109 protein-coding genes and 1 other RNA gene (2 of these 110 cut by a window edge) are annotated in these 115,343 nt (G+C 56.2%); 42 read left to right on the top strand and 68 right to left on the bottom strand.

Translation table 11 applies throughout. The features are described from left to right. From acrA to IM284_RS07480, 6 genes are all read left to right on the top strand, one after another. Window positions 1–1,169, top strand: partial view of a multidrug efflux RND transporter periplasmic adaptor subunit AcrA gene (gene acrA, locus IM284_RS07455; protein WP_028012190.1) — the 3' portion only. Its footprint begins 25 nt before the window's first position; 1,169 of the gene's 1,194 nt are visible here — the last part of the coding sequence; its start codon lies off the left edge, out of view; it ends in the stop codon at window positions 1,167–1,169. A 22-nt stretch (window positions 1,170–1,191) separates the two neighbouring features. Further along, entirely contained in the window at window positions 1,192–4,338 is a 3,147-nt protein-coding gene (gene acrB, locus IM284_RS07460; RefSeq protein ID WP_047367620.1) for a multidrug efflux RND transporter permease subunit AcrB, read from the top strand. A 509-nt stretch (window positions 4,339–4,847) separates the two neighbouring features. After that, on the top strand, window positions 4,848–5,222 hold the full coding sequence (gene tomB / locus IM284_RS07465; RefSeq protein ID WP_028012188.1) for an Hha toxicity modulator TomB: 375 nt from the start codon (window positions 4,848–4,850) through the stop codon (window positions 5,220–5,222). A 27-nt stretch (window positions 5,223–5,249) separates the two neighbouring features. Further along, complete coding sequence (locus tag IM284_RS07470) at window positions 5,250–5,468, top strand: HHA domain-containing protein (protein ID WP_008499287.1); 219 nt, start codon at window positions 5,250–5,252, stop codon at window positions 5,466–5,468. Window positions 5,469–5,677: 209 nt separating this feature from the next. After that, window positions 5,678–6,229, top strand: a complete 552-nt coding sequence (gene maa / locus IM284_RS07475; protein WP_028012187.1) for a maltose O-acetyltransferase — start codon at window positions 5,678–5,680, stop codon at window positions 6,227–6,229. 116 nt (window positions 6,230–6,345) lie between these two features. Continuing rightward, on the top strand, window positions 6,346–6,813 hold the full coding sequence (locus IM284_RS07480) for a YlaC family protein (RefSeq protein WP_028012186.1): 468 nt from the start codon (window positions 6,346–6,348) through the stop codon (window positions 6,811–6,813). On the opposite strand, the gene IM284_RS07485 is transcribed toward IM284_RS07480, so the two are convergent. Continuing rightward, window positions 6,785–8,245 (bottom strand): PLP-dependent aminotransferase family protein, encoded by a 1,461-nt coding sequence (locus IM284_RS07485; RefSeq protein WP_047367619.1) that lies wholly within the window; start codon window positions 8,243–8,245, stop codon window positions 6,785–6,787. The genes IM284_RS07480 and IM284_RS07485 overlap by 29 nt on opposite strands. A gap of 101 nt (window positions 8,246–8,346) precedes the next feature. Here IM284_RS07485 and IM284_RS07490 point away from each other — a divergent pair, with 101 nt between their 5' ends. Further along, window positions 8,347–9,057: a GNAT family N-acetyltransferase gene (locus tag IM284_RS07490; protein ID WP_045259912.1), complete on the top strand. Its 711-nt coding sequence runs from the start codon at window positions 8,347–8,349 to the stop codon at window positions 9,055–9,057. Here the strand turns inward: IM284_RS07490 and ykgO are convergent. Next, window positions 9,054–9,194 (bottom strand): type B 50S ribosomal protein L36, encoded by a 141-nt coding sequence (gene ykgO / locus IM284_RS07495; protein WP_003859006.1) that lies wholly within the window; start codon window positions 9,192–9,194, stop codon window positions 9,054–9,056. The two genes, IM284_RS07490 and ykgO, sit on opposite strands and share 4 nt — an antisense overlap. A gap of 2 nt (window positions 9,195–9,196) precedes the next feature. Further along, window positions 9,197–9,457, bottom strand: a complete 261-nt coding sequence (locus IM284_RS07500) for a type B 50S ribosomal protein L31 (protein ID WP_006176933.1) — start codon at window positions 9,455–9,457, stop codon at window positions 9,197–9,199. A 219-nt stretch (window positions 9,458–9,676) separates the two neighbouring features. On the opposite strand from IM284_RS07500, the gene IM284_RS07505 reads away from it, so the two are divergent. After that, window positions 9,677–11,242, top strand: a complete 1,566-nt coding sequence (locus IM284_RS07505; RefSeq protein ID WP_047367618.1) for an EAL domain-containing protein — start codon at window positions 9,677–9,679, stop codon at window positions 11,240–11,242. On the opposite strand, the gene IM284_RS07510 is transcribed toward IM284_RS07505, so the two are convergent. Next, window positions 11,235–11,507, bottom strand: coding sequence for a metal/formaldehyde-sensitive transcriptional repressor (locus IM284_RS07510; protein WP_028012182.1), 273 nt, complete (start codon window positions 11,505–11,507; stop codon window positions 11,235–11,237). The two genes, IM284_RS07505 and IM284_RS07510, sit on opposite strands and share 8 nt — an antisense overlap. 133 nt (window positions 11,508–11,640) lie before the next feature. Here IM284_RS07510 and IM284_RS07515 point away from each other — a divergent pair, with 133 nt between their 5' ends. Next, window positions 11,641–12,459, top strand: a complete 819-nt coding sequence (locus IM284_RS07515; protein ID WP_088205225.1) for a nickel/cobalt efflux protein RcnA — start codon at window positions 11,641–11,643, stop codon at window positions 12,457–12,459. Between the two features lie 33 nt (window positions 12,460–12,492). Here IM284_RS07515 and IM284_RS07520 read toward each other — a convergent pair whose 3' ends face one another. From IM284_RS07520 to IM284_RS07530, 3 genes are all read right to left on the bottom strand, one after another. Then, complete coding sequence (locus tag IM284_RS07520) at window positions 12,493–15,585, bottom strand: beta-galactosidase (RefSeq protein WP_047367616.1); 3,093 nt, start codon at window positions 15,583–15,585, stop codon at window positions 12,493–12,495. Between the two features lie 102 nt (window positions 15,586–15,687). Next, window positions 15,688–16,758, bottom strand: coding sequence for a LacI family DNA-binding transcriptional regulator (locus IM284_RS07525; protein ID WP_047367766.1), 1,071 nt, complete (start codon window positions 16,756–16,758; stop codon window positions 15,688–15,690). Window positions 16,759–16,834: 76 nt separating this feature from the next. After that, a complete protein-coding gene (locus IM284_RS07530; RefSeq protein ID WP_028012178.1) occupies window positions 16,835–17,446 on the bottom strand; it encodes a YitT family protein in 612 nt (203 codons plus the stop codon). Between the two features lie 86 nt (window positions 17,447–17,532). On the opposite strand from IM284_RS07530, the gene IM284_RS07535 reads away from it, so the two are divergent. Next, a complete protein-coding gene (locus IM284_RS07535) occupies window positions 17,533–18,954 on the top strand; it encodes a PLP-dependent aminotransferase family protein (RefSeq protein ID WP_045259908.1) in 1,422 nt (473 codons plus the stop codon). Window positions 18,955–19,035: 81 nt separating this feature from the next. Here IM284_RS07535 and IM284_RS07540 read toward each other — a convergent pair whose 3' ends face one another. From IM284_RS07540 to ffs, 3 genes are all read right to left on the bottom strand, one after another. Further along, entirely contained in the window at window positions 19,036–19,251 is a 216-nt protein-coding gene (locus IM284_RS07540; RefSeq protein WP_028012176.1) for a hypothetical protein, read from the bottom strand. Continuing rightward, entirely contained in the window at window positions 19,248–19,499 is a 252-nt protein-coding gene (locus IM284_RS07545) for a hypothetical protein (RefSeq protein WP_006176926.1), read from the bottom strand. The genes IM284_RS07540 and IM284_RS07545 overlap by 4 nt, the downstream gene beginning before the upstream one ends. Window positions 19,500–19,757: 258 nt before the next feature. Next, window positions 19,758–19,854: signal recognition particle sRNA small type (gene ffs, locus IM284_RS07550), an RNA gene on the bottom strand. Between the two features lie 169 nt (window positions 19,855–20,023). On the opposite strand from ffs, the gene IM284_RS07555 reads away from it, so the two are divergent. Beyond that, window positions 20,024–20,335, top strand: a complete 312-nt coding sequence (locus IM284_RS07555) for an MGMT family protein (protein WP_047367615.1) — start codon at window positions 20,024–20,026, stop codon at window positions 20,333–20,335. A 33-nt stretch (window positions 20,336–20,368) separates the two neighbouring features. On the opposite strand, the gene IM284_RS07560 is transcribed toward IM284_RS07555, so the two are convergent. Next, the gene (locus tag IM284_RS07560; protein ID WP_028012173.1) at window positions 20,369–20,896 is read right to left on the bottom strand and encodes a YbaY family lipoprotein; all 528 of its coding nucleotides are present in this window, start codon (window positions 20,894–20,896) and stop codon (window positions 20,369–20,371) included. Window positions 20,897–21,099: 203 nt separating this feature from the next. Here IM284_RS07560 and tesB point away from each other — a divergent pair, with 203 nt between their 5' ends. Beyond that, window positions 21,100–21,960, top strand: coding sequence for an acyl-CoA thioesterase II (gene tesB, locus IM284_RS07565; RefSeq protein ID WP_028012172.1), 861 nt, complete (start codon window positions 21,100–21,102; stop codon window positions 21,958–21,960). Between the two features lie 94 nt (window positions 21,961–22,054). Here the strand turns inward: tesB and amtB are convergent, their stop codons facing one another. From amtB to IM284_RS07590, 5 genes are all read right to left on the bottom strand, one after another. Continuing rightward, on the bottom strand, window positions 22,055–23,341 hold the full coding sequence (gene amtB / locus IM284_RS07570) for an ammonium transporter AmtB (protein ID WP_047367614.1): 1,287 nt from the start codon (window positions 23,339–23,341) through the stop codon (window positions 22,055–22,057). Between the two features lie 35 nt (window positions 23,342–23,376). Next, a complete protein-coding gene (gene glnK / locus IM284_RS07575) occupies window positions 23,377–23,715 on the bottom strand; it encodes a P-II family nitrogen regulator (RefSeq protein WP_008503304.1) in 339 nt (112 codons plus the stop codon). 220 nt (window positions 23,716–23,935) lie between these two features. Further along, complete coding sequence (locus IM284_RS07580; protein ID WP_047367613.1) at window positions 23,936–25,717, bottom strand: SmdB family multidrug efflux ABC transporter permease/ATP-binding protein; 1,782 nt, start codon at window positions 25,715–25,717, stop codon at window positions 23,936–23,938. After that, window positions 25,710–27,482 carry a SmdA family multidrug ABC transporter permease/ATP-binding protein gene (locus IM284_RS07585; protein ID WP_047367612.1) on the bottom strand — a complete coding sequence of 591 codons (1,773 nt, stop codon included), beginning with the start codon at window positions 27,480–27,482 and terminating at the stop codon, window positions 25,710–25,712. The genes IM284_RS07580 and IM284_RS07585 overlap by 8 nt, the downstream gene beginning before the upstream one ends. A gap of 30 nt (window positions 27,483–27,512) precedes the next feature. Next, entirely contained in the window at window positions 27,513–27,971 is a 459-nt protein-coding gene (locus tag IM284_RS07590) for an Lrp/AsnC family transcriptional regulator (protein WP_023310581.1), read from the bottom strand. 115 nt (window positions 27,972–28,086) lie between these two features. Between IM284_RS07590 and IM284_RS07595 the strand changes: the two genes are divergently transcribed. After that, complete coding sequence (locus IM284_RS07595; protein WP_047367611.1) at window positions 28,087–29,133, top strand: PLP-dependent cysteine synthase family protein; 1,047 nt, start codon at window positions 28,087–28,089, stop codon at window positions 29,131–29,133. A 41-nt stretch (window positions 29,134–29,174) separates the two neighbouring features. Here the strand turns inward: IM284_RS07595 and cof are convergent, their stop codons facing one another. Next, on the bottom strand, window positions 29,175–29,993 hold the full coding sequence (gene cof / locus IM284_RS07600) for an HMP-PP phosphatase (RefSeq protein ID WP_028012168.1): 819 nt from the start codon (window positions 29,991–29,993) through the stop codon (window positions 29,175–29,177). Window positions 29,994–30,094: 101 nt separating this feature from the next. Here cof and IM284_RS07605 point away from each other — a divergent pair, with 101 nt between their 5' ends. Then, window positions 30,095–31,795: an SgrR family transcriptional regulator gene (locus IM284_RS07605; RefSeq protein WP_047367610.1), complete on the top strand. Its 1,701-nt coding sequence runs from the start codon at window positions 30,095–30,097 to the stop codon at window positions 31,793–31,795. A gap of 66 nt (window positions 31,796–31,861) precedes the next feature. Then, a complete protein-coding gene (queC, locus tag IM284_RS07610) occupies window positions 31,862–32,557 on the top strand; it encodes a 7-cyano-7-deazaguanine synthase QueC (RefSeq protein ID WP_023332238.1) in 696 nt (231 codons plus the stop codon). Window positions 32,558–32,618: 61 nt separating this feature from the next. Here the strand turns inward: queC and IM284_RS07615 are convergent, their stop codons facing one another. From IM284_RS07615 to bolA, 9 genes are all read right to left on the bottom strand, one after another. Then, the gene (locus IM284_RS07615; protein ID WP_014830880.1) at window positions 32,619–33,017 is read right to left on the bottom strand and encodes a YbgC/FadM family acyl-CoA thioesterase; all 399 of its coding nucleotides are present in this window, start codon (window positions 33,015–33,017) and stop codon (window positions 32,619–32,621) included. A gap of 97 nt (window positions 33,018–33,114) precedes the next feature. Next, the gene (locus IM284_RS07620) at window positions 33,115–33,495 is read right to left on the bottom strand and encodes a helix-hairpin-helix domain-containing protein (RefSeq protein ID WP_047367609.1); all 381 of its coding nucleotides are present in this window, start codon (window positions 33,493–33,495) and stop codon (window positions 33,115–33,117) included. A gap of 148 nt (window positions 33,496–33,643) precedes the next feature. Beyond that, window positions 33,644–35,515, bottom strand: a complete 1,872-nt coding sequence (gene ppiD / locus IM284_RS07625) for a peptidylprolyl isomerase (RefSeq protein WP_028012162.1) — start codon at window positions 35,513–35,515, stop codon at window positions 33,644–33,646. A gap of 212 nt (window positions 35,516–35,727) precedes the next feature. Continuing rightward, the gene (gene hupB / locus IM284_RS07630) at window positions 35,728–36,000 is read right to left on the bottom strand and encodes a nucleoid-associated protein HU-beta (protein WP_002444653.1); all 273 of its coding nucleotides are present in this window, start codon (window positions 35,998–36,000) and stop codon (window positions 35,728–35,730) included. Between the two features lie 210 nt (window positions 36,001–36,210). Continuing rightward, a complete protein-coding gene (gene lon, locus IM284_RS07635; RefSeq protein WP_023334706.1) occupies window positions 36,211–38,565 on the bottom strand; it encodes an endopeptidase La in 2,355 nt (784 codons plus the stop codon). Window positions 38,566–38,748: 183 nt separating this feature from the next. After that, the gene (gene clpX, locus IM284_RS07640) at window positions 38,749–40,023 is read right to left on the bottom strand and encodes an ATP-dependent protease ATP-binding subunit ClpX (RefSeq protein ID WP_028012161.1); all 1,275 of its coding nucleotides are present in this window, start codon (window positions 40,021–40,023) and stop codon (window positions 38,749–38,751) included. Between the two features lie 125 nt (window positions 40,024–40,148). After that, on the bottom strand, window positions 40,149–40,772 hold the full coding sequence (gene clpP, locus IM284_RS07645; RefSeq protein ID WP_014069126.1) for an ATP-dependent Clp endopeptidase proteolytic subunit ClpP: 624 nt from the start codon (window positions 40,770–40,772) through the stop codon (window positions 40,149–40,151). A gap of 260 nt (window positions 40,773–41,032) precedes the next feature. Next, window positions 41,033–42,331 (bottom strand): trigger factor, encoded by a 1,299-nt coding sequence (tig, locus tag IM284_RS07650; RefSeq protein ID WP_008503318.1) that lies wholly within the window; start codon window positions 42,329–42,331, stop codon window positions 41,033–41,035. Between the two features lie 330 nt (window positions 42,332–42,661). Next, a complete protein-coding gene (gene bolA, locus IM284_RS07655; protein ID WP_003859051.1) occupies window positions 42,662–42,979 on the bottom strand; it encodes a transcriptional regulator BolA in 318 nt (105 codons plus the stop codon). Between the two features lie 306 nt (window positions 42,980–43,285). Between bolA and IM284_RS07660 the strand changes: the two genes are divergently transcribed. The 8 genes from IM284_RS07660 (at window position 43,286) to IM284_RS07695 (ending at window position 52,158) form a co-directional block, all read left to right on the top strand. Further along, complete coding sequence (locus tag IM284_RS07660; protein WP_028012160.1) at window positions 43,286–43,864, top strand: lipoprotein; 579 nt, start codon at window positions 43,286–43,288, stop codon at window positions 43,862–43,864. A gap of 45 nt (window positions 43,865–43,909) precedes the next feature. After that, window positions 43,910–45,385 carry a muropeptide MFS transporter AmpG gene (ampG, locus tag IM284_RS07665; RefSeq protein ID WP_047367608.1) on the top strand — a complete coding sequence of 492 codons (1,476 nt, stop codon included), beginning with the start codon at window positions 43,910–43,912 and terminating at the stop codon, window positions 45,383–45,385. A gap of 477 nt (window positions 45,386–45,862) precedes the next feature. Continuing rightward, window positions 45,863–46,810 (top strand): cytochrome o ubiquinol oxidase subunit II, encoded by a 948-nt coding sequence (cyoA, locus tag IM284_RS07670; RefSeq protein ID WP_008503322.1) that lies wholly within the window; start codon window positions 45,863–45,865, stop codon window positions 46,808–46,810. Between the two features lie 16 nt (window positions 46,811–46,826). Continuing rightward, window positions 46,827–48,818, top strand: a complete 1,992-nt coding sequence (cyoB, locus tag IM284_RS07675; RefSeq protein ID WP_028012157.1) for a cytochrome o ubiquinol oxidase subunit I — start codon at window positions 46,827–46,829, stop codon at window positions 48,816–48,818. Beyond that, window positions 48,808–49,422 carry a cytochrome o ubiquinol oxidase subunit III gene (locus IM284_RS07680; protein ID WP_003859057.1) on the top strand — a complete coding sequence of 205 codons (615 nt, stop codon included), beginning with the start codon at window positions 48,808–48,810 and terminating at the stop codon, window positions 49,420–49,422. Before cyoB ends, IM284_RS07680 begins: the two co-directional genes overlap by 11 nt. Next, window positions 49,422–49,748: a cytochrome o ubiquinol oxidase subunit IV gene (locus IM284_RS07685; RefSeq protein WP_006176899.1), complete on the top strand. Its 327-nt coding sequence runs from the start codon at window positions 49,422–49,424 to the stop codon at window positions 49,746–49,748. Before IM284_RS07680 ends, IM284_RS07685 begins: the two co-directional genes overlap by 1 nt. An 11-nt stretch (window positions 49,749–49,759) precedes the next feature. Continuing rightward, a complete protein-coding gene (cyoE, locus tag IM284_RS07690) occupies window positions 49,760–50,647 on the top strand; it encodes a heme o synthase (protein ID WP_003859062.1) in 888 nt (295 codons plus the stop codon). A gap of 149 nt (window positions 50,648–50,796) precedes the next feature. Beyond that, on the top strand, window positions 50,797–52,158 hold the full coding sequence (locus tag IM284_RS07695; RefSeq protein ID WP_047367607.1) for an MFS transporter: 1,362 nt from the start codon (window positions 50,797–50,799) through the stop codon (window positions 52,156–52,158). Between the two features lie 34 nt (window positions 52,159–52,192). Here IM284_RS07695 and IM284_RS07700 read toward each other — a convergent pair whose 3' ends face one another. Next, window positions 52,193–52,684 (bottom strand): YajQ family cyclic di-GMP-binding protein, encoded by a 492-nt coding sequence (locus IM284_RS07700; protein ID WP_023293165.1) that lies wholly within the window; start codon window positions 52,682–52,684, stop codon window positions 52,193–52,195. A gap of 121 nt (window positions 52,685–52,805) precedes the next feature. Between IM284_RS07700 and panE the strand changes: the two genes are divergently transcribed. Continuing rightward, window positions 52,806–53,717 (top strand): 2-dehydropantoate 2-reductase, encoded by a 912-nt coding sequence (gene panE, locus IM284_RS07705; protein WP_047367606.1) that lies wholly within the window; start codon window positions 52,806–52,808, stop codon window positions 53,715–53,717. Continuing rightward, window positions 53,680–54,273 (top strand): protein deglycase YajL, encoded by a 594-nt coding sequence (yajL, locus tag IM284_RS07710; protein WP_045259897.1) that lies wholly within the window; start codon window positions 53,680–53,682, stop codon window positions 54,271–54,273. The genes panE and yajL overlap by 38 nt, the downstream gene beginning before the upstream one ends. Before the next feature lie 87 nt (window positions 54,274–54,360). On the opposite strand, the gene thiI is transcribed toward yajL, so the two are convergent. After that, a complete protein-coding gene (thiI, locus tag IM284_RS07715; RefSeq protein ID WP_045259896.1) occupies window positions 54,361–55,809 on the bottom strand; it encodes a tRNA uracil 4-sulfurtransferase ThiI in 1,449 nt (482 codons plus the stop codon). A gap of 178 nt (window positions 55,810–55,987) precedes the next feature. On the opposite strand from thiI, the gene xseB reads away from it, so the two are divergent. The 4 genes from xseB (at window position 55,988) to IM284_RS07735 (ending at window position 60,054) form a co-directional block, all read left to right on the top strand. Beyond that, window positions 55,988–56,230, top strand: coding sequence for an exodeoxyribonuclease VII small subunit (gene xseB / locus IM284_RS07720; RefSeq protein ID WP_003859094.1), 243 nt, complete (start codon window positions 55,988–55,990; stop codon window positions 56,228–56,230). Continuing rightward, on the top strand, window positions 56,231–57,130 hold the full coding sequence (gene ispA, locus IM284_RS07725) for a (2E,6E)-farnesyl diphosphate synthase (RefSeq protein WP_041911085.1): 900 nt from the start codon (window positions 56,231–56,233) through the stop codon (window positions 57,128–57,130). It begins immediately after the preceding gene. A 24-nt stretch (window positions 57,131–57,154) separates the two neighbouring features. After that, window positions 57,155–59,017, top strand: coding sequence for a 1-deoxy-D-xylulose-5-phosphate synthase (dxs, locus tag IM284_RS07730; protein WP_047367605.1), 1,863 nt, complete (start codon window positions 57,155–57,157; stop codon window positions 59,015–59,017). Window positions 59,018–59,079: 62 nt separating this feature from the next. Then, window positions 59,080–60,054 (top strand): aldo/keto reductase, encoded by a 975-nt coding sequence (locus tag IM284_RS07735; RefSeq protein ID WP_047367604.1) that lies wholly within the window; start codon window positions 59,080–59,082, stop codon window positions 60,052–60,054. 49 nt (window positions 60,055–60,103) lie between these two features. Here the strand turns inward: IM284_RS07735 and thiL are convergent, their stop codons facing one another. The 5 genes from thiL to nrdR form a co-directional block, all read right to left on the bottom strand. Further along, entirely contained in the window at window positions 60,104–61,075 is a 972-nt protein-coding gene (gene thiL, locus IM284_RS07740) for a thiamine-phosphate kinase (RefSeq protein WP_041911088.1), read from the bottom strand. A gap of 77 nt (window positions 61,076–61,152) precedes the next feature. After that, the gene (nusB, locus tag IM284_RS07745) at window positions 61,153–61,572 is read right to left on the bottom strand and encodes a transcription antitermination factor NusB (RefSeq protein WP_006809908.1); all 420 of its coding nucleotides are present in this window, start codon (window positions 61,570–61,572) and stop codon (window positions 61,153–61,155) included. Window positions 61,573–61,593: 21 nt separating this feature from the next. Next, entirely contained in the window at window positions 61,594–62,064 is a 471-nt protein-coding gene (ribE, locus tag IM284_RS07750) for a 6,7-dimethyl-8-ribityllumazine synthase (RefSeq protein WP_006176874.1), read from the bottom strand. Window positions 62,065–62,151: 87 nt separating this feature from the next. Further along, window positions 62,152–63,255: a bifunctional diaminohydroxyphosphoribosylaminopyrimidine deaminase/5-amino-6-(5-phosphoribosylamino)uracil reductase RibD gene (ribD, locus tag IM284_RS07755; RefSeq protein ID WP_047367603.1), complete on the bottom strand. Its 1,104-nt coding sequence runs from the start codon at window positions 63,253–63,255 to the stop codon at window positions 62,152–62,154. Between the two features lie 4 nt (window positions 63,256–63,259). Beyond that, complete coding sequence (gene nrdR, locus IM284_RS07760) at window positions 63,260–63,709, bottom strand: transcriptional regulator NrdR (RefSeq protein WP_008503337.1); 450 nt, start codon at window positions 63,707–63,709, stop codon at window positions 63,260–63,262. Between the two features lie 152 nt (window positions 63,710–63,861). On the opposite strand from nrdR, the gene IM284_RS07765 reads away from it, so the two are divergent. Next, the gene (locus IM284_RS07765; protein WP_028012147.1) at window positions 63,862–64,401 is read left to right on the top strand and encodes a DUF3251 domain-containing protein; all 540 of its coding nucleotides are present in this window, start codon (window positions 63,862–63,864) and stop codon (window positions 64,399–64,401) included. A gap of 270 nt (window positions 64,402–64,671) precedes the next feature. Further along, window positions 64,672–65,556, top strand: coding sequence for a nucleoside-specific channel-forming protein Tsx (locus IM284_RS07770; protein WP_028012146.1), 885 nt, complete (start codon window positions 64,672–64,674; stop codon window positions 65,554–65,556). Between the two features lie 118 nt (window positions 65,557–65,674). Here the strand turns inward: IM284_RS07770 and IM284_RS07775 are convergent, their stop codons facing one another. The 7 genes from IM284_RS07775 to queA all read right to left on the bottom strand — a co-directional run bounded on the left by IM284_RS07775 (window position 65,675) and on the right by queA (window position 72,341). Continuing rightward, complete coding sequence (locus IM284_RS07775; RefSeq protein WP_028012145.1) at window positions 65,675–66,355, bottom strand: YafY family protein; 681 nt, start codon at window positions 66,353–66,355, stop codon at window positions 65,675–65,677. A 14-nt stretch (window positions 66,356–66,369) separates the two neighbouring features. Further along, on the bottom strand, window positions 66,370–66,735 hold the full coding sequence (locus IM284_RS07780) for a VOC family protein (protein ID WP_045259891.1): 366 nt from the start codon (window positions 66,733–66,735) through the stop codon (window positions 66,370–66,372). Between the two features lie 142 nt (window positions 66,736–66,877). Beyond that, window positions 66,878–67,849, bottom strand: a complete 972-nt coding sequence (gene secF, locus IM284_RS07785; protein WP_047367602.1) for a protein translocase subunit SecF — start codon at window positions 67,847–67,849, stop codon at window positions 66,878–66,880. Window positions 67,850–67,859: 10 nt separating this feature from the next. Continuing rightward, window positions 67,860–69,707: a protein translocase subunit SecD gene (secD, locus tag IM284_RS07790; protein ID WP_072031998.1), complete on the bottom strand. Its 1,848-nt coding sequence runs from the start codon at window positions 69,705–69,707 to the stop codon at window positions 67,860–67,862. A gap of 27 nt (window positions 69,708–69,734) precedes the next feature. After that, complete coding sequence (gene yajC, locus IM284_RS07795) at window positions 69,735–70,067, bottom strand: preprotein translocase subunit YajC (RefSeq protein WP_000007630.1); 333 nt, start codon at window positions 70,065–70,067, stop codon at window positions 69,735–69,737. A gap of 22 nt (window positions 70,068–70,089) precedes the next feature. Then, window positions 70,090–71,217, bottom strand: a complete 1,128-nt coding sequence (tgt, locus tag IM284_RS07800; protein WP_045259930.1) for a tRNA guanosine(34) transglycosylase Tgt — start codon at window positions 71,215–71,217, stop codon at window positions 70,090–70,092. Window positions 71,218–71,270: 53 nt separating this feature from the next. Next, a complete protein-coding gene (gene queA, locus IM284_RS07805) occupies window positions 71,271–72,341 on the bottom strand; it encodes a tRNA preQ1(34) S-adenosylmethionine ribosyltransferase-isomerase QueA (RefSeq protein ID WP_047367601.1) in 1,071 nt (356 codons plus the stop codon). A 92-nt stretch (window positions 72,342–72,433) separates the two neighbouring features. Between queA and acpH the strand changes: the two genes are divergently transcribed. Both acpH and IM284_RS07815 read left to right on the top strand, forming a co-directional pair. Then, window positions 72,434–73,015 carry an ACP phosphodiesterase gene (gene acpH / locus IM284_RS07810; RefSeq protein WP_047367600.1) on the top strand — a complete coding sequence of 194 codons (582 nt, stop codon included), beginning with the start codon at window positions 72,434–72,436 and terminating at the stop codon, window positions 73,013–73,015. Window positions 73,016–73,142: 127 nt separating this feature from the next. Continuing rightward, entirely contained in the window at window positions 73,143–73,745 is a 603-nt protein-coding gene (locus tag IM284_RS07815; protein ID WP_008503347.1) for a peroxiredoxin, read from the top strand. A 43-nt stretch (window positions 73,746–73,788) separates the two neighbouring features. Here the strand turns inward: IM284_RS07815 and IM284_RS07820 are convergent, their stop codons facing one another. The 7 genes from IM284_RS07820 to phoB form a co-directional block, all read right to left on the bottom strand. Further along, a complete protein-coding gene (locus IM284_RS07820) occupies window positions 73,789–75,174 on the bottom strand; it encodes a DUF3999 domain-containing protein (protein ID WP_047367599.1) in 1,386 nt (461 codons plus the stop codon). After that, window positions 75,171–77,792 carry a DUF2339 domain-containing protein gene (locus IM284_RS07825; RefSeq protein WP_047367598.1) on the bottom strand — a complete coding sequence of 874 codons (2,622 nt, stop codon included), beginning with the start codon at window positions 77,790–77,792 and terminating at the stop codon, window positions 75,171–75,173. The genes IM284_RS07820 and IM284_RS07825 overlap by 4 nt, the downstream gene beginning before the upstream one ends. Window positions 77,793–77,877: 85 nt before the next feature. Next, on the bottom strand, window positions 77,878–79,695 hold the full coding sequence (gene malZ / locus IM284_RS07830; protein ID WP_047367597.1) for a maltodextrin glucosidase: 1,818 nt from the start codon (window positions 79,693–79,695) through the stop codon (window positions 77,878–77,880). Window positions 79,696–79,836: 141 nt separating this feature from the next. Continuing rightward, a complete protein-coding gene (gene proY, locus IM284_RS07835; protein WP_028012135.1) occupies window positions 79,837–81,210 on the bottom strand; it encodes a proline-specific permease ProY in 1,374 nt (457 codons plus the stop codon). A gap of 81 nt (window positions 81,211–81,291) precedes the next feature. Further along, entirely contained in the window at window positions 81,292–82,611 is a 1,320-nt protein-coding gene (gene brnQ, locus IM284_RS07840) for a branched-chain amino acid transporter carrier protein BrnQ (protein ID WP_028012134.1), read from the bottom strand. 410 nt (window positions 82,612–83,021) lie between these two features. Continuing rightward, complete coding sequence (phoR, locus tag IM284_RS07845; RefSeq protein ID WP_047363942.1) at window positions 83,022–84,317, bottom strand: phosphate regulon sensor histidine kinase PhoR; 1,296 nt, start codon at window positions 84,315–84,317, stop codon at window positions 83,022–83,024. A gap of 21 nt (window positions 84,318–84,338) precedes the next feature. Beyond that, window positions 84,339–85,028 carry a phosphate response regulator transcription factor PhoB gene (gene phoB / locus IM284_RS07850; protein ID WP_008503265.1) on the bottom strand — a complete coding sequence of 230 codons (690 nt, stop codon included), beginning with the start codon at window positions 85,026–85,028 and terminating at the stop codon, window positions 84,339–84,341. A 187-nt stretch (window positions 85,029–85,215) separates the two neighbouring features. Between phoB and sbcD the strand changes: the two genes are divergently transcribed. Together sbcD and sbcC are read left to right on the top strand one after the other, a co-directional pair. Then, window positions 85,216–86,421, top strand: a complete 1,206-nt coding sequence (sbcD, locus tag IM284_RS07855; protein ID WP_047367596.1) for an exonuclease subunit SbcD — start codon at window positions 85,216–85,218, stop codon at window positions 86,419–86,421. Beyond that, window positions 86,418–89,549: an exonuclease subunit SbcC gene (gene sbcC / locus IM284_RS07860; RefSeq protein ID WP_193055761.1), complete on the top strand. Its 3,132-nt coding sequence runs from the start codon at window positions 86,418–86,420 to the stop codon at window positions 89,547–89,549. Before sbcD ends, sbcC begins: the two co-directional genes overlap by 4 nt. An 80-nt stretch (window positions 89,550–89,629) precedes the next feature. Here sbcC and mak read toward each other — a convergent pair whose 3' ends face one another. Further along, window positions 89,630–90,535, bottom strand: a complete 906-nt coding sequence (gene mak, locus IM284_RS07865) for a fructokinase (RefSeq protein ID WP_047367594.1) — start codon at window positions 90,533–90,535, stop codon at window positions 89,630–89,632. Between the two features lie 123 nt (window positions 90,536–90,658). On the opposite strand from mak, the gene rdgC reads away from it, so the two are divergent. Further along, complete coding sequence (gene rdgC, locus IM284_RS07870) at window positions 90,659–91,573, top strand: recombination-associated protein RdgC (protein WP_014882739.1); 915 nt, start codon at window positions 90,659–90,661, stop codon at window positions 91,571–91,573. A 47-nt stretch (window positions 91,574–91,620) separates the two neighbouring features. Here rdgC and ppnP read toward each other — a convergent pair whose 3' ends face one another. From ppnP to IM284_RS07895, 5 genes are all read right to left on the bottom strand, one after another. Further along, complete coding sequence (gene ppnP, locus IM284_RS07875) at window positions 91,621–91,908, bottom strand: pyrimidine/purine nucleoside phosphorylase (protein ID WP_008503270.1); 288 nt, start codon at window positions 91,906–91,908, stop codon at window positions 91,621–91,623. Between the two features lie 71 nt (window positions 91,909–91,979). Next, window positions 91,980–92,657 (bottom strand): AroM family protein, encoded by a 678-nt coding sequence (locus IM284_RS07880; RefSeq protein ID WP_028012129.1) that lies wholly within the window; start codon window positions 92,655–92,657, stop codon window positions 91,980–91,982. Window positions 92,658–92,894: 237 nt separating this feature from the next. Then, window positions 92,895–93,086 (bottom strand): protein YaiA, encoded by a 192-nt coding sequence (gene yaiA, locus IM284_RS07885; protein ID WP_003859135.1) that lies wholly within the window; start codon window positions 93,084–93,086, stop codon window positions 92,895–92,897. 44 nt (window positions 93,087–93,130) lie between these two features. Further along, window positions 93,131–93,655, bottom strand: a complete 525-nt coding sequence (gene aroL / locus IM284_RS07890; RefSeq protein ID WP_047367593.1) for a shikimate kinase AroL — start codon at window positions 93,653–93,655, stop codon at window positions 93,131–93,133. A gap of 144 nt (window positions 93,656–93,799) precedes the next feature. Further along, window positions 93,800–94,258: a YaiI/YqxD family protein gene (locus IM284_RS07895; protein ID WP_010428006.1), complete on the bottom strand. Its 459-nt coding sequence runs from the start codon at window positions 94,256–94,258 to the stop codon at window positions 93,800–93,802. A gap of 97 nt (window positions 94,259–94,355) precedes the next feature. Here IM284_RS07895 and proC point away from each other — a divergent pair, with 97 nt between their 5' ends. Further along, window positions 94,356–95,165: a pyrroline-5-carboxylate reductase gene (proC, locus tag IM284_RS07900; protein ID WP_047367592.1), complete on the top strand. Its 810-nt coding sequence runs from the start codon at window positions 94,356–94,358 to the stop codon at window positions 95,163–95,165. A 14-nt stretch (window positions 95,166–95,179) separates the two neighbouring features. Here proC and adrA read toward each other — a convergent pair whose 3' ends face one another. From adrA to IM284_RS07925, 5 genes are all read right to left on the bottom strand, one after another. Further along, entirely contained in the window at window positions 95,180–96,283 is a 1,104-nt protein-coding gene (gene adrA, locus IM284_RS07905) for a diguanylate cyclase AdrA (protein ID WP_047367591.1), read from the bottom strand. 102 nt (window positions 96,284–96,385) lie between these two features. Next, window positions 96,386–96,706 (bottom strand): phosphate starvation-inducible protein PsiF, encoded by a 321-nt coding sequence (gene psiF, locus IM284_RS07910; RefSeq protein WP_041911105.1) that lies wholly within the window; start codon window positions 96,704–96,706, stop codon window positions 96,386–96,388. A 275-nt stretch (window positions 96,707–96,981) separates the two neighbouring features. After that, window positions 96,982–97,242: an anti-adapter protein IraP gene (gene iraP, locus IM284_RS07915; protein WP_028012123.1), complete on the bottom strand. Its 261-nt coding sequence runs from the start codon at window positions 97,240–97,242 to the stop codon at window positions 96,982–96,984. 210 nt (window positions 97,243–97,452) lie between these two features. After that, window positions 97,453–98,667: a multidrug efflux MFS transporter gene (locus IM284_RS07920; RefSeq protein WP_028012122.1), complete on the bottom strand. Its 1,215-nt coding sequence runs from the start codon at window positions 98,665–98,667 to the stop codon at window positions 97,453–97,455. 168 nt (window positions 98,668–98,835) lie between these two features. Beyond that, entirely contained in the window at window positions 98,836–99,519 is a 684-nt protein-coding gene (locus IM284_RS07925; protein WP_047367590.1) for an extensin family protein, read from the bottom strand. Window positions 99,520–99,622: 103 nt separating this feature from the next. Between IM284_RS07925 and ddlA the strand changes: the two genes are divergently transcribed. Then, window positions 99,623–100,723, top strand: a complete 1,101-nt coding sequence (ddlA, locus tag IM284_RS07930; protein ID WP_047367589.1) for a D-alanine--D-alanine ligase — start codon at window positions 99,623–99,625, stop codon at window positions 100,721–100,723. Here the strand turns inward: ddlA and IM284_RS07935 are convergent. Further along, complete coding sequence (locus tag IM284_RS07935) at window positions 100,720–100,950, bottom strand: DUF2754 domain-containing protein (protein WP_028012119.1); 231 nt, start codon at window positions 100,948–100,950, stop codon at window positions 100,720–100,722. The genes ddlA and IM284_RS07935 overlap by 4 nt on opposite strands. A gap of 249 nt (window positions 100,951–101,199) precedes the next feature. Between IM284_RS07935 and IM284_RS07940 the strand changes: the two genes are divergently transcribed. Next, window positions 101,200–101,499, top strand: a complete 300-nt coding sequence (locus IM284_RS07940; protein WP_014882725.1) for a DUF2755 family protein — start codon at window positions 101,200–101,202, stop codon at window positions 101,497–101,499. On the opposite strand, the gene IM284_RS07945 is transcribed toward IM284_RS07940, so the two are convergent. The 3 genes from IM284_RS07945 to IM284_RS07955 form a co-directional block, all read right to left on the bottom strand. Next, window positions 101,496–102,593 (bottom strand): DUF1615 domain-containing protein, encoded by a 1,098-nt coding sequence (locus IM284_RS07945; RefSeq protein WP_045259878.1) that lies wholly within the window; start codon window positions 102,591–102,593, stop codon window positions 101,496–101,498. The genes IM284_RS07940 and IM284_RS07945 overlap by 4 nt on opposite strands. 14 nt (window positions 102,594–102,607) lie before the next feature. Continuing rightward, window positions 102,608–103,828: a peptide antibiotic transporter SbmA gene (gene sbmA / locus IM284_RS07950; RefSeq protein WP_028012117.1), complete on the bottom strand. Its 1,221-nt coding sequence runs from the start codon at window positions 103,826–103,828 to the stop codon at window positions 102,608–102,610. A gap of 114 nt (window positions 103,829–103,942) precedes the next feature. Beyond that, window positions 103,943–104,476, bottom strand: coding sequence for an isochorismatase family protein (locus IM284_RS07955; RefSeq protein WP_041911110.1), 534 nt, complete (start codon window positions 104,474–104,476; stop codon window positions 103,943–103,945). 204 nt (window positions 104,477–104,680) lie between these two features. On the opposite strand from IM284_RS07955, the gene ampH reads away from it, so the two are divergent. Next, window positions 104,681–105,841: a D-alanyl-D-alanine-carboxypeptidase/endopeptidase AmpH gene (ampH, locus tag IM284_RS07960; RefSeq protein WP_047367588.1), complete on the top strand. Its 1,161-nt coding sequence runs from the start codon at window positions 104,681–104,683 to the stop codon at window positions 105,839–105,841. Between the two features lie 2 nt (window positions 105,842–105,843). Here the strand turns inward: ampH and IM284_RS07965 are convergent, their stop codons facing one another. After that, entirely contained in the window at window positions 105,844–106,470 is a 627-nt protein-coding gene (locus IM284_RS07965; RefSeq protein ID WP_028012114.1) for a helix-turn-helix domain-containing protein, read from the bottom strand. 89 nt (window positions 106,471–106,559) lie between these two features. Continuing rightward, window positions 106,560–109,334 carry an autotransporter outer membrane beta-barrel domain-containing protein gene (locus tag IM284_RS07970; protein WP_045259876.1) on the bottom strand — a complete coding sequence of 925 codons (2,775 nt, stop codon included), beginning with the start codon at window positions 109,332–109,334 and terminating at the stop codon, window positions 106,560–106,562. Between the two features lie 445 nt (window positions 109,335–109,779). Here IM284_RS07970 and hemB point away from each other — a divergent pair, with 445 nt between their 5' ends. After that, window positions 109,780–110,754 carry a porphobilinogen synthase gene (gene hemB, locus IM284_RS07975; protein WP_045259875.1) on the top strand — a complete coding sequence of 325 codons (975 nt, stop codon included), beginning with the start codon at window positions 109,780–109,782 and terminating at the stop codon, window positions 110,752–110,754. A 72-nt stretch (window positions 110,755–110,826) separates the two neighbouring features. After that, window positions 110,827–112,527: a lysophospholipid acyltransferase family protein gene (locus IM284_RS07980; protein WP_047367587.1), complete on the top strand. Its 1,701-nt coding sequence runs from the start codon at window positions 110,827–110,829 to the stop codon at window positions 112,525–112,527. A 69-nt stretch (window positions 112,528–112,596) separates the two neighbouring features. On the opposite strand, the gene tauD is transcribed toward IM284_RS07980, so the two are convergent. The 4 genes in view from tauD to tauA are tightly spaced (at most 10 nt apart) and all read right to left on the bottom strand, a layout consistent with a single transcriptional unit that may run on beyond the window. Next, complete coding sequence (tauD, locus tag IM284_RS07985) at window positions 112,597–113,445, bottom strand: taurine dioxygenase (protein WP_041911116.1); 849 nt, start codon at window positions 113,443–113,445, stop codon at window positions 112,597–112,599. Continuing rightward, window positions 113,442–114,269: a taurine ABC transporter permease TauC gene (tauC, locus tag IM284_RS07990; protein WP_047367586.1), complete on the bottom strand. Its 828-nt coding sequence runs from the start codon at window positions 114,267–114,269 to the stop codon at window positions 113,442–113,444. The genes tauD and tauC overlap by 4 nt, the downstream gene beginning before the upstream one ends. Next, window positions 114,266–115,033 (bottom strand): taurine ABC transporter ATP-binding subunit, encoded by a 768-nt coding sequence (gene tauB, locus IM284_RS07995; RefSeq protein WP_047367585.1) that lies wholly within the window; start codon window positions 115,031–115,033, stop codon window positions 114,266–114,268. Before tauB ends, tauC begins: the two co-directional genes overlap by 4 nt. A gap of 10 nt (window positions 115,034–115,043) precedes the next feature. Next, a protein-coding gene (tauA, locus tag IM284_RS08000) for a taurine ABC transporter substrate-binding protein (RefSeq protein WP_028012107.1) crosses the window boundary here: on the bottom strand, window positions 115,044–115,343 show its 3' end. The gene runs 663 nt beyond the window's last position; 300 of the gene's 963 nt are visible here — the last part of the coding sequence; its start codon lies beyond the right edge, outside the window — the gene reads right to left on this strand; it ends in the stop codon at window positions 115,044–115,046.

Consider the following 115,343-nt stretch of genomic DNA (forward strand, 5'->3'; position numbering starts at 1 on the left):
CTCTGGCGGTCGTTCTGATGCTCTCAGGCAGCTTAGCGCTTACAGGATGTGACGACAAACCGGCTCAACAAGGAGCTCAGCAGGCGCCAGAAGTCGGCGTTGTGACACTCAAATCTGAACCTCTGCAGATCACCACAGAATTACCAGGCCGTACAAACGCTTACCGCATTGCGGAAGTGCGTCCTCAGGTTAGCGGCATTATCCTGAAACGTAACTTTACCGAAGGCGGCGATGTGAAGGCCGGTGAGTCTCTGTATCAGATTGATCCCGCGACCTATCAGGCTTCTTATGAAAGCGCGAAAGGTGACCTGGCTAAAGCACAAGCGGCGGCAAAAATCGCTCAGCTGACGCTGAACCGCTATCAGAAACTGCTCGGCACGAAGTACATCAGTCAACAGGATTACGATACCGCGCTGGCAGATGCCCAGCAGGCTAACGCGGCCGTGGTAGCAGCCAAAGCGGCTGTCGAAACTGCACGCATTAACCTGGCCTATACCAAAGTGACCTCCCCTATCAGCGGTCGTATTGGTAAATCTGCCGTGACGGAAGGGGCGCTGGTGCAGAACGGGCAGACCACTGCGCTGGCTACCGTGCAGCAGCTTGATCCGATCTACGTTGACGTGACGCAGTCCAGCAACGATTTTCTGCGCCTGAAACAGGAGCTGGCTAACGGCACCCTGAAACAGGAAAACGGCAAAGCCAAAGTGGAGCTGGTTACCAACGACGGTATCAAGTTCCCGCAGGAAGGTACTCTGGAATTCTCTGATGTGACGGTCGACCAGACCACCGGTTCCATCACCTTACGTGCGATTTTCCCGAATCCTGACAAAAATCTGCTGCCAGGTATGTTCGTTCGCGCGCGTCTGGAAGAAGGAACGAATCCAACCGCACTTCTTGTTCCACAGCAGGGTGTGACCCGTACGCCACGCGGCGATGCGAGCGCACTGGTTGTTGGGGCAGATAACAAAGTCGAAACGCGCAATATCACCGCTACGCAGGCGATTGGCGATAAATGGCTGGTGACGGAAGGTCTGAAAGATGGCGATCGCGTGATTGTTACTGGTTTGCAAAAAGTACGTCCTGGCGCGCAGGTAAAAGCACAGGAAGTGACATCTGACGATAAACAACAAGCTTCGGCCGCTGGCCAGTCAGAACAAACCAAGTCTTAACTTAAACAGGAGCCGTTAAGACATGCCTAATTTCTTTATCGATCGCCCCATATTTGCGTGGGTGATCGCCATTATCATCATGCTGGCCGGGGGACTTGCGATCCTGAAGCTGCCTGTTGCGCAATATCCAACGATTGCGCCACCGGCGGTAACGATCTCCGCAACCTACCCGGGGGCTGATGCGAAAACGGTGCAGGATACCGTGACTCAGGTTATCGAACAGAACATGAACGGTATCGATAACCTGATGTACATGTCCTCAAACAGTGACTCCACCGGTACGGTTCAGATCACCCTGACCTTTGAATCCGGTACGGATGCGGACATTGCGCAGGTTCAGGTGCAGAACAAACTGCAGCTGGCAATGCCTCTTCTGCCGCAGGAAGTGCAACAGCAGGGTGTGAGCGTCGAGAAATCGTCCAGCAGCTTCCTGATGGTTGTCGGCGTTATTAACACCAACGGCACCATGACGCAGGAGGATATTTCCGACTACGTGGGCGCCAACATGAAGGACGCCATCAGCCGTACGTCCGGTGTGGGTGACGTTCAGCTGTTCGGTTCCCAGTACGCGATGCGTATCTGGATGGATCCGAACAAACTGAACAACTTCCAGCTGACGCCGGTTGACGTGATTAACGCGATTAAAGCGCAGAACGCCCAGGTGGCAGCCGGTCAGTTAGGCGGTACGCCGCCGGTGAAAGGCCAGCAGCTTAACGCGTCCATTATCGCGCAAACCCGTCTGACCTCCGCCGATGAGTTCAGCAAAATTCTGCTGAAGGTGAACCAGGACGGTTCGCAGGTTCGTCTGCGCGACGTGGCCAGGGTTGAGCTGGGTGGTGAGAACTACGACATCATCGCGAAGTTTAACGGTAAACCGGCGTCCGGTCTGGGTATCAAACTGGCGACAGGCGCGAACGCTCTGGACACCGCGACGGCGATCCGTGCGGAACTGAAGAAGATGGAACCGTTCTTCCCGTCAGGCCTGAAAATCGTTTATCCGTATGACACTACGCCGTTCGTTAAAATTTCGATTCACGAAGTGGTTAAAACGCTGGTAGAAGCGATCATCCTGGTGTTCCTGGTGATGTATCTGTTCCTGCAAAACTTCCGCGCGACGCTGATCCCAACCATCGCCGTGCCGGTCGTTCTGCTGGGGACCTTTGCCATCCTTGCAGCCTTTGGGTTCTCGATAAACACCCTGACGATGTTCGGGATGGTGCTCGCCATCGGCCTGCTGGTGGATGACGCCATCGTGGTGGTAGAGAACGTCGAGCGCGTGATGGCGGAAGAAGGTTTGCCGCCGAAGGAAGCCACCCGTAAATCTATGGGCCAGATCCAGGGCGCGCTGGTCGGTATTGCGATGGTGCTGTCCGCGGTATTTATCCCGATGGCCTTCTTCGGGGGCTCTACGGGTGCGATTTACCGCCAGTTCTCCATTACCATCGTCTCCGCGATGGCGCTGTCGGTACTGGTAGCGTTAATCCTGACGCCAGCGCTGTGTGCCACCATGCTGAAGCCGGTTCAGAAAGGCGGTCACGGCGAGCATAAAGGGTTCTTCGGCTGGTTTAACCGCATGTTTGATAAGAGCGCGCACCACTACACCGACAGCGTGGGCAATATCCTGCGCAGCACCGGTCGTTATCTGCTGCTCTATATTATCATCGTAGTGGGGATGGCGTTCCTGTTCGTTCGTCTGCCAAGCTCGTTCCTGCCAGATGAAGACCAGGGCGTGTTCCTGACGATGGCACAGCTTCCGGCAGGGGCGTCGCAAGAGCGTACCCAGAAGGTGCTGGACGAAGTGACGGACTACTATCTCACCAAAGAGAAAGCGAACGTTGAATCCGTGTTTGCGGTTAACGGCTTTGGCTTTGCGGGTCGTGGTCAGAACACCGGTATCGCCTTCGTTTCTCTGAAAGACTGGGCGGATCGTCCTGGCGATGAGAATAAAGTTGAAGCGATCACGGGCCGTGCCATGGGCACCTTCTCGCAGATTAAAGATGCGATGGTCTTCGCCTTTAACCTGCCAGCGATTGTTGAACTGGGTACGGCGACCGGCTTCGACTTCCAGCTGATCGACCAGGGCGGTCTGGGTCACGAGAAACTGACGCAGGCGCGTAACCAGCTGTTCGGCGAAGTGGCTAAACACCCTGACCTGCTGGTCGGCGTACGTCCAAACGGACTGGAAGATACGCCGCAGTATAAGATCAACATCGATCAGGAAAAAGCGCAGGCGCTGGGCGTGTCCATCAGCGACATCAATACCACGCTGGGCGCGGCCTGGGGCGGTAGCTACGTCAACGACTTCATCGACCGTGGTCGCGTGAAGAAAGTGTACGTCATGTCCGAAGCGCAGTACCGTATGTTGCCGAACGATATCAACAACTGGTACGTTCGCGGCAGCAACGGTCAGATGGTGCCGTTCTCATCCTTCTCAACGTCACACTGGGAATACGGCTCTCCGCGTCTGGAACGTTACAACGGTCTGCCGTCGATGGAAATCCTGGGTCAGGCCGCACCGGGCCGAAGCACCGGTGAAGCCATGAACCTGATGGAAGAGCTGGCCAGCAAACTGCCTGCGGGTATCGGCTATGACTGGACCGGTATGTCCTATCAGGAACGTCTGTCCGGAAACCAGGCCCCTGCCCTGTACGCCATTTCACTGATTGTGGTCTTCCTGTGTCTGGCGGCGCTGTACGAGAGCTGGTCAATTCCGTTCTCCGTTATGCTGGTGGTTCCACTCGGGGTTATTGGTGCGCTGCTTGCGGCAACGTTCCGTGGATTGACCAACGACGTGTACTTCCAGGTAGGCCTGCTGACAACCATTGGCTTGTCGGCGAAGAACGCGATACTTATCGTTGAATTCGCCAAAGATCTGATGGAGAAAGAGGGTAAAGGCCTTATTGAGGCGACGCTGGAAGCGGTGCGTATGCGTCTGCGTCCAATCCTGATGACCTCTCTGGCGTTCATCCTCGGCGTAATGCCGCTGGTTATTAGCTCCGGTGCAGGCTCCGGTGCGCAGAACGCGGTCGGTACAGGTGTAATGGGCGGTATGATCACCGCGACCGTACTGGCTATCTTCTTCGTCCCGGTGTTCTTCGTGGTGGTGCGCCGCCGCTTCAGCCGGAAGAATGAAGATGTTGAGCACAGTCATTCGGTAGAACCTCACTGATACCGGTTTCATATAATAAAAAGGCCGCATTTGCGGCCTTTTTCATTTTCAGAAAAAATCATAAAATAAGCTTATTGAGGTCCTATTTATTTTCTGCCATCTTAAACGGACATATCATAATTAACTGATAACTTAATAGGTGAACTCAGGATTTTTTTAAATCTATTTCCCTGCTTAAGTTGTTAGGAATATTCCTAATTAAAAGTTAAGACAAACGGAACTCCGGATGTGAACTTTTCTTATGGCTGTAAGCTAAGCCAATGAAATGTAAGGAAGCGAAAAAACTATCGTTAATCCTGATAAAAAAGTTCAGTTTCGGATGAACATTTGCGTAGACGCTCGCAGCCTGCGGTTTTATTTGTAATTTTTCGTAATAGCGCGGTGAAATCCAGGAAGGAGTGGCTTATAGTTAGGTTATCAGGAACACAGCGCTCATGTAGCTAAGTCAGATGTATCCATCCCGACAATGATGTTCGGTGAGTAAGAAATCACTCAGAAGGGGATGCGCTATGGACGAGTACTCGCCAAAAAGGCATGATATCGCGCAGTTGAAATTTCTCTGCGAATCCTTGTACCATGACTGCCTTGCCAATCTTGATGAAAGCAACCATGGCTGGGTAAATGACCCAACGTCTGCCATCAATTTACAGTTGAATGAGCTGATAGAGCATATCGCTACCTTCGCACTTAATTATAAAATTAAGTACAATGAAGATAATAAGCTCATTGAGCAAATTGATGAATACCTGGACGACACCTTTATGTTGTTCAGCAGTTACGGCATTAACACTCAGGATTTGCAAAAATGGCGTAAATCGGGAAACCGGCTATTCCGCTGTTTCGTCAACGTGAGCAGAGCTAACCCGGTTAGTCTTTCCTGTTAAAATTATTACAATTACTAAGGTGAATTTATGTCTGATAAACCACTCACAAAAATCGATTATTTGATGCGCTTACGACGTTGTCAGTCAATTGACACCCTTGAACGCGTCATTGAAAAGAATAAATACGAGCTTTCTGATAATGAACTGGCGGTATTTTATTCAGCCGCTGACCATCGCCTTGCAGAGCTAACGATGAATAAGCTGTATGACAAAATCCCTACTTCTGTATGGAAATTTGTCCGTTAATCTTTGAAGTGTGTCTGTAGAGGTTCTACGCCACGTTATAAGCTGTATTCACCTGTCCCGTTATGCTCCCTGCGCGAAAGCCAGGTCTCCGTGTTAAACGCGCTCATCAGCAACAATGTTGTGACTGTGGTCACATCGGCCTTCCGGGAACGTTCCCCTTAACGCCTGTTGCGATTACCCTTCAGGAATAACATCCAGAGAGGTTTCCGATGAGCATAGAAAAACAGAAGATGATTTCAGGTGAACATTACCGCCCTGGTGATGAGACGTTACGCGCCGACCGGCTTCGGGCGCGCCATCTGCTTCACCGCTATAACCACACCGCGCCTGACGAAAAAACAGAACGCCAGAACATTCTGGCGGAACTGCTGGGACAAAGCGAAGGGGCGTATATTGAGCCGAGCTTCCGCTGTGACTATGGATATAACATCTATCTGGGCAAAGACTTTTACGCCAACTTCGATTGCGTAATGCTGGATGTCTGCCCTGTACATATTGGCGACAACTGCATGCTCGCGCCGGGCGTTCATATTTATACGGCCACCCATCCGCTGGATGCGCAAGAACGTAACAGCGGAGTGGAGTTTGGTAAGCCCGTCACCATTGGCAATAATGTCTGGATTGGTGGACGTGCGGTCATTAACCCAGGCGTCACCATCGGGGATAATGTGGTTGTGGCTTCCGGTGCCGTCGTGACGAAAGACGTGCCGGCTAACGTCGTCGTGGGCGGCAACCCGGCGAAAATCATCAAAACGCTGTAACGATCCGGGGAGCCAACTGTTATGGTCTTTTAGCGCCCGACTGTTACTTTTTTCAGCCGGATGGCTCCCCTAAAATTGGCAGATACCCTGTATTGTCAACTCTCAAAAGGCCAAAAATGACCGAGATACAGCGCCTGCTTACCGCCACCATCGACGATCTTAACCACCGCGAAAAGCGAGACAATCGCCCGCGCTTTAGCATTAGCTTTATCCGCAAACATCCCGGGCTGTTTGTTGCCATGTATGCCGCCTGGCTGGCAACGCTGATTGTCATGCTGAAGTCCGAAACGCTGGTGGACTCCGTCTGGCTGCTGGTGGTGCTGTTTGTCGTGTTTAACGCCTTTTTCTTTTTCGACGTGAATCCCCGCTACCGTTACGAAGATATCGACGTCCTCGATTTCCGGGTCTGCTACAACGGCGAATGGTACAACACGCGTTTTGTGCCAAATGAGCTTATCGACAGCATCCTGCACTCTCCGGCTGTCGAAACCGTGCACAAAGAGAAGCTGCAGAAAATGGTCGCAACGAAAGGCCAGCTCTCTTTTTATGATGTTTTTACCCTTTCCCGCCCTGCTGCTGCGTAATTAACGCCTGCAGGCGTCGGATACCCGGTGCAAACTGCGAAGCAGAGGTGTTGCCGTAACCTAAAACCAGGCCGGTTTGCCCCTGCTTCGTCTCCAGGTAATAGCCGCTCAGCGCAGCAGGTGCCAGCTGAAATGCCCTCGCTTTCTCCACCAGCCGCTGGTCGTCGATACCGTCAATCGCCAATGTCAGGTGCATTCCCCCTTCACCGGCAAGAACACGGTGCGGAGTATAAAGCTCTGCGCTCAGCACCTCCCGCAGCTGGCGGTAACGCTTACGATACAGGCGACGCATGGCGGCAAGATGACGGGCATAGTGCCCCTCCTCGATAAACAGCGCCAGGGTGCGCTGTTCTGCGCGATGCCCGCCGCGCAGCAGCGAGCCGATGGCCGGACGCGCTGCTTTCGCCAGCGCTGGCGGTAACACCATGAACCCCATTCGGAGCGACGGAAACAGCGTTTTACTGAACGTTCCCAGATACACAACGGGCGCGTTGTTGACCATACCCAGCATCGCCGGTACGGGCTCGCCGACATAGCGGAACTCGCTGTCATAATCGTCCTCAATGATCCACGCCTTGTGCTGGCGGGCCAGTTCCAGCAGCGCCAGACGCCGCCGCGCGCTGAGCACGCTCCCGTAAGGAAACTGATGCGACGGCGAAGTGAAAACGAGCGCAGGTGAAGGCGCATGCAGCCCTTCCCAGCACATTCCCTCGTCATCCACTGGTATGCCGATCATCGCAAGGCCGGTTTTGACGAAGGCGCTTTTGGCCCCGCCGTAGCCGGGATTTTCCACCCAGGCGACATCCCCCGGCTCGCTTAACAGCATCGTGCACAGATTGACGCCCTCCAGCGCCCCTTCGGTTATCACAATCTGGCTGGCGTCGCAGTCAATGCCGCGAGAAAGCGCAAGGTGACGGGCGATGGCTGCCCGCAGCGACGGCTCACCGGCCGGGTCGCCATAGCCCAGCAGAGCGCTCCCCTCCTCGCGCAGGACACGATCGTACAATCGCCGCCACAGCGGCAAGGGGAAATAGTTGATGGCGGGCGTTCCCGGCGTAAAGGCCATCACCGGGGTGTCGCGCGACACAGGCGCAGGCAGCTGGACGACACGTTTTGCCAGCCTGACCTCAGGATCGGTCAGAACCCGCGGGCTGGCACGATGGGCGAATTGCGCCACCCGCGTCCCCTGACGGTTACGCAGCAAATAGCCTTCGAGCGTGAGCTGGTCCAGCGCCGCATTGACGGTGTTCCGTGAAACGGAAAGCTGCTGCGCCAGCGTTCGCGAGCCGGACAGCTGGCTGCCGGACCGAAGCCTTCCGCCCAGTATGGCCTCCCGTAAAGCGAGATAGAGCGCGCGCTGGAGCGTCTCTTCCCCACGCGTTTTAAGCGCAGCATGGAGCAAGGTATAAAGTTCATCGCCCGGTATGTTCATCTCATCTCCTTGTGGTACCACCAAAACATAGCCGAGTGGTTCTTTTTAAGGAACCAGTAATTTTCTAATCTGGAACTCTTCTCAACGTCACGGAAATAAAGATGAAGACATTCAATGAGTTTGGACAACCTGTGGGCGAAGCCCTTACCGACTGGCAGCCTCGCCCTCATCCGTCCCGGGTAGTACTGCAGGGGCATTATTGTCGGCTTGAACCGCTGCGCGTGGAGCATGCCGGGGCGCTGTTCTCCGCCTATGCTCTGGCCGGAGATACCCGGAGCTGGACGTGGCTACTGCGTGAACCCGATGCCACGGCCGCTGAGTTTGCCGAATGGGTGGCAAGCGTGTGTGAGTTATCTGACCCGATGCACTTTACCGTTATCGATAATCAGACCCAGGCCCCGGTCGGGACGCTGGCCCTGATGCGGATCGATCCTAAAAACGGCGTTGTGGAAGTGGGACACGTTCACTTCTCCGTGCTGTTAAGCCGCACGCCCATGTCAACAGAAGCGCAATATCTGCTGATGCGGTACGCGTTCGATACCCTGGGCTACCGGCGATATGAATGGAAGTGCAACAGCCTGAACGAACCATCACGCAAAGCGGCACTGCGTCTGGGCTTTCAGTTTGAAGGCCGTTTTCGCCAGGCGCTGGTCATAAAAGGCCGTAACCGGGATACCGACTGGTTTTCGATTCTCGACAAAGAGTGGCCGGCGCTGGCGAGCGCCTTTGAAGGCTGGCTTGCCACCGACAATTTTACTGCCGATGGCAAACAGAAAAGATCCCTGGAAAGCTGGCGAGAAACGCGCGTCTAGCGTCTTTTTTTACGTCCCTGCACCGCCTTAAAGCGCGGATTGGATTTGCAAATCACGTATAAGCGTCCCTTGCGTTTGACTATCTGGCAATCCGGGTGACGCTGTTTTGCGCTGCGCAATGAGTTAAGCACCTGCATGGTTAGCCCCGCTTCGCATTAAGAAAACCGCCAAAACGCTTGCGGAAGCGCGCTGCGCTGCCATCCGTGGAAAACGTTTTTTGCTTACCGGTATAAAACGGATGCGATTTTGAAGAAACCTCGATAGTGATGTACGGATACGTTTCACCGTCGAGCTCAATTTCGCGGTCGGTTTTAATGGTTGAACCCACTTTAAAGTATTCATTGGCACTGGTGTCGTGGAATACCACGGTGCGATACGCTGGATGGATGTTTGGTTTCATCATAAACCCCTTATGTTTTGTTATAACATAACAAAATAATATCCAGGTAAGGTTGAAAAAACAACCCTCTCTCTCCTGAGGATATTTTCTAATTTGCTTTAGATAACATGAAAACCCTGCCCCCACGTGCTATAACTATTTCATTTCGCGGTAAAATCTTTCTCTTCAGGCAGGAAACTCAGCGTCCGGATTCGGGCATATGAGAAAGGAAACGACAGCATGAAAACCCGACATCTGGTCAGTCTGGTGACTGGCGTACTTATCTTTTCCGTGCTGGTTCCCATTTGCCTCAGCATCTGGCTTGCCCATCGCCAGGCAGAAGAGAAATTTGTTGATGCGCTGGATAGCTATGCTTCTCGGGTGCTGATGCGCACCGACAGGGTCGTGGATCAGGCTAAAGAAGCGTTAAATCACCTGCAGGGATTTAAGGGCGTTCCCTGTAGTCCGCTGCATTTGAGGGAAATACGTCGGGTCGCGTTCTCGTGGCGCTATATCCAGGAGGTGATCTATATCGACAACCTCAAACCCCTCTGCTCTTCGCTTGAGCAGGCCAGTAAATCCGCCGCTTATCCTCCTCCCATGCGTATCACCGAAGATGGCTACAGCGCGTGGCTTACCGCACAGAACGATCTTGGCTTTCACCGCTATATGGCCGTGCTTGGGAAGGGCCATTACCTTGTTCTGGTCGATCCTGCCTCGCTTGTGGATGTGATCCCTTTCGGGGCGATTGCCATTGATGCCGCTCTGGTGGGAAGCGCAACGCATCTTATTTTCGCCAGCAGTAACACGCTTGATCCGCATATCCGCGATCGGATCAACGATCGAGGCGTCTCCAGCGTTCAGTACAAGGGCTCCATGTACGTCATGAAGCCAGTCCCTGAGCTTGGATTTACTGTCGTCACGTGGGCAGCGCTCACCCCCCTGGCTGAAAGCTGGCACCGACAGCTGCTTTTCTGGCTGCCGTTTGGCGTCCTGATAAGCCTGCTGGCGGCACTGTTTGTCCTGCGGATCCTGCGACGAATCCAGTCGCCGCGCAATCGCCTGCTGGACGCCATTAACAGCCGCGATTTTGTGGTTCACTATCAGCCCATCGTGGCGCTGTGCAGTGGAAAAATCGTGGGTGCGGAAGCGCTTGCGCGCTGGCCCCAGCCAGACGGAAGCAGTCTCTCGCCTGATATATTTGTGCCGCTTGCCGAGCAAACCGGCCTCATTTCGCAGCTGACGCAGTTAGTTATGGAAAAAGTGTTTGAAGATATGGGCCACTGGCTGCAGCTCCACCCCGATCAGCATATCTCCATCAACCTCGCCCCGGCCGATTTGACCTCCGGTAATCTGCCGCCTTTACTGAGTCAACTCCTGAATAAGTGGCAGATTCATCCCCGACAAATCGCCCTTGAGTTAACCGAGCGTGGCTTTAGCGACCCCAAAATCAGCGCGCCGGCTATCGCCGCGTTTCGCCGTTCGGGCCACCCTGTCTACATTGATGATTTTGGCACGGGCTATTCCAGTCTCAGCTATCTGCAGCATCTCGATGTCGACACGCTAAAAATTGACAAATCGTTCGTGGATGCACTGGAGTACAAAAACGTAACGCCGCACATTATCGAAATGGCGAAGTCGCTGCAGCTGGCAATGGTGGCGGAAGGCGTGGAGACCGAAGGGCAGCTTACCTGGCTGCACCGCCACGGCGTGCAGTATGGGCAGGGGTGGTTCTACAGTAAGGCGCTGCCCAAGACGGAATTTATCCTTTGGGCAGAGAACAACCTCGCCACGCGCTCTACTTAAGATAGGATTTGATCACCTGCAGCACGACGCCGAGATCGGCTTCACGCTGCGCCTCTTCGGGCTCTTTCACGACATGATCGGTAAGATGCCCTTCAATCACCTGCATCATCATGCCATTGACCGCGCCACGGATCGCCGCCAGCTGCTGTAACACCTCGGCACATTCGTGATCGCTGTTGAGCATTTTCTCCAGCGCGGTGCTCTGTCCCTGAATTTTCTTCAGGCGAGTCAATAACATCTTCTTATCGCGAACGGTATGTGACATCTCTGTCTCCCTCAGTTTTGGCTTTTAAAGCATATCACGCTCTACTCCCCCTGAGTATTTTTCTACTGGGGGGTAGTATTAACCTACTGGGGGGGAGTACTATTTGCGCACGCTTTCCATACTGGAAATTTCAATGAACGATTTTGCTTCACTCCTGCAGCAGGGTAATGCCTGGCTGTTTGTTCCCAGCGCTATCCTGCTCGGTGCGCTGCATGGCCTGGAGCCGGGCCACTCAAAAACAATGATGGCTGCCTTTATCGTGGCTATCCGCGGCACGCTGAAGCAGGCGGTGCTGCTCGGTCTGGCGGCTACGCTTTCCCATACGGCGGTAGTCTGGATCATTGCCATGGCAGGACTATGGTTTGGCCGCGGCTGGGACGCACATACGTCCGAACCCTGGTTTCAGCTGATCTCCGGAGTGTTGATCGTTGCAATCGCCCTGTGGATGGCGTGGCGAACCTGGAAAGAGAGCCGGCCACACGATCATCATCACGATTGCCACCACCATCATGACCATGATCACCACCATGATCATGACCATCACCATGAACACCCGCTGGTTGAAGAGGAGTGGCAGGACGCCCACCAGCGCGCGCACGCGCAGGATATCAACCGGCGCTTTAACGGACAAAACGTGACGACAGGACAGATCGCGATGTTTGGCCTGACCGGCGGGCTTATCCCCTGCCCGGCGTCCATCACCGTTCTGCTGATCTGCCTGCAGCTGAAGCATTTTGCGCTCGGCGCGACGCTGGTATTCAGCTTCAGCATCGGTCTGGCGTTAACGCTGGTCGCTTCCGGCGCGATTGCCGCCTTAAGCCTTAAGCACGCGACAAAACGCTGGCCCGGATTTAGCGAACTTTCCCGCAAAGCGCCGTGGATCTCCGCCGCGCTGATTATCGTGGTAGGGATTTACATGAGCCTGCATGGCCTGAGTGGCATTCTGGCGTAAGCAGGCGGCCACGCCCGGTGGCCGCCTTTCTGGTCAGATAAGAGTCTGCTGCCAGCTAAAGGTATAACGAAGCTGGCGCGTCTGCAGGATAAATTCCGGCGAAACGCTGGGGCTCCAGGAGTCATCGCCGCCCACCCCCATATGAAACGCATCGAGGTTAAGCCAGCACCCCGGCTCTTCCCGCAGCAGATGATGATGGGTTGTCTCACGCAGCTGCTGCTGGCTATAGCGGCCCACTGAGAAATGGAACGCGCCATTCAGCTGATGCGCACCCAGCACAAGTTTGCAGGTATCGCAGCGCAAACCATTTTCCGTCGGGAAGATATACGGCGTGTGCATGTCTGCCAGGGGCAGTGTCCAGCGCCCCTGCTGCGCCGCCAGCTTTCTGTCCGGGTAGTTTTCATGCGGCCCTAGCCCCAGCCAGTCAACCTTTTCTGGCGTTTCAGCGAGATGAACGCTCAGGCCAATGCGCGCGGGCTCCGGGATATCAGACGCAATATCGACCTGAATGTCGCCATGCAGAACCCCCTGCTCGTCCACCCGCCAGATTTTACGGCTCAGGAACAGCGCCCTGCCGCGATGCTCCAGGACATTAAGCGTGGTAACCACCACCTCACGCGCATGCTGCTCTGCCTCACAGTGCAGCATGCGCGAGGTGAGATCGTACATACCCGCCGCTTTCCAGCGTTCAACCCACGCGTTTGGATCGATGCGCGTCGCTTCGCTCACCCCAATGTCGTTGTCCAGCGGCGCGCGGCTGACGTTATCCGTCACGGGTGAAAGCAGCGTTTCAACGCCATTTCGCCACCATTGAGTCAGGTATCCGGATGCGCGATCGAACTGCCAGCGCTGTTGACCATGCGCGATCGCCAGGATGCGGTCGTTTTGCGTCAAAACCGGCGGCTCGCCCGCCGGGACTGGCGGTGCAATAAAGAGTGGAGCGGGAAGCGTCCACTGCTCCCACGCGCAGCGATGGCCTGCCGGTGACCACGGCGTTGCCAGCGGCTGGCGCACTTCAACATTCAGCCAGACTTCCCCCGGCCCGGCTTTCAATTCCGGCAGAGCGATCTCCAGACGCTGAACGCCTTCAGGGGCTATCGCCAGCGTCACCTCCCCCAAAGCCAGTACCTTCCCATCCCGGGCAACCGTCCAGCTCAGCACTTCGTTATCGGTAGGGCGGAACAGGTAGCCGCTTTGCACCTCAATCACCAGCGGAGAGGTACTGACCAGCGTAAAGGTAAAGAACTGCTGGGCGCGCTGCGCTTCGTACAGCGCCGGGTGCGGCGTGCGATCGGGGAAGACCAGGCCATTGAGGCAGAACTGGCGATCGTTCGGCGTATCGCCAAAGTCCCCGCCGTAGGCCCAGAACGCGTTGCCCTTTTCGTCTTTCTTTGTCAACGCCTGATCGACCCAGTCCCAGACAAACCCACCCTGCAGGCGAGGATGGCTGCGAAACGCCTGCCAGTATTTCGCAAACCCGCCGAAGCTGTTTCCCATCGCGTGGGCGTATTCACAGAGGATCAGCGGACGCGTTTCGTCGGGCATGCCGATCCATTTCTTGATTGACCATTTAGGCACCGCCGGGAAAGGCTGATCCCAATCGACCCGGGCGTACATCGGACAAACAATATCGGTCGCCGCCGTATTCGCCCCGCCGCCTTCGTACTGTACCGGGCGCGTGGGATCGGTGGTTTTCAGCCAGCGGTACAGCGCATCATGATTCGCGCCGTGGCCGGACTCGTTACCCAGCGACCAGATGATAATTGAGGGATGATTGCGATCGCGCTGCACCATGCGGGTTACGCGCTCACTCATGGCGGGCAGCCAGCGTGGATCGTCAGCGAGGCGGCTCATCGGCACCATGCCGTGGGTTTCAATATTGGCTTCGTCAACGACGTACAGTCCGTAGCGATCGCAAAGGCTGTACCACAGCGGATGGTTCGGGTAGTGCGAACAGCGCACTGCGTTGAAGTTATGCTGCTTCATGATTTCGATGTCGCGACGCATGGTCGCCTCGTCCATCACCTGACCGTTTTCCGGGTGATGCTCGTGACGGTTAACCCCGCGGATCAGCAGCGGCTTACCGTTAAGCTTCAGCAGGCCGTTGCTGATGTCAACGCGGCGGAAGCCCACATCGCACGCCTCAACCTCCAGCACCTCGCCCTGCGGACTGAGAAGCGCCATCGTCAGGCGATACAGTTCCGGCGTTTCAGCACTCCAGAGCGCGGGACGGTCAATGGGGATCGCCACCGTTAAGCGTTCGTCCCAGCTGCCGCGCTCGTCCACAACGGCAGACCCCGGACGCCGGGAAACGCTGGCGCATTTTTCACCCTTGCGCCACAGGGTAAAGACCACCTCGCAGTCTGCAAAGCCCGCCCCTGCCAGCGCGACATCTGCCTTAAGCACCGCGCGGTCCAGCTCCGCATTCAGGTCCGTCACCACGCGATAATCGGCAATCTGCGTTTCGGGTTTATGCAGCAGCGTCACATCGCGGAAAATACCGCTCATGCGCCACATGTCCTGATCTTCCAGATAGCTGCCGTCGCACCAGCGCAACACCATGACCGCCAGGCGGTTCTCACCGGGCCGCAGGACCGTCGAGAGATCGAATTCGGCAGGCAGCCTGCTGTCCTGGGAATAGCCCATCCACCGCCCGTTGCACCACAGATGAAACGCAGAGTTCACGCCGTCAAAGATGATGCGGGTCTGCCCGCTCTGAAGCCACGCGTCATCCACATCAAATGTGAGCGAGTAACAGCCGGTTGGGTTTTCCTGCGGCACAAAAGGCGGATTAACGGGGATAGGATAGGTGACGTTGGTATAGATGGGCGTGTCAAACCCCTGCATCTGCCAGTTCGACGGCACGGGCATCGCAACGGCGTCCGCACAGTCTTCGGTTACCCACGCCTCCGGGATTTGCTCAGGTGCAGGAAAGTAGTTAAATCGCCACACCCCATTGAGGGAGCGTCTGCTGGCGGATACAGCATCATCCAGGGCAGGCTGTTCAAGACGCCAGCTGTGTAACGGCGCATGTGCTTCCAGACGGTTCCACTGGGTGACACCCGGGTTTTCCCAGTCCCGTCGGGCCAGAATGGCGCTGAGAGTCAGCGATAAAGTGTTGGGCATATTAACCTCTTTGCGAAGCGCTCACAATTTTGGTTAACATGCCCTGGCACCCGGCGACGGTAAAGCACGCAATCGCGGGGTAGCGAGTCCGATCACAAAGTTTTATTTGCGGGCAAGCTGCCCGGCAAGGAGGGCCAGGCTTCTGAGCTGCTGCGCCAGATCCTCGCGTTCGGCCTGCTGCGGGGTGCGGCGCGCGCTGGAATGTCGGGTCACCAGCGTTACCGGCAGTTGAACCTGCCAGCATTCCTCCCCCCCGCTGGGGGACAGAAGCCACTCCACGCTGCGCTCGCCAGCCTCGCGAAACGCCTGACGAATGGTCGTCAGCGGCGGAGAAAACCAGGCGCTGTCGGCCGTATCGTCAAACCCGACCAACGATATCTGGCCAGGAACAGCTATCCCTTTTTCCGCACAGGCGCGCATTACCCCAAGCGCCATCTGATCGTTCGCCACCAGAATGGCATCCGGCAGTACCGCCCCCGAGAGCAGCACATGTCCCTTCTCATAGCCGCTGGCCGCGCTCCAGTCGCCGTAGGCCACCGCAGCCGCGTCAAGACCCGCCTGCGCCAGCGTCGCTTTCCATCCCGCCAGACGCGCGCGCGCAGAGACAGAGCTTTCCGGCCCGCTCAACAGGGCAATATGCTGATGCCCCAGCGAAAGCAGATGCTCAACGCCCAGGCGTGCCCCCTCTTCGGCGTTAAACACGAGGCTATTTACCTGCGCTGACGGTGACACGTCGAGGAACAGCACCGGGACGGGCATCGCCAGCGACCTGAGCGCTTCGGCGTGCGGATCGTCAAGCGGCACATTTACCAGCAGCGCGTCTACCCGCTGCGCCAGCAGCGCCTGAAGCGCCGCCTGACACTGCTGCGGCTGCTCCACCATGGAAATCAGGACGCTCGCCCCCTGCCCTGCAGCCCGGGATTTTACCGCCGAGACAATTTGCGAAGGCGCGTGCAGCGCCAGATCGGTGGTGATGAGCCCCAGCGTACGGGTGCGTTTCCCCGCCAGCTGCTGCGCCCGCAGGTTGGGAACGTAATGCAGCTCCGCCATTGCCTGCTGCACCTTTTCCCGCGTGCGGGCAGAGACGTGCTCCGCGTCGTTAATCACGCGGGAAACGGTCTGATAAGAAACCCCCGCAAGGAGGGCGACATCATAAAGAGTGATTGCTTTCATGCGTTCTGGCATCGCGATTTTCGAAGCGTCTATTCTGGCACAGCGACGCCGTTAAAACATGTGAGCGCTTCGCAAATTAAACAACCCGCTCCGGCTGCGTCATTTTCTCACCGCGCGGCTTCTGGCGGAACCAGGGCAAACAGAGCTGGATAAGCGGGCCAATGGTCAGAGCATACGCCACAGTTCCCACCCCAAACGAGCCACCCAGCACGCACCCAATCAGCAGGACGGACACTTCGATGGAGGTACGCACGCTGCGAATGGACCACCCCAGCCGGGCGTGAATGCCGGTCATCAGGCCGTCGCGCGGACCAGGCCCGAAACCGGCCCCGATGTACATGCTGGTGGCGATCGCGTTCATCACGATGCCCGACACCAGGAAAGCGATGCGCACGGATAACGAACTCAGTTCGGGGATAAGCGCCATGCTGGCGTCCGCCGCCAGACCGATACAAATCACGTTGCTGATCGTGCCAAGACCAGGCATCTGACGCAGTGGGATCCACAGTAAGAGCACCGCAGCCCCGGTCAAAATGATAACCGTCCCGATACTCATCCCCAGCTGTATTCCCACGCCAAGGTGAAACACATCCCACGGATCGACCCCCAGATCCGCACGAATAAACATCGCGGTGGAAAGCCCATACAGCCCTAAACCGACATAAAGTTGTAGCAGACGACGTACCATTTTTATCTTCTCCAGTGAACCCGACTTTCATCCTGACCTAAAATGGCACTAAGATTAATGTCCAGTTTTTAAATAGTGGACTGCTTATGTCATCACGCCGCTTCGGAAGCCAGTCTGTGGTACGCCTTTTAGGGCACTGGCAGCAAACTTCATCCCGCACTCCGCTCTGGCGCCAGCTGGCCGACGCGCTGCGCTTATTAATCCTTGATGGCCGGCTGGCGCTGCATACGCGCCTGCCGGGTGAGCGTGAGCTGGCGACGGCGCTGAACGTCAGCCGAACCACCGTCAGCAGCGCCCTCGCCCACCTGCGTGAAGAGGGTTATCTTGAAAGCCGCCACGGCAGCGGGTCGCGCGTCATCCTCCCGGATGCACGCGCCGTTCCCACCCTTTCCGCAGCGAGCGTCGCCCTGGATCTTTCCACCGCCGCCCTCAGCGCAGGGCCGGAGATCCACCAGGCTTACACCCATGCACTTACGGCTATTACTCAACACCTCTCGCTGACGGGCTACGAGCAGCTTGGGCTGCCGGTGCTACGGGAGGCCATCGCTGCGCGCTATACCGCGCGAGGTCTTCCCACCCGGGCAGACGAGGTGATGGTGGTCAACGGTGCCGTCAGCGGGTTCGCGCTGGTGCTGCGGATGATGGCCGGACCGGGGGATCGCGTCGTGGTCGATCACCCCACCTATCCGCTGGCGATTGCCGCTATTCAGGGAGCACAGTGTCGGCCAGTAGGAGTGTCGTTGCCGGAAACGGGCTGGGATACGGATGGCTTTGCGGCTACGCTTGCCCAGACCGCGCCGCGCCTGGCCTACCTGATGCCCGATTTTCACAACCCAACCGGTCGATGCATGGATATCGCCACCCGTCAGGCAATCGCTGATATAGCAGCCCAGACCCGCACGGCGCTGGTCGTGGATGAAACGATGGTCGATCTCTGGTTTGATTCGCCACCGCCGCCACCGCTGGCATCGTTTAACCCGCAGGCCAGCGTGATTACGCTAGGCTCTGCCGGAAAAAGCTTCTGGGGCGGGCTGCGTCTCGGCTGGATCCGCGCCTCCTCGCGGACTATCGCCACGCTCGCCCAGACGCGCGATACGCTGGATTTAGGCTCGCCGCTGCTTGAGCAGCTGGCGACGCTGTGGCTTATCGATAACAGCGAGCGTTTTCTGCCCGCTCGCCGCAAGATGCTGGCGGAACGGCGCGATCGATGCAGTAACCTGCTGCGAGAACATTTCCCCGAGTGGACGTTTCATGAGGCGGAGGGTGGGCTCTCTTACTGGATCGAACTTCCTGGCATGCTGGCGACACAGCTTGCCGCACGGGCAGAAATCATCGGGATTAACCTGGGAACCGGGACGCGGTTTGGCTTATCGGGGGCGTTTGACCGCTTTTTACGTATGCCCTTTTCGCTGGAGCCAGCGGAGCTGGAAGCGGCATTGCTGCGGATTAAACCGTTATGGCTCGCGCTAAATTCAAATACGCCAGCAGTCAAACGCCGCCTGGTTTAATATTAAAATTTTGAACTGGATCATAAAATAAAAACTGCTGACTGTAATATATGCAGTCAGCAGTTTTCACTGGTCAGTGATTTAGTGCTGAGGAGGAATGGGGAAACCTTTCAGGGAAATAACGAAATTATCACCGTCTTTCTTTATTTTTGCACCGGTATCACACCAGTCAGACGCAATACGAAAGAACTCATCGCTTCCAACATTCCAGCCAAGACGTACATGCTTCACGTAGCCTGAACGCAACAGAGCGCAGGCCTCGTTGTAGTCACTGGCAGTTGACAGTTGTTGTTTCATTTTCTCTTCTTCAGAAGTTTACGTAGAGCCTTGATTTCTTTAGGAGTAAAAGGAGAAACACTCTCTTCTTCCGTATGCTGATTATCAATATCCTCTTCCGATACTCCCGCCTCTTCTACTGCTTCAAACGCCAGCAGCAGCAGTTTCTCTGTGGTCACGCTTAAATTTTCGTTATTTACTTCCGCATAGTGGCGGAGTCTTTCTTTTAGCGCTTCGTCAATTTTAACATTTAAAACTGCAGTTGCCATGTTTGTCACTTCCCTTCGGAATAAGTACTTTATTTAATACACGAAGTTATCACTGTTATCCAGATCTATATTTTTTTGAATTTTGACGAAAATAGACGTCCAATTATAAAATGCCAGTCTATTATTACAGGTTTATGACAGTAATATTTCAGGGCGATGAAATATATATTACACGGTATAGGCATTATATTATTGTGGAATAAAGGCTAAAAAGAGATGGAAACAGGAAAGATGGATGGGGCAACAAATGGGTGGGGGCCCTGCCAGCTACATCCCGGCACCCACGTCGTCTGCCCTGGCTGCTTCCTTCCGGACCTGACCTAGTGAACAGAGTAGCGTTGCGGGAGAACCAACAGAGCCCCCATTGAGAGCGTTGATAACCAACGCGCTGGCGCATTATCCCTGTGCGAAGAGCCAATTGCAAGCGACCAGGAACCGGATGCTGGTTTCTTGCGCAAACAGGCGCAGCAATCAGGACGATCTTCGTTTACCATGACGGTCCAAACATCCCCACAGGTGAAGGTATGGACGAAAACGACTCCTTTACCCAGCGCGTATGGCAAATCGTGGCCTCGATTCCGGAAGGCTACGTCACCACCTACGGTGATGTAGCAAAGCTGGCAGGCTCTCCGCGCGCGGCGCGACAGGTCGGTGGTGTCCTGAAGCGGCTGCCGGAGGGAAGTACGCTGCCCTGGCATCGGGTGGTGAACCGTCATGGCGCTATCTCGCTGACCGGGCCGGATCTCCAGCGTCAGCGTCAGGCATTGCTTTCAGAGGGTGTGCAGGTGTCGGGCGCAGGACAGATAGATTTGCAGAAATACCGCTGGGTGTACTAAACCCTCCCCCGGGGGAGAGGGTAAGAGCAACAGTTACATCTGGGTTGGTGGGGTTGGCAGGGACGGCTGATTGGTCTGTGGAGCAACCGGAACTTCGGTTTGCTGCACCGGCACCAGATTCAGGTCGATTTTGGTTCCACCGTGGTTAATCGCTTCCTGGACCGTATCGGTGATAAAGACCAGCTTGCCGTTGATGGTTACCGCTGCGCTCAGCAGAATACGGGCATTCGGCTGCACGTCTGACGGGTTATACGGCAACACGAAGCTAAACGGAGCCTGCTTACCTTCAGTACGGACCGCGCGCTGAGCCAGCACCTTCGACGGCGCGTCCGCCAGGGAAGCATCAGACAGCGTGACCGTTAATACCGCATCCGGCGGCAGAGCGACTCTCTGTTTAATCCAGATTGTACCGGAAACGTTAGGCTGCTGAATGGATTGCTGTGAAAGGGTATTAATCCCGTTCGGATCTGCAGCTGGTACCGGCACCTGGGCGCTCTTACCGGCACAGGCGGACAACGCCACCGCAATAGCTACACCACTTAGCATGGGCACGAGTTTCATTGAAGTCTCCTTATCATCAATGCACCAGCGGGATCGATCCCATCCGATGTCGTTTCAATCACATAACGTTTTTAAGTGTGGCACAGATCACCGATTAATGCCTAAAAACGTGCCGACATTCAGATTATTCTACCCATCGGACCACTTTCATTTCTGCGTTATACTCTGCCTATCTTTCGCTACGGCGTTTATTGAGGACAATTATGAGTCAGGCACTGAACAATCTGCTGACATTACTGAATCTGGAAAAAATTGAGGAAGGACTCTATCGCGGGCAGAGCGAAGACCTCGGATTACGTCAGGTTTTCGGCGGCCAGGTCGTTGGACAAGCGCTCTACGCTGCAAAGGAGACCGTCCCTGCAGACCGTCTGGTGCACTCATTCCACAGCTATTTCTTACGCCCTGGCGACAGCGCAAAACCGATTGTGTATGACGTTGAAGTCCTGAGAGACGGTAACAGCTTCAGCGCACGCCGCGTGGCGGCCGTTCAGAACGGTAAGCCAATCTTTTATATGACTGCCTCTTTCCAGGCGCCGGAACCAGGGTATGAACATCAGAAAGTGATGCCGCCAGCACCGTCGCCGGACGAACTCAAATCAGAGACCGATATCGCCCGCGCGCTGGCACATCTGCTTCCGCCGCAGGTCAAAGAGAAGTTTCTCTGCGATAAACCGCTGGAGATCCGCCCGGTTGAGTTCCACAACCCCATGAAAGGCCACACCGCCGAGCCGAAGCGTCAGGTCTGGATCCGCGCCAATGGCACCGTGCCGGAAGATTTCCGCGTGCATCAGTATCTGCTGGGCTACGCGTCAGACTTTAACTTTCTGCCGGTTGCGCTACAGCCGCACGGCGTTGGTTTCCTTGAAAAAGGGATGCAGGTCGCAACCATCGATCACTCCATGTGGTTCCACCGTCCGTTCAATATGAATGAGTGGCTGCTTTACAGCGTGGAGAGTACGTCAGCGTCGAGCGCTCGCGGGTTTGTGCGTGGAGAGTTTTATACTCAGGACGGCGTGCTGGTCGCTTCTACGGTGCAGGAAGGGGTAATGCGTAATCGCGGATGATGGTGTGCGGCCTGATGCCCTTACCCTGACCCTCTCCCATGGGAGAGGGAATAAACATTAAAAACGGCAACCGAAGTTGCCGTTTTGCTTTTTATTAGGCGTTATACGCATTCTCGCCGTGGCTGTTGACGTCCAGACCTTCGCGCTCCTGCTCTTCCGGTACGCGCAGCCCAACGGTCATATCCGCCAGCTTATAGCCAATGAAGGCGACAACGGCAGACCACACCACGGTGATAGCGATACTTTCCAGCTGCACCAGCATCTGATGAACCATGGTGACACCTTCTGCGTAGCCCACGCCACCCAGTGATTTCGCGGCGAAGATGCCGGTCATGATACAGCCGACGATGCCGCACACGCCGTGGACGCCGAACACATCGCAAGGGTCATCCACGCGCAGCACGCGTTTCAGTGCGGTGACGCCCCACAGACCTGCCAGGCCCGCGACCAGTCCCACCAGCAGCGCACCACCGACACCCACATAGCCACACGCCGGGGTGATACCAACCAGACCGGCAATCGCCCCTGAACAGGCACCCAGCAGGGAAGGTTTACCGCGTACCGCCCACTCGCCGAATACCCAGGAGAGAATTGCACCCGCCGTCGCCACAACGGTGTTCACGAACGCCAGTGCGGCGATTTCGTTCGCGGCACTTGCGGAGCCGGCGTTGAAGCCGAACCAGCCAAAGTAGAGGATAGCCGTACCGGTAAACACCATCGGCAAGTTATGCGGTTTGAACGCCTCTTTACCGAAGCCCACGCGTTTGCCAATCAGGTATGCGCCCACCAGACCCGCTACCGCGGCGTTGATATGGACAACGGTACCGCCCGCAAAGTCCAGCGCGCCGTGCGTTGCCAGCAGACCACCGCCCCAGACCATGTGCGCAATCGGCACATAGGAGAGGGTCAGCCAGACCACCACGAAGATCAGAACGGCAGAGAAACGGATGCGCTCCGCCAGCGCGCCCACAATCAGCCCGACGGTAATGCAGGCGAACGAGCCCTGGAACGCGACGTGGATGTACTGGTAGAAGCTGCCCATCAGCGCGGTCAGCTCAATATTTTTCAGCATTACCCAGTCGAAGTTACCAAAGAAGGCGTTGCCGGTACCGAAAGCCAGCGAGTAACCGTAAACCACCCAAAGCACGCAGACCAGCGCGAACGTCACGGCAACCTGCGTCAGCATGGAGAGAACGTTTTTGCCGCGGATCAGGCCGCCGTAGAACAGCGCAATGCCCGGGATAGACATGAACAGCACCAGCGCGGTGCTGATCATCATAAAGGCGTTATCGGCTTTGTCTGCCACGGCAGGAGCAGCCAGCGCCAGGCCCGGCAGCAGTGCCAGCGAACCCAGACCCGTTTTAAGTGTTGCTATCTTCATTTTCTCGATCCCTATCACTGTGTGCCAGCCGTTATTTACAGTGCCGCTTCGTCAGATTCGCCGGTACGAATGCGAATGACGCGCTGCAGTTCGGCAACGAAAATTTTGCCGTCGCCAATTTTGCCGGTGTAGGCCGCTTTGCTAATCACATCAATCACTTCATCAAGCTGATCGTCAGCAATCGCGACATCAATTTTTACTTTTGGCAGAAAGTTAACGCTGTATTCCGCCCCGCGATAAAGCTCGGCATGACCCTTCTGACGACCAAAGCCTTTCACTTCGGTGACAGTCAGTCCCTGAATACCCATTGAGGACAATGCTTCACGCACGTCTTCCAGTTTGAATGGTTTGATTACCACCGTAACCAGCTTCATAGATCCCCTCCAGTCAGAATTCGGTAATGGCCGCAGCTCACGCAGAAGGTATTGCAAGGGGTGTGCCAGAAATGAAATGGAGGGAGAAAAGCGGTGCGACGAGCGTTATGCCGTCTTCCTTAATGAACCGGCGAAAAAAAACGCACCATGTCGGTGCACGGTGCGTTTCAGTATTGCACCAACAGGAATGACTGTTAGCGCGTTGCTTTGTTTTGGTGCATCAGGCGCTGAGCGACTCTTCCTCGCGCACGCTGGCCGCGAGCTCTTCGCCCGCCAGCTGAAGCTGATACATCTGCCAGTAACGCCCTTTGGCTTCCAGCAGCTCACGGTGCGTCCCGCGCTCCACGGCTTGTCCACGATGCAGCACCAGAATGGTATCGGCATCGACAATGGTGGAAAGGCGATGGGCAATCACCACCAGCGTCGTATGGTCGCGTACCGCGGCCAGCGCCTGCTGGATGGCCTGCTCGGTGCCGGAGTCAATGCTGGCCGTCGCTTCATCCAGAATCAGCACCTGCGGGGTTTCAATCAGCACCCGCGCCAGCGCGAGAAGCTGCTTTTGCCCAACGGAGAGGTTGTTTCCCTGCTCGCCCAGCCGGGTATTAATCCCGTCGCTAAACCCGCGCGCCAGGTCTGCCAGCTGCACTTTTTCCAGCACCTCCCATACCTGCTCCTGAGAGTAGTCTCGCCCCAGGGTCACGTTGGCGTAGAAGGTATCGGCCAGGACGACCGGATCCTGCTGCACCATCGCGACGCCTTTACGCAACACGTTGTGGCTGAGAGACGCGAGCGGGCGTCCGTCGAGGCGGATTTCGCCTTGCGTGACCGGGTAGTAGCCCATCAACAGGCTGGCGAGCGTGCTCTTGCCGCTTCCCGTATGTCCCACCAGCGCCACGAAACCGCGCGACGGGACATCCAGCGTAATGTCCTGCAACACCAGCCGGTCTTCGCGATAGGCAAACGAGACGTTATCAAAGGCAATGGCGCCGCTTTGCAGAGGTCGCTCGTCATGACCGTAGGCCTGGCGCGGCCTGTCCATCAGCTCAAACACGCGCTCGCCGGCGACGACCGCCTGCTGCAGCATCGATTGCTGGGTCGTGAGCTCGATCAGCGGCTCGTTAAGGCGCCCCAGGTAGCTAATAAAAGCGTACAGCACGCCCACTTCAATCGTACCGCTTGAGCTCAGGCCAAAGAGCATCAGTAAACCGCAAAGCACCAGCGCAGAGAAAAGGCTGAGCAGCGGACGCAGCAGGAAGCCGTCAAGGCGCAGCGTCTGCATACGCGCCATATAGTGCGATCGGCTGGCTTCGCCCATCCGCTCGCCAAAGCGCGCCTGCTGGCGGAACTGCTGGATGACGCTCATGCCGTTAATCACTTCGTTGAAGCCATCGTTAATGTCGGCCAGATAGGCGCGCACCCGACGCACGATTGGCGTGCTGTAGCGCTGGTAGATGATCATCACGATCAGCACCGCCGGGAAGATGGTAATCGCCACCAGCGCCATGCGCCAGTCGAGGCTGAACATCGCCACCAGCATCGCGCCGATCAGCGCCGCACTGCGTAACACCGTCGCGACCACGGTGACGTACAGGTCGCGGATCACTTCGGTATCGTTGGTCACGCGCGAAATCACCTGCCCGACCGGCTGGATATCAAACTCGCTGAGCGGCTGGCGAAGCGCCGCGTCCATTACATCCGTGCGCAGCTGCTGAACCACGCCCACGGCGGCACGGTTAAACAGCAGCGACTGCGCATAGTGCAGCCCTGCCGCCGCCAGCTGCAACCCAACGTAGGCCACGCCTAAGCCCGCCACCAGCCCCAGCGGCAGGTAGCTTTTGGCGACCATATTGTCGATGAAGTAGCTGATGAGCAGCGGCCCGCTCACCTCAGCAATCGCCGCTATCCAGAGTAAAAGCACGGCCACGGAGAGCGGTTTGCGCCACGGCGAGCCGTAGGCCAGCAGACGTTTGAGCGTCGGCCACATCGTTCCGAGCTTACGCATTGGTGGCCTCCTGATCCTGTTCCGGCGCATCGTCCAGCGCCGCCTCAAGCTGTTGATAGCGGTACATATCGCGATACCAGCCCGGCTGCTCGGCAAGCATTTCATGCTGCCCGCGCTGGGCAATGTGTCCGTGCTGTAAGACCAGAATTTCGCTGGCCTCAGTGAGCGCTGACAAACGGTGGGCGCTGATAATCACCGTGCGTCCGTCGCCCCACTGGCGCAGGTTATGCAGAATCTGATGCTCGGTACGACCATCCACGGCGGAGAGCGCATCATCCAGAATGAGGATTTCAGCATTCAGCAGCAGCGCGCGGGCAATCGAGATTCGCTGTTTCTGCCCGCCGGACAGCATGACGCCACGTTCCCCGACTTCCGTTTCGTAGCCCTGCGGCAGACGCAAAATATCGTCATGTACGCTGGCTAAGCGCGCCATATGTTCGATCTCTTCCTGCGTCGCCGACGGGTGACCAAGCGCAATGTTATTCGCCACGGTGTCCGAAAATAAAAACGGCGTCTGGCTGACTACCGCCAGACGGCCACGCCACTCGTCCAGCAGCAGGTTCGCCAGGGGGATATCATGGAAACGGATATCGCCCTCGGTGACGTCAAAGTGGCGCTGAAGCAGAGAGAGCACGGTACTTTTTCCGGACCCCGTCGGGCCGCAGATGCCCAGCATCTGGCCCGGCCGCAGCGTAAAGCTAACGTTCTCCAGCACCGGATGTTCCGTTTGCGGATAGACAAATTTGCGAACGTCGACGTTCATAACGCCGCGCCCTTCCGGCACCGCTTCGCTGCCGTCATTGACCACCGGCGCTTCGGCCAGCATGGCGCGGATGCGGCTGTAGGCGGCGCTGCCGCGCTCTACGATGTTAAACATCCAGGCCAGCGCCAGCATCGGCCAGATCATCAGCCCCAGATACATCGCAAAGCTGGTCAATTGCCCCAGGGTCAATGTGCCCTGCACCACCATCCAGCTCCCGCCGCCAATCGCAAGCAGGTTTGCCATGCCGATTGCGACATAAATCGTTGGATCAAATCGCGCATCAATACGCGCGACACGCATGTTTTTCGCCCCCGTGTCTGCCGCATCGGCCGCAAACAGCGCGGACTGCCGATCTTCCAGGCCAAACGCTTTGATCATGCGGATGCTGGTCATGCTCTCCTGGGTGCGATCGTTCAGAGAAGAAAACGCCGCCTGCGCCAGCTTGAAGCGCTCGTGCAGCTGTTCGCCGTAGCGATTGATCGCCAGCGCCATGATCGGCATCGGCAGCAGGGCGAGCAGGGTTAATTGCCAACTGATCTGCGTGGACATGACGATCAGCACCGCACAGCCCATCACCAGCGAGTCCACCAGCGTCAGCACCCCTTCCCCGGCGGCAAAGACCACGCGATCGACGTCGTTCGTCGCGCGGGCAATGAGATCCCCGGTGCGATGACGCAGATAAAATTCGGGATGCTGTCGGCTCAGCTGGCGGTAAAAATCTTCACGCAGCTCAACGGCCAGCTGATAGGACGCACCAAACAGCAGCACGCGCCAGACGTAGCGCAGGAGATAAACAATGACCGCCGTCAGCACCAGCGTGCCGACCCACATCAACACCCGTGCGGTGGTGTAATGCTGTTCAGTGACGCCATCCACGACGTAGCCCACCACCTTCGGCGGGATCAGCTGCAAAATGGCAATGATAATAAGCAGGGCGACTGCACCGAGGTAGCGTTGCCACTCCCGACGAAAGTACCAGCTTAATTGGGCAAATAATCGCACGCGGTTTGTTCCTGAAGGTATTTTACGAAGTTATTCAATGGGTAAGGCTGTGGTGTACTTAATTTGTTCCATGGCGAAGCTTGAGGTGACGTCCGACAAGCCCGGGACGCTGTTCACCAGCCGCTTGTAGAAATCATCATAGCGCTTCATGTCAGCCACCTGGACGCGCATCAGGTAATCGTACTCGCCGGCCATACGCCAGAAGCCGAGCACCTCGGGCATCTCAGACACCTGAGTGACGAAGCGGCAATACCACTCGCTGCTGTGGTGTTGGGTTTTTATCAGCACAAATGCCGTCAGCCCAAGCCCCAGTTTTTCGGGATCGAGTAATGCGACGCGCCCCAGAAGAATGCCGTCATCTTCCAGCTTTTTTAGGCGCTTCCAGCACGGTGTGGTGGTCAGATTAACGGCATCTGCCAGCGCCTGCAAAGAGAGGGTACAGTCATTTTGCAGCAATGAAAGGAGCTTGCGGTCAATTTTATCTAGCATACCCACCTCATAGAGAAAATTTTTCTCCCTTCATTCTATTTTAAAGGCCAGATAGCAACAATTTTTTCTGTGCTTTTCGCTATGCTGGGCACAAAATGACAAACGGATAACTACGATGAATAGCACCTGGGTTAAACATGCCATCAGCGAAATCAATGCCGACTACCAGCGCTCGGCGGATACCCACCTGATTCGCCTCCCCCTGCCGGGATTTGACGGTATTCAGCTCTACCTGAAGGATGAAAGCACCCATCCTACCGGTAGCCTTAAGCATCGCCTGGCGCGCTCTCTGTTTTTATACGGTTTGTGCAACGGCTGGATCAAAGAAGGCACGACCATTATTGAATCCTCATCCGGTTCAACGGCGGTGTCTGAAGCCTATTTCGCTCGTCTGCTGGGCCTGCCGTTTATCGCCGTGATGCCCTCCTGCACCGCAAAACGAAAAATCGAGCAGATCGAATTTTACGGCGGACGCTGCCATTTTGTGGAAAGCGCCTGCGAGATCTACGCCGCCTCTGAAATGCTCGCCCGCGAGCTAAACGGCCACTATATGGACCAGTTCACCTTTGCCGAGCGCGCAACGGACTGGCGCGGCAATAACAACATTGCCGACAGTATTTTCCGCCAGATGACCCACGAACCGCATCCGGTTCCGTCGTACATTGTGATGAGCGCCGGTACGGGCGGCACGTCAGCTACTATCGGACGCTACATTCGCTGTCAGGGCTACGATACCCAACTGATGGTGGTTGACCCCCAGAACTCCGTGTTCCTCGACTACTGGCAAAGCCGCGATGCCGGCCTGCGCAGTACGGTGGGCAGTAAAATTGAAGGAATTGGCCGCCCGCGCGTGGAACCGTCGTTCATTCCTGACGTTGTCGACGAAATGCTCCGCGTGCCGGACGCCGCCAGCGTCGCCACCGCGCACTGGCTGGAGACGCAGCTCGGCCGCAAGGTGGGTGCATCAACGGGCACCAACATGTGGGGCGCACTGCAGCTTGCGGCACGCATGCGCGAGGAAGGGCGTACCGGCTCTATCGTCACGCTGCTGTGCGACAGCGGCGAGCGCTACCTTGAGACCTACTACAATGCGGAGTGGGTACAGGCCAACATCGGCGACATCACCCCGTGGAAAGCGCAGATTGCGCAGCTGCTGAAATAAAAAAAAGCCAGACCGAAGTCTGGCTTGCTGGAAGGGTCTCACTATTCGGGGGAATATGGGAGGTTGTTGTTGTCCAGCCAATGCGTCAAAAAATGGGACACCGCTTCGTTGCCGCAGTGTCCGATAACCGGCAGATGAGGAAGCTCTGCGATCAGCTGCGGCATCGCATTCCCCATAATCAGGCCGCGCCCCACGCTGCCCAGCATTTCGCGGTCATTCATGGCGTCGCCAAACGCCATACACTCCTGCAGCGTTAAGCCCAGGTGGTCGCTGAGCACCGCCAGGGCTGAACCTTTGTTACAGCCCACCGGCAGGACTTCAAGACAATCCACCGCCGAGAAGGTCAGGTGCGCCCGGTCGCCCAGCGCCTCATTTAACTGAATGCGTAAGCGGCAAAGATCGTCGTGATCGCCACAGAAGCAAATCTTGGTCACCGCGTGGGCAGGGATCCGGCGCAGATCGATAAGCTGGTATTTGAAGCCGCTATAAACATGCGCGTGTAATAATTCGGGGATTTCGCTTCCGGTAAACCAGCCTTGATCGTTGAATACGTGGATACTGGCCTGCGTGTCCCACGTGCTGTGCAGAACAATATCCGCCACTTCCGGGTTGAGATCCTGGCGGTGCAGCACCTCTCCTTCAACGGTGTGAATGCGCGTTCCGTTACCCGTGATTAAAAACGCATCCAGGGAAAACGTGCCCAGCAGATGACGCATCTCCAGCACGTGGCGGCCAGTGGCAAACGTCAGGGTGACATCACGCTCGCGCAGACGCTTCAGGGTACTCAGCGTTTTCTCCCCCAGACGGTGATCCGGCATTAACAACGTACCGTCCATATCAAATGCAGCGAGGCGGGCCATGATTACTCCTGAAATGTGATGCGATTAACTTGTGCATCAGTATCGTGTGAGATATACGGAAGTAATAGTGAATAGATGAAAATTATTGTTCCGGGTTTCTTATGCGCCAGCTTAACCGTCTTAACCAGTATCAACGCCTGTGGCAACCTTCCGCTGGCGCTCCACAGCAGGTCACCATAAGTGAGCTTGCCAGCCGCTGTTTTTGTAGCGAGCGGCATGTCCGCACCCTGCTGCGTCAGGCTCAGGAGGCGGGCTGGCTCAGCTGGCACGCGCGGTCTGGTCGCGGCAAACGCGGTGAGCTGACGTTCCATGCCAGCCCGGAGTCACTGCGCAATGCGATGATGGAAGAGGCGCTGAAGAGCGGGCAGCAGCATAACGCGCTGGAGCTGGCCCAGCTTGCTCCTGAAGCGCTGAGATCGTTGCTGCATCCGTTTTTAGGCGGGCAGTGGCAAAACGACACGCCGACGCTGCGCATCCCCTACTATCGCTCGCTGGAGCCGCTTCAGCCGGGCTTTTTGCCTGGCCGGGCGGAGCAGCATCTGGCGGGACAGGTATTTTCTGGCTTGACGCGTTTTAACGGTAACAGCAGTGAACCCACGGGCGATCTCGCGCATCACTGGGAGGTCTCTGCTGACGGGCTGCGCTGGCATTTCTACATTCGCTCCACCCTGCACTGGCATAACGGCGATAAAATAGAAACGGCGCAGCTCCAGCGAAGCCTGACGGCACTGTTGACGCTTCCCGCCCTGCGCACCCTGTTCAGGAGCGTTTTACGTATCGAAACAACGCATCCACAGTGTCTGACATTTGTGCTGCATCAACCGGACTATTGGCTGGCGCACAGGCTGGCAACCTACTGCAGCCGTCTGGCGCATCCCGACTACCCTGAACTTGGCTGCGGCCCCTTCCGGCTGGCCGCCTTTGAGCCCGACCTGGTTCGTCTGGAAAGCCATGAGCAATACCACCTGAGCCATCCTCTGCTCAAAGCCATCGAATACTGGATCACTCCCCAGCTGTTTGATTACAGGCTGGGCACCAGCTGTCGTCACCCGGTGCAAATCGCGATTGGCGAGGCCGATGAGCTTGAAACCCTGAGGCTGGTCAGCAGCAGCACCAGCCTGGGCTTCTGTTACCTCACGCTGAAACAGAGCGCGCGTGTGAGTGAGATCCAGGCGAAGCGGCTTATCAATATCATCCATCTCTCCAGGCTTCTGCACACGCTTCCGCTCAACGAAGGACTCATTACGCCCACCGGGGAACTGCTTCCCGGCTGGACAATCCCCGAATGGCCTGACTTAACGGAAGTTGCCCTGCCTGAGGCGCTGACGCTGGTTTACCATCTTCCCGTTGAGCTTCACACCATGGCCAGCCAGTTAAAGGCGTACCTGGCGCGACAGGGTTGTGACCTGACCGTCATCTTCCACGACGCCAAGACGTGGGACGGATGCCAGCAGCTTGCCGATGCAGACATCATGATGGGGGACAGGCTGATAGGCGAAGCGCCAGCGTATACGCTTGAGCAGTGGCTGCGCTGCGATGCCCTGTGGCCGCACGTGTTAAGCGCACCGGCCTACGCCCATCTGCAAGCCACGCTGGATGCGGTGCAGTCTCAGGCCGAAGCTCGGGACCGACACGCCGGTCTGCAAGCCATTTTCAACCGCCTGATGGAGAATGCGGTGCTGACGCCGCTTTTTAACTATCAATATCAAATCAGCGCCCCGCCGGGAGTCAACGGCATACGCCTCAACACCCGCGGCTGGTTTGATTTTACCGAAGCCTGGCTTCCCGCCCCCAAATCGTGAAGAAGCTGGTCGCCGCCGTAGCCAGACGGTAACATAACGGTTTTACCGTAACAGTCGAGATGATTTATGAAACGTGCCGTCGTCGTGTTCAGCGGAGGACAAGACTCTACAACCTGCCTGGTTCAGGCCCTTCATCAGTATGATGAAGTTCACTGTGTGACTTTCGATTATGGCCAGCGTCACCGCGCTGAAATCGACGTTGCCCGTGAACTGGCCCTCAAACTAGGGGCACGCGCGCACAAGGTGCTGGACGTTACGCTGTTAAATGAACTGGCCGTCAGCAGCCTCACCCGGGACAGTATTCCTGTACCGGACTACGAACCCGATGCCAGCGGCATTCCGAACACGTTTGTGCCGGGGCGAAATATTCTGTTCCTGACCCTGACGGCGATTTATGCCTATCAGGTAAAAGCCGAAGCGGTAATTACGGGCGTATGTGAGACCGACTTCTCAGGATACCCGGACTGCCGCGATGAGTTTGTCAAAGCGCTCAACCACGCCGTCAATCTGGGGATGGCGAAAGAGACGCGCTTTGAAACCCCGCTCATGTGGCTGGATAAAGCCGAAACCTGGGCGCTGGCCGACTACTGGGGCAAGCTGGATTTGGTTCGCAGCGAAACCCTCACCTGCTATAACGGCATCAAAGGCGACGGTTGCGGCCAGTGCGCCGCCTGTAATCTGCGCGCTAACGGGCTTAACCATTACCTGGCTGATAAAGTCGGCGTGATGGCGGCAATGAAGCAAAAGACCGGGCTTAAATAACGTTTTTTGACCGTGCTGTCGCAAAACAGGTGTCGACAGCACGAGTGCGCCTTAATATGTCTTATACGATCATCAACTCCAGCTTTTCCCGCAATTCCCCTTCCAGCGGCAGCGCTTTCTGAGTTTTCAGATCGATACAGACAAAGGTGATCAGTGCATCAGCCACCACCTGCCCTTCTGGATCGAGCGTCACCACCTGGCTTAACACGCCGCTTTTGCCGTTTAGCTGTTGTACCTGGCTGGTCACGGTGAGCACATCGCCCAGCACGGCCGGACGGCGATAGTTGATGTTGATATTGACGACCACGAACGCGATGTTGTGCGCGGTCAGCCACTGAAAGCTTTCGCTGTTTTCCAGCCCGTCCCAGCGCGCTTCTTCAAGAAACTCGAGATAGCGAGCGTTATTGACGTGCTGATAAACATCAAGATGGAAACCGCGTACTTTGATTTTTGTCTGCATAGCGCAATAGCCTTTCATTGTTATAGGATCAGAGGTCATAACTGGTATGACCTCTTTATCCTGGCAAACTTTTGCCGCAGTGCAAGAAATTGCGTTATTACAGTGTCAGGTGTGAGAGGTTGCGCTCAACCAGCGCGCTGCCCATGCCCGGAACCTGTTTGAGATCGTCGACCGTTTTGAATGGGCCGTACTCTTCACGATAGCTGACGATAGCCTGCGCTTTTTTCAGGCCCACGCCATTCATTGCGCGGGCGAGATCCTCTGCCGAGGCCGAGTTAATGCTGACCCGCGTACCGTCATCATCCGCATTTTTACCGGCGTCAGCCGCTTTGGTCTGCCCTTGTACCGGCGCGGCCGCGTCAGACTTGCTCTGCGTAGCCTGTGGTTTGGCGGCGGTCGCCGCCGCCTGCGCGCCCGCGCTCATCCCGGTGGTGGCAATAACCAGCGTAATTAACAGTGCTTTGATTCCACATTTCATGCTGTTATCTCCTTGTTTGTTGACAGCCACGCAACGATAGCCGCCTGTGAAAACAGGCACAAACAGCAGATTGCAGAAATGGAAAAGGCCGCGAAAGCGGCCTTTAGTTTTTGCACAGCGTTACGAAAATCTGCGAGCAGACACGTAATTACTGCTGCTGAGTCATGACATCGCCCAGCTTGATTTTGGCGTCTTTACGCAGGTTGCTCATCATGGCTTCGAAAGCAATCTGAGCATTGTTCTGAGTAATGCCCTGAACCATCGCCTTCTTCTGCGCTTCTGGCAGAGTGCCGGCTTTCACGTCGTCCAGCGCCAGCAGAACAACGTTACCCTGCATATCGGTGGTAGTACCGAAGCTTGGCTTGTCTTTTGCCGGCAGCGTCAGACTAAACGCGGCCTGACTGATTGGGTCCTGACCGGTGCGGCTCAGCGTTTTCGCCTCACCGAAGCTCAGACCTGCCGCTTTCAGCGCGTCCTGTTTACCCGCTTTCAGATCGGCCAGAATCTTCTCAGCGTCCAGCTTAGCCTGCTGTTCTGCTTTGTTGTGCTTAACCTGAGCGACGACCTGATCCTTCACTTCCGCCAGCGGTTTGACCGCTTCTGGCTTGTGCTCGCTGACGCGCAGAACAAAGGCGCGATCGCCGTCAACGGTAATGATGTCAGAGTTGCTGCCCGGCGTGCCGTTCTCGCCCACCAGACCACCGTTAAAGATGGCATCAGAAACCGGTTTGAAGTTCAGCTCTTCCGGCAGGTTGTCGCGACCAAACCAGCCGGTTTCAACCGCTTTGACACCCGCCGCCTGCTCTGCACCTGCCAGAGATTCGTTGTCGTTGCTGGCAGCATCGCTCACCTTCTGCTGCAGCGCGTAGTAGGCATCCAGGGCTTTTTCCTGTTTCACTTTCGCGGCAATATCATCACGAACCTCAGCCAGCGGCTTGGTTTTCGCCGGGGTGATGTCGTCCAGACGCACGACCAGGAAACCAACGGATGATTTAATCACACCAGACAGCTGGCCTTTCTCTTTCAGGCCGGCATTTTTCAGCTCGTCGGGCGTGGTTGCGTCTTCCAGCCAGCCCATATCACCGCCGTTTTTCGCAGAGATAATGTCGGTGGATTTCGCTTTCGCAAGGGTGGCGAAATCAGCGCCTTTGTTCAGCTCATCCAGTACCGCCTTAGCATCTGCTTCAGTTTTGGTCTGAATCACGCTGTAGCGGTTACGCTGCGGCTGAGTGAATTGATCCTGATGCTGGTCGTAGTAAGACTGGATCTCGGCATCAGACGCGCTTTCCTGCAGCGCAGCTGCATCCAGCTTGATGTAGCTGACGCGGAACTGCTCCGGAGAAACAAAGGCGTTTTTATTCTGCTCGTAGTAAGCATTAACGTCTGCGTCGCTCACCTGCTGTTTCGCCGCCAGGGCGTTCACATCAATGGTCGCTTCACGGACCACGCGCTGCTGGGCCACCAGCGCGGCCAGTTCGTCGGTTTCACCTTTAAGCATGAAATCGGTACCCACGACAGCGTTAATGAGCTGCTGGGTTGTCAGCTGGTTACGCAGCGCCTGTGCGTACTGATCCGCCGTCATGCCCATCTGGTTAACGATACTGTTGTAACGCGCGTTGTCGAATTTACCGTTAGACTGGAATGCCTGAGTGGCGAAGATCGCTTTTTTGACCTGCTCGTCGCTGATGCCAAGGCCCAGCTTTTTGGCATACTGATCCAGCAGCGCTTCGTCGATAAGACGGTTCAGTGTCTGTTGGCGCAGGGTTTTCATGTACCCTTCATTCGCCGCCAGTTCAGAGAATTGGTCGCCCAGCTGTTGCTGCATACGGTTACGCTCACCGGCAAAAGCATTCTCGAACTGACCACGGCTGATTTCCTGGCCATTCACTTTTGCGGCATAGTTTGCGCCACCGCCAATAAGGTAACTGCTCACGCCGGTCAATATGAACGACACGATAATGATACCGAAAATAATCTTGAGCACGAGACTGTTAGCAGCCGTGCGTAAGCTGTCCATCATGGTGTAACAACACTCCGCTGTAGGTGACTGGTTACCTGACGCTGACGGAAAATCCTGCCCGTCGCGCGTGAAGGCGTATTGTGACAAGAAAACGGGGCGATTGTCAGCCCACAACTCGCATAAACTCGCACAAATCAGGTCTGGACAAACAAAAAAGGCACATCAAACGATGCGCCCTTGTACTATCCGGCTTCCCTGAAACGGGAAAGCAATCAGTTTACTGCGTCTTTCAGCGCTTTACCTGCACGGAAACCCGGCACTTTAGCAGCAGCAATGGTGATCTCTTTACCGGTCTGAGGGTTGCGGCCAGTACGGGCAGCACGCTCTTTAACAGCAAAAGTACCGAAGCCTACCAGTGCAACGTCGTCCCCAGCCTGCAGAGATTCAGTAACAGAAGCAATTAATGCATCTAACGCACGTCCAGCTGCAGCTTTAGAAATATCAGCACCAGCAGCAATTTTGTCAATCAGTTGAGATTTATTCACTGTTCTCTTCCTCTCTTTATAATTTATATCGCGCCTGAGTCCTTCACAACGCGACCGCGCAGCAGTTATATCAGGCCTGCCATGACCTTACAACACCCGTTGTTGATGGCTGACCTAATCAGCAATCTAAATTAGCTATACAAAAAAAGGCTGGCAAGTGCGAAATGACTTACCAGCCTTGTTTTTATTGACGCTCTTTGCGCGAGGTCACTATTTTGCGGTTACAACCTGCATTCCGGAGGGTTCATTCTGCAGTGCGAGACTGAGAACTTCCTCAATTCGCTTAACAGGATGGATCTGCAGATCGGCAATCACGTTGTCCGGAATCTCTTCCAGATCGCGTTTATTTTCGTAAGGGATCAATACGGTTTTGATCCCACCGCGGTGTGCCGCCAGCAGTTTTTCTTTTAATCCGCCGATTGGCAGGACCTGACCGCGAAGGGTGATTTCACCGGTCATTGCCACATCGGCACGTACCGGGTTGCCCGTCAGACAGGAAACCAGAGCGGTACACATGGCAATACCCGCGCTTGGGCCATCTTTCGGCGTCGCCCCTTCAGGAACGTGAACGTGAATGTCGCGTTTTTCGTAGAAATCAGGGTTGATACCCAGTTTTTCCGCGCGCGCGCGCACCACGGTCAGCGCAGCCTGGATGGACTCCTGCATCACTTCACCCAGCGAGCCGGTGTAGGTCAGCTTGCCTTTGCCCGGCACACAGGCGGTTTCGATGGTCAGCAGATCGCCGCCCACTTCCGTCCATGCCAGACCGGTCACCTGACCCACGCGGTTTTCGTTATCCGCGCGGCCATAGTCGAAGCGCTGAACGCCCAGGTAGGCATGCAGATTGTCACCGTTAATCACGATGTGCTTCAGGCTCTTATCCAGCAGCAGCTGTTTTACCGCCTTACGGCACAGCTTAGATATTTCGCGCTCAAGGCTACGCACGCCCGCTTCACGGGTGTAGTAGCGAATGATGCCGATAATCGCGCTGTCCTCGACGGTCAACTCGTTGGCTTTCAGCGCGTTACGCTCAATCTGCTTCGGCAGCAGGTGCTGTTTAGCAATGTTCAGCTTTTCGTCTTCGGTATAACCGGAGAGGCGGATCACTTCCATACGGTCCAGCAGCGGTGCCGGTATGTTCATGGAGTTGGAGGTCGCCACGAACATTACATCGCTGAGGTCGTAGTCCACTTCCAGGTAGTGATCGCTGAACGCCACGTTCTGTTCTGGATCAAGCACTTCCAGCAGAGCAGACGCCGGGTCGCCGCGCATGTCCGACGACATTTTGTCGATCTCATCAAGCAGGAACAGCGGGTTTTTAACGCCCACTTTCGCCATTTTCTGGATCAGTTTACCCGGCATAGAACCGATGTAGGTACGGCGGTGACCGCGGATTTCCGCTTCATCACGCACGCCGCCCAGCGCCATACGGATGTACTTACGTCCGGTCGCTTTGGCGATGGACTGGCCCAGAGAGGTTTTACCCACCCCCGGCGGTCCTACCAGGCACAGAATTGGGCCTTTAATTTTGTTTACTCGGCTTTGTACCGCGAGGTACTCAAGGATGCGGTCTTTCACGCGTTCCAGGCCGTAGTGGTCAGTATCGAGGATCTCCTGGGCCTGACGCAGGTCTTTCTTGACCTTGCTGCGGGCGTTCCACGGAACCTGCACCATCCACTCAATGTAGCCGCGCACGACGGTTGCTTCAGCCGACATCGGAGACATCATTTTCAGCTTCTGCAGTTCTGCTTCGGCTTTCTCTTTCGCCTCTTTCGGCATCTTCGCCGCGTCGATCTTACGCTTCAGCGCTTCGTTTTCGTCCGGTGCGTCGTCCATCTCGCCCAGCTCTTTCTGAATGGCCTTCATTTGCTCATTCAGATAGTACTCACGCTGAGATTTTTCCATCTGCTTTTTCACGCGGTTACGAATGCGCTTCTCAACCTGCAGCAGATCGATTTCAGACTCCATCATCGCCATCAGGTATTCCAGACGTTCGTTAACGTCGGACATCTCCAGCACGGACTGTTTGTCAGCCAGCTTCAGCGGCATGTGTGCAGCGATGGTATCCGCCAGACGCGCAGGATCGTCGATGCTGTTCAGCGACGTCAGCACTTCTGGTGGGATTTTCTTGTTCAGCTTGATATATCCTTCGAACTGGCTAATCGCGGTACGTACCAGCACTTCCTGCTCGCGCTCATCAAGTTCAGGCGAATCAAGGTACTCTGCCTTGGCAGAGAAGTGTTCGCCATCGTCTGACAGCGTGGTAATACGCGCACGCTGTAAGCCTTCGACCAGCACCTTCACGGTGCCGTCCGGCAGCTTCAGCATTTGTAAAATAGAGGCCACGGTCCCGACGGTGAAAAGATCGTTTACACCCGGCTCATCCGTTGATGCTTCTTTCTGGGCCACCAGCATGATTTTTTTATCATGATCCATGGCGGCTTCGAGGCAACGGATAGATTTTTCCCGCCCTACAAATAAGGGTATGACCATGTGCGGATAAACCACCACATCGCGCAACGGCAATACGGGGATTTCAATGCGTTCAGAACGCTCAGGATTCATAGAGCTCTCTCTTAGTTTAGTGTCCGCCAGGTAAGCTGGTCATGTCACAGTGCTTCACATAACCATTAACATGTATCCAGTATATGGGGATGTTTCCCACACATTCAACGCTATGAATACGGAAAAAGTAAAGGGGAGATAAAATCCCCCCTTTTTGATTAACTGCTTGTATGATTTGGTGAATTATTCGCCAGATGCCTGCTGGGCTTCCGGTTTACCGTAAATCAGCAACGGCTTGGATTGGCCACCGATCACGGACTCGTCGATAACCACTTTTTCGACGTCTTCCATCGACGGCAGATCGTACATGGTGTCGAGCAATGCCGCTTCAACGATAGAGCGCAAACCACGCGCACCGGTTTTACGCGCCATCGCTTTCTTGGCAATCGCATCCAGCGCTTCGTCACGGAATTCCAGCTCAACGCCTTCCAGATTGAACAGCGCCTGATACTGCTTGGTCAGCGCATTTTTCGGCTCTTTCAGGATCTGAATCAGCGCGTCTTCGCTCAGCTCATTCAGCGTTGCCACAACCGGCAGACGGCCAATGAATTCAGGGATCAGACCAAATTTGATCAGATCTTCGGGCTCAACCTGCGAAAGCAGTTCACCTTCGTTGGCTTTCTCGGACTTCGCCTTCACCGTTGCGCCAAAACCGATGCCGGAGCCGGTTTCAACACGGTGGGAAATGACTTTATCCAGACCAGCAAACGCGCCGCCGCAAATAAACAGGATCTTGGAGGTATCGACCTGCAGGAACTCCTGCTGCGGATGTTTGCGTCCACCCTGCGGCGGAACGGCCGCAACCGTACCTTCGATCAGCTTCAGCAGGGCCTGCTGCACGCCTTCACCCGACACGTCACGGGTGATGGACGGGTTGTCTGATTTACGGGAGATCTTGTCGATCTCATCAATATAAACAATCCCGCGCTGTGCTTTCTGAACGTCGTAATCGCACTTTTGCAGCAGCTTCTGAATGATGTTCTCAACGTCTTCACCCACATAACCGGCTTCGGTCAGGGTGGTGGCATCCGCCATGGTAAACGGAACATCCAGCAGGCGCGCCAGGGTTTCCGCCAGCAGCGTTTTACCGGAGCCGGTTGGCCCGATCAGCAGAATGTTACTTTTGCCCAGTTCTACGCCATTGCTGGTGTCGCCGTTACGCAGACGTTTGTAGTGGTTGTATACCGCCACCGCCAGCACTTTCTTGGCCTGCTCCTGACCGATGACATAGTCGTCAAGGTGATGACGAATCTCATGCGGCGTTGGCAATGCGCTACGCTCACGGTGCGGCGCAACTTCTTTAATCTCTTCGCGAATGATGTCGTTACATAAATCGACGCATTCGTCGCAGATATACACGGACGGCCCGGCAATCAGTTTACGCACTTCATGCTGGCTTTTGCCGCAAAAAGAGCAGTACAGCAGTTTGCCCGAACCATCTTTGCGTTTATCTGTCATGAGTCCAAACCTCTTTTTAAGTTCTTTGTGCCGCACATGACGACGCAAATGCCATTCTAAGACGCGTGTGCTTTAAGCAGCGTGCCGCCCTACCTTAGTATAGCGGCACACTCGCGTCGCGGGCATCAATTACGATGGGTCAATACGGAGTCGACTAAGCCGTACTCAACTGCCTCTGGAGCAGAGAGGAAGCGATCGCGCTCGGTATCGCGCTCGATCTGCTCAAGAGATTGACCTGTATGCTGCGCCATAAGTTCATTCATGCGCGCTTTTACTTTCAGAATTTCGCGGGCGTGGATTTCGATATCCGTCGCCTGCCCCTGGTACCCCCCCAGTGGCTGGTGAATCATCACGCGGGAGTTAGGCAGGCAGAAACGCTTACCTTTCGCCCCTGCGGTTAACAGGAAGGCCCCCATGGATGCAGCCTGCCCCATACAGATAGTGCTGACATCTGGCTTGATGAACTGCATGGTGTCATAAATGGACATGCCCGCCGTAATCACACCGCCAGGCGAGTTGATGTACAGGTAAATGTCTTTTTCCGGGTTTTCCGCTTCCAGGAACAGCATCTGCGCCACGATCAGGTTAGCCATATGGTCTTCTACCTGGCCGGTCAGAAAGATAACGCGTTCCTTGAGCAGACGGGAATAGATATCGAAAGAACGCTCACCGCGTGAGGTCTGTTCAATAACCATTGGCACCAGCGCCATATGGGGTGCAAAGTTATCTCGTTCGCCACTGTATGACATTTCCGTCTCCTGGTTCAAAATTGAAAACACCTGCTGTACTGATTGTAACCTTATGGACGGATTATCAGCCAGTCTCAATCATCGTGATTACATACTTATGGGGTTCGCCACGCCCTATTTCAAGCATAACAACCTTTTGTTGTAACGCTAACACTGAAAGGGCGTTTTAGCACCCTTCCAGAACCCATGCAGCGATAAAAAAAACCCGTCGCCGGAAGGCAACGGGTTTTTTGTTCAAACTTTAAACCGTTAGAGCGAAATTACGCCTGCTGGTTCATCAGTTCGTTGAAAGAGGTCGCTTTTTCGGTCACTTTAGCTTTCGCAAGTACCGCTTCAACAGCCTGCTCTTCCAGTGCGACGTTGCGCATGTTGTCCATCAGCTCTTTGTTCTTACCGTAGAACTCGATCACTTCTGATGGATCTTCGTATGCAGACGCCATCTCTTCGATCAGGCCCTTCACACGCTCTTCGTCAGCTTTCAGCTCGTGGGTACGAATCACTTCGCCCAGCAGCAGGCCAACAACAACGCGGCGTTTCGCTTGCTCTTCGAACAGCTCACGCGGCAGTTCCATCGCTTGCTGCTGGTTGCCACCGAAGCGCTGTGCAGCCTGACGGCGCAGCACGTCGATTTCGCTGTCGATCAGGGCAGCAGGAACGTCGATTTCGTTCGCTTTTACCAGACCTTCAATCGCCTGAGATTTCACGCGGTTACGCACAGCACCGTTCAGCTCGCGCTCCATGTTTTTACGCACTTCGGTACGCAGGCCAGCAACAGAACCATCTTCCACGCCGAAACGCTTGATGAACTCTTCAGTCAGTTCTGGCAGTTCGCGCTCTTCAACTTTCTTCAGGTTGATGACGAACTTCGCTGCTTTACCTTTCAGGTTTTCAGCGTGGTACTCTTCAGGGAAGGTCACGTCGATGGTGAACTCTTCGCCCGCTTTGTGGCCTTTGATGCCGTCTTCGAAGCCTGGGATCATACGACCCTGGCCCATTGCCAGTACGAAGTCAGACGCTTTACCGCCTTCGAACTCTTCGCCGTCTACAGAACCGGTGAAGTCGATGGTTACGCGGTCTTCCGCGTCAACAGCGCCTTCTTTCTCTTTCCAGTTCGCCTGCTGCTTACGCAGGGTGTCCAGCATGCCGTCAACGTCTTCGTCAGTCACGGAAACGATCGGTTTTTCAACTTCGATAGATTCCAGGCCTTTCAGCTCAACTTCCGGGTACACTTCGAACTCTACGGAGTAGGTGAAGTCTTCGCCCAGTTTGTATTCGCCTGGCACGTAGTTTGGCGCGCCGGCTGGATTGATTTTTTCTTTGATGATCGCGTCGATAAAGTTGCGGCTCATCAGTTCACCCAGCACATCCTGACGCACGGAAGCGCCATAACGCTGAGCAACAACATTCATTGGTACTTTGCCCTTACGGAAGCCGTCAATACGTACTTTTTTTGCTACGTTGACCAGCTCGCTTTTCACAGCAGTTTCGATGCTGTCAGCAGCGATAGTAATCGTTACACGGCGGCCAAGGCCTTGAGTGGTTTCAACTGAAACTTGCATCTTGTTACCTCAAAAAAATCACAGTGCTCGGTCAACTCTGAATCTGTCTGTTATACCGGGATGCTCTCTTAGTGCAGATTCACATTCCCTGTCGCCAGAATCATCCCGAAGACATTCAATAAGACGCGGCATTATAGCGGCATCACTTAGGTGAGTCGAGAACGGTTGGAGCATGTTGCTGCGGCTTTTTTCACACTTTAAGGCTATTTTTAGCCTTAAAATCGCACCATCCGCTCAAAACTCAGACAAAACAAAACGGCCCGGAGGCCGTTTTGAGGAAATCTGTAAGCAACATACTGGAAAAGCTCCAGCCGTTGCAAATCCGATTTATCAGGCGATGGTGCCTGCACCGCGACAAGGCGGCGACGCAAAAACCGTATCCTGCAAGCCTTCCCATTCCTTAATGGTGTAGGTATGTAGTGCCAGCGCATGCACGGTCGTGGAGAGTTCTTCCGTCAAGGTGCTGTAGATCAGGCGATGTCGGTTCAGGAAACGTTCTCCCGTGAAGCGATCGCTAACCAGAACCACTTTAAAGTGGCTTTCAGAACCTGCCGGCACGTTATGACGATAGCTTTCGTCGACGACTTCGAGGAACACAGGGTTGAACGCTGCCCTTAATTTTTCTTCTATCTGTTCACGTATCATCATGAAATTACTCCTCCGACAACGCTAAGATGTCACCCATCCCTTTAAATGTTAGCCGCTTTTACCGTTTCCATTACACCTTGACAACAAATATTTAGCTTTCGTCTGATTTTCTCATTCAAATGCATGAAGTTCACTGTGAGACTCATACCTGTCGTCTCTGGCGGGAGGAGAAAAAGGATGAGCTGGTCAGTTTTCAGACAAGACGATGAATTTACATGCGTTGACCACTTCCCCTGGCCGTAGTCGATGATATGATGGCGGCAATTTTTCTCTCTTTAATGCTTACGATTCGTTGAGAACCTGAAAATGTTTAAAAAACTCTTCTTTCCGTTGGTAGCCCTTTTTATGCTGGCAGGCTGTGCGACTCCGCCTACCACTATTGATGTCTCACCAAAAATCACCCTGCCTCAGCAGGACCCAAGCCTGATGGGCGTCACCGTGAGCATTAACGGTGCCGATCAGCGTCAGGACCAGGCGCTGGCAAAAGTAACCCGCGACAACCAGCAGGTGACGCTGACCGCGTCCCGCGACCTGCGCTTCCTGCTGCAGGAAGTGCTTGAGAAGCAAATGACCGCTCGCGGCTACATGATTGGCCCAAGCGGCGCGGTTGATCTGCAGATTATCGTCAACAACCTGTACGCAGACGTCTCTCAGGGCAACGTGCGCTACAACATTGCGACCAAAGCGGATATCGCCATCATTGCCACCGCGAAGAACGGCAACAAGATGACCAAAAACTACCGCGCCAGCTACTCTGTTGAAGGCGCGTTCCAGGCCTCTAACAAGAATATTGCTAACGCCGTTAACAGCGTGCTGACGGACACCATCGCCGATATGGCGCAGGACACCAGCATTCACGACTTTATCAAGCAGAACGCACGTTAATCCTGCTCACTGACCCGGTGCTTCACCGGGTCAGTTCATAAGAACATGTCCAGTCACTACTTACGCATTTTCCAGCAACCGAAATCAGCGATTCTGCTGATCCTCGGCTTTGCCTCCGGTTTACCCCTCGCGCTCACCTCCGGCACGCTTCAGGCGTGGATGACGGTTGAGAACATCGATCTCAAAACCATTGGTTTCTTCTCGCTTGTCGGTCAGGCGTATGTCTTTAAGTTCCTGTGGTCGCCGGTGATGGATCGCTATACGCCGCCGTTTCTGGGGCGTCGTCGCGGCTGGTTAGTGATGACACAGGTCCTGCTGCTGCTGGCGATTGCGGCGATGGGCTTTCTTGAGCCGACCACACAGCTCCGCTGGATGGCCGCGCTTGCGGTGGTGATAGCCTTCTGTTCCGCCTCTCAGGATATCGTGTTCGACGCCTGGAAGACGGACGTGTTACCTGCGGAAGAGCGCGGTGCCGGTGCGGCGATCAGCGTGCTGGGCTATCGCCTCGGGATGCTGGTCTCCGGCGGGCTGGCGTTGTGGCTGGCCGACCGTTATCTCGGCTGGCAGGGTATGTACTGGCTGATGGCTGCCCTGCTCATCCCCTGCATTATCGCTACGCTATTTGCACCCGAACCGAGCGACGTCATTCCGGTTCCCCGCTCGCTGGAGCAGGCCGTGGCCGAACCGCTGCGTGACTTTTTTGGCCGCAACAATGCCTGGCTGATCCTGCTGCTCATCGTCCTTTATAAGCTGGGCGATGCCTTTGCCATGAGCCTGACCACCACCTTCCTGATCCGCGGCGTCGGTTTTGATGCCGGTGAAGTGGGAGTGGTGAATAAAACGCTGGGACTGTTTGCGACCATCGTCGGTGCGCTTTACGGCGGCGTATTGATGCAGCGCCTGACGCTGTTCCGCGCGCTGCTGATCTTCGGCATCCTGCAGGGCGCATCTAACGCGGGCTACTGGCTGCTGTCGGTGACTGACAAGCATATGTTCAGCATGGCCGCGGCGGTGTTCTTTGAAAATCTCTGTGGCGGCATGGGGACGGCGGCGTTTGTCGCCCTGCTGATGACCCTGTGCAATAAATCGTTTTCCGCCACGCAGTTTGCGCTGCTCTCGGCACTCTCGGCCGTTGGCCGCGTGTACGTAGGTCCGATTGCCGGCTGGTTTGTAGAAGCCCACGGCTGGCCAACGTTTTATCTCTTCTCGGTCGCTGCTGCCGTGCCGGGGATTTTATTATTGCTGGTGTGTCGCCAGACGCTGGAATATACCCAGCGGACCGAACACTTTATGCCGCGTACTGAATATCACCGCGCCTACCGATTTGCGTTACGTCTGCTAATGGCGGGCTGCGGCGCGCTGGCGCTATGGCTTGTGGTACTTATCGTTAACGCCAGTACGTCTCTGGCGCTCCCCCTCGAAGCCCTTCTGCTGGACGCAGGAGCCCTGCTGGCCATCGCCGGGATCCTGATGGGCGGTCTGCTCGATTTTATGGCATTGCGTAAAACGCAGATGACCTGAAGAAAAAGTGAAAGGTTATTTCCCGTTGTAATCACTAACCGAAATTATAACGGTGAAATAGCCAACAGCCGCTAAAAAAATATTTGTTGTTTTGTGCGGGATAGGATTTGGAAATTATTGGAGCTAATTCCAAAACGCTATTTTTCATTAAACGATTCAGCATTGGAAAGTTTGATTTTTCGTTTTTTAGATGTCTTTTTATTGATAATTAATTGTTAATTTTTTGTATATTTTTAACAATGGTTATACCAATTGCCCCTTTTAGGGTATGCTTGGGGGTCCTTTCGTTATAAAGCCCATATCATGCGGCTTCGGTCATAAAAACCGACATAATCTGCAACACTTGTGACACGTGCGGCAGAACCCGGTAACACCTTCCTGACACAGGCCTAATGATGTTTACAGTAATGTAACCTTCCCGTAAAATGCCCGCACACTTTAAACGCCACCAGACTCCCGTGGAATTGAGGTCGTTAAATGAGACTCAGGAAATACAATAAAAGTTTGGGATGGTTGTCATTATTCGCAGGTACTGTATTACTCAGTGGCTGTGATTCTGCACTACTAGACCCCAAAGGACAGATTGGACTGGAACAACGTTCACTGATATTGACGGCTTTTGGCCTGATGTTGATTGTGGTTATTCCTGCCATTTTGATGGCTGTTGGTTTCGCCTGGAAGTATCGTGCGAGCAATAAAGATGCGAAGTATAGCCCGAACTGGTCACACTCCAACAAAGTTGAAGCTGTGGTCTGGACGGTACCTATCCTGATCATCCTGTTCCTTGCCGTACTGACCTGGAAAACCACTCACGCACTTGAGCCAAGCAAGCCGCTGGTTCACGATGAAAAACCTATTACCATTGAAGTGGTCTCCATGGACTGGAAATGGTTCTTCATCTATCCAGAGCAGGGCATTGCTACCGTGAATGAAATCGCCTTCCCGGCGAACACTCCGGTTCAGTTCAAAGTGACCTCCAACTCCGTAATGAACTCCTTCTTCATCCCGCGTCTGGGTAGCCAGATTTACGCGATGGCCGGTATGCAGACGAACCTGCATCTGATCGCGAATGAAGCAGGCACCTACGATGGTATCTCCGCCAGCTATAGCGGCCCGGGCTTCTCAGGTATGAAGTTCAAAGCTATTGCGACGCCGGACCGTGCCGCTTTCGACCAGTGGGTTGAAAAAGCGAAGCAGTCTCCAAACACCATGTCTGACATGGCGGCGTTCGAAAAAGTGGCTGCACCTAGCGAATACAACAAGGTGGAGTACTTCTCTAACGTGAAACCAGATTTGTTCAAAGACGTTATTGGCAAATTTATGGATCACGGCAAGAGCATGGACATGACCCAGCCAGAAGGCGAGCACAGCGCGCACGAAGGTATGGAAGGCATGGACATGAGCCACGCGGAAACCGCTCACTAAGGGGCCGAGGAAGAAAATGTTCGGAAAATTGACACTGGATGCAGTGCCCTACCATGAACCGATTATCATGGTTACGGTGGCTGCAATTATCATTGGTGGCGCGGCCTTAGTTGGCCTGATCACTTACTTCGGTAAGTGGAGCTACCTGTGGAATGAGTGGCTGACTTCGGTTGACCACAAAAAACTCGGTATCATGTACTGCATCGTCGGTATCGTCATGTTAATTCGTGGCTTTGCGGATGCAATCATGATGCGTAGCCAGCAGGCACTCGCGTCTGCGGGCGAAGCCGGCTTCCTGCCACCGCACCACTACGATCAGATCTTTACCGCCCACGGCGTTATCATGATCTTCTTCGTGGCGATGCCGCTGGTAATCGGTCTGATGAACGTTGTCGTTCCGCTGCAAATTGGCGCGCGCGACGTAGCGTTCCCGTTCCTGAACAACCTGAGCTTCTGGTTCACGGTTGTCGGTGTAATCCTGGTTAACCTGTCACTGGGCGTGGGCGAATTCGCACAGACCGGCTGGCTGGCTTACCCGCCGCTTTCGGGAATTGAGTACAGTCCGGGTGTAGGCGTTGACTACTGGATTTGGGCGCTTCAGCTCTCCGGTGTCGGTACTACCCTGACCGGTATCAACTTCTTCGTGACCATCCTGAAGATGCGTGCACCAGGTATGACGATGTTCAAGATGCCAGTATTTACCTGGGCATCTCTGTGCGCCAACGTACTGATTATCGCGTCGTTCCCAATTCTGACCGTCACCATCGCGCTGCTGACCCTGGACCGCTACCTGGGCACCCATTTCTTCACGAATGATATGGGTGGCAACATGATGATGTACATCAACCTGATTTGGGCCTGGGGTCACCCAGAAGTGTACATTCTGGTTCTGCCTGTCTTCGGTGTGTTCTCCGAAATCGCGGCAACCTTCTCGCGTAAGCGTCTGTTTGGTTACACCTCTCTGGTGTGGGCAACCGTGTGTATTACCGTTCTGTCGTTCATCGTTTGGCTGCACCACTTCTTTACCATGGGTGCGGGCGCGAACGTAAACGCCTTCTTCGGTATCACCACCATGATTATCGCCATCCCTACCGGGGTGAAGATCTTCAACTGGCTGTTCACCATGTACCAGGGCCGTATCGTGTTCCACTCAGCAATGCTGTGGACCATCGGCTTCATCGTGACCTTCTCCGTAGGTGGGATGACCGGCGTACTGCTGGCGGTGCCAGGTGCTGACTTCGTTCTGCACAACAGCCTGTTCCTGATTGCGCACTTCCATAACGTTATCATCGGCGGCGTGGTCTTCGGCTGCTTCGCAGGTGTGACTTACTGGTGGCCTAAGGCGTTTGGCTTCACGCTGAACGAAACCTGGGGTAAACGCGCGTTCTGGTTCTGGATCATTGGCTTCTTCGTGGCGTTTATGCCGCTGTACGTGCTGGGCTTCATGGGTATGACCCGTCGTCTGAGCCAGCAGATCGATCCGCAGTTCCACCCAATGCTGATGGTTGCAGCGGGCGGTGCAGCGCTGATTGCCTGCGGTATTCTGTGCCAGCTGATTCAGTACTACGTGTCCATCCGCGACCGTAACCTGAACCGCGACCTGACCGGTGACCCATGGGGTGGCCGTACGCTGGAGTGGGCAACCTCTTCTCCACCACCGTTCTATAACTTTGCCGTAGTGCCGCACATTCACGAGCGTGACGCATTCTGGGAAATGAAAGAAAAAGGTGAAGCGTACAAGCAACCTGAGCATTACGAAGAGATCCATATGCCGAAAAACAGCGCTGCGGGCATCGTGATTGCCGCTTTCGCAACGGTATTTGGTTTCGCAATGATCTGGCACATCTGGTGGATGGCGATTGTTGGCTTCGCTGGCATCGTAATCAGCTGGATTGTGAAGAGCTTTGACGAGGACGTGGACTACTACGTACCAGTCCGTGAAGTTGAAAAGTTGGAAAATCAGCATTTCGACGAGATTTCTAAAGCGGGGCTGAAAAATGGCAACTGATACTCTGGCGCACTCAACTGCCCACGCGCATGAACATGCGCACCATGATACAGGACCGACCAAAGTCTTCGGTTTCTGGATCTACCTGATGAGCGACTGCATTCTGTTCTGCTGTCTGTTCGCGACCTATGCCGTTCTGGTGAACGGCACAGCGGGCGGCCCGACCGGCAAGGACATCTTTGAACTGCCGTTCGTTCTGGTTGAAACCGCACTGCTGTTATTCAGCTCCATCACCTACGGCATGGCGGCTATCGCCATGTACAAAAACAACAAGAGCCAGGTTGTCTCCTGGCTGGCGTTGACCTGGCTGTTTGGTGCTGGCTTTATCGGGATGGAAATCTATGAATTCCACCACCTGATTATGGAAGGCTTCGGACCGGATCGCAGTGGCTTCCTGTCCGCGTTCTTCGCGCTGGTGGGTACCCACGGTCTGCACGTGACCTCGGGTCTGATCTGGATGGCAGTACTGATGTTCCAGATCTCCCGCCGCGGCCTGACCAGCACTAACCGTACCCGTATCATGTGCCTGAGCCTGTTCTGGCACTTCCTGGACGTGGTATGGATCTGCGTGTTCTCTGTTGTCTATCTGATGGGGGCGATGTAATGAGTCATTCTAACGATCATGGCGCTTCCCACGGCAGCGTAAAAACCTACATGACAGGTTTCATCCTGTCGATCATCCTGACGGTGATCCCGTTCTGGATGGTGATGAGCGGTTCTGCGTCCAAGCCGGTTATCCTGGGAGCAATCCTGGTGACCGCGGTGATTCAGATTCTGGTGCATCTGGTTTGCTTCCTGCACATGAACACCAAGTCCGATGAAGGCTGGAATATGACTGCCTTCATCTTTACCGTGATTATCATCGCTATCCTGGTAGTCGGTTCCATCTGGATTATGTGGAACCTCAACTACAACATGATGGTTCACTAAGAGCGGCGAGTATGTTTAAGCAATACCTGCAAGTCACGAAACCAGGCATCATCTTTGGCAACCTGATCTCCGTAATCGGAGGGTTCCTGCTGGCCTCTAAAGGCAGCATTGATTACACCCTCTTTATTTACACGCTGGTCGGTGTGTCACTGGTGGTTGCGTCCGGTTGTGTATTTAACAACTACATCGACATGGATATCGACAAGAAGATGGAAAGGACCAAGAATCGGGTGCTGGTTAAAGGCCTGATTGCCCCTTCCGTCTCGCTGGTGTACGCCACCTTGCTGGGTATTGCTGGCTTTATGCTGCTGTGGTTTGGTGCTAACCCGCTGGCCTGCTGGCTGGGGGTGATGGGGTTCGTGGTGTATGTAGGCGTCTACAGCCTGTATATGAAGCGTCACTCCGTCTACGGCACGCTGATTGGTTCTCTCTCCGGCGCTGCGCCGCCGGTGATTGGCTACTGCGCCGTCACGAACGAGTTCGACAGCGGTGCGCTCATCCTGCTGGCTATCTTTAGCCTGTGGCAGATGCCGCACTCCTATGCCATCGCGATTTTCCGCTTCAAGGATTATCAGGCAGCGAACATTCCGGTTCTGCCGGTCGTGAAGGGCATTTCAGTTGCCAAGAACCACATCACGCTCTACATCATCGCTTTTGCCGTGGCAACGCTGATGCTTTCTCTGGGCGGTTACGCCGGATATAAATATCTGGTGGTAGCGGCCGCGGTGAGCGTCTGGTGGCTCGGCATGGCCCTGCGCGGCTACAAGGTGGAAGATGACAAAGTCTGGGCACGCAAGCTGTTTGTGTTCTCGATTGTCGCCATCACCTCCCTGTCCGTGATGATGTCCGTAGACTTCATGGTGCCGGACTCGCAAAACCTGCTGACTTACGTCTGGTAAGTTTATGTGATGATGAAAAGGGTGCTTCGGCACCCTTTTTTTATTCACGAAATCTATTAATTACGCATGTAATATTTGTTAAATAAGCCTTTATTTACCCCGCCCCTTCCCCGCACTACACTATGGCCTGCTTTTGAACTGAGGTGGTAATGAACGATTATAAAATGACGCCGGGCGAGCTGCGTGCGACCTGGGGTTTAGGGACTGTTTTCTCGCTGCGGATGCTTGGCATGTTTATGGTCCTGCCCGTTCTGACCACGTACGGCATGGCGTTACAGGGTGCCAGCGAAGCGCTGATTGGTCTGGCGATCGGTATCTACGGTCTGGCGCAGGCGGTGTTCCAGATCCCCTTTGGCCTGCTCTCTGATCGGGTGGGCCGCAAGCCGCTGATTGTCGGCGGGCTGCTGGTCTTTGTGCTCGGGAGCGTTATTGCCGCCCTCTCCCACTCCATCTGGGGCATTATTTTGGGCCGCGCCCTGCAGGGCTCCGGTGCGATTGCCGCCGCGGTGATGGCGCTGCTGTCAGATTTAACCCGCGAGCAAAACCGCACCAAAGCGATGGCGTTCATCGGCGTGAGCTTTGGCGTAACGTTTGCGATTGCGATGGTGCTCGGTCCCATCATTACGCACAAACTGGGTCTGCACGCCCTGTTCTGGATGATTGCGGTGCTGGCGACTATCGGGATCGCACTCACCCTGTGGGTTGTGCCAGACAGTAAAAATCACGTCCTTAACCGTGAATCCGGGATGGTTAAAGGCTGCTTTAGCAAAGTCATCGCCGAGCCGCGTCTGCTGAAACTTAACTTCGGCATTATGTGCCTGCATATTCTGCTGATGTCCACCTTCGTCGCCCTGCCCGGCCAGCTTGCCGCAGCAGGTTTCCCGGCGGCCGAGCACTGGAAAATTTATCTGGTCACGATGCTGATTTCGTTTGTCTCTGTCGTGCCGTTCATCATCTACGCCGAAGTGAAGCGCAAAATGAAGCGCGTCTTCGTGGGCTGCGTGGCGTTACTGCTGATTGCCGAGATCGTGCTGTGGGGTACCGGCCCGCACTTCTGGGAGCTGATCGCAGGCGTGCAGCTCTTCTTCCTGGCGTTTAATCTGATGGAAGCGCTGCTGCCGTCGCTGATCAGCAAAGAGTCCCCCGCCGGTTACAAAGGCACGGCAATGGGCATTTACTCCACCAGCCAGTTCCTCGGCGTGGCGATCGGCGGCTCGCTTGGCGGCTGGGTCGACGGCCTGTTTGATTCACAAACCGTGTTTCTCGCGGGCGCGCTGCTGGCAACAGTCTGGCTGCTGGTTGCCAGCACCATGAAAGAGCCACGCTACGTGAGCAGCCTGCGGGTAGAAATCCCGGATGACGTGGAGATTAGCGACGCGCTGAAGCAGCGTCTGGAAGGAAAAGAAGGGGTCACAGAGGTGCTGATTGTCCCCGAAGAGCGCAGCGCTTATGTCAAAATTGACAGCAAAGTGACCAACCGCTTTGAGGTCGAGCAGGCGCTCAAAGCGTGAAAAAAAGCCCGGTTGAACCGGGCTTTTTTTTGTCTTAATCGCGGAAGTTTTTAAACTGGAACGGCTGTCCCAAATCCCCGCCGCGCACCAGCGCCATCACGGACTGGAGATCGTCGCGAGATTTTCCGGTTACGCGAATTTCTTCGCCCTGGATCTGCGCCTGCACCTTCAGCTTGCTGTCTTTAATCAGCTTAACGATCTTCTTCTGCACCGCGCTCTCGATGCCCTGCTTCAGTTTGGCTTCTACAAACCAGTTCTTACCGCTGTGGACAAACTCGTCCGGCACGTCCAGAGACGTTCCTTCGATGCCACGTTTTAACAGCTTGGCGCGCAGAATGTCGAGCAGCTGATTCACCTGGAAATCAGACTCGCTCAGCACCTTAATAGTCTTATTTGCGTCGTTCAGCTCAAACGACGCCTCAACGCCGCGAAAATCGAAACGTGACTCAACTTCGCGGGTTGCGTTCTCAACGCCGTTGCGAACTTCCTGGATATCAACTTCGGAAACAATATCGAAAGATGGCATCTTTTCTTCTCCCTTCACTTTTGTTGCGTTGCATAATACCCGCTACGAGGCATAACTCAACAGAAGCTTAGCTGTATAATTAAGCTGTAACACCTGGCGCAGTTGCAGGTGAGGAGGAACAATGAAAATTACGGTGCTCGGATGCGGAGCGCTCGGCCAGCTGTGGCTGACCGCGCTGTGCAAGCACGGACATGAGGTTCAGGGCTGGCTGCGCGTGCCCCAGCCCTATTGCAGTGTCAACCTGATTGGTGAAGACGGAAGCATTTTTAACGAATCCCTCACCGCGAACGATCCTGATTTCCTGGCGCAAAGCGACCTGTTGCTGGTGACGCTCAAGGCGTGGCAGGTCTCAGATGCGGTTAAGACTCTGGCCGCGCAGCTCCCCCCCACGTCCCCCATTCTGCTGCTGCATAACGGTATGGGAACCCTTGATGAGCTGAAAAGCGTCCCGCAGCCTCTGCTGATGGCGACCACCACTCACGCTGCGCGTCGCGACGGGACTATTATCGTGCATGTCGCCAGCGGCGTGACGCACATCGGCCCGGCCAGAACACATGATGGCGACTACAGCTATCTGGCCGATGTTCTGCAAAAGGTCTTGCCGGACGTCGCCTGGCACAACAACATCCGCCCTCAGCTGTGGCGCAAGCTGGCCGTAAACTGCGTGATCAATCCGCTGACGGCGCTGTGGAACTGCCCGAACGGGGAGCTGAAAAACCATCCGCAGGAGGTGGCGTCCCTGTGTGCAGAAGTCGCGTCGGTCATTGAGCGAGAAGGCCTGCACACCTCAGCAGAAGATTTACGCTGTTATGTCGAGCAGGTTATTGAGAGCACGGCTGAGAATATCTCCTCGATGCTGCAGGACGTTCGGGCATTACGCCATACGGAGATAGATTACATTACCGGTTATCTGCTAAAGCGCGCCCGCGCGCACGGCATCGCCGTGCCGGAAAACGCCCGTCTGTATGGCCTGGTTAAACGTAAGGAGAGTGAATATGAGCGCGTCGGCACTGATTTGCCTCGCTCCTGGTAGCGAAGAGATGGAAGCGGTCACCACCATTGATTTACTGGTACGTGGCGGCATTAAGGTAACAACCGCCAGCGTAGCCAGCGACGGCAATCTGGCAATCACCTGTTCACGAGGGGTGAAAATCCTGGCAGACGCACCGCTTGTCCAGGTTGCTGACGGCGATTACGACATCATCGTCCTGCCCGGCGGCTTAAAAGGCGCGGAATGTTTCCGCGACAGCCCGCTGCTGGTTGAAACCGTGCGTCAGTTTCATCTGTCCGGCCGTATCGTCGCGGCAATCTGTGCCGCCGCTGGAACGGTTCTGATTCCGCACGACATCTTCCCCATCGGCAATATGACCGGCTTCCCGGGGCTTAAGGATACGATCCCGGAAGAGCATTGGGTGGATAAACGCGTCGTCTGGGATCCGCGCGTCAACCTGCTGACCAGCCAGGGACCCGGCACCGCGATTGATTTTGGCTTAAAGATTATTGATCTGCTGGTCGGGCGGGAGAAGGCCTACGAAGTGGCGTCGTCGCTGGTGATGCCGGCAGGGATTTATAATTACTATGAAGAGTAGTGCATAAAAAAAGCCGGGTGGCGCGAGGTAAAAGCAAAACGGCAACCAAAGGTTGCCGTTTTTAATGTGAGGGCACCAGGCCGCACGCTACGGACGATACACCTTCACATTCGCGAATCCCTGCTCGCGCAGGTACAGCGCCTGCAGGCGGCTCATCACCCCGCGCTCACACCACAGCAGATACGTTTTGCTCTGATCGAGGTCGCCAAACTTAGTGCTCAGCTTGTAGAACGGCAGAGAAACCACCTCTACGCCTTCCACCTTCAGCGGCTTGTCATCCTGCTCGTCAATGGAGCGGATATCAAGAATCGCATCGTTCGCACCGAAACCGCTCACGGTTTCCACTTCAACCACTTCCTGTTCGGTCTGCTGGGCAATCTCGCGGATGTCGATGTTGGACGCTTCTGCCACCACTCTTTCCAGGATGCTGAAATCGAAGTTCTCTTCTTCCGCTTCGATCTTCGCCTTCACTGCCTTGACGGTCGGGCTTTTTGAGATCACGCCGCAGTATTCCGGCATGGTGCGGGCAAAGTCTTCGGTGCCGATTTCGCGCGCCAGGTCGATGATGTGCTCTTTATCGTGGGAGATCAGCGGACGCAGGATCAGCGTATCTGATACGTTGTCGATCAGACGCAGGTTGGTCAGCGTCTGGCTGGAGACCTGGCCCAGCGCTTCGCCGGTGACCAGCGCCTGCACGCCGTAACGTTCGGCGACTTTGGACGCCGCGCGAACCATCATACGTTTGAGGATCACGCCCATCTGGCCGTCATCCACTTTTTCAAGGATTTCGCCCACTACCGGCTCAAAGTTGATCGCCACAAAACGCACGCGGTGGGAACTGCCGAAGCGGTTCCACAGGTAATGCGCCACCTGACGAACGCCAATTTCATGCGCCGCGCCGCCGAGGTTGAAGAAGCAGTAGTGCACGCGGCAGCCGCGACGCATCAGCATATAGCTGGAGACGCCGGAGTCGAAGCCGCCGGAGATCAGCGACAGCACATCTTCCTGCGTGCCGATCGGGAAACCGCCAATACCTTCATAACGGCCCTTAACCAGCAGCAGACGATCGTTCTCGATCTCAAGGTTAACGGTGACGTCCGGGTTAGTCAGGCGCACGCGCGCCGTCTCAACGTGCTGGTTCAGACCGCCGCCAACGTAGCGCTCGACTTCAATCGAGCTAAACTCGTGCTTACCGCGACGCTTCACGCGCACGCAGAAGGTTTTGCCTTCGATCTGGTCGCGGTACTGTACCAGCGCCTTTTCGAAGATATCGTGCATATCGCTGAACGGAACGTCTTCCACTTCCAGAATATGGTGAATACCTGGAATACGGGTCAGCGCGTCGCGAATATCAAGGCGTTTGCTTTCGTCTTTCGCGCGGACTTCAACGTGGTCCCAGTGACGCACCACGGCGAGCGTTTCGTCGTAGTGTTTTAATACGTTACGAATGTTCCCGGTGAGAATTTTAATAAAGCGCAAACGCACAGATTGGCTTTTGATGGTGATTTCAGGGAACAATTTAATGATAAACTTCATGGCGGCAATGTTTCTTAGGCAAGCTTATAAAGGCTTGTAGTGGAAAATGATACAGCAGCCCACACCCGTGGCTGCATCCAGGCGCGCAAGTATACCACCATCGCGCCACTCGCGTTATTTGATAATTGCCCCGAGTCCGTTACCATGTTGGGGCGAAGAATATAAGAGTTAATTCACTATGCCGAAGAAGAACGACGCACCGGCCAGTTTTGAAACTGCGCTGAGTGAGCTTGAGCAGATTGTTACCCGCCTCGAGAGCGGCGATTTACCGCTGGAAGACGCCCTCAACGAATTTGAGCGCGGTGTGCAGCTTGCGCGCCAGGGGCAGGTAAAACTCCAGCAGGCCGAGCAGCGTGTGCAGATCCTGCTTTCCGACAGCGAAGACGCTAAAACCACGCCATTCACACCGGACGCCGAGTAAATGGATTTTACCAACGCGCTTCAGGCGCGCGTCGTTCGCGCCAACGACGCCCTGCGCCGTTTTATTGCGCCGCAGCCTTTTCAGAACACTCCACTGGTTGAAGCCATGCACTATGGCGCACTCTTAGGGGGAAAACGCCTGCGTCCGTTCCTGGTGTATGCCACGGGCAACATGTTTGGCATCAGCGATAATACGCTGGACGCCCCGGCAGCCGCCGTGGAGTGCATCCATGCCTACTCGCTGATCCACGACGATCTCCCGGCGATGGACGACGACGATCTGCGCCGGGGTCAGCCAACCTGCCACATTAAGTTTGGCGAGGCGAATGCCATTCTGGCGGGCGATGCCTTGCAGACGCTGGCGTTCTCGATTCTCAGTGATGCGCCGATGGCGGAAGTGGCCGACCGCGACCGCCTGGCGATGATCTCCGAACTGGCAATGGCCAGCGGCGTGGCCGGCATGTGCGGCGGTCAGGCGCTGGATCTTGAAGCGGAAGGACGTCAGGTTAATCTGGAACAGCTGGAGCGTATTCATCGCCATAAGACGGGCGCGCTTATTCGTTCCGCCGTTCGCCTGGGCGCGCTGAGCGCGGGTGAGCAAGGGCGCAAAGCCCTGCCGATTCTGGACAGATACGCAGAAAGTATCGGTCTGGCATTCCAGGTTCAGGATGACATTCTGGATGTGGTGGGCGATACTGCAACATTGGGTAAACGTCAGGGTGCGGACCAGCAGCTTGGCAAAAGTACCTATCCCGCCCTGCTGGGTCTTGAGCAAGCCCAACGTAAAGCCCGGGATCTGATTGACGATGCCCGCCAGTCGCTGAATGAGCTGGCCGCGCAATCGCTGGATACCTCGGCACTGGAAGCGCTAGCGGACTATATAATCCAGCGTGATAAATAAACTATATATCTCGATGAGCCTTTGATGAGTTTTGATATTGCCAAATACCCGACACTGGCGTTAGTTGACTCCACCCAGGAGTTACGTCTGTTGCCGAAAGAGAGTCTGCCGAAGCTGTGTGACGAGCTGCGTCGCTACCTGCTCGACAGCGTTAGCCGCTCCAGCGGCCACTTCGCCTCCGGGCTTGGCACGGTTGAGCTGACCGTGGCGTTGCATTACGTCTATAACACGCCGTTCGATCAGCTTATCTGGGACGTGGGCCACCAGGCTTATCCGCACAAAATTCTGACCGGACGTCGCGATAAAATTGGCACCATTCGTCAGAAGGGCGGCTTGCACCCGTTCCCGTGGCGCGGTGAGAGCGAGTATGACGTGCTGAGCGTCGGCCACTCCTCTACCTCCATTTCCGCGGGCATCGGTATTGCCGTTGCCGCCGAAAAAGAGAATAAGCAGCGCCGCACCGTCTGCGTGATTGGCGACGGGGCCATCACCGCCGGGATGGCTTTTGAAGCCATGAACCACGCGGGCGATATCAAGCCGGACATGCTGGTTATCCTCAACGATAACGAAATGTCGATCTCCGAGAACGTCGGCGCGCTGAACAACCATCTGGCGCAGCTGCTTTCCGGCAAGCTTTACTCCTCCCTGCGGGAAGGCGGGAAAAAAGTTTTCTCCGGCGTGCCGCCGATCAAAGAGCTGCTCAAGCGTACCGAAGAACACATCAAAGGCATGGTCGTGCCGGGCACGCTGTTCGAAGAGCTGGGCTTTAACTATATCGGCCCGGTGGACGGGCACGATGTGCTGGGTCTGGTGACCACGCTTAAAAACATGCGCGATCTGAAAGGCCCGCAGTTCCTGCATATCATGACCAAAAAAGGGCGTGGCTACGAACCGGCGGAGAAAGATCCGATCACCTTCCACGCGGTGCCAAAGTTCGACCATACCAGCGGCTGCCTGCCGAAAAGCAGCGGCGGAATGCCAAGCTACTCAAAAATCTTTGGCGACTGGCTGTGCGAAACGGCGGCAAAAGATAACAAGCTGATGGCGGTCACGCCTGCCATGCGTGAAGGCTCCGGCATGGTCGAGTTCTCCAAAAAATACCCGGACCAGTATTTCGACGTCGCCATTGCCGAGCAGCACGCGGTCACCTTTGCGGCAGGGCTGGCGATTGGCGGCTACAAGCCGGTGGTGGCGATTTATTCCACCTTCCTGCAGCGCGCCTACGACCAGGTGATCCATGACGTTGCCATCCAGAAGCTGCCGGTGCTGTTTGCTATCGATCGCGCGGGCATCGTGGGGGCCGACGGCCAGACGCACCAGGGGGCGTTTGACCTCTCCTTCCTGCGCTGCATCCCGGACATGGTCATCATGACGCCAAGCGACGAAAACGAGTGTCGTCAGATGCTGTATACCGGCTACCACTATCAGGACGGCCCCTGCGCGGTACGTTATCCACGCGGCAATGCCCTTGGCGTTGAACTACAGCCGCTGGAAAAACTGGAGATCGGTAAAGGTCTGGTGAAACGTCGCGGCGAAAAAGTGGCGATCCTGAACTTTGGTACGCTGATGCCGGAAGCGGCAAAAGTCGCTGAAACCCTGAACGCGACGCTGGTGGATATGCGCTTTGTGAAGCCGCTCGATGAGTCTCTGATTCTGAGCATGGCGGAAAGCCACGACGTGCTGGTCACGCTGGAAGAGAACGCCATCATGGGTGGCGCGGGTAGCGGCGTTAACGAGGTACTGATGGCGAACCGTAAATTGGTTCCGGTGCTGAACCTCGGCCTGCCGGACCACTTCATCCCGCAAGGCACTCAGGACGAGGCGCGTGCCGATATCGGCCTGGACGCCGCCGGTATCGAAGCCAGAATCCGCAGCTGGCTGGCCTGATCCCTCCCCTTTTCTGCTCCTGCTATGCTTAAACGTATTGTTTAAACAGCAGGAGCGGAACCATGCAATACACGACATTAGGAAAAACGGACCTCAGGGTGTCCCGGCTTTGCCTGGGCTGCATGACCTTTGGCGAGCCTGACCGGGGAAATCACGCCTGGACGCTGCCGGAAGAGAGCAGCCGCCCTATCATCAAGCGCGCCATAGACGGCGGCATCAACTTCTTCGATACCGCCAACAGCTACTCTGACGGCAGCAGCGAAGAGATTGTGGGCCGCGCTCTGCGTGATTTTGCCCGTCGGGATGAGATAGTGGTCGCCACCAAGGTGTATTACCCGTCAGGCGATCTGGCTGAAGGCCTCTCTCGCGCGCAGATCCTGCGCTCCATTGATGACAGCCTCAGACGCCTGAACATGGATTACGTCGACCTGCTGCAAATTCACCGCTGGGATTACAACACGCAAATTGAAGAAACCCTTGAAGCGCTGAACGATGTCGTGAAAGCGGGTAAAGCGCGCTATATCGGCGCGTCGTCAATGCACGCATCTCAATTTGCTCAGGCGCTCGATCTCCAGGCGCAGCACGGCTGGGCACGCTTTGTCACCATGCAGGATCACTACAACCTGATTTACCGGGAAGAAGAACGCGAGATGCTGCCGCTCTGCTACCAGGAAGGCGTGGCGGTGATCCCGTGGAGCCCGCTGGCGCGCGGACGCTTAACTCGTCCGTGGGGAGAAACCACGGCGCGGCTGGTATCGGATGAAGTGGGTAAAAATCTTTATTCCGGTACCGAAGCCAGCGATGCGCTGATTGCCGAACGTTTAGCCGGGATCGCCGACGATATCGGCGCAACGCGCGCGCAGGTGGCGCTGGCGTGGCTGCTGGGCAAGCGGGGTGTCGCCGCACCGATTATTGGTACATCGCGGGAAGAACAGCTGGACGAGTTGTTAAGCGCTGTGGATTTATCGCTGACGCCGGAGCAGGTTGCCGAGCTGGAGACGCCGTATCAGCAGCATCCGGTGGTGGGGTTTAAGTAAACACTTGCCGGGTGGCGTACGCTTACCCGGCAATACTGAGCGCACAAACTTACCCGAAGTGATCGTACCCTTTCCAGTCCAGCGTAACGGGCGCACCGTCTTTCACAAACTTCAGCCCTTCACTCTCCGGCATGATCTGACCGATGCAGGTAAACTTTGCGCCAAGATGGGCCAATGCCACGTCCAGCGTTCCACGGTTCAGCTCTGGCACCGTGAAGCACAGCTCGTAGTCTTCCCCACCGGAGAGCGCCCAGCGCAGCGCCTGCTCAGGCTCCACATGGCGAAGCAGTTGCTCCGACAGCGGGAACAGATCCAGGTCAACGCGCGCGCCCACCCCGCTGGCCTTCAGGATATGGCCGAGGTCCGAGATGAGACCGTCAGAGAGATCGATAGCCGAACTGGCCCGCTCGCGCAGCGCCTGACCGTGCAGAATACGCGGTGTCGGGCGCAGGTGGCGCTTCACCAGATACGCCGCATCGTCAGCGTCCTTCACGTTTAAGCGATCCTGAAGGATCGCCAGCCCTGCCGCGCTGTCTCCCGGCGTACCGGTCACGTAGATCCAGTCGCCCGGTTTAGCGCCCGAGCGCTTCAGCGCGCGACCGAGCGGCACATAGCCGTGGATCGCCAGCGTCATCGACAAAGGCCCGGCAGTCGTATCGCCGCCAATCAGCTGCATATCGTAGTAGTTCAGCTGTTCAAACAGCGCATCGCTGAACGCTTCAAGCCAGGCTTCATCCACCTCCGGCAGCGTCAGGGCCAGCGTCAGCCAGGCCGGGTCGGCGCCCATTGCCGCCAGATCGCTGACGTTGACCGCCAGCGCTTTATACGCCAGATCGGCAGGATCGATATCAGGTAAGAAATGACGTCCGCACACTAAGGTGTCGGTGCTGATTGCCAGCGTCTGCTTTTCAGGAATATTGAGAAGTGCACAGTCATCGCCAATGCCGGTTTCAACATCAAGACGAGAGGTTCTGACACGGTCGAAATAACGGGCAATCAGGGAGAATTCGCCGCATGCCATACGTTATGCCTCAGCAAATAAAAGAAAAAACCGGAGCCGCACTGCCCGTCAGGCAATGCAGAACTCCGGTTTGCGGATCACTTTTTGTGGGGACGGATCGCAGGTGCGGCTTTATCAAGTACGCCGTTAACGAACTTGTGGCTGTCTTCAGCGCCGAAGGTTTTCGCCAGTTCGATCGCTTCGTTGATGGCCACTTTGTACGGCACATCATCACGTTTAGACAGCTCAAACAGCGCGATACGCAACACTGCTTTTTCCACCTGACCCAGCTCTTCGAGCAAACGGGACAGGTATGGCTTCATCAGGCCATCGAGATACGCGCTATTAGTCGCCACTCCCGACAGCAGTTCACGGAAGTACAGAACGTCAACGTCTTTCACGTCCTGTTCTGACAGGAACTGGTATTCAACATCAGCGATGTCGTTCTGGGACAACTGCCAGGAGTAAAGTGCCTGGACGGCACATTCACGGGCGCGGCGACGAGCAGCAGGTTTCACGGAATTCCCCTTACAAAAAAATCAGGCCTTAATGGCTTTCAATACATTGATCATTTCAAGCGCGGTCAGTGCAGCTTCTGCACCTTTGTTACCGGCTTTGGTGCCAGCACGTTCGATGGCTTGTTCAATACTTTCGGTGGTCAGCACGCCGAACGCGACAGGAATTTCAGCATCCTGCGCAACGTGTGCCAGACCGTTGCTTGCACCGCCCGCAACGTATTCGAAGTGCGCAGTGCCACCACGAATAACGGTACCCAGCGCAATCACCGCGTCGTATTTACCGGTTTTCGCCAGCGCGCCCGCCGCCAGTGGCAGTTCATAAGCGCCTGGAACCCAAACAACGGTAATGTTGTCATCTTTAACCTGGCCGATACGTTTCAGGGCGTCAATCGCACCTTCCAGCAGGCTATCGTTGATGAAGTTGTTGAAACGCGCAATGGTGATGGCGACGCGAGCGTCCGGGGTAGCTACAGCAGCTTCAATAATGTTCATACTCTTCCTTTACGGGTTCATTTGGCCCCGCAGGGGGGCGGATTTTATCATAATACTTTGCGCACTGCTTCCCTATTTCGGGAGCAATTACGCTGTCGTTAAATGGAGGCAGACATCCGGACCCACCGGACGAATCTCGCTGAATGTGAGTTGCGGTGCGTCGGCCAGTTTTTCAAGGCCAGGCAGCACAAACAGGCCGCGCGCATCATGACCTAACAGTTTAGGCGCAACGTAGACGAGCAGTTCATCCACCAGCCCCGCCTGGAGCAGCGCGCCGGCGAGCGTCGGACCGGCTTCGACCCAGATGCTGTTCACCTGCTGCTTGCCGAGCAACATCATCAGCACCACGAGATCCAGATGTCCGTTATGCTCCGGCACCATAATGCTGCGCACGCCTTCCGGCCATTCGCGCGTATCTTCTTTGGTGCGCGCAATCCAGGTTTCACCCGGCTGATGCACGATGCGGTGCGCCGGGGTCACGCGGTTCTGGCTATCAATAATAATACGCAGCGGCTGGCGCAGGTTCTCCTGCGGATAAAGCGCCTGGGTATCGGCATTCAGCTCATCCCAGCGCACGGTCATGGCCGGATCGTCAGCCAGAACGGTTTCACTGCTGGTGAGGATAGCATGGCTTTGCGCGCGCAGACGTTGCACATCGCGCCTTGCCTGCGGCGAGGTGATCCACTGGCTTTCACCGTTCGCCATTGCCGTACGGCCGTCCAGCGAGGCGCCCAGCTTAAGCTGGATATACGGAAAACCGGTGCGCATGCGCTTCAGGAAGCCTTTGTTGATGGCTTCCGCATCTTTCATCATCAGGCCGTGGCTGACGTCGATCCCTTCCTGTTGCAGACGATACAAGCCGCGGCCCGCCACCTGCGGGTTAGGATCCTGCATAGCGGCGACCACGCGCGAAATCCCTGCCGCAATCAGCGCTTCACAGCACGGCGGCGTGCGCCCGTGGTGGCTGCAGGGCTCCAGCGTCACGTAGGCCGTCGCGCCTCGCGCTTTCTCCCCCGCCATACGCAGGGCATGCACTTCAGCATGCGGCTCGCCTGCGCGATAGTGAAACCCTTCCCCCACGATCTCGCCATCTTTCACGATAACGCACCCGACGTTGGGGTTAGGATGGGTGGTAAAACGACCGCGCTGCGCCAGCTTCATGGCTCGCGCCATGTACTTCTCATCCTGCATGGGCTTAATCCTGTAAGCGGGCGATCTCTTCGCCAAACTCTTTGATATCTTCGAAACTGCGGTAGACAGAGGCGAAGCGGATATAGGCGACCTTATCGAGCTTTTTCAGCTGCTCCATCACCAGGTTGCCGATCATTTTGCTCGGCACTTCACGCTCGCCCAGGCCACGCAGGTAAGATTTAATGTGGTTTAACGCCATTTCGACATCATCCGCGCTGACGGGCCGTTTTTCGAGGGCCTTCAGCATTCCGCTGCGCAGTTTCTCTTCGTTAAACGGCTCGCGCACGTCGTTACTTTTTACCACGCGCGGCATTACCAGCTCTGCAACCTCAAAGGTCGTGAAACGCTCGTTGCACACCAGACACTGCCGACGACGGCGCACAGAAGACCCTTCGCCCACAAGGCGAGAGTCGATGACTTTGGTATCCACAGCGGAGCAGAATGGGCAATGCATACGGTATCCCTGTTATCTGGTTAACTGATTTTCATTTTACCCTGATCTGGCCTGACAACAAAGGAGGAGCTTTTTTGAGACAAAGGATCTATGTCCGGCGGTACGTTGCTGGCTACCATTATGGGGATCCGTCATTTCAAGGAATAAACGCTATGACAAGACGTTACCTGAAAATTTTACTGGTGGGGAGCCTCTTCACCCTTAGTGCCTGTGCACAGCAAACCGAAGTCCGCCAGATGAAACAAAGCGTGAATACGCTCAACACGGCGATGGACAAACTGAACAAAGAAACGGTGAAGATCACCCAGCAAAACGCGCTGAACGCTAAATCCACCAGCGGAGTATATCTGCTGCCAGGAGCGAATACGCCTGCCCTGCTTAATAGCCAGATTGGCACGCTGAAGATGTCTCTGGTGAATGTGGCGGCGAATGCGGATGGTACGCGCGCAACATTACGTATTCACGGTGAGTCCAACGATCCGCTGCCCGCCTTCAGCGGCACCGTAGAGTGGGGCCAGATCCAGGGCACCACGGAGAGCTACCAGGAGGTGAACGTGAAGAACCAGCTGTTCACCGCTCCGGCCAGCGTGTTAGCGCCCAGCGATGTGGATATTCCACTTCAGCTAAGCGGACTTACGCCTGAGCAGTTAGGCTTTATCCGCATTCACGACATCCAACCTGCCGCGCAGTAATCCCTTCCTTTTGAGCGGAGTGAAATGTCACTCCGCTAACATTTACATTTCGTATGGATTGGCAACAGAAATGATTGCCGCTACAATCCCGGCCGTTTAAAGTACGCAAACGTGAACGCAATCGATTACGCGTGTGAGAGATATGTGAAACAACACATATTTTTGTGAGCAGGGATTCCTATAATAGGCACCGCAGAAACACGAAATATTTAGAAACGCAATTCGCGCATTTTTCACTCCCGGAAGGGAATTTCAATCAGTGGCATGATTATGAAAAAAACATTACTCGCAGCCGGTGCAGTTCTGGCACTGTCCTCCTCTTTCACTGTTAACGCAGCGGAAAACGAGAAACCACAATACCTCTCCGACTGGTGGCACCAGAGCGTTAACGTGGTAGGCAGCTACCACACCCGTTTCGGACCGCAGATCCGCAACGATACCTACCTGGAATATGAAGCGTTCGCCAAGAAAGACTGGTTTGATTTCTACGGCTATATGGATGCGCCTGTGTTCTTCGGTGGTAACACCGATGCGAAAGGTATCTGGAACCACGGTTCCCCACTGTTCATGGAGATTGAACCGCGCTTCTCCATCGACAAACTGACCGGTACCAGCCTGGCGTTTGGTCCGTTCAAAGAGTGGTACTTCGCGAACAACTACATCTACGACATGGGCCGCAATAAGTCCGGTCGTCAGAGCACCTGGTATATGGGTCTGGGTACTGACATTGACACCGGCCTGCCAATGAGCCTATCCCTGAACGTGTATGCAAAATACCAGTGGCAGAACTACGGCGCAGCGAATGAAAACGAGTGGGACGGCTACCGTTTCAAAGTGAAATACTTCGTGCCAATTACCCAGCTGTGGGGCGGTAATCTGAGCTACATCGGTTTCACTAACTTTGACTGGGGCTCAGACCTGGGCGACGACGATTTCCGTGACCTGAACGGCAAGAAAGCGCGTACCAACGATTCCATCGCCTCCAGCCACATCCTGGCGCTGAACTACGATCACTGGCACTACTCTGTTGTTGCGCGTTACTGGCACAACGGTGGCCAGTGGAACGACGATGCGAGCCTGAACTTCGGTAACGGCGACTTTAGCGTCCGCTCTACCGGCTGGGGTGGTTACCTGGTCGTGGGTTACAACTTCTAATCCGTGCGGGATTGTGCGGGCTGGTGCCCTCACCCCTTCCCTCTCCCATGGGAGAGGGTGCAAACACAAAAAACGGCAACATCGTTGCCGTTTTGCTTTTACCTCGCCACCCGGCTTTTTACTGCTTCACCTTGCGCAAAAAATCCGCCAAAGACCTGTCCGCACTCTCACTGAACCGCCTCTCCGTCATTACAACATTGAGACACCGGTCGAGCCGGAAACAGCGGTAGTCATCGCGCCGTTCACACCATGCCGCCAGCAGCCAGCGCTCCCCCCAGAAGAATAACCCCAGCGGCTGTACCTCACGTTTTGAGAGTAGCCCGGCTTCATCACGATAATGCAGCGCCAATACGCGCTGAGCGGAAATCGCCTGGTGAATCATGTCAAAATCGCTGCGGGAGTGGCTTTGCATGCAAAAATCCGGGGCGTAGATCCGCGTCTGCTCCGCCTTTCTGCGGCTCTCCTCGGGCAGAATAGCCAGCACCTTCTCCTGGGCCGACTCCAGCTCGCGCGACAGCGATTCACCTCCCCAGGTTTTGAGCAGGCGAATCGCGACCATCAGCGCTTCGGATTCCTTATTTGTCAGCATCAGCGGCGGCAGGTCAAAACCCGACATCAGCCGATATCCGCTTCCCGCCTCGCCTTCCACCGGCACGCCGGAAAGCGACAGGTCGCGGATATCGCGGTAGACCGTGCGCTCGGACACGCCAAGCCGGTCCGCCAGATGCGCTGCCGTTGTCAGACGCCTGCCCCGCAGGATCTGCACAATCTGAAACAAACGGTCAGCGCGTCGGGTCATAACGTCATTCGCTCTCAGGCAGGTTGATGAAGGCCGACGCGGTTACCCTCGCTGTCGGTAAACAGTGCGATAGTGCCGATACCATGCGGCAGCTCCAGCGGGCCAAACACGCACTCGCCGCCCGCAGAGGCGATGCGATCGAGCGTGGCCGCCAGATTGTCAGTATGCAGGTAAATAATAGCGCCCTGCAAAGAGGGCGTAACGCCGTCAAATTTTGCCAGCGCTCCTCCGGTGGCGGGATCCTCATGCGGGAAAACCGCCAGCTCGGCAATGTCCATTTTCTCGCGACGCAGCGCGAGCTGCATCACCGGCTCATAAAATTTGATGGCACGATCCATATCCGAAACCGGAATTTCAAACCAGTTAATTACGCTTTTCATACATCCTCCTGCCTGTTGTTTGGGTTCAGAAGGAGTCTACGGCAGGGCTCCTGACAGCATACTGTCAGGAGTGTTTGTCAGGAGCAGATAAAAAAAATCCCGGTCAACAGACCGGGATTCAGATAACGCGCTAAACGTCGCCTTACGGCAGAATGGACGGCTGATCCGCCCCTTCTTTCTCAACCTTCTGCTGGAGCAGGTGCTCACGCTTCATGCCAAGTTTCAGTGCCAGAGCGGACGCCACGTAAATAGACGACGCCGTACCGATGGAGACACCGATCAGCATGGTCAGCGAGAAGCCTTCCAGCACCGGGCCACCGAAGAGGAACAGCATCAGGATCACCATCAGGGTAGTACCGGAGGTGATCAAGGTACGATGCAGCGTCTGGGTCAACGACACGTTAAAGATTTCGTACGGCGTGCCGCGACGGATCTTACGGAAGTTTTCACGGATACGGTCAGATACCACGATACTGTCGTTCAGTGAGTAACCGATTACGGACATCAGGGATGCCACGATGGTCAGGTCAATCTCAATGTGGAACAGAGACAGTATGCCCATGGTGATCACCACGTCGTGCGCCAGGGCGATAACCACACCGGCCGCCAGTCGCCACTCGAAGCGGAAACCGACGTACACCAGGATGGAGATCAGCGCCACCAGCAGCGCCATGGCGCCGGTTTGCGCCAGGTCCGCACCCACGCTCGGGCCGACGAACTCAATACGCTTGACCGCCGCGCTCTGGCTGGTGGTCTCGTTAATGACCTGTACGACCTTGCTACCCAGTTCCTGGCTGCCGTTGGCATCGTGCACCGGCGGCATACGCACCATGATGTCGCGGCTGCTGCCGAAGTTCTGCAGCAGCGGCTCTTCAAAGCCCGCTTTCTGCAGCGATTCGCGCATCTGGTCCATATCGACCGGTTTTTCCAGGGAGATCTCGATGACCGTACCACCGGTGAAATCGAGACCCCAGTTAAAGCCTTTCACGCCCATAATGACGATGGACAAAATCAGCAGTAAACCTGAAATGCCGAAGGCCCAGTAGTCCCAGCGCATAAAGTCCCAGACTTTACGGCCATGGTTCAATTGTTCAACAGTATATTCCTGTGCCACAACGCACTCCTCAGATAGACAGCTTTTTGACGCGCTTGCCGCCGTACAGCAGGTTCACGATGGCACGGGTGCCGACAATAGCGGTAAACATTGACGTTGCGACACCGATACCGGTGGTAATCGCAAAGCCTTTGATCGCGCCAGTACCCACTGCATACAGGATAAGAACCTTAATCAGTGTTGTTACGTTCGCATCGAAGATAGAGCTGAACGCGCCTTTATAACCTTCGTCAATCGCCTGCTGGACAGAGCGACCGTTGCTCAACTCTTCTTTGATACGTTCGTTAATCAGTACGTTGGCGTCGACCGCCACCGCAAGGGTCAGAACGATACCCGCAATCCCCGGCATGGTCAGCGTCGCCCCCGGCAGCAGGGACATAATGCCGATGATCAGCACCAGGTTTGCAATCAGCGCGGAGGTCGCAATCAGACCGAACTTCTTATAGAAGAAGATCATGAAGAGGATAGAGACCGCCAGACCGGCCAGACACGCTTCCAGACCCTGCTGGATGTTTTGCATACCCAGAGTTGGACCAATGGTACGTTCTTCAACAATCTGAATTGGCGCAATCAGCGCACCGGCACGCAGCAGCAGCGAGAGCTGACGCGCTTCGTTCGGGTTACTAATACCGGTAATACGGAAGCTGTTACCCAGACGAGACTGGATGTTGGCGATGTTAATCACCTCTTCCTCTTTCACCAGCACCGCACGGCCGTTTGCATCTTTCTTACCGCTGTCTTTGTACTCCACGAACAGGGTCGCCATCGGTTTGCCGATGTTGTCCTTGGTGAAGTTAGACATGATGTTACCACCCGCGCTATCCAGCGAAATGTTAACCTGCGGCTGGTTGTACTCATCCTGGCTTGAAGTGGAGTCGGTGATGTGGTCACCGGTCAGGATCACGCGCTTGTACAGCACAACCGGCTGACCTTCGCGGGTCTGTTTCACTTCGGAGTCACCCGGAATACGGCCAGACGCCGCGGCAGACTGATCGACATTGGAGTTCACCAGACGGAATTCCAGCGTCGCGGTCGCACCGAGGATCTCTTTCGCACGCGCGGTATCCTGGATACCCGGCAGTTCAACCACGATACGGTCAGCACCCTGACGCTGTACCAGCGGCTCAGCCACACCCAGCTGGTTTACACGGTTACGCAGAATGTTGATGTTCTGCTGAACGGCATATTCACGCGCTTCTTTCAGACGCGCATCGGTCATCACCGCACGCAGCTGGTTGCTGCCCTGAGAGGTGATCACCAGGTCACGGTGACGTTGGGTCAGGTAATCTACAGCCTGATCGCGCGCCGCGCTGTCGCGGAACGTGATGCTCATGCCGTAGTTATCTTCTTTACGCACGGTAGTGTATGGGATGCCTTTGTCGCGCAGATCGCTGCGCAGGCTGTCGATATTCTGTTCCTGCAGCTTGCCGAGCGCGGTATCCATATCCACTTCCATCAGGAAGTGAACGCCGCCACGCAGGTCAAGACCCAGCTTCATTGGCTCTGCGTTCAGCGCAGCCAGCCAGCGAGGGGTTGCAGGAGCAAGGTTAAGCGCCACGACATATTTATCACCCAGCACGCCCATCAGCGCTTCGCGAGCGCGGAGCTGCGTGTCGGTGGTGTCGAAGCGAGCAAGAATTGCACCCTCTTCCAGAGCCACAGACTTAGCGGTAATTTTTTCTTCTTGTAACGTTTTCTGGACCTGGATCAGCGTTTGCTCACTGGCGGCGACACCGCGCGCGCCAGTGATTTGAACGGCCGGATCCTCACCATACAGGTTGGGAAGCGCGTACAGCAGGCCGACGATAATCACGACGACCAGCATGATGTACTTCCACAAAGGATAACGGTTTAACACGGCAGTTCCCTTTGGGAAAAGTTGGGATTACAGCGCCTTCATGGTGCCTTTCGGCAGAACGGCAGCTACGAAGTCACGTTTGATAACCACTTCAGTGGTGTCGTTCAGGGCGATAGCAATGTAGCCGCTTTCAGCCACTTTGGTTACGCGGCCGACCAGACCACCGTTGGTCAGCACTTCATCGCCTTTCGCGATGGAGTCCATCAGCTTTTTGTGCTCTTTGGTACGCTTCTGCTGTGGGCGCAGGATCATGAAGTAGAAGATCAGACCGAACACAACCAGCATCAGGATCAGAGACATCGGGCTGCCCTGCGCCGGAGCACCTGTTGCCGCTACCGCATCAGAAATAAAAAAGCTCATTCAAATTCCCTCATTATTAATATTAATCAACGTTCAACGGTGGAACATCCCGCCCCTGACGTTGGTAAAAATCGGTCACGAAGCTCTCTAATTTACCCTCTTCGATAGCCTTGCGTAAACCAGACATTAAGCGCTGATAGTAGCGAAGATTATGAATCGTATTGAGACGCGCGCCCAAAATCTCATTACAACGATCGAGATGATGCAGATACGCGCGAGAATAATTGCGACAGGTATAGCAATCGCACTCGGAATCGAGCGGGCTGGTGTCACTCTTATGCTTCGCGTTACGGATTTTCACCACGCCATCGGTAACGAACAGATGACCGTTACGCGCGTTGCGGGTTGGCATCACGCAGTCGAACATATCAATGCCGCGACGTACGCCTTCCACCAGATCTTCGGGTTTACCCACACCCATCAGGTATCGTGGTTTATCCGCCGGGATTTGCGGGCAGACGTGCTCCAGAATGCGGTGCATGTCTTCCTTCGGCTCACCCACAGCCAAACCGCCGACAGCGTAGCCATCAAAACCTATCTCTACCAGACCTTTAACAGAGATATCGCGTAAATCTTCGTAAACGCTGCCCTGAATGATGCCGAACAGCGCATTTTTGTTCTGCAGGGAGTCAAAACGGTCGCGGCTGCGCTTCGCCCAGCGCAGAGACATCTCCATAGAGCGTTTCGCGTAGTCCCAGTCTGCCGGGTACGGCGTACATTCGTCGAAGATCATCACGATGTCGGAGCCGAGATCGTACTGAATCTCCATCGACTTTTCGGGATCGAGGAAAATCGGGTCGCCGTTGATCGGGTTACGGAAGTGTACGCCCTGCTCGGTGATCTTGCGGATATCGCCCAGGCTGAAGACCTGGAAGCCGCCGGAGTCGGTCAGGATCGGGCCTTTCCACTGCATAAAATCGTGCAGATCGCCGTGGAGCTTCATGATCTCCTGACCTGGACGCAGCCACAGGTGGAAGGTATTGCCGAGGATAATCTGTGCGCCCGTGGCTTCAACTTCTTCCGGCGTCATCCCTTTTACGGTGCCGTACGTGCCCACAGGCATAAACGCGGGGGTTTCCACCACGCCGCGATCAAACACCAGGCGACCGCGACGCGCGCGGCCATCGGTGGTATCGAGTTCAAATTTCATTTTTTCTCCGACGTCAGAAAAACAGTCCAACGTTGTCATACGGTGCCGCGGACTTATTCCCCGACACGCTCATTCAAAGCCAGCGGATTGTACGTGATAAACATCGCGTCCCCGTAGCTAAAAAAGCGATATTTTTGTTCTACCGCAGACTTGTACGCATTCATCGTATGCTGATAACCCGCAAACGCAGAGACCAGCATAATCAGCGTCGATTCAGGCAGATGGAAGTTGGTCACCAGCGCGTCAATCACCTTGTACTGATAGCCCGGGTAGATAAAGATCTGCGTATCGCCAAAGAACGGCTCGATAAGATCGCGCTTTGCAGCCTGCGCAGCGCTTTCCAGTGAACGCACGGACGTCGTACCGACGGCCACGACGCGGCTACCGCGCGCTTTCGCCGCCAGCACCGCGTCCACCACATCCTGCGGCACTTCGGCATACTCGGAGTGCATGATGTGGTCTTCAATGCTGTCCACGCGCACCGGCTGGAAGGTGCCCGCGCCGACGTGCAGCGTCACAAACGCCATCTCAACGCCCTTCGCGCGCAGCTTTTCCAGCAGCGGTTCATCAAAGTGCAGACCTGCGGTTGGCGCCGCGACCGCGCCAGGCTTCTGGCTGTAGACGGTCTGGTATAGCTCGCGGTCGGCCTCTTCGTCCGGGCGCTCAATGTACGGCGGCAGCGGCATATGGCCGATGGCGTTCAGGATGTCGAGCACCGTGCGCTCGTCGTCGAACGCCACCTCGAACAGCGCGTCGTGGCGCGCGGTCATGGTCGCCTTGATGCTTTCGTCATCACCCAGCAGCAGCTCCGCGCCCGGCTTCGGCGCTTTGGAAGCGCGAATATGTGCCAGAATACGTTTATCATCGAGCATACGTTCGACCAGCACTTCAATCTTGCCGCCGCTGGCCTTACGGCCAAACAGGCGCGCCGGGATCACGCGGGTATTGTTAAAGACCAGCAGATCGCCAGGGTTGAGCTTGTCGAGCAAATCGGTGAAAGTACCGTGCGTCAGCTCGCCCGTTGGCCCATCCAGTGACAGTAAGCGACAGCTGCTGCGCTCAGGCATGGGATAGTGAGCAATCAGGGATTCAGGTAGTTCAAAGGAGAAATCGGCGACGCGCATGACGTATACTCGTGACTTAAAAACAGGCGGCATAGTCTAGTGCTCACACCCTTTTGCTGCAACAACTAGCCGCCACTGGACAAATAAAACGCATGAATTTTCTCGCTCACCTGCATCTCGCACACCTCGCTGACAGCTCCCTTTCCGGCAATTTGCTGGCCGATTTCGTGCGCGGCAACCCCGCTGAAGCGTATTCTCCCGAGGTTGTCGACGGGATTTTTATGCACCGCCGCATTGATGTCATCACTGATAATCTGCCCGAGGTGGCGGAAGCGAAAGCGTGGTTTCGCCCTGAAACGCGCCGCGTTGCGCCGATCACGCTCGACGTGATGTGGGACCACTTCCTGTCTCGCCACTGGGAACAGCTCTCGCCGGAGATGCCGTTGCCGGCGTTTGTGCGCTACGCCCACCAGCAGGTGTCGATAATTCTGCCCGACTCGCCGCCGCGCTTTGTGAATCTGAATAACTACCTGTGGTCGGAACGCTGGCTGGAGCGCTATCGCGAGATGGACTTTATCCAGAATGTCTTGAATGGCATGGCGAGCCGTCGCCCGCGGCTGGATGCGCTGCGGGACTCCTGGTACGACCTGGATGAGCATTACGATGCGCTGGAGAGCCAATTCTGGCAGTTTTATCCGCGCATGATGGCGCAGGCGAAAAACAAGCAGCTCTGACAGCACGATCATTGATAGGTAAAAGCTGGCGGAACGATTGTCACCACCTCTTTGTCTTATCCACGAACACTCTCTATACTGGCTCGCGTTGCGTTCCAAATAACCTTAGTATCTACAGGAGAATCATATGGTTCTGGTAACTCGTCCGGCTCCGGATTTTACAGCTGCAGCAGTTCTGGGCAACGGTGAAATCGTTGAAAACTTCAACTTCAAACAGCACACCAACGGTAAAGCGACCGTTCTGTTCTTCTGGCCAATGGACTTCACTTTCGTTTGCCCGTCTGAGCTGATCGCGTTCGACAAACGTTATGAAGAATTCCAGAAGCGTGGCGTGGAAGTGGTTGGCGTCTCCTTCGACTCTGAATTTGTACACAACGCATGGCGTAACACCCCTGTCGACAAAGGCGGCATCGGTGCGGTGAAATACGCGATGGTTGCGGACATCAAACGCGAAATCCAGCAGGCTTACGGTATCGAACATCCGGACGCTGGCGTTGCGCTGCGCGGTTCCTTCCTGATCGACGCAAACGGCATCGTTCGTCACCAGGTTGTGAACGATCTGCCGCTGGGTCGTAACATCGACGAAATGCTGCGCATGGTTGACGCGCTGCAGTTCCACGAAGAGCACGGCGAAGTGTGCCCGGCTCAGTGGGAAAAAGGTAAAGAAGGTATGGCTGCTTCCCCAGACGGCGTTGCTAAATACCTGTCAGAGAACGTATCCAGCCTGTAATCGGCACGGTTTACGAAGAAGGCCCGCTTATGCGGGCCTTTTTTTATGCCTTACGCAGCGTCTCTCGCCAGATGCGCCAGGCCATTCCCGCCAGCAGAATTACGCCCGCAATTAGCACGCCCCACACCAGCAGCGCGTTCATCCGGCTCTCCCGCTCGGACGCAGAGGTAGCGGTCAGACGCCCCTCGCCGCCTAACGCGACATCATCCAGAATGTCGGCCTGCGGCAGGCGCTCCATATCATAGGTTTTGCGCAGGTCGGCGGGGATCAGCATGTCAGGTTCCACGCTGGCAGGCTTTGCAGCGCCATTACCCCAGGCAAGCACGTATGGCGCTTTTCCCTGCGCGTTGAACACCAGATCATAGCGGTCACGATGCCCGGTGACGCCCGGCAGATATTCCGGCAGGCGCGCATTCAGCGTCGTGATTTTCACCGCCTGCACCAGGCCTCCGCTAAGCGAAACCGGTGGAGACGTTTTGCCCTCCAGACGGTAAAGCACCTCTTTTTTCAGGGGGTGCCATGTGTCTTTTTCCGTACTCCGCCACGCTATCTCCACGGGAAGGACGCCGTCGCCATTCAGTAAAATGCTGATAGCACTCAGCGGCTGCGGCTGCGCCCAGTGCCACTGCGCTTCGCTTGTCGATAGCTGCTCCCCTACCCCCTCAAGAACGATCGCGTCCGGCGTCGCCCGCGCAGGAGCGCTAATCGCGTTAACGCCGGTTAAGGTCACTCCCTGGCTCTGAGCATTCAGCACAACCAGGAGATAGCGATTCGTATCGGGAGACAAAACGATATCGGTATCGATCCGATCGAGCTTAAGACGATCCTGCCCGCTCATCACGTCCAGCAGCGGCATATCCTCGCGCAGGGTATACCAGCGCTTAAGATCCTCGCTGTAGTAGACCGACGCCGTTCCCTGCCACGGCGCCTGAGGGGTATTCCAGAGCAGCTGCAGCTGGGACAGGGCAATCTCACCCGTAGCCTGCTCCGGCAGGGTCAGCAGATAATGCTGCCCGGCTGCGGCGGCTTTTTGCCCCTCCAGCACAATCTCTACGCCGTTTCCGGAACGGAGCAGGATCTTATCGCTGCCCTCATCCCCACGCGCAGGCGCAAGCGGTGAGGCATCCAGAGGAAAGAGGCGCAGCGCCGTGGATTGCGCTGCCACCTGCGGACGCGTCGCGGTGACCAGGCTGAAAGGAACCGGCTCGCCCGACTGGTTAAAGACGCGAACGTCATGCAGATCCGGCGACGTGCTCTGTGTATAGACGGCGAGCGGCAGCGTCACCCGATACCACTGGGAAGGAGCAGACGTATCCAGCGAGCGGCCAAAGGCATAGTCCCGGGGCGATTCCGTTTGTACCTCGTCGCAGAACGCCGGGCCTGCAAGCGCCAGCAGAGCGGTACAAGCTACCGCTTTCATCCATTTCATTTTTCATCTCCTGTTTTGGGCGGTAGCGGCGAGAAATACCCCACGATCAGCACCAGTATTGCCACGCCGATAAACGCCACCGCACGCGACAGACCGCCTCCACCCGCGCTGTCCACCAGCATCAGTTTAACCATCACCACGCCCAGCAGCGCGGCACCGCCAAGCCACTCCTGACGGGAAGCCCTACGGGTGGCGTGGACCATGATCACCAGCGCGCTCAGCATCCAGAACAGGGCAAACGTGGTCTGGATCAGCCGCGAATCCCACAGCGACGCCATATTCCAGGCCACGTCGCCGTACCAGGCCAGGGCGCGCATCAGCGCACCGTTAAGCCACCAGAAGCCAAACGCCATAATCGCGACGGCAGGCCACGGACGGGCCTGCAAGAGCTGCGTCGGGTAGTAGCGATCCACCGCCCGGTAAAAGACCACCAGCCCCAGCAGCGCGAACGCCGCGCCTTCTTCAAGCGGGTTCACCAGCGGCAGCCAGGTCTGACGATAAACCACGCCGTCCTGGAAATTGGTCACCACCAGCAATACCAGCAGCGCCGCGAGCACGGGGATCGGTGCTATGCACGCGTAGAGCGCGGGCCACTCCCGGAACGGCCACCCGCGACGGCGCACCGCCGCAGAGAGCGCCATAATCACCCCGCCGCCTGCGGCCATCGCCAGCCCGCTGCCCCAGGCCGCCATGCCCCACGGCAGCGACCGGGCAAACCAGTAAAGCTCCGCCGCCAGCGCCAGTAATATCATCCAGAACAGCGCCAGATGCAGCCCCATAGAGATGCGCGGCGCTAAACGGGCGCCGTCGCGCCGCAGCAGCATCAGCGCGGCGGGAAGCGCAATACCCCAGGCCAGATTTGACCAGCCGGCGGCAAACATCTGCTGGTGCGAGAGCTGATAGCCCACCATCACCAGCATCAGCGGCCACAGCAGCCATTTGCTGGCATCCAGCTCCCGCCACGCCAGACGAGCGGCAGCCTGACGCCAGCCCCAGACCGACGCCGCCGTCAGCGCCAGCACGCCTGCCAGAACAGGCAGTTCCTGCTTCAACACCAGCCGCGACGCGCCAAATAGCGCCACGAGCCAGAACAGCAGCCCGCCTGCCAGCAGCGCCCAGCTAACCGGCAGAAAGAGGTTCCGCCACAGCCAGGCCGCAGCCAGCCAGCAAAGGCTGAGGATGGCGAAGATAAGCAGCAGGCTCAGCGGCGTAACGCCGTTCATCTGCGCCCACAGCGCGCTGCCGAGCGCCAGCACCAGCAGCGCCGTCCCGCTATAGCTCATGCGCCGCTGGTGCTGCTGCACGCCCAGCCAGAGGATGCCCAGCCCCTCCAGCGCCCAGGCCATCGCCGTCCACCGCGCGGAGAGCGCGAGCGGAATCGCAAGCGTGGCAAACCCGCCGCCGATCGCCAGCGCCGCCATCACCAGCGGTCGCCCGATGGACGGATAGCGGCGCAGGGCAAGGAAAGCGAGGGCCAGATAAAATGCGCCGTATCCCAAAGCGCTCAGGGCCGGACCATATTCCCAGTGCCGGGTCATACCGTACTGCATCCCAAAGCCTATCAGCGGCGGGGCAAACAGCAGCACGCCGTCAATAATCTGCTTGCCTTTTTCCTGCGCCCGCAGCGACAGCGCCACGCTCAGCACGCCGAATATCAGCGTATTGGCAATCAGGAACAGCTGGCAGATCCAATAGTCTTCAGGCTGGTACTCACTTAGCCCCCACAGGCCGCCCACGCCAAAGGTAAAGAGCAGCCCGAGCAGGTTGAGCTCGCGCCAGTGCTGCCAGATGCTGATGGCGAGAATGCCGATGGAAAGCAGGAGATAGAAGGAAAACAGCGCCACAAAGCTGCCACCCCCGGTAGATAGTAGTAGCGGCGCAAGATACCCGCCGAGGCTCGCCAGCATGGCAAGGCTCAGCGCTTTCTGCAGCACGGCCAGCCCAACGCTCGCGGCGCAAATCACCACCAGTAGCGCAAAGGCCAGCGTCATCGGCAGCATCTGCCAGAGCCGGAAGGCGCCAAAGACCGTCAGGTAGAGAATGCCCGTCGCCCCGCCCTGTAAGATAAGCGCGTAGATCGGCTGCTTGTGCCGCAGCCGCCACCCAACCGCCAGCAGCACGATGGCAAACAGCGCCGTCGCCACCAGGCGTAGCTCAAGCGGGAACAGGGAGTGTTCAACGGTATAGCGCAGCAGGAAAGAGAGGCCGAGGAAGAGCAGCAGAATGCCAAGCTTCGCCAGGGGATTACCCTGCATAAACCAGCGCGTCAGCGACGTCACAATGCCGCCAAAGGCAGATGGCTGTTTAGCCGCAGGCGCAGGGGCCTGAGCGGGTTTTGCCTCGGCTGTAGGAATGTCGGGACGCCAGGGATCGACACGCGCGGGCGCGTCCTCAGCCACCGGCGCGGTCACGACAGCCGGAGTGACCGCTTGCACCTGTTCTGTCTCCGGCGCTACCTGAGCTGCGCCGCGCTGCTCAAGCACCTCAATGCGCTGGCGTAGCCGGGCGATCTCCTGCTGCGCCGCCGTGCTTCGATTAAACCCGATAACCGCAAGCACGGGGGCAACCAGCAGCGCAAAAACCAGGAATAAACAGCCAAGGATGTAAAGCTCGTCCATGTTTCCACCTTCACCGTAAACGATCCGTTAAGATTGACACAAATCGTTGCATTTGCGCCATCTTAAAAGGGGAAACTTTAGCGCATTAGCTGCCGAGCCAGACCGTCGCGGATACCGCAGGCAGCGCCAGCACGCCATCCTGTATCGTCGCCTTGCCCTCTTTGTTCGTCCACGTCGCCACCTTAAGCAGCGGCGAATCATCCAGCACCACTTCGCAGGCCTCGCCCCGGTTAATCGCCACCAGCACGCGCTGCTGATTATAGACGCGGACAAAGACCACCACGTTATCGTGGGCGTACGCCACCTGACAGCCGCCGTAGCGCAGGGCGAGACTCTGTTTGCGCAGCTTCGCCAGCCGCTGATACAGGCTGAACAGCACCTTATCCTGTTTCTCTGCCTCCCACGGGAAGGTTTTGCGGCAGAACGGATCGTTGTTGCCGTCCAGCCCCACTTCGTCTCCGTAGTAAATGCACGGTACGCCCGGCCAGGTGAAGAGCCAGGTGACCGCCAGCGGCAGACGCGCCACATCCTTGCCGAGCAGGGATTTAAAGCGCGCGGTGTCGTGGCTATCGAGCTGGTTAAACATCCGCAGTTGCTGCTGATGCGACAGGCCAGCGCGATAGTTATCCATCCACGCGGCGCAGGTTTCGGCGTCAATATGGTTCGGATCGTAGGAGATATCGGTGTTAGCCAGGAATCCCCACAGCGGGAAGGTAAAGCCGCGATAGTTCATCGCTGCATCTTCGGCATCGTTTTGCAGCCACTGGCGCGCGTCGCCAAAGTGTTCGCCAAAGACAAACGCCTCCGGCTGAGCCGCTTTCGCCGAACGCGCGATCCCGGCCACGTGCTGAAGGTTATTTCGCGCCCCGCCCGCTTCACCGAGCATATGCACTACATCCAGACGCCAGCCGTCCATATTCCACGGCGCCTTCAGCCAGTGACGCACGATGCTGTCTTCCCCGCCGTAAATCTCGTTCACCAGTGACGGCGACTGGAAGTCCAGCTTCGGCAGGCTCGGGTAGCCCAGCCAGTCCAGCGCGCGGCCCTCCTCGCTAAAGCTGTACCAGTCGCGCTGCGGCGAATCCGGGTTATGGCATGCTCCCCCCATCGACTGGTTATGCCGGTCAAACCACGCGTGCGAATCGCCGCTGTGGTTGAAGACACCGTCCAGAATGAGGCGCATGCCTTCTTTTTGGGTGTTCTTACGCAGGCGCAGCAGCGCCTCGTCACCGCCAAACTGCTCGTCAACGTGGCGATAATCTTCGGTATCGTATTTGTGTACGCTCGGGGCTTTAAACACCGGGTTGAGGTACAGCGCCGTCACGCCGAGTTTTTTCAGGTACGGCAGCTTTTCGCTGATGCCGTCGAGATCGCCGCCGTAGAACGTCGAGCCGCCCGCCTGCGCCGTCACCGGTTCATCCCATTTTTTCAGGATGATGTCGTGACCCGCGGCATCATGGTAATAGACCTTGTCCTGGCCGGCGGTGCGTTTTTCGCTGCGCGCAAAGCGGTCCGGGAAAATCTGATAAAAGACCTGATCGTTAACCCACTGCGGGCCGTTATCCGGGTAATCGACGGCGAACTGCTCCAGCCGGGCCGGAGGGAAACGGCTAAACCCCTGCGGGGTAAACCACAGCTGGCGGTTGTTCCATAAAAGCTTAAAGCTATAGCGACGGCGCGGCTGCCCGCTGCGCAAATCGATATTCGCCCGCCACGCCGTAATCCCCGGCTGCGGCTGGCTGCGCAGCTTGTGCATTTTCAGCCCGGTCTCTTCGTTATCAATTTCGGCGCGGAGCGTCACGCGTTCCGGCTGATTTTCCCCCGCCAGCCAGAGCGTAATCACAAGGTTGTCTTTGTTTTGCTTAACAAATGGGGCAACCGGAAGGTGCCAGGCGTTTAACATCACGAATCCCCTCTGATGAAATTGACGTCACCTTGCCACAGGGTGGTTAAGGATAGCTCACCATGACGAGATTTATTGGGGGAGGAGGACGGGGGAGGAGGCAAAAATCCCCTCTCCCGCGAGGGAGGGGGGATAAAAATATTACTGTGCTTCTGCCAATTGACGGTCACGGCGGCACTTAAACACCCAGCCGATCAGCAGCAGAACGATCCACGCACAGCCCACGTACAGGGAAATGCGGGTATCCGGATGGTAGCCAATCAGGCCAATGATAAACACCAGGAAGATCAGCCCGACCACGGTCGTCGCCACCCCGCCCGGCACCTTAAACTTCAGCGCTTTCGCCTCATCCGGCGACAGACGGCGGCGGAAGGCAATCTGCGACAGCAGGATCATGATCCACACCCACACGGTCGCGAAAGTCGCCAGGGACGCAATCACCAGGAAGACGTTCTCCGGCATGATGTAGTTCAGGTAAACCGAGAACAGCAGCGCTACGGTCATCACCACCACCGTCACCCACGGCGTGCCGCGGCGTGAAGTTTTGGCGAACACCTTCGGCGCGCTGCCCTGCTCCGCCATGCCGTGCAGCATGCGGCCCACGCCAAAGACGTCACTGTTGATGGCCGAAAGCGACGCGGTCAGCACCACAAAGTTCAGAATGCTGGCAGCAAAGGCAATGCCCATATGCTGGAAGGTCAGGACAAACGGGCTACCATTAGTGCCCACCTGGTTCCACGGGTAGATGGACATAATCACGAACAGCGTACCCACGTAAAACACCAGAATACGCATCGGCACCGAGTTGATGGCGCGGGGAATGGATTTCTCCGGATCTTTCGCTTCCCCGGCGGTGATGCCGATAATCTCGATGCCGCCGTAGGCGAACATTACCATCTGTAGCGACATCACCATCCCGAGCCAGCCGTTGCTGAAGAAGCCGCCGTTGCTCCAGAGGTTATGGATGCCGGTCGGCTGGCCGCCGTTGCCAATCCCCCAGATGATGATCCCGAAACCCGCCACAATCATGATGATGATGGTGGCGACCTTGAAGAAGGAGAACCAGAACTCCAGCTCGCCGAACACCTTCACGCTCATCAGATTGACGGCGCAAATGAGCAACACCACGCTCAGCACCCAGATCCAGTGCGGCACCGCCGGGAACCAGACGCCCATGTAGATGCCGAATGCGGTTACGTCGGCAATCGCCACAATCAAAATTTCGAAGCAGTAGGTCCAGCCGGTGATAAACCCGGCCAGCGGGCCGAGGTTTTCCTGCGCGTAGCGGGAGAAGGAGCTGGCAGACGGGTTGTGAACCGACATCTCACCCAGCGCGCGCATGATGATATACGCCGCCACGCCGCCGATGATATACGCCAGCAGCACGCTTGGACCGGCCATTTTGATGGCATCTGCCGAGCCATAAAAAAGACCGGTGCCGATAGCAGAGCCCAGCGCCATAAAGCGGATGTGGCGCGTGCTCAATCCACGTTTAAGTTTGTTAGTGCTTTCCATTTAAATCTTGCCATTCAACACGAAAAAAACAAAAAACCACGGGGCCTTAAGCCCCGTGGTTAAACAGTTTGTTGCCGTTGATTAATGAGCGTTCGATGTGACCTGACGCCCTGCAGCACGGTCCCAGATAACCGCCAGAACCAGTGCAACAACGGTAGGCATCAGCCAGGCCAGGCCCTGCTCGGACAGCGGCAGACGCTGTGTCCAGGCTGGCAGAATTTCAGCGAACGCTGATGCTTTAATCCCGTCAAGGATACCAAAAATCAGGCTGATAAACATGGCTGGCGCAATAATTCGTGAGGAGTTATGCCACCACGGACGGGTGAAGCTCAGCACCACCAGCACGATGCACGGCGGATAGATCGCCGTCAGCACCGGAATAGAGACCTGAATCAGGTGGCTCAGACCGAGGTTAGACACCGCCATGGAGAAGATACCGAGAATAAACACCAGGGTACGGTAAGAGAGCGGCAGATACTGCGCAAAGAACTCTGCGCAGGCGCAGGTCAGGCCAACCGCGGTTACCAGACACGCCAGGAAGATCAGCGCCGCCAGCAGCATGCTGCCCGCCCCACCGAAGGTGTGCTGAACGTAAGCGTGCAGGATAGCCGCACCGTTCGCGTTCTGATCAACCAGCATCGCGCTGTCAGAGCCCAGGCGGAACAGCGCCAGATACAGCAGCGTCAGGCCCACACCGGCCATCAGGCCAGCCCAGATGGTATAACGGGTCAGCAAACGCGCTTCGGTCACGCCGCGGGAACGCGCGGCGTTAACGATAACGATACCAAACACCATCGCGCCCAGCGTATCCATCGTCAGGTAGCCGTTCACAAAGCCGTTAGAGAACGCGGCGTTTTTATAGGCATCCATCGCGTCGCTAATCGGGCCGGCTGGCCAGATGATGGCCGCCACGGCCAGCACGATCAGCGCTACAATTTTCAGCGGCGCCAGGAAGTTACCTACCGTGTCCAGCAGCTTGCCCGGATAGAGGGAAACCAGAATCACGATGGCGAAATAAATCAGGCTGTAGATGAACAGCGGCATCGCGCCGTCGCCGGTCAGCGGGGCGATGCCCACTTCGAAGGAAACGGTCGCGGTACGCGGGGTGGCAAACAGCGGACCAACGGCCAGATAGCAGACGGTAGCCAGCAGAACGCCAGCCACTTTGCCAATCGGGGTGCTAAGGCTATCCACGCCGCCACCGACTTTCGCCAGTGCGATAACGGTCAGTACCGGCAGACCCACGGCCGTAATCAGGAAACCGAACGCGGCGGTCCAGACGTGTTCACCCGCCTGTAAGCCAACCATTGGAGGGAAAATGATGTTGCCTGCGCCAACGAACAGCGCAAATGTCATAAAGCCCAGCGCGATAATGTCACGCGATTTTAAGTGATGGGTCATAAAACCTTACTGCCTGTGGATGTGGTGTTGAAAACGTTGAGATTTTTCGATTTCCCTGATGGGACGATACAGCCGAAAATTTGCTCAATTTCAGCGGGAAATGCTCCCGTCCTGGCGTGGAGAAGAATAGTTTTTCGATTTACCACGCAAATACAGTCGGTCTGACAGTATCTGGGGGGCAATTTAAACGCTTATAACGTTTAAAGGCAAGGAGGGATCGCAAAACCAGAACAATATGCCAGTATGAAAACGCGCACCAGAACAATGCGCTAATTATAGGAAAAACCCATGGCTAATCATGCGAACAAAAAACAGCCGACCGTATAAAATTCACACGCGTTTCGCTTGACTGCAAAGCAAACGGGCCAGCGATGGCTGACCCGTGGAAAGGTAAAATGACACGCCTGCCGTCAGGCGCTCTTTTTGGCAATTAATCGTTCCGGGATAACGAAACTAAAGCGGGTTCCCTTACCCAGGGTACTCTGGATATCAAGACGGCTTTCATGGTGATTCACCGCGTGTTTCACAATCGCCAGCCCCAGGCCGCTCCCCCCCGTCTGCCGCGATCGCGCTTTATCCACCCGGTAGAAGCGCTCGGTCAGGCGCGGAATATGCTCCGGGGCGATCCCCGGCCCGTTATCCTCAACGCTAAACTCGGCGCCTGCCGGCGTATGCTGCCAGCGCACCACGATATCCGTTCCTTCCGGCGTATGGTTTACCGCGTTGTACACCAGGTTGGAGATGGCGCTACGCAGTTCATCCTCGCTGCCCAGCACCTTCAGCGTGTTGTCGACGTCAAAGGTCAGCTGATGTTTTTTATGGCTTAACGTCTGCGCTTCACGCTCGACGACGCGCAGCATCATTGGCACATCAATGGTGTCATTCAGCGCAAGAGAAGGCGCCGCTTCAATCTTTGACAGCGTCAGCAGCTGCTTCACCAGCCCTTCCATACGGTGCGTTTGCTCGCGCATCGTATGCAGCGCTTTTTCACGCGGCGCGCCTTCCAGGGTTTGCTCCTGCATCATCTCCAGGTAGCCCTGCAGCACGGTCAACGGGGTGCGTAGTTCGTGGCTGACGTTGGCGAAGAAGTTACGACGCGCCCCTTCCAGCTGGTGCATCTGGGTGACGTCGCGCGCCACCATCAGCCACTGGCGATCGCTGTAGGGCATCACGCGGATTTCCAGATGGCGACCGTTATTCAGCTTCAGATTGTGGGGACGGGTGAAATCACGCTTTTTCAGATACAGCGTGAACTCGGGATAACGCAGAAGGTTGAGGATGTTCTGACCATTGTCGTCCGGCCAGCGCAGGCCCAGCAGCTGTTGCGCAAGCCCGTTACACCAGAAAATAGTTCCTTCTTCTGTCGTCAGGATCACCGCATCCGGCAGCGACTCTGCGCCGCTGCGAAAGCGTTTGATCAGGCTTCCCAGCTCGCGGCGACGCTTTTTATTACGCATCTGCATCTGGTGCAGGCCGTACAGCAGCGGCTCCCAGCTGCCGCTTCCCGGCGGCGGGGTCATACTGCGGTCCACCCACAGCCACCAGGAGAGACGCAGCAGGTTCCAGAAATGCCAGGCTAACAGCCCGGTGACCGCCGCCAGCAGAAACCACGGCAGATGCCCAAGTAAGGCCCCCAGAAGAAGGGCCGGAATACAGCATAAGATCAGTTCAAAGACGAGCCTTTTCCATGACAGACGTTCCAGCACGCGTCACACTCCTGTCATTATTCAGAAACGGGTCGAGAAACGATAACCCGTGCCGCGGACCGTCTGTACCATGCGATCGTGGCCGCTCAGTTCCAGCGCTTTTCGCAGGCGGCGAATATGTACGTCAACCGTCCGGTCTTCGACATACACGTTAGTTCCCCAGACGTTATTCAGCAACTGCTCGCGGCTGTAAACGCGTTCCGGATGGGTCATAAAGAAGTGCAGGAGTTTAAATTCGGTAGGCCCCATGTCGAGGGGATTTTCGCCGGTCATCACGCGGTGTGACGTTGGGTCAAGGCTGAGGCCCTGCATCTCGATCACCTCTTCGACCGCCATCGGGGAAATACGGCGCATGACGGCCTTAATGCGGGCAACCAGCTCTTTCGGGGAGAAAGGCTTGGTAATGTAATCGTCCGCGCCGGTCTCCAGACCGCGCACGCGATCCTCTTCCTCTCCGCGCGCCGTGAGCATCACCACCGGGATGTCGCGGGTCAGCGCTTCACGCTTCAGATGTTTGATAAACTGCAGTCCGGAGCCGCCGGGCAACATCCAGTCAAGCAGAATCAGATCGGGCCAGGGTTCATTCAGCTGGTTCACCGCGCTGTCATAATCTTCCGCTTCAACCGGCTGGAAGCCATTTTGTTCGAGCACGAAGCACACCATTTCACGAATTGGAGCTTCATCTTCTACGACCAGAATACGTCTCGCCATACTTTGCCCTGTCTTATCTTATTTAAGTTACAAGTTTGTAATGCGGCGCCATTATGCGTCAGATTTATGACAGATTTATGAAAAACAGTACCACTATAAATTGCAAACTGTTGTTTTATTACAGCGGTTATTTTCCTCACCCTGACAGTTTATAATCGCCCGCATCGTTTTTCGCCACGGATCTCCTATGCGCATACTTCACACCTCGGACTGGCATCTGGGTCAAAATTTTTACAGCAAAAGCCGTGCGGCTGAACATGAAGCGTTCCTGAACTGGCTTCTGGAAACGGCCCTGGCGCACGAGGTGGATGCCATTATTGTGGCGGGTGACATCTTTGATACCGGTTCGCCGCCGAGCTATGCGCGTGAACTGTATAACCGCTTCGTGGTGAACCTGCAGCAGACCGGCTGTCATCTGGTGATTGTCGCCGGTAACCATGACTCCGTCGCCACGCTCAATGAATCCCGCGACATCCTGGCGTTTCTCAATACCACCGTGGTCGCCAGCGCCGGGCACGCGCCGCAGATCCTGAAAAAACGCGACGGGTCGCCGGGCGCGGTACTGTGCCCGATTCCCTTTTTACGTCCGCGCGACATCGTGCAAAGCCAGGCGGGACTGTCGGGCGCGGAAAAGCAGCAGCATTTATTGCAGGCCATCACCGACTACTATCACCATCAGCACGCGGAAGCCTGTGCCCTGCGCGGTGAACAGGCCATTCCGGTCATTGCCACCGGGCACCTCACTACCGTCGGGGCCAGCAAAAGTGACGCGGTCCGCGAGATCTATATCGGTACGCTGGACGCCTTTCCAGCGCAAAACTTCCCGCCCGCGGACTACATCGCGCTCGGGCACATTCACCGCGCCCAGGTCATCGGCGGCTGCGAGCATATCCGCTACTGTGGCTCCCCTATTTCGCTCAGCTTCGATGAAACCGGAAAAGCCAAATCCGTGCATCTGGTGAGCTTTGATGAGGGCAAACTCAGCGCCGTCGAGACGCTGGAAGTGCCGGTCACCCAGCCGCTGGCGGTGCTAAAGGGCGATCTGGCTGCCATCACCGCCCAGCTTGAGCAGTGGCGCGGCGCTGAGCTTAACCCGCCCGTCTGGCTGGATATTGAAATCACCACCGATGACTACCTGCACGATATGCAGCGGAAAATTCAGGCGCTGACCGAAGAGTTGCCGGTTGAGGTGCTGCTGGTGCGCCGCAGCCGCGAGCAGCGCGAGAAAATTCTGCTCAGCGCCCAGCGCGAAACGCTGAGCGAACTGCGCGTAGAAGAGGTGTTCGAGCGCCGACTGTCGCAGGAAGAGCTCGATGATGCGAAGCGCGTCAGGCTCAACGAGCTGTTCAACCATACTCTGCATGCCCTCAATGACGAGGAAGAAAACGCATGAAAATTCTGAGCCTGCGCCTGAAAAATCTCAACTCCCTCAAGGGCGAGTGGAAAATTGACTTCGCCGCGGAGCCTTTTGCCAGCAACGGTCTGTTTGCCATCACTGGCGCAACCGGCGCGGGTAAAACCACCCTGCTCGATGCCATCTGCCTGGCGCTCTACCACGAAACCCCGCGCCTGAATAAGGTCTCTCAGGCGCAAAACGATCTGATGACGCGCGATACCGCCGAGTGCCTGGCGGAAGTGGAATTTGAGGTGAAAGGCGTTGCCTATCGCGCATTCTGGAGCCAGAACCGGGCGCGCAACCAGCCGGACGGGAACTTGCAGGCACCGCGCGTGGAGCTGGCCCGCTGCGAGGATGGCAAGATTCTGGCCGATAAGGTGTCGGATAAACTGGAGCAAACCGCGGCGCTCACCGGGCTGGACTACGGCCGTTTTACCCGCTCAATGCTGCTCTCGCAGGGGCAATTTGCCGCCTTCCTGAATGCCAAACCGGCCGACCGCGCAGAACTGCTGGAAGAACTCACCGGCACCGAAATCTACGGCCAGATTTCCGCGATGGTGTTTGAGAAACACAAAGCCGCCCGCAGCGTGCTGGAAAAATGCGAGGCGCAGGCGGCGGGTGTCGTGCTGCTCAGCGAAGAACAACAGCAGCAGTTGCAGCAAAGTTTGCAGGCACTTACTGACGAAGAGAAAACCCTGCTGGCCCAGCAGCAAAGCCAACAGAAAGATTTTCAGTGGCTTACGCGTCATGACGAGCTCGTGCGGGAGCAGCAGCGCGTTACCGCCCTGCAGCAGCAGGCGCAACAGGCGCAGGCGAACGCGGCGCCGGAACTGGCAAAACTCCAGCTTGCCCAGCCCGCCGCCCAGCTTCGTCCGCTCTGGGAGCATCAGCAGGAGCAAACCGCACGTCTGACGCAAACCCAGCAGCGAATTAACGAAGTTAATACTCGCTTACAGACCAAAACCGCACTGCGCGCGCGGATCCGCAATACCGCCCTGCGTACCCATGAGCGGCTACAGGCCGAACTGACGGCGCTGGGACAGTGGCTGGCGGAGAATGAGCGTTATCGCCTGCTGGGCCAGGAAATTGCCGGCTGGCGCGCCCAGTTCTCACAGCTAAACCGTGACAAAAGTCAGCTCGTCGCGCTTGCTGCGCGGATAACTGAGCTACGTAAAAAGCTGGCTGAGATGCCGGAAAATACGCTGACGCTGACGGCGGATGAAGTCAGCGCGGCCATGGAGCAGCAGTCCCGGTCCCGTACGCTGCGCCAGCAGCTGACGTCGCTGCATGCCCGCTATCAGCCGCTGCAAAAGCGCCTGAGCCAGAACGGTGAAAGCGTGCAGAAAGCCCAGGCGGAGCAGAGCAAGCTCAATGAAACCCTGGCGCTGCGCCGCCAGCAGTACAAAGAGAAACACCAGCACTATCTGGACCTGAAAGCCCTGTGCGAACGCGAAGCGACGATTAAAAATCTGGAAAGCTATCGCTCACGGCTTGAGGCAGGCAAACCCTGCCCGCTGTGCGGCTCCCACGAGCATCCTGCCGTGGAGACCTACCGGTCGCTTGAGCTGACGGATAACCAGCGTCGCCGTGATGCGCTCGAAAAAGAGGTCGCCGCGCTTAAAGAGGAAGGCCTGCTGGTGCTGGGACAGGTTAATGCCCTGGCTCAACAGATCCAGCGTGAGACAGACGAAGCGCAGACGCTTTCTCAGGAAGAGCAAGCGCTCACTAAAGCATGGCTGGAGGCGTGCGCGTCTTTGAATATCGCATTGAATATTCAGGAGGATATCGCGCCATGGCTGAACGAGCAGGAACACTACGAGCGCCAGCTTTATCAGCTCAGCCAGCGTCTGACCCTGCAAAACCAACTGAACGAGCAGGAAGCGCAGGAACGCCAGTATCAGCAGCAGCGCACCGCAACGCGCCAGGCGCTGGAACATACTCTTCTCGCGCTCTCGCTTAGCGTTCCCGAAGAGGGCAATGAGGCCGACTGGCTGCACGCCCGCGAAGCGGAATTTGCCCACTGGCAGGAGAAGCATACGCAGCACGGCGTGCTTCAGGAACGCATGAGCGCGCTGAAGCCGCTGCTCGACACGCTTCCGGCAACACACGGCGAAGAGGCTGAGCCGGCCATTCCTGATGACTGGCGCGACATCCATAATGAATGCGTGTCGCTGCAAAGCCAGCTCGCCGCCCTGCAGCAGCAGGAGGCGCTGGAGCGCGAGCGCCTGCAGCAATCGCAGACGCAGTTCACCGCGGCGCTCTACGCAAGCTGTTTTGCCGATCGGGACGCATTCCTTGCCGCGCTGCTGGATGACAATGCTATTCGCCGCCTCGAACAGCTGAAACAGTCGCTGGAAAACCAGATACAGCAGGCCGCGGCCCTCTCCGGCCAGGCTAATCAGCAGCTGCAGGCGCACCTTGCGCTGCGCCCGGAAGAACTTGACGCGGATGCGTCTACCCTGCAAAGCCAGCTGCAGCAGCTGGCGCAACGGCTTCGTGAGAACACCACGCATCAGGGCGAGATCCGCCAGCAGCTTAAGCAGGACAGCGATAACCGCCAGCATCAGCAGGCGTTAATGCTGCAAATTGAAGAGGCTGCGCGCCAGGCCGACGACTGGGGCTATCTCAACGCGCTGATCGGCTCCAGCTCCGGCGACAAATTCCGCAAGTTCGCTCAGGGGCTGACGCTGGATAACCTGGTCTGGCTCGCAAACCAGCAGCTTAACCGCCTGCACGGCCGTTATCTCCTACAGCGTAAGGCCAGCGAGGCGCTGGAGCTGGAAGTGGTCGACACCTGGCAGGCCGATGCGGTGCGCGATACGCGCACGCTCTCCGGCGGCGAGAGCTTCCTGGTCAGCCTTGCGCTGGCGTTAGCGCTTTCTGACCTGGTCAGTCACAAAACGCGGATTGATTCCCTGTTCCTGGATGAGGGATTCGGCACGCTCGACAGTGAAACGCTGGATACCGCGCTGGATGCGCTCGACGCGCTGAACGCCACCGGGAAAACCATCGGGGTGATTAGCCACGTCGAGGCGATGAAAGAGCGCATTCCGGTGCAGATCAAGGTGAAGAAGATCAACGGACTGGGGTATAGCAGGCTGGACAGGGAGTTTGCGGTGGGGTGAGTGTTAGGTCGATTCGGTCTGGTGCCCTCACCCTGGCCCTCTAAAGATCAAAAACGGCAACGCAAGTTGCCGTTTTGCGTTTATTCCGGCCATAACCACGCCGCGCCGCGCACGCCGCTGGAGTCGCCGTGGACGGCTTTGCGGATCGGGGTTTCGCACTCGCCGCCGAAGACCCACTGTTTCACCAGATTTGGTACCGTGGCGTACAGCCGATCAACGTTGCTCATGCCACCGCCGAGCACAATCACGTCCGGATCGAGAATATTCACTACGTGCGCCAGCGATTTCGCCAGACGCATTTCGTAGCGGCTAAGCGCCAGTTCGGCCACCGGATCCTGTTCTTCCACCAAACGCATAATCTCGTTCCCCTTGAGCGGCTGGCCGCTCAGGCGGTGGTAGTCGGTTGCAAAACCGGTGCCGGAGATAAAGGTCTCAATACAGCCCTGCTTGCCGCAGTAGCACGGCACCTCGGCGCGGTATTTAAGCTCGTCTTCATCCATCCACGGCAGCGGGTTGTGCCCCCACTCACCCGCGGTGCCGTTGCCGCCGATGTGGGCGCGTCCGCCAAAGGCCACGCCCGCGCCGCAGCCGGTACCGATAATCACCGCAAACACGGTCTGCGCTCCTGCGGCTGCACCATCAACGGCCTCTGAGACCGCCAGGCAGTTAGCGTCATTCGCCAGGCGCACTTCCCGGTTCAGACGCTGGCTCAAATCCTTATCAAACGGCTGACCGTTGAGCCAGGTAGAGTTGGCGTTTTTCACCACACCCGTATAAGGCGAAATGGAGCCGGGGATCCCCATCCCGACCGTGCCCCTCTCGCCCGTCGCCTGCTCGGCCATATCAACCAGCCGGGCAATCGTCTCGATCGTCTGGTGATAATCATCGCGCGGCGTCGGCAGACGGTGGCGGAACAGCTGTTCCCCCTGCTCGCTTAATGCGATGACTTCTGTTTTGGTGCCGCCCAAATCAATCCCAATACGCACAAGACTCTCCTCATTATTTTGATTATCAACAGAGTAGAAGCACGCTTCCCGATTAGCAATGCAAGCGATGCGACAATTCGTTATCATGCCCGCTGATTTAACGACAAGGCCGTGGAAATTATCATGCTGTGGTTCAAAAATTTGATGGTTTACCGTCTCAGCCGCGACGTTTCGCTGCGCGCAGAAGAGATGGAAAAACAGTTAGCCGCTTATAGCTTTTCCCCTTGCGGTAGCCAGGATATGGCGAAAACCGGTTGGGTTCCGCCAATGGGTTCACAAAGCGATGCACTGACCCACGCCAGCAGCACGGGTCAAATCATCGTCTGCGCCCGCAAAGAAGAGAAAATTCTGCCCACGCCGGTGGTTAAGCAGGCGCTTGAAGCAAAAATTTTCAAGCTGGAAGCCGAGCAGGGCCGCAAGCTGAAAAAAACCGAAAAAGATTCGCTGAAAGATGAAGTGCTGCACTCTCTGCTGCCGCGCGCCTTCAGCCGCTTCAGCCAGACGATGATGTGGATCGATACCGTTAATGGGCTGATCATGGTGGACTGCGCCAGCGCCAAAAAAGCGGAAGATACGCTGGCCCTGCTGCGTAAAAGCATCGGCTCTTTACCGGTCGTACCGCTGGCGCTGGAAACGCCGATTGAGCTGACCCTGACCGAGTGGGTCCGCAGCGGTACCGCGGCGCAAGGTTTCCAGATCCTGGACGAAGCCGAGCTGAAAGCCCTGCTGGAAGATGGCGGCGTGATCCGCGCGAAAAAGCAGGATCTGGTGAGCGACGAGATTGCCGTACACATTGAAGCGGGCAAAGTGGTCACCAAACTGGCGCTCGACTGGCAGCAGCGCATTCAGTTCGTGATGTGCGACGACGGTTCCGTGAAGCGTCTGAAGTTCTGCGACGAGTTGCGCGATCAAAACGAAGATATCGACCGGGAAGATTACGCCCAGCGCTTTGACGCGGACTTTATCCTGATGACCGGCGAACTGGCCGCGTTAATTCAGAATCTGGTGGAAGGTCTGGGCGGCGAAGCGCAGAGATAACAGGCAAAACGTAGGCCGGGTAAGCGTTAGCGCCACCCGGCTTATTTTTATTTCAGGTAGCGGCACAGATAAGAGGTCGGTTCAGCGACCTGCAAATGAAATTCGCTGTGGCCAGGGACGTTGAAAACTTGTCCGGCAGCGTAAACTTTCCATTCCGTTTCACCCGGCAGTAAGACGTTCAGCGCGCCGCTGACCACCGTCATCTCTTCCGCTTCCGCCGTGCCAAAGGTGTATTCCCCTTCAGCCATAACGCCCACACTGGCGCGGCCAGTGCTGCTGCTGGTAAAACCGATGGATTTCACTTTACCGGAAAAGTATTCGTTACTTTGAAGCATGAACTGGCCCTTATATTCAGAGATAAAAATTCACTATAGGGGCCATGCTCATCACCTGTCACGCAAAATCATTACGTCAGAAGTTCTGAGGCCAGGCGAGCCATCAGAACGTTGGATAACAGCACCGGCACGTCCAGCGCCTTTTGCAGTAAATCCCGGTGATGCTGGTGAAAACCAAGACAGTCCAGAATCAATACATCCGCCCCTCTCTCCAGCAGCTCCTTCCCGGCAGCAATGAGTTTAGCCTCGCTGTCCCAGAAGGGGTTTGCCAGCGCATACAGGGGCGTTTTTTCGAGCACGTGCCACTTTGCTTCCTGGTTGTCCATAAGCTCCTCGATGGGCACAATGACCCCCACCTGATGCCCGTCAACAATGGAGGCTACCAGCGGAGGAATAATGCGCATCGGCTCAAGCAAAATCGCATTACGCGCGATGAGTCCCTTAATGGGGGCGGTGCTCATTAGCAAAATAACGTCATATTGCTGATTATCGAGTACTTCTATTACTGCCTGTAGCGAACGCTCAATTTTCTGCCGAGAAACATGCGCCAGTTTACCGTCGCTTAATAACGTCGCCAGGGGATCCTCCCCCGCCTCTACAGCGTAGTCTTCCATGACCTCTTCCCGGCTCATCTTACCCAGCAGGCTGAGATGCGTGATCTGTTGTTCAGATACATGCTCGGTTAAGAGCGGTAACACTTCGCTTACAGGGACCACACCAATGGTGAGGATCGCCAACGTTGCCTTCATCTTCTTCGCCTTCCATCACTACAAAAACGTAAACACAGGTACAGGCTCTCTACGCTGTACAGTTCGTTTTTTCAACAAAACAGCACCAAGCGTAGCAGGCGATCTCTGCCCCGAAATGTAAAGATCGCCTGCCGGTAACGGAGCTACCTGTAATAACTAAATATTAACTCCTGCTTAACATTTGCGATGAGTAAAAAGTGTGATTCAGGCACGGTATTGGAGCGTTTAGGAAAACATTCACGACTTTTCGGGATCTTCGTAGCGCCGCTTGGCATCCAGCGCTTCCTGTTCAGTCTCATGTTCACTGATCAGCGAGTCCGGTTTGGGGTGATCGGCACGCAGCTGGTACCAGGTGACGGTCTGGTCGCCATTGCCTTTTTCAACGGTAACAATACGTGCTTCGCGCGGATAGGGAGGTCTGGTTGGCATAGCTCATCCTTTTTTTATGTCTGAGCTATCAGTATAGACGGCGGTTAGCTGGCACACGCCAGACGCAGGGCGGTAATAATCTGAATTACCACATCTTCCGGGGCCGCAGAGGCATCCACAACATGGTGTGCCGCTTCACGGTAGAGGGCATCACGCTCGGCCAGCACTTCGCTCACCTCTTCGCTGAGCGGTCGTGACGTCAGCGCCGGGCGTTGTCCCTCTTCAGGAAATGCTTCAAGTCGCCCTACCAGAGCCGCCACCGGCGCGCAGAGATAGATCACAATGCCTTTTTCGCGCATTAAGTGACGATTACATTCGGCCAGAACAATACCGCCTCCCGTCGCAATGACGGCTGACGGCGTGGTGACCGCTTTCAGCGCGGCCGTTTCGCGGGCGCGAAAGCTTTCCCATCCCTCTTGCTCCACGATGTCTGCGATGGTTTTGCCGGCCTCGGTCTGCAGCCAGTGGTCGGTATCAACAAACTGACGATGACATGCGCGTGCCAGTTCCACACCAACGGTGGTTTTCCCACAGCCGCGGGGGCCAACTAAAAAGATGGGTTGGGTCATAGCCAGGTGTTCCCCTTGATGCCGAATGGCTAAAGAGTGTAAAGAAATAATTGCAGAAGATGTGTCGAATACTTTACTGCAAAGCGGTACGGGATGACAACCCTGTGGAGGCCACACTGTACCACATATTGACAATAATTATCATTACGCCGTACGGCGCTTCACTTCCAGCAGCCATTTATCCAGTTCGGCAGCAAACTGCTGGCGATCGCGCTGGGACAGGCTGTCCGGTCCACCGGTCTGCACGCCGCTGGCCCGCATCGTATCCATAAAATCGCGCATAGTGAGTTTTTCCCGGATGGTTGAAGGCGAATAACGCTCGCCGCGCGGATTGAGCGCCGCCGCCCCTTTCTCCAGCACTTCCGCCGCCAGCGGAATATCGGCGGTGATGACCAGATCTTCCGCGCTGCACAGACGAACAATTTCATTATCTGCCACGTCGAACCCGGCCGGCACGCGGAGGGAGCGAATGAACCGCGAAGGCGGGACGCGAATATTCTGGTTCGCCACCAGCGTCAGCGGCATCTGAACGCGCTCGGCGGCGCGGAATAAAATCTCTTTAATCACATTCGGACACGCGTCCGCATCAACCCAAATCGCCATGTTGTCTCCCCATAATGACTCTGCCGACTATTGTCGCCTGCATTTCGTTGTTAAGCTATCAATCAGAGAAAACAACGCATAATGACGGAGAATCATGATGGACAAGAAAATCGGGTTTATCGGCTGCGGTAACATGGGCAAAGCCATCCTGGGCGGCCTGATCGCCAGCGGGCAGGTTCTGCCGGGTCAGATTTGGGTTTATACCCCGTCACCGGACAACGTCGCCGCGTTGCGCGATCAATACGGGATCAACGCCGCCGAAAGCGCGCAGGAGGTGGCCCAGGTTGCCGATATCGTCTTTGGTGCCGTTAAGCCGAACATCATGATCAAAGTGTTAAGCGACATCACCTCCAGCCTGAATAAAGAGACGCTGGTCGTGTCGATTGCCGCAGGCGTGACGCTCGATCAGCTGGCGCGCGCGCTGGGCCACGATCGTAAAATCGTCCGCGCGATGCCGAATACCCCCTCACTGGTCAACGCCGGTATGACCTCCGTCACCCCTAACGCGCTGGTGACTTCAGAAGAGGTGGCGGACGTGCTAAACATTTTCCGCTGCTTCGGCGAGGCGGAAGTGATTGCAGAATCCATGGTCCATCCGGTGGTCGGCGTGAGCGGTTCAGCCCCCGCGTACGTTTTCATGTTTTTAGAAGCGATGGCGGACGCCGCCGTGCTTGGCGGTATGCCGCGCGCGCAGGCGTATAAATTCGCCGCGCAGGCAGTGATGGGCTCCGCCAAAATGGTGCTGGAGACCGGTAAACACCCGGGTGAACTGAAGGATATGGTCTGCTCCCCGGCCGGTACCACCATCGAAGCGGTGCGGGTGCTGGAAGAACGCGGGTTCCGTTCTGCGGTTATCGAAGCGATGGCAAAATGCATGGAAAAATCAGAGAAGCTGAGTAAATCCTGATGTCTGGCCGGGCGTCAGGCGGCCACTTCGGTGCGGCCGCGCCCGGCATTTTTCGCCTTATACAGCGCCACATCTGCCGCCTTCAACCATTCCCGATAGTGTACAAACTGCGGCCCCCAGGGGGCCACGCCCACGCTGATGCGCAGAGGCTCCTTCGGCGCGCAGGGTAACGACAGCGTTTCCAGCCGCGCGTGAACCCGCGACATGACGGCGATGGCGCTTTCAGCGGCCGTCTGGGACATAATCACCGCGAACTCATCCCCGCCAAACCGGCCTATCGCATCGCCTGACCGTACCGACATCTGAAGCTGGCGGGTAATGGCCACGATGGCCTTGTCGCCTGCGTCGTGCCCCCAGGTATCGTTGATGTTTTTAAAGTGGTCGATATCAATCAGCAATATCGTGGCGGTGCAGTGGCTCCGGCGACAGTGCTCAAATTCATTGCGCAGCAGCATTTCCCAATGTCGGCGGTTAAAGACCCCGGTCATCCCGTCACGGGTGCTCATCATTTCCAGCCGCCGCTTATGTTCCGCCAGCCTGACGGCCGTTCGATGGCTAAGCCAGGCAAACAGCATGGGATAAAGCATAAGGACAGGAAGCGTTAAGCCCCACTCCAGCGCCCCCGGATTAAAGGGCTGCGCTCTGCCAGCAAGCGGTAACGTAAGCAGCGCTGTAAGCAGGGTGAGCACGATCCCCGCGATAAAAAGGCGGCAGCCGCCAGAGCCCATCATATTCATCCCCACCATCATCACCAGCGCCGCAGTGGGTAATACATACATCCCCATCACGCCGATCCAGACCCCGGCGATAACGGCATCCATCTTGAGGTTAAAAATTTCCTGCTGATGAGGTGAAGCGGCGCGGCAGGATAACTGCCAGGCAAAGTGCGGCCAGATGAATGCCCACCCCACCAGCAACAACCACCAGCCGCCGGGTAAAAAATGGCTGACCAGAATTTCCGCCACCGGGACAAACATCGCCGCCAGCCCGACAACGCGCGCCAGCCGGGCTCGCCTGGCAAACTGGATGCCGGTACGGTGAGGGTCATCCTGAGAAAGGGTTAAACTCCACTCTTCCCGAATGCGCTTTTTGTAGTAATAAATGTCATCATTCATCATTTTTGGGAATATTCTGAAACATTTTCCCAAATTATAGAGAGGGGGTCTGCGGGGAAAGTATGAAATTTCGGGTGAGCCGCCGGAGCCGCTCACCCGTTAGAACTACACTTTTTTCTTCAGGCAGGCACTCATGAACTTGCTGCGATCGTCGCCCTTGAGGGACTGTTCGGTTGCTTTCGCATTACACTCGCGCATTTTTTGCTGCTGCGGCGTCAGGCTTTTTTCGCCGGGTTTCGCGGCGCCGTTTTTCAGGCAGTCGCTCATGTAGGTTTTACGTGCATCCCCCTTAAGACTCTGGGACGTCGCCTGTTGATTACAGGTGGTCATGCGTTGCTGTTGCGGCGTTAATGTTTTTTCTTCCGCGTTCGCCGAGGAGATCAGGAACAGGCCGGAGAGCAGAGTAACCAGTAATGTTGTTTTCATTGCACCATCCTTTTGTGAACATTCCCTGTAAGTCTGGTTCGTGACAGGAAAAAAACCACCCGGCAGATGTGATTTCGGCCGGGAATTTATCATTTCAGTTCCAGCACGCAGGAATTGACGGTATCAGCATCAATGGCAGGGGTAATTAACAGGGAATGTAACGCGCTAAAAAGCGCGCTCTGTTTCAATTTATTTTCTTCATGTACAAATACAAAAATAAAACAGAGCGACTCCAGGCATCCTGCATGACAATCCTATGACATGTCAGTAACGGCTTAACTGCGCGGATGCCTCAACAGCTTCTTTACGTATTGCTGCAGCAACTCGGCATCCTCTGGCGGAACCTGCGTATCGGGCCGCGCCTTATCCAGCGCTCCTTCAATACTTTCAATTAACGCCTGCTGATCCGATGTTGCCATCTGCCGCAGCAGCGCGGTGACAACTATTTCCAGCGCTTCGACCTGGGCGACCAGCTCTTTCGACTCCTCTTCCTTTTGTGCAAGCTTAACCAGCAACTCAGCAATGAGATTTTTCATCGTGCTATTTCCTTATGGGATTTCCTCTGAAATTAACACCAGGAATGAAATATGCAAAGCGGAGAAAAGTATTATCTTATGCAAAAGTGACATTGCCGCCAAATTAGCGCAGCGATCTTTTCAGCGAAACGTTTTTCTATAAAAAAACGCCGCATTTTGTTATATAAAAATGCGGCTACCATAAGAATATATAATACATCTGCGAAAAGGTTATTTCGCAGATTTCGCCTCCGCTAATTGCCTGCGGCGACGCAGGGCAATAGCCAGCTGGATAATATTGATTAAAACGACAATCGCCGTCGCGGCAAATACCCAGCGAAAACCCGCCATTGCAGAAACGGACGCACCAATAAGCGGACCGGCGACGTTGCCTAAATACATAAACGACTGGTTATAGCCAAAAATACGCCCCGTGACCTGATCGCTGGAATATTTGACCAGCAATGTCTGTACGGCGGGCAACATAGCGCCATCCGCAAAGCCGAGTAAAAACCGCAGCACGCCCAGCTGAAGCGGAGAGGTAACAAACGACATGGCGAAAAAGAGCACCACCGCAAAAATCAGCGTCGCCATCAGGATGCGCGCCGTGCCGATCCTGTCGCCCAGTTTTCCCAGACGCGGGGCAGAGATCAGCGCGGAGACGCCCGGCACGGCGGCAATCATGCCGCTGAGAAAGGCGATATTGTTGCTGTCCGGCTCCATCGACTTGATAAACAGCGCCAGAATCGGGCCGACCGAACCGTTGCAGAGCTGGATCACCATGGTGGTGACAAACAGGCTAATCACGAGTCCCGGGTATGGCAGCGAGGCGAAGACGGCCTTGCCGCTCAGGCGCTCAGATTTACTGATAACGGGGCGGCCCCCCTCTTTGATAAGAAAGAGCGTAACCAGAAAGCTGATCACCAGCAGGATTGCGGTGATGATGAATACCGCGCGCAGACCGACATGGTCAGCCAGAAAGCCTCCCAGCAGCGGGCCGCCGATAACGCCGCTGATCTGGGCGGTGGAGAGCGTACTCAGCGCCCAGCCGCTGCGCTCGCGCGGCACCTGAGAGGCAACCAGCGCCATGGCGTTGGGAATATATCCGGACGTCAGCCCCATCACCGCCCGCAGGAAAAACAGCTGCCAGACGTTGGTGGCGAAGGCCTGGAGCAGAATAGCAATTGCCATCCCGAGGGAGGCGCGCAGCAGCATCAGCTTGCGCCCTTTCCGATCCGCCAGGCTGCCCCACATCGGTGACACAATGGCGGAGACCAGAAACGTGACGCTGAACGTCAGCCCGGACCACATGGACAGCGCTTCGTGGGAGCTGACCCCCAGCTGTGACACGTACAGCGGCAGGAACGGCAGGATCTGGCTGATGGCAAGCCCGGTGAAGAAGCAGCCGAACCAGACCGAGATGAGATTAACTTTCCAGGATTCCATACAGAAATAGTCTTCATTTTTAGGCGAATTCGCCGTCAGATTAGCAAGTTACGCGCCTTAACGTCGCACCAGAGATGCGGCCTCGCTGACTTTGGTGTTTTATCTTCCCAGTCATCATATTTGTGAAATAAGTCACAATTCATCCATTTTCTGGCGGAAGATTATGCTTCAGCGGCAGAGACCAAAGCCGCGCATCCCCAGATGAAAATGGCTGGCGTGCGCCGCGTTATATTCCGGCCCAAGACCGTTTCCGTAGTAACCGCAGCTTGCCGCCAGCAGAGCCTTCAGCCAGGGCTGCGTTTTTGCCGATTTCCAGCCGTTAAGTACCGTAACGCGCTCTCCGTTCGCCAGCCGAAAAGCGGCGATATCCAGCGCCTCTGCCGTGGCATGCTCGCTGCGCCGCGCATCGGGCCGGTGGTAGATATTGCGACAGGCAAAGCTGCCGAGGTGCTCAATGCGCGTCAGTTCACTGCCGGTAAAGCGTTTAGTCAGGGGCCGGGCCTGCTGGTTGACAAACAGGGCTGAGCTGAGCGCCAGCGGACAGCTGGCAAGAAAACTGCCGTTCAGGCTCACCGGGCCAAAGTCACGCACGCGCACGACGTTGTTCAGCGGGCATTCCCCGCCGCTGTCAGCGACCGCCTGCGTGCGGATCAGTTTTTTTTGATTAGCCTGCGCTAACAGGCTCGCGCAGGCTTCGGGCGTTAAGCGTCGCAGCTTATATTGGGTAATGCGGCCAGGCGGGTCGTCCAGGTTCAGCGGCGTGAAAGGGTTGTAGTAAGACGGCAGCCAGCGATAGCCCGCCGTTGCGATTGCCCCAAGGATGAAAATGGTCAGCAGCGTTTTTCCTTTCACTCTCCCCCCTCACTGTTCCCCAAAACATTATGGCAGAAGGCCGCGAAACCCGCAGGGCATCGTGGTATGTTATTGGCTTTTCGTCAGACTGGAAGAGAGTGAGATGGCAAAGCAGCGCGTAGGTATTGTCTTTGGGGGAAAATCAGCGGAGCACGAGGTGTCATTGCAATCGGCTAAAAATATCGTCGATGCGATCGATAAAAGCCGTTACGACGTGGTGCTGTTGGGCATTGATAAACAGGGCCAGTGGCATGTTAACGATGCCAGCCAGTATCTGCTGAATGCCCACGATCCGGCACACATCGCCCTTAATCCTTCGGAAATTAGCGTCGCCACCGTACCCGGCGTCGTGAAGGGTCAGCTCATCGACGCCGGCAACGCGCAGGCTCTCGCCCAGATCGACGTGGTCTTCCCCATCGTGCACGGCACCCTCGGCGAAGACGGTTCCCTGCAGGGAATGTTACGTATGGCCAACCTGCCGTTCGTGGGCTCGGACGTGCTGGGCTCCGCCGCCTGCATGGACAAAGACGTCACCAAACGCCTGCTGCGCGATGCCGGGCTGAATATCGCGCCGTTCGTGACGCTCACCCGCGCCAACCGCGACAAGCACAGCTTCGCGCAAATTAGCACTGAACTGGGTCTGCCGCTGTTTGTGAAGCCAGCTAACCAGGGCTCCTCCGTGGGCGTCAGCAAAGTCACCACCGAAGCAGAGTTCACGCAAGCCGTCCGTCTGGCATTCGAGTTCGACCATAAAGTGGTGGTTGAGCAGGGGATCAAAGGCCGCGAAATTGAGTGCGCGGTGCTGGGCAACGATTTCCCACAGGCCAGCACCTGCGGTGAAGTGGTCTTAAACAGCGACTTCTACTCGTACGACACCAAATACATTGATGATAAAGGCGCCCAGGTTGTTGTTCCTGCGGATATCGATCCGGCCATTAACGATAAGATCCGGGCGATCGCCATTCAGGCCTATCAGACGCTCGGCTGCAGCGGCATGGCGCGCGTGGACGTGTTCCTGACGCCGGAGAACGAGGTGGTGATCAATGAAATCAACACGCTGCCGGGTTTCACCAATATCAGCATGTATCCTAAACTGTGGCAGGCCAGCGGGCTTGGCTACTCTGAGCTGATCACCCGCCTGATCGAGCTGGCGCTGGAGCGTCATGCCGCCGACAGCGCCCTGAAAAGTTCCGTTAACGGCTAATCGGCACCCTTAGCCGTCTCCTCCGCTGTCGTCTCTTCCGGACGGCGGCGGATTATCAGCCCTGCCAGCCAGAAACTGATTACCCAGGTCACCAGGCCCACGGCATAGGTTTGCCAGCCTTTCGCTTCAAATCCCAACAGCCCCACGACGCCGTTAAGAATAAAGATCAGCCCGATAGCAAAGGCGTAGTAGTGCCAGTCACGGCGAAGTTTGGACGTGAGTTTCATAACAACTCCGGCAGGAAAAAAAGACATCCTCTCACAGTTTCACCGCCAGGTCTGTGGCAGATGCGGAAATTCTGAAATGCGGTGCAGTTTCATTTAAGTTAACAAATTGTGACATGCTGCAGAAATCAACAATCCAGGAGAAATCCTGAGCGAAAATTACCACGATTCTGATATTGACAAATGCGATGACCTGTCAAACTCACCCCGTAAGACGCGTATTAAAACAGAGTGATATTTCGGGAGGTCAACATGGCTGACTTTACATTGTCGAAACCGATTTTTGGCGGCAAACCAAAAACCTCCACGGCGGGTAATATCGCGTATGCCCTGTTTGTCCTGTTCTGCTTCTGGGCTGGCTCCCAGCTGCTTAATATGCTGGTGCACGCGCCGGGCGTTTATGAACACCTGATGCAGGTGCAGGATAACGGACGCCCGCGGGTTGAAATCGGGTTTGGCGTGAGCACGCTGTTTGGCCTCGTTCCCTTCCTCGCGGGGTGTATGATTTTAGGCGTTGTCGCGCTCGTCCTGCGCTTTCGTCGTCGCCATTAAAGCCCCATACAGCGAGCCCGGCGATCGTCCACGCGTTTTGCGAACCATGCGGTGGTCAGGTTACGCGTGATCTTCGGGCTTTCCAGCTGAATCCCCGGCAGAATTGCCCTCGGCAACGTTTTCCCACTCTTCTTATCGGCAAGCGCAAACACTTTCTTGTAGAGATCCGTTTTCTCAAATGCCAGGCTGTCGCCTTTCTCAAGCTGACGGCGAATGTCGCTGTTGCTCATATCAAGCGTTGTCGATAATTTCCGGATCGCCCGCTCGGTGCTTCCCGCCTCGCTGCTGCCGTAGGCGATAAGATCGCCGTCCAGCGCCAGCTTGACGCCGCTTGCGCGGCTAACCGCGCTCTGAAACGCCGCGTTACGGCTGGCATACCAGCCCGCGTTAAAGTCTGCGAAGCGGTACAAGGGCTCGCTGTAGTTCGCCGGATAGTTCAGCAGATGATACGTGCCGAACCACAGCCCGCCGCGCAGAGAGAAGACCTCCTGACGCACCGTACCGTCAATTTCCCACGGGTAGCCGTCGGTATGCTTCTCGGCAAACGCAATGCTCACCTGCATCGGGCCGCCGGTGTGAACCGGGTTCAGTGAGCCAAACAGTTTCTGCCCCATCGGCACCATGTTAATGAAATCATCAAAGATGGCGCTGAGCTGTTTTTCGGTTTTCACCGTGTCCAGCCGCTCGCTGTAACTTTTGCCGTTTGGCGAGGTGATTTTCAGCGCGGTATGCACGAGGAACACCGGGATATGCATCGATTCCGCGCGGCGGTCGATCTCTTTCCAGGCAATTTTGTTAAGACCCGGCACCACCGGGTCTGACTGGTACATCGACTCCTGCTGCGCCACCGCCAGCACCGAGCAGATATTCTCCTCGGTTGGGGCAATCTTCTGGCTTTCAAAGGTTTTTGCCAGCGCATCCGCCCACGCATTGCGATCCTTCACGCTGGCGGGCATTTTTTGCCGCACAACGCTTGCGACATCCACGGGCTTCTCGCCCTTTTTAAGCGGAGCAGCCCCTTTTTCGGCACAGCCCGCCAGAACGAGGGCAGCCAGCAAGGAAAGCGGTAACGCACGCGGTACGGCAAAAGACATAGCAACTCCCTGTATTAGCTAAATGTGTTGGTGACTTCCTGCAGGTCCCGATCGTCCAGCTCATGTTCAAAGCTGCGCAGACGTTTGTAGATGGACATCAGTTCAACCAGCGTGGTCCAGGAGTTGATCAGATACTGGAACGAGTTTCTGACCTGATCGAACACGTTGGTAATCTGGGTCAGTAAGCCCAGCGTGATTGTTCCCGCAACAATAGACGGGAACAACAGGAATAGTCCAAAAACAGTATCGACCTGCAGATAGAAAATACGGGCAATATTGAAATACATGTAGTGGAAATAGAGCCGGAAATAGTTGAAACGGACGTTGCGGAACAGCTCTTTTATCGTCGGGGGCGCAGCGCGCGTTGGGTCGTCCTCTCCGTAGACCAGTTCCTTACGATAGGCCGCTTCCACACGCTGATTCTTAAACTCTAAGCCCGGCAGCTTAATCCCGACGACGGCAAGCAGGCCTGTGCCCATAAGCGACCAAATCAGCGCCGGGATGAGCAGGCCGTACGGTAAATGTCCGACAATCGGCAATGCTGAAATATGCGGAGAAAGCGCGACCAGAATCGGTAAGAACGCAAACAGTTTCAGGATGGCATTAAGCAGGCTGACGCCCATATCCTCAAGCGTTGACGCAAAACGCATGGTGTCTTCCTGAACACGCTGAGCAGCACCTTCAATATGGCGCAGACGCTCCCAGTGGGTCATGTAGAATTCGTTCATCGCCGTACGCCAGCGGAAGACGTAATGGCTGACGAAGAAATTATTCAGCACCGCCACGGTGACAGCGATCATCGCAATGCCCATAAATATTTTTAACTGATTATAAAGCTCGCCAATTGGCACCCTGTTAGGGGCGCTCAGCGCTTTCTGGATGAGATCGTAGAACGGGGCATACCACGCGTTAATGGCTACGCTCACTTCGACCAGAAACCAGGTGACAAAAATAATCAGCGACGTTCCGAGAATGGACCACGTCTGCCAGCGATGAGGGGAATAATTAAACCAGAACAGCGCAAACAGCCCGACGCACAGCGCGTAATAGGCATAAAACAGCAGATAGCTAAACGACCAGAAGCGCGCCGCGCTAATCGGCACCTCGCCTGTCGCCCCCACGATGCGTGTCAGCCATGCACCGCCGCCCGCCAGCCAGAACACGACTGCGATCAGTGCCCAAATAAATGCCGACAGGAAAAAAGGCCCCGGCTTTGGGAAAAAAGACTTAAACATGATACTTCCTTCTTGTTGTTATGGTTGTTGCTGTGCTCAACACATTACCACACGAATACCTTGCCCGAGCCGGACCCCGGCTCGGGCAAAAAGGTCAGACCCGTGGGTTGATTATTAGTTCGCTTTCCAGTTTTCGAGAATTGTTTCGGTGCGTTTCACCGCGACAGGGTTCGCTGGCGCAATGAAGTTTCGCCAGACGTCGTTGTGGTGGTGAATCAGGATCTGTGCTTCGGCAGCCGGGCGGTTGGCGGTGGTGTGGGCATCTTCCGCCACGGTAATGTGGTAACCCCGGCTGACGCCATTCTTGACCGTGGCGTCAACGCAGTAATCGGTGGCGCAGCCGCAGATGACAAACTCGCGAATGCCCTGCTCGCGTAACAGCGCCTCAAGCCCGGTGTTATAGAAGGCATCGCAGGCGGTTTTGGTCACGTACAGCGCGCCGGCAGGTTGATGGAGTTCAGGCAGCAACGCAAACCCGTCACTTCCCTCTTCCAGCCCCCCGGCCTCGGCATGCTGAATAAAAATCACCGTGTCAGCAGCCTGCGTAAGCTGGTTGATCAGAGAGACACACGTCTCGCGCTGATGACGCGGGGTTTCAAACACCCCGTTCTGCATATCAACCACCATTACCACACGCTTTTCAGACATACCGTTCTCCGCAAGATTGAGTAACACTGGTGCCTATCATAAGCCCGATGTCACAAAATGGGAGAGCGCTCGCAGGGAAATTCTTCATATTTACCCATGGTTACGTTTTTCTCGCTATGGTTATGCTATTCGGGGCATTGCACGGTGCCGATTAGTAGTATAAATACCCATTACTTTCCTCATTCACTTCATGGATGCTTTTCGTTGAAACGTTGTCTGCTCTCTTTTGCCGCGCTGTGTGCGGTGAGCTTCTCCACCGCCCAGGCAGCCCAGCCGCTGACGGCGCCCGTTTTGGCTTCCGATATTGCCGATCGCTACGCGAACCTTATCTATTACGGCAGCGGCGCGACCGGGATGGCAATGGTGGTCATCGACGGCAACCAGCGCGTTTTCCGCAGCTTTGGTGAAACGCGTCCAGGTAATAACGTTCGTCCGCAGCTGGATTCCGTTGTGCGCGTCGCGTCCTTAACCAAGCTGATGACCAGCGAAATGCTGGTGAAGCTGCTCGACCAGGGCGTGGTAAAGCTCGACGATCCGCTCAGCAAATACGCCCCGCCGGGTGCCCGCGTGCCGACGTATCAGGGCACGCCAATTCGCCTGGTGAACCTCGCGACGCACACCAGCGCTCTGCCGCGCGAGCAGCCGGGCGGCGCGGCGCACCGCGACGTTTTTGTCTGGCCAACGCGCCAACAGCGCTGGAACTACCTGAGCACCGCCACGCTGAAATCCGCCCCGGGCTCGCAGGCCTCTTACTCGAACCTGGCGTTCGATCTGCTGGCGGATGCGCTTTCAACGGCGGCGGGCAAACCTTACCCGCAGCTGTTTGAAGAGCAGATCACACGTCCGCTGGGCATGAAAGACACCACCTTTACCCCTTCCCCGGACCAGTGCAAACGCCTGATGGTGGCAGAGAAAGGCGCAAGCCCCTGTAACAACACGCTGGCGGCCGTGGGCAGCGGCGGGGTCTATTCCACCCCTGGCGACATGATGCGCTGGATGCAGCAGTTCCTTTCTTCGGATTTTTACTCCCGCAGCAGCCAGGCCGATCGTATGCAGACTCTTATCTATCAGCGTACTCAGCTGCATCGCGTCATCGGGATGGACGTGCCGGGTAAAGCCGATGCGCTCGGCCTGGGCTGGGTCTATATGGCACCGAAAAATGGCCGTCCGGGCATCATTCAGAAAACCGGCGGCGGCGGCGGATTCATTACCTACATGGCAATGATTCCGCAGTCCAACGTGGGCGCGTTTGTGGTAGTCACCCGTTCTCCGAACACGCGCTTCGTTAATATGAGTGACGGCATCAATAACCTGGTGACCGAACTGAGCGCCAATAAAGCCCAGGTGCTTACTGCGTCTAACTGATCTTAATATTCCGTGGGCAAGCGGTTGATGCTGACCAGCTTGCCCCGGCTCATATTGATGTAGTTCCCCTGACGCAGCGCAGCCAGGACTTCTGCAACGACCGAACGTGAAATACGTGTGCTACGCTGAATATGATTCATAACGCCAATTTTTGAGCGCAGCGAGTCATCCCACTCGGCCATATTGATCAACATCGCCCGGATCTGACTATAAGAGTTATTTCCCACCAGCTGCAGGTCACGCTTGCCCAGAATATGGTTAATCCATGACACCCAGCAGAAAGCATCCTGCCAGAGATGATTTTGCTGAATAAGTTGACGCGTGGCAGAGACCGGTAAATAAAATCCAGAACAGGTTGTGTGTGTCATCATGGAATATTCCAGATAACTATCATTTATCCATGCATTCAAACCATAGATAAAAGGTGCCTGCGCAATGCCCATCAGAAGTTCATCAGATTTACGATGGATAGCGGTAAGACCAGACTGTATTACAAAAGTAAATGGCTCATCATCATTATTGCCGGTTGTTATTAATTGCTGTGGTTCGATCTTAAAGGGGGTACCGGCGACTTCCAGACATTTTGCGAGCCGGCTTAATTCAGAAAGTGGTTTCGCATTAACGTTCATGCATACCTCAAAGCATCTGTATCTGTCGGTTCTTTATTATTTTTAAACCATATAAAAAAGCGGGGGAAAATATCCCCCGCGCTTTCTATTTACCAGGTATATTTCACACCCAGGTTTGCTCCCCAGTTCTGGTCAACGTCGCCGCCGCCCAGATAAGTCGCATCGGTGTAAGCACTGAAGTTTTTGGTGAAGCTGAACTGGGTGCCCAGCCCAACGCGAACCGCAGAGCCTTCGACGCCGTTATCAATGCTGTCAGAGTTGATATCAGCATTATTGTCAGCATCGTCATAGACGTAAGCCAGCTTGAAGTACGGGGTCAGCGCCTGTTCGCCGCCGTAGTTGAAGGTATAACCCGCATCCAGGCCAAGTTCATAACGCATGCTGTCGTAAGACTGACCATCGATACGCATGTCGTTGCTCAGCTGGTAGTCGTCGCCTGACTGGAACAGGCCGGAAATCGCCGCATAAGGGGTGATATAGCCTGAGAGGTTTGGTTTCCAGTCATAGCCCAGCTTCATCCCGAAGCCGACAGCGTCAGAGGTGGTATCACCGTCAACATACTGACCGTTGCTCATGGTTGCAGAGAGGTCATTGTTAAAGCGGGTGTAGTTCAGTGAGCTGTCGAGGAAGACGTTGTTCGCAAACGTCGCAGACGCGTAGATCATCGCAGTCTGGCTGTCCTGATCGACCTGACCCGTACGATCGCTGATATCGCCTTTCGCAAAACCAGCTGCACCACCGACGATCCACTTCGCATTATTACCGTCAATCTGCGTGTCCAGACCGACCATAATGCCGCTTACGTCCTGATCGTAGCTGACGGTGCCGTTATCCGCGTCAAAATTGCCGCCGAAATAGCTCACCCACGCTCCGCCGTTGTCTGCCAGGCCATGACGGCTGTTGGTCAGACGCGTACCCACGGTATCCTGCTGGAGATTCCAGATATTGGTGTTGGCAGAAGGAATGCTCAGCGCCATGTTGGCGTAGTCAGTCAGCTCTTTCTGCTGGAGAACAACGGTGTCACCCTCCTGCTGCGCCTGATAGGTATAAGCACCTAAATCAGCTTTGTTTGCAGCAGTAAAGCTGGCTGCGGTATCTGCGTTATTGTCGTAGACGCGAATGATCTCTTTGTTTTTGTAGTCGGCAACTGAACCAGCGCCGGTTGCATCGTCGATGCGCACCTTGTAGTTACCGGCAACGTCACCGTTCACCGCCAGATGGCCGTCGGAGTTCAGCGCGACAACACCGTAGTCATACTCCGCGTTGTAGCGATCGTTGGTGATATAGCGTGCGTTGTTCAGATCACTGTTCAGCACATAATCGCGGCTGGCAACGTTGAGCACGCCGCCATCGGTCAGTACCATATTGTGCGTATCAACCTGACCCAGACCCAGCGCCAGCTCGGCACCGTTGTCTACGGTAATGGTGTTGGCATACAGCTCTGCTGTCTCTTCAGTCAGTGCCGCACGGCTATAGCTGTCCAGATACAGGCTGTCGGTTGCCACGGCTCCGCTGTCGCCAATATTCATGGTTGAAGCATTGGTCAGGGTGATTGAATCCGCCAGCAGGCCGGAGTTTTCAACATTGACCTGAGACTGGTTGTTCACCGTCAGCGCATCAATGTTGGAGACCTTGCGGGTATCCCACTCGGAACCGTTATCCAGCGCCACATTGAACAGGCCGCTTTGGTACACCTCTTCACCGGCAACGTGACCGTTGCTGTCGAAGGTAGAATCAGGCCAGATGCTGTTCGGGGACAGAGCGTGCCAGTCAACGTTGCTGTAGCCCTGGCCATACATCTGCGCAGTGCCGATAGCTTCAACGCTGGACTGCGCTGCACCGACCCACTTGCTGCCGTTAGTCAGCGTAACATCCAGTGTATCGGTACCGTCCCAGCCGTTGGTGGTTGGGTTATAGACACCATCTTCAGTGGTATCCGTTGCCGGATCGCCATTCTCGTAGAAGTTGTTATCAAAGGTGCTGGAGAAAAGAATATCACCCGTTACGGTAGAGTGATCGAAGGTAGCGGTGGTCTGCATGGCGTTATCAGACGCGCCGGCCGCAACGATCAGCGCCGCATCATCCGCAGCCGAGGCGTTGGTTTCACCGTAGTCGCTCGGCTTCGCCGTTTGACCGTAGAACCCGTTGGTGCCCAGATCGCTGTACGCACCAGAGGTCAGCACGGAGTCTTTCACCACCAGCGTATCGGTAAAGACATTGCTGCTGTTAGCAACGCCTTCAACGCCGTCGTATGGTGTGTTATCCAGTTCCTGATAACCCTGCGTCAGCGTAATACCCGCGACGTGGGAGTTGTTCTGAATAACGATATCAGATTCAACGTCCAGGGTAATTGCGTTACCCAGACCATAGGTGTCCAGATAATGCGTTTCAGTATTCTCGCCATTGACGACATCATACGCGTAATGCTCGTAGGCATCGTTGATGGTGGAGTTATCAACGGTCAGGCTAAAACGATCGTACTGGGTATGACTGGTGCCGTCAGTATCCACGCCATCTGCACACGTCGTGGTCATACACTCTGACGTGATCATGCCGTTAATGGTGCTGTTAGAAATACTCAACGCATTCGCACGGCCATTGACCCCATCATCCAGATAGTAAGTCGAAATAACACCGTTTACGGTTGATTTATTGATGACCGGATAAATGTCACCATCATGGGTGGCATCCGAGTAATCCCAATCTGCGTAGCCATAATACCACGGCGTAGATGCGGTATTATCATATCCAAAAGTATTATATGTCGTACCGGAAATATCTTTCGCATTAGCCTGAGAAGCGATAGCCAGCGTACAAGCTAATGCAAGTTGAGATACAACCAGTTTCTTTTTCCATGTTTGCATTGGGTCATCCCTCCTCAGGGACGTAAGCATGTTTGTCCGTAAATCAATTAGCAATGTTTAATTGCGGAGTGAATTATGCAGTTTCATTCAGAAAAGGTTCAATGAATGATTCATTTAAGTCCGTATCCAGACAATCAGCAGATGTAAAACGAGAGAAAAAGAGCGCTAAATATAAATACTATAAAGAAAAAGTCAAAATAAACTAAACAAGCAAAGGTGATATAAGTTTTATAAACAGATCATTTTTATTTATACATTCCCTTCGTAATAGAATTAACATCAATAATTCGAACCGACATTCCGCAGGATTAGTTAATTATATATAATTCAGTGGCAATCATAGACAGGCCGCATTAATCGGTATCAAAATGCCCACTTTAGTAAAACACCTCACTTCACTTTGAGGTACACTAACCTTCTTTGTTCCACAAACATCAGGCATACCATGACCGATTTAATTGCACGTCCCCGCCGCCTGCGTAAGTCACCCGCACTGCGCGCCATGTTTGAAGAGACAACACTGAGCTTAAACGATCTGGTGTTGCCGATTTTTGTTGAAGAAGAGATTGATGACTACAAAGCCATCGAAGCCATGCCGGGCGTGATGCGCATTCCTGAAAAATACCTGGCGCGTGAGATCGAACGCATTGCCAACGCGGGGATCCGCTCGGTGATGACCTTCGGCATCTCCCACCATACCGACGCCACCGGCAGCGATGCATGGAAAGAAGATGGCCTTGTGGCCCGCATGTCCCGCATCTGCAAAGATACCGTGCCAGAAATGGTGGTCATGTCCGACACCTGCTTCTGCGAATACACCTCCCACGGGCACTGCGGCGTGCTGTGCGATCACGGCGTGGACAACGATGCCACCCTGCTGAACCTCGGCAAGCAGGCGGTCGTGGCTGCCGCTGCGGGTGCGGACTTCATCGCGCCGTCTGCGGCGATGGACGGACAGGTTCAGGCTATCCGTCAGGCGCTGGATGCGGCAGGCTTTACCGACACCGCCATCATGTCCTACTCCACCAAGTTTGCCTCCTCCTTCTACGGCCCGTTCCGTGAAGCGGCGGGTACGGCGCTGAAGGGCGATCGTAAGACCTACCAGATGAACCCGCTGAACCGCCGGGAAGCGATTCGTGAATCCCTGCTTGATGAAGCCCAGGGCGCAGACTGCCTGATGGTGAAACCGGCTGGCGCCTATCTCGATATCCTGCGCGACATCCGCGAGCGCACCGAACTGCCGCTGGGGGCATACCAGGTGAGCGGTGAATACGCGATGATCAAATTCGCCGCGCTGGCCGGTGCCATCGACGAAGAGAAAGTGATCCTCGAAAGCCTGGGCGCGATCAAACGCGCGGGCGCGGATCTGATCTTCAGCTACTTCGCGCTGGATCTGGCCGAGAAAAAAATCCTCCGCTAATCTTCACCAAACTGCAATACAACCGACATCTGCTCCTTCTACTGTCTTCGCAAGACGGCAGGAGGAGTAATCATGTTTAGCCTCGATAGCGTTCTCGACGATCTTTGGCCTCAGGCGAGGCCTGCACCCTGGCAAAAAAGTCTGTTAAAAAGGCTGTTTTACGAAGAAGAATTCCAGCAGTTTGCCGCCGCTCACCGCCACCTGAAAGGACTGGATATGGTGGAGCAAGTTCTGGAGCACCTTGATATTCTCTGCACCGTTTCCGCCCGCGATCTCGAACAAATCCCCGAACATGGCCCGCTGGTTATTATTGCCAACCACCCGACAGGCACGCTGGACGGGCTGGCGCTGATGTACGCTGTCTCCCGCGTGCGGCGCGACGTTAAAGTCGTGACCAACCGGATGCTGACCCACCTTGAGCCTCTCAGTTCGCTGTTTATTCCGGTGGACAATATGGGCGGCAGGACGGCGAAATCGTCTCTGGTTCAGATGGAGCAGCATCTGCAAAACGCGGGCGTGCTGATCTTCTTCCCGGCGGGTGAAGTTTCACGCCCCACGCGCAAAGGCATTCGCGATAAAAAATGGCACTCCGGCTTTATCAAACTCGCCAGCAAGCTGCGCGCCCCGCTGCTGCCGGTGCATATTCAGGCGCATAACAGCCTGCTCTTTTATGCCAGCACGCTGGTGTCGCCGACATTGCCGATGCTGCTGCTAATGCAGCAGATGTTCCGCCGCCGCCACAGCCAGCTGCCGATTAAAATCGGCCAGCAAATCGCCTGGCATCACTGGCATAGCGCCACGCTTTCGTCACGTGAGATGGCCGAGCAGTGCCGTCAGCACGTGATGCGTCTTGGCAAGGGATTGCCTGGCGTCTTCAAAACCCAGTGCGCCATTGCCCGTCCGGAAGACCGGGCCACCCTGAAACGCGAGCTGGCGCAGGCGGAGTGCCTGGGTAAAACCAGCGACGGTAAAACCATCTACCTGTGGCAGCGCAACGGGCAGGAAGAGGCGCCTCTTCTGCGCGAACTGGGCCGCCTGCGCGAGATTGCGTTTCGCGCGGTGGAGGAAGGGAGCGGTAAACGCCGGGACACCGACAGCTACGATGACGATTATCTGCACCTGATCCTCTGGGATGAAGAGGATCTGGAGATCGTCGGGGCGTATCGCTTTATGCCGACGGCCATGCAGATCGAAAAACGCGGCGTTGAAGGTCTGTACAGCTACAGCCTGTTCCACTACGACGACAAAATGCAGGACGTGCTTGAGCACGGCATTGAGCTCGGGCGCAGCTTTATTCAGCCGCGCTACTGGGGGCGTCGCGGTCTGGACTATTTATGGTCCGGCATCGGGGCTTACCTGGCGCGTTACCCACATTATCGCTACCTGTTTGGCCCCGTCTCCATCTCCGGCGGCTTACCGCCTGCGGCACGGGATCTGCTGGTCGCCTTTTACCGCCTGTGGTTCCCCGCGACGCATCCGCTAGCCGCGTCACGTCAGCCGTATCCGGCGTCGTTACCGGACGTGCTGGCACAGTTTGGCGGCGTGGATTACGTGGACGATCTGACAAAGCTGAAATCCCTGCTCGGCAATCTGGGCTGCGGCATACCGCCGCTGTATAAACAGTATTCCGAGCTATGCGAGCCCGGCGGCGTGCAGTTTATTGATTTTGGCAGCGACCCGGCGTTCAACAACTGCATAGACGGTCTGGTGCTGGTGGATTTGTGCTACCTGAAGGCGAACCGCTATCAGCGGTATATTGAGGCGCACCTTTAATTGGCCGGCAATTGTGCACCGTTTTCGCCGGGTGGCGCTGCGCTTACCCGGCCTACGGGTACTCCAGGATCAGGGGCGGTAAAACGGCTTATCCCCCAAAATCGTCGCCCGCTGCATAATCCTTCGCTGCGGCAGATAGTCCGCGTTGGCGTAATGCTGCGTCACGCGGTTATCCCAGATCGCCAGGTCGTTCTCCTGCCAGCGCCAGCGCACCTGAAACTCCGGTTTAGTGATATGTGCGAACAGGAATCCCAGCAGCGCGTCGCTCTCTTTCTCCGTCACGTCCACAATGCGCGTCGTGAATCCTTCGTTCACGAACAGCGCCTGCTTGCCCGTGACCGGATGGGTACGCACCACCGGGTGCAGCAGCGGCGGATGCTTCGCCACCGCCTCCAGCCAGCGCTGATGCTCCTCTTCGCTTTTACGGTACTTGTATTCCGGGAACGATTTTTTGAAGTCGTGCTCCGCCCGCAGGCCGCTCAGCAGCGTCCGGAACGGCGCAGAGAGCGCCTCAAACGCCGCAATCCCGCTCGCCCACAGCGTATCGCCGCCGGTCTCTGGCAGTAATTTTGCTGCCAGAATTGCCCCGGCGGGCGGCGTCTCGATAAAGGTGACGTCCGTGTGCCAGTTGTCGTTGTCCGGCGGATTATCGTTGTGGGTATCCAGAACGATAATCTCCTCCACCCCTTCCGCATGCGGATAGACCGGGTGAATATGCAGGTCGCCAAAACGCAACGCCAGCGCGCGCTGCTGCTGCGGGGTGATCGCCTGCTCGCGCAGGAACACCACCTGATGGCGCAGCACCGCGTGGTACAGCTGCTCAAACTGGTTATCGCTCAGCGGGCGGGACACATCCAGGCCCGACACCTGCGCGCCAATGTACGGCCCCAGCGGGGTGATGGTCAGTCGTTCACTCATTGTATTTCTCCATGCCAGGGCGTCAGGCGGCGCTGTAGCGCGCGCAGCCCCAGTTCTAATCCGAAGGCGATCGCGGCAATTACCGCGATCCCTGCCAGCACCACGTCAGTCGCCAGGAACTCTCCCGCCGACTGAACCATAAACCCTAATCCTCGCGTGGCGGCGATCAGCTCTGCCGCCACCAGCGTGGACCAGCCCACGCCGAGGCCGATGCGCAGCCCGGTTAAAATCTCCGGCAGCGCGCCGGGTAGAATCACGAACAGCAGCACCTGCGTACGGCTGGCCCCCAGCGACTGCGCCGCGCGTATCCGCACCTGCTGGGCACTCTTCACGCCCGCCAGCGCCGACATGGCAACCGGCGCGAAAATCGCCAGATAAATCAGCAGAATTTTCGACGTTTCGCCGATACCGAACCAGATCACCATCAGCGGCAAATAGGCCAGCGGAGGCACCGGGCGGTAAAGCTCAATCAGCGGGTCAAGGATGCCGCGCACCGTCGGGCTTAGGCCCATCGCGATCCCGACCGGGATACCGATAACCACCGCCGCCAGCAGCGCCACCAGAATGCGCGTCAGGCTTGCGCCGAGATGCTGCCAGAGCGTAGCGTCCATAAAGCCCTGCGGCCCGGCGATGGAGATGAGTTTCGCCAGCACCTGTCCCGGCGGCGGCAGAAACAGCGGGCTGACCCACTGCTGGGCCGCAACCGCCCACCACGCTGCCAGCAGCACCAGCAGCGTGCCGACGCTCAACGTGAGCGGGCGCGAGAACGGCCAGCGCAGCGCCGGACGGGTGCGGCGCGTTTTTTCACTAAAGACGATGCTCATGAGAAGGCCTCCCGCTGTTCGAACACGCGGCTTAAGACGTATTCACGCTGCTCAATAAACTGCGGATCGGATTTGATGCTGCGCACCGGCTCCCCAGCGACGTAGCGACGGGCAAATTCAAGCGGCAGCCGCTCCAGCACGCGCCCCGGCCCCGGCGAGAGCAGCACCAGCTCGGTCGCCATAAACACCGCCTCTTCGATATCGTGGGTAATCAACAGCACCTGCTTGCCCGTCTCATGCCACAGGCGCAGCAGCAGGGTTTGCATCTGCTCGCGGGTAAAGGCGTCCAGCGCCCCGAACGGCTCGTCCAGCAGCAACAGCTGCGGATTCGCCGCCAGCGCGCGGGCGATCCCGACGCGCTGACGCTGGCCGCCGGAAAGCTGCCAGATAAAGCGTTTTTCCGCCCCTTCCAGCCCCACTTTTTTCAGCATCGCCCGCGCGGTTGCCAGCCGCTGTTCACGGTTCACGCCCGCAAGCTGGAGCCCAAACGCCACGTTCTCCTGCACGTTGCGCCACGGAAGCAATCCTTCGTTCTGAAAGACCACGCCGCGCTCGGCGCCAGGGCCATCCACCTTTTTGCCTTCCAGCTGAATGGTGCCGTGCTGATACGGTACAAACCCGGCGATCAGATTCAGCAGCGTGGTTTTTCCGCAGCCGGACGGGCCGAGCACCACCAGCAGTTCACCGCTGCCCAGCGTCAGGTTGATGTCCTCCAGCGCGGGTTTACCACCGTAATCGGCATACAGGTTCGTAATGTTCAGCATGGCGGACTCCTTATTTCACAAAGCGGTCGGTGACGTACTGGCTGTAATCCGCCGCGACCGCAGGCACTTTGCCCTGCTCTTTCAGGAAGGTGGCGGTATCTACAATCGCTTTGCTCACCGGCCCGTTTAGCTGCTGCACCTGCTGCGCGGGGGTCAGATAGGTATTGCCCCTCACCAGCCCCGGCACGTCCGCTTCCGGCACGCCGCTCAGGCGGGAGAGTTTTTCCAGATTGGCGGGCTGCTTCAGCCACTCATCCGGGTTGCTGATGTACGGCTGCTGGGCGGCAATTGCGCTTTTGGCGAAGGCTTT

Source organism: Enterobacter cloacae complex sp. P12RS (genome assembly GCF_014895875.1).
Classification (GTDB): Bacteria; Pseudomonadota; Gammaproteobacteria; order Enterobacterales; family Enterobacteriaceae; genus Enterobacter; species Enterobacter bugandensis.

Coding starts and splice junctions, on each gene's coding strand:
- acrB (WP_047367620.1), top strand. CDS start 1,192: ATGCCTAATTTCTTTATCGATCGCCCCATATTTGCGTGGGTGATCGCC.
- tomB (WP_028012188.1), top strand. CDS start 4,848: ATGGACGAGTACTCGCCAAAAAGGCATGATATCGCGCAGTTGAAATTT.
- IM284_RS07470 (WP_008499287.1), top strand. CDS start 5,250: ATGTCTGATAAACCACTCACAAAAATCGATTATTTGATGCGCTTACGA.
- maa (WP_028012187.1), top strand. CDS start 5,678: ATGAGCATAGAAAAACAGAAGATGATTTCAGGTGAACATTACCGCCCT.
- IM284_RS07480 (WP_028012186.1), top strand. CDS start 6,346: ATGACCGAGATACAGCGCCTGCTTACCGCCACCATCGACGATCTTAAC.
- IM284_RS07485 (WP_047367619.1), bottom strand. CDS start 8,245: ATGAACATACCGGGCGATGAACTTTATACCTTGCTCCATGCTGCGCTT.
- IM284_RS07490 (WP_045259912.1), top strand. CDS start 8,347: ATGAAGACATTCAATGAGTTTGGACAACCTGTGGGCGAAGCCCTTACC.
- ykgO (WP_003859006.1), bottom strand. CDS start 9,194: ATGCAGGTGCTTAACTCATTGCGCAGCGCAAAACAGCGTCACCCGGAT.
- IM284_RS07500 (WP_006176933.1), bottom strand. CDS start 9,457: ATGAAACCAAACATCCATCCAGCGTATCGCACCGTGGTATTCCACGAC.
- IM284_RS07505 (WP_047367618.1), top strand. CDS start 9,677: ATGAAAACCCGACATCTGGTCAGTCTGGTGACTGGCGTACTTATCTTT.
- IM284_RS07510 (WP_028012182.1), bottom strand. CDS start 11,507: ATGTCACATACCGTTCGCGATAAGAAGATGTTATTGACTCGCCTGAAG.
- IM284_RS07515 (WP_088205225.1), top strand. CDS start 11,641: ATGAACGATTTTGCTTCACTCCTGCAGCAGGGTAATGCCTGGCTGTTT.
- IM284_RS07520 (WP_047367616.1), bottom strand. CDS start 15,585: ATGCCCAACACTTTATCGCTGACTCTCAGCGCCATTCTGGCCCGACGG.
- IM284_RS07525 (WP_047367766.1), bottom strand. CDS start 16,758: ATGAAAGCAATCACTCTTTATGATGTCGCCCTCCTTGCGGGGGTTTCT.
- IM284_RS07530 (WP_028012178.1), bottom strand. CDS start 17,446: ATGGTACGTCGTCTGCTACAACTTTATGTCGGTTTAGGGCTGTATGGG.
- IM284_RS07535 (WP_045259908.1), top strand. CDS start 17,533: ATGTCATCACGCCGCTTCGGAAGCCAGTCTGTGGTACGCCTTTTAGGG.
- IM284_RS07540 (WP_028012176.1), bottom strand. CDS start 19,251: ATGAAACAACAACTGTCAACTGCCAGTGACTACAACGAGGCCTGCGCT.
- IM284_RS07545 (WP_006176926.1), bottom strand. CDS start 19,499: ATGGCAACTGCAGTTTTAAATGTTAAAATTGACGAAGCGCTAAAAGAA.
- IM284_RS07555 (WP_047367615.1), top strand. CDS start 20,024: ATGGACGAAAACGACTCCTTTACCCAGCGCGTATGGCAAATCGTGGCC.
- IM284_RS07560 (WP_028012173.1), bottom strand. CDS start 20,896: ATGAAACTCGTGCCCATGCTAAGTGGTGTAGCTATTGCGGTGGCGTTG.
- tesB (WP_028012172.1), top strand. CDS start 21,100: ATGAGTCAGGCACTGAACAATCTGCTGACATTACTGAATCTGGAAAAA.
- amtB (WP_047367614.1), bottom strand. CDS start 23,341: ATGAAGATAGCAACACTTAAAACGGGTCTGGGTTCGCTGGCACTGCTG.
- glnK (WP_008503304.1), bottom strand. CDS start 23,715: ATGAAGCTGGTTACGGTGGTAATCAAACCATTCAAACTGGAAGACGTG.
- IM284_RS07580 (WP_047367613.1), bottom strand. CDS start 25,717: ATGCGTAAGCTCGGAACGATGTGGCCGACGCTCAAACGTCTGCTGGCC.
- IM284_RS07590 (WP_023310581.1), bottom strand. CDS start 27,971: ATGCTAGATAAAATTGACCGCAAGCTCCTTTCATTGCTGCAAAATGAC.
- IM284_RS07595 (WP_047367611.1), top strand. CDS start 28,087: ATGAATAGCACCTGGGTTAAACATGCCATCAGCGAAATCAATGCCGAC.
- cof (WP_028012168.1), bottom strand. CDS start 29,993: ATGGCCCGCCTCGCTGCATTTGATATGGACGGTACGTTGTTAATGCCG.
- IM284_RS07605 (WP_047367610.1), top strand. CDS start 30,095: ATGCGCCAGCTTAACCGTCTTAACCAGTATCAACGCCTGTGGCAACCT.
- queC (WP_023332238.1), top strand. CDS start 31,862: ATGAAACGTGCCGTCGTCGTGTTCAGCGGAGGACAAGACTCTACAACC.
- IM284_RS07615 (WP_014830880.1), bottom strand. CDS start 33,017: ATGCAGACAAAAATCAAAGTACGCGGTTTCCATCTTGATGTTTATCAG.
- IM284_RS07620 (WP_047367609.1), bottom strand. CDS start 33,495: ATGAAATGTGGAATCAAAGCACTGTTAATTACGCTGGTTATTGCCACC.
- ppiD (WP_028012162.1), bottom strand. CDS start 35,515: ATGATGGACAGCTTACGCACGGCTGCTAACAGTCTCGTGCTCAAGATT.
- lon (WP_023334706.1), bottom strand. CDS start 38,565: ATGAATCCTGAGCGTTCTGAACGCATTGAAATCCCCGTATTGCCGTTG.
- clpX (WP_028012161.1), bottom strand. CDS start 40,023: ATGACAGATAAACGCAAAGATGGTTCGGGCAAACTGCTGTACTGCTCT.
- clpP (WP_014069126.1), bottom strand. CDS start 40,772: ATGTCATACAGTGGCGAACGAGATAACTTTGCACCCCATATGGCGCTG.
- tig (WP_008503318.1), bottom strand. CDS start 42,331: ATGCAAGTTTCAGTTGAAACCACTCAAGGCCTTGGCCGCCGTGTAACG.
- bolA (WP_003859051.1), bottom strand. CDS start 42,979: ATGATGATACGTGAACAGATAGAAGAAAAATTAAGGGCAGCGTTCAAC.
- IM284_RS07660 (WP_028012160.1), top strand. CDS start 43,286: ATGTTTAAAAAACTCTTCTTTCCGTTGGTAGCCCTTTTTATGCTGGCA.
- ampG (WP_047367608.1), top strand. CDS start 43,910: ATGTCCAGTCACTACTTACGCATTTTCCAGCAACCGAAATCAGCGATT.
- cyoA (WP_008503322.1), top strand. CDS start 45,863: ATGAGACTCAGGAAATACAATAAAAGTTTGGGATGGTTGTCATTATTC.
- cyoB (WP_028012157.1), top strand. CDS start 46,827: ATGTTCGGAAAATTGACACTGGATGCAGTGCCCTACCATGAACCGATT.
- IM284_RS07680 (WP_003859057.1), top strand. CDS start 48,808: ATGGCAACTGATACTCTGGCGCACTCAACTGCCCACGCGCATGAACAT.
- IM284_RS07685 (WP_006176899.1), top strand. CDS start 49,422: ATGAGTCATTCTAACGATCATGGCGCTTCCCACGGCAGCGTAAAAACC.
- cyoE (WP_003859062.1), top strand. CDS start 49,760: ATGTTTAAGCAATACCTGCAAGTCACGAAACCAGGCATCATCTTTGGC.
- IM284_RS07695 (WP_047367607.1), top strand. CDS start 50,797: ATGAACGATTATAAAATGACGCCGGGCGAGCTGCGTGCGACCTGGGGT.
- IM284_RS07700 (WP_023293165.1), bottom strand. CDS start 52,684: ATGCCATCTTTCGATATTGTTTCCGAAGTTGATATCCAGGAAGTTCGC.
- panE (WP_047367606.1), top strand. CDS start 52,806: ATGAAAATTACGGTGCTCGGATGCGGAGCGCTCGGCCAGCTGTGGCTG.
- yajL (WP_045259897.1), top strand. CDS start 53,680: ATGAGCGCGTCGGCACTGATTTGCCTCGCTCCTGGTAGCGAAGAGATG.
- thiI (WP_045259896.1), bottom strand. CDS start 55,809: ATGAAGTTTATCATTAAATTGTTCCCTGAAATCACCATCAAAAGCCAA.
- xseB (WP_003859094.1), top strand. CDS start 55,988: ATGCCGAAGAAGAACGACGCACCGGCCAGTTTTGAAACTGCGCTGAGT.
- ispA (WP_041911085.1), top strand. CDS start 56,231: ATGGATTTTACCAACGCGCTTCAGGCGCGCGTCGTTCGCGCCAACGAC.
- dxs (WP_047367605.1), top strand. CDS start 57,155: ATGAGTTTTGATATTGCCAAATACCCGACACTGGCGTTAGTTGACTCC.
- IM284_RS07735 (WP_047367604.1), top strand. CDS start 59,080: ATGCAATACACGACATTAGGAAAAACGGACCTCAGGGTGTCCCGGCTT.
- thiL (WP_041911088.1), bottom strand. CDS start 61,075: ATGGCATGCGGCGAATTCTCCCTGATTGCCCGTTATTTCGACCGTGTC.
- ribE (WP_006176874.1), bottom strand. CDS start 62,064: ATGAACATTATTGAAGCTGCTGTAGCTACCCCGGACGCTCGCGTCGCC.
- ribD (WP_047367603.1), bottom strand. CDS start 63,255: ATGCAGGATGAGAAGTACATGGCGCGAGCCATGAAGCTGGCGCAGCGC.
- nrdR (WP_008503337.1), bottom strand. CDS start 63,709: ATGCATTGCCCATTCTGCTCCGCTGTGGATACCAAAGTCATCGACTCT.
- IM284_RS07765 (WP_028012147.1), top strand. CDS start 63,862: ATGACAAGACGTTACCTGAAAATTTTACTGGTGGGGAGCCTCTTCACC.
- IM284_RS07770 (WP_028012146.1), top strand. CDS start 64,672: ATGAAAAAAACATTACTCGCAGCCGGTGCAGTTCTGGCACTGTCCTCC.
- IM284_RS07775 (WP_028012145.1), bottom strand. CDS start 66,355: ATGACCCGACGCGCTGACCGTTTGTTTCAGATTGTGCAGATCCTGCGG.
- IM284_RS07780 (WP_045259891.1), bottom strand. CDS start 66,735: ATGAAAAGCGTAATTAACTGGTTTGAAATTCCGGTTTCGGATATGGAT.
- yajC (WP_000007630.1), bottom strand. CDS start 70,067: ATGAGCTTTTTTATTTCTGATGCGGTAGCGGCAACAGGTGCTCCGGCG.
- tgt (WP_045259930.1), bottom strand. CDS start 71,217: ATGAAATTTGAACTCGATACCACCGATGGCCGCGCGCGTCGCGGTCGC.
- queA (WP_047367601.1), bottom strand. CDS start 72,341: ATGCGCGTCGCCGATTTCTCCTTTGAACTACCTGAATCCCTGATTGCT.
- acpH (WP_047367600.1), top strand. CDS start 72,434: ATGAATTTTCTCGCTCACCTGCATCTCGCACACCTCGCTGACAGCTCC.
- IM284_RS07815 (WP_008503347.1), top strand. CDS start 73,143: ATGGTTCTGGTAACTCGTCCGGCTCCGGATTTTACAGCTGCAGCAGTT.
- IM284_RS07820 (WP_047367599.1), bottom strand. CDS start 75,174: ATGAAATGGATGAAAGCGGTAGCTTGTACCGCTCTGCTGGCGCTTGCA.
- IM284_RS07825 (WP_047367598.1), bottom strand. CDS start 77,792: ATGGACGAGCTTTACATCCTTGGCTGTTTATTCCTGGTTTTTGCGCTG.
- malZ (WP_047367597.1), bottom strand. CDS start 79,695: ATGTTAAACGCCTGGCACCTTCCGGTTGCCCCATTTGTTAAGCAAAAC.
- proY (WP_028012135.1), bottom strand. CDS start 81,210: ATGGAAAGCACTAACAAACTTAAACGTGGATTGAGCACGCGCCACATC.
- brnQ (WP_028012134.1), bottom strand. CDS start 82,611: ATGACCCATCACTTAAAATCGCGTGACATTATCGCGCTGGGCTTTATG.
- phoB (WP_008503265.1), bottom strand. CDS start 85,028: ATGGCGAGACGTATTCTGGTCGTAGAAGATGAAGCTCCAATTCGTGAA.
- sbcD (WP_047367596.1), top strand. CDS start 85,216: ATGCGCATACTTCACACCTCGGACTGGCATCTGGGTCAAAATTTTTAC.
- sbcC (WP_193055761.1), top strand. CDS start 86,418: ATGAAAATTCTGAGCCTGCGCCTGAAAAATCTCAACTCCCTCAAGGGC.
- rdgC (WP_014882739.1), top strand. CDS start 90,659: ATGCTGTGGTTCAAAAATTTGATGGTTTACCGTCTCAGCCGCGACGTT.
- ppnP (WP_008503270.1), bottom strand. CDS start 91,908: ATGCTTCAAAGTAACGAATACTTTTCCGGTAAAGTGAAATCCATCGGT.
- IM284_RS07880 (WP_028012129.1), bottom strand. CDS start 92,657: ATGAAGGCAACGTTGGCGATCCTCACCATTGGTGTGGTCCCTGTAAGC.
- yaiA (WP_003859135.1), bottom strand. CDS start 93,086: ATGCCAACCAGACCTCCCTATCCGCGCGAAGCACGTATTGTTACCGTT.
- aroL (WP_047367593.1), bottom strand. CDS start 93,655: ATGACCCAACCCATCTTTTTAGTTGGCCCCCGCGGCTGTGGGAAAACC.
- IM284_RS07895 (WP_010428006.1), bottom strand. CDS start 94,258: ATGGCGATTTGGGTTGATGCGGACGCGTGTCCGAATGTGATTAAAGAG.
- proC (WP_047367592.1), top strand. CDS start 94,356: ATGGACAAGAAAATCGGGTTTATCGGCTGCGGTAACATGGGCAAAGCC.
- adrA (WP_047367591.1), bottom strand. CDS start 96,283: ATGATGAATGATGACATTTATTACTACAAAAAGCGCATTCGGGAAGAG.
- psiF (WP_041911105.1), bottom strand. CDS start 96,706: ATGAAAACAACATTACTGGTTACTCTGCTCTCCGGCCTGTTCCTGATC.
- iraP (WP_028012123.1), bottom strand. CDS start 97,242: ATGAAAAATCTCATTGCTGAGTTGCTGGTTAAGCTTGCACAAAAGGAA.
- IM284_RS07920 (WP_028012122.1), bottom strand. CDS start 98,667: ATGGAATCCTGGAAAGTTAATCTCATCTCGGTCTGGTTCGGCTGCTTC.
- ddlA (WP_047367589.1), top strand. CDS start 99,623: ATGGCAAAGCAGCGCGTAGGTATTGTCTTTGGGGGAAAATCAGCGGAG.
- IM284_RS07935 (WP_028012119.1), bottom strand. CDS start 100,950: ATGAAACTCACGTCCAAACTTCGCCGTGACTGGCACTACTACGCCTTT.
- IM284_RS07940 (WP_014882725.1), top strand. CDS start 101,200: ATGGCTGACTTTACATTGTCGAAACCGATTTTTGGCGGCAAACCAAAA.
- IM284_RS07945 (WP_045259878.1), bottom strand. CDS start 102,593: ATGTCTTTTGCCGTACCGCGTGCGTTACCGCTTTCCTTGCTGGCTGCC.
- sbmA (WP_028012117.1), bottom strand. CDS start 103,828: ATGTTTAAGTCTTTTTTCCCAAAGCCGGGGCCTTTTTTCCTGTCGGCA.
- IM284_RS07955 (WP_041911110.1), bottom strand. CDS start 104,476: ATGTCTGAAAAGCGTGTGGTAATGGTGGTTGATATGCAGAACGGGGTG.
- IM284_RS07965 (WP_028012114.1), bottom strand. CDS start 106,470: ATGAACGTTAATGCGAAACCACTTTCTGAATTAAGCCGGCTCGCAAAA.
- IM284_RS07970 (WP_045259876.1), bottom strand. CDS start 109,334: ATGCAAACATGGAAAAAGAAACTGGTTGTATCTCAACTTGCATTAGCT.
- hemB (WP_045259875.1), top strand. CDS start 109,780: ATGACCGATTTAATTGCACGTCCCCGCCGCCTGCGTAAGTCACCCGCA.
- IM284_RS07980 (WP_047367587.1), top strand. CDS start 110,827: ATGTTTAGCCTCGATAGCGTTCTCGACGATCTTTGGCCTCAGGCGAGG.
- tauD (WP_041911116.1), bottom strand. CDS start 113,445: ATGAGTGAACGACTGACCATCACCCCGCTGGGGCCGTACATTGGCGCG.
- tauC (WP_047367586.1), bottom strand. CDS start 114,269: ATGAGCATCGTCTTTAGTGAAAAAACGCGCCGCACCCGTCCGGCGCTG.
- tauB (WP_047367585.1), bottom strand. CDS start 115,033: ATGCTGAACATTACGAACCTGTATGCCGATTACGGTGGTAAACCCGCG.